Genomic DNA, 115343 nt, shown 5'->3' with positions numbered 1-115343 from the left:
AAGCGTTCTGGGTTGCCCCAGATGTTGCGGATCATCGAGGGCCAGGGCTTTTTCACGACCAGCAGGCCGCCGCCTGTGCCTTCGATATGCGTGCCGTCTTCTTCGACGATATCCACGATGATGCCGGGCAGGGGGCGGGTGCAGGAGCCGGGCTTGAGATCAACGGCGCCGGGCAGCGGGGCGATCATGTGCGAGCCGGTCTCGGTCTGCCACCAGGTATCGGCGATCGGGCAGCGCTCCTTGCCGACCACCTTGTGGTACCACATCCAGGCCTCGGGGTTGATCGGCTCGCCCACTGTGCCAAGCAGGCGCAGGCTCGAGAGGTCGTACTTGTTCGGCAGGTCGCCGCCCAGCTTGATCAGCGAGCGGATGGCGGTGGGGGCGGTGTAGAAAATGCTGACCTTGTGGCGCTCTATCATCTGCCAGAAACGGCCCGCATCAGGATAGGTGGGCACCCCCTCGAACACCACCTGGGTGCTGCCGAGCGCCAAGGGGCCGTAGGCGACGTAGCTGTGGCCGGTGATCCAGCCCACGTCGGCCGTGCACCAGAAGATATCCGTGGCTTTGTGGTCGAACACCCATTTCATGCTCATGATGGCGCCGAGCAGGTAGCCCCCGGTGGAGTGCTGGACGCCCTTGGGCGTGCCAGTGGAGCCGGAAGTGTAAAGGATGAACAGCGGGTGCTCGGCATCCACCCAGGTAGGTTCGCAATAGTCGCTCTCGGCTGCTTCGACTTCATGCCACCATAAGTCGCGTTGCGGGTTCCAGGCAATATCCACGCCTGTGCGCTTGTAGACGATGACTTTCTCGACGGCTTCGCAGCCGCCCAGGGCCAATGCTTCGTCAACCGCCGGCTTCAGCGCTACCGGCTTGCCGCCACGTACGCCGCCGTCGGCAGTGATGACCAGCTTGGCGCCGACATCGACGATGCGTTCATGCAGGCTCTTGGCGGAGAATCCGCCGAACACCACGGAGTGGATGGCGCCGATACGGGCGCAGGCCTGCATGGCGACGATGGCTTCTATGCTCATGGGCAGGTAGATGATGACGCGGTCGCCTTTGCCGATCCCTTGCTTTTTCAAGGCATTGGCGAAGCGGCAAACGCGCTGGTGCAGCTCCTTGTAGCTAATGTTCGCGATGTCGCCATTGTCCGCTTCGAAGATCAAGGCGATCTTGTTGGCGCGTTTTTCCAGATGGCGGTCTATACAGTTGTAGGAGGCATTGAGCTTGCCGTCGGCAAACCAGCGATAGAACGGAGCGTCTGACTCGTTCAGCGTTTCAGTGAAGGGGGTCTGCCAGGTGATTTCCTGCCGGGCAAGATTGGCCCAGAAGCCGGTGTAATCCTGCTCAGCCGCATCGCACAAGGCCTGGTAGCCTGATAAACCCGACACGGTGGCGGCTTGGCGGAATGCTTCATGCGGCGCGAAAACGCGCGTTTCCGTCAGCACGGATTCAATGGACGACATAAATGCTCCTTCAAAACTCTATAATGAGGCGATGCTATCGGTGCTAAGGCACCCGTAACGTTAGGAAACGAATTATAACATTTCATTTACAATTTCAAGATGCGCACACTATCACAGATTTTGCAGACAGATACAGACTTATCGCAGGATGAACAATATTTGCTGCATGCCGCCAAGTGCAGCCCGTTCATTGCGCGGCTGGTCAATAGCGATGCCGGGCTACTGTCTGAACTGGATGCAACTTTGCACCAGGCATGGACAGTCGCGGAAATGCAGGCATGGCTGGATAGCCAGGATGTGGCGGACGATGCCAGTCTCAAGCGCGCATTGCGTAAGCTGCGCCAGCGCGTCATGCTGCGCCTGATCGTGCGCGACCTCAACGGCCTCGGGGGGCTGGACGAAGTGATGCTAGTGGTGAGCGCATTGGCGGAGATCAGCCTGCAATTCGCCTTGCGTCACATCACTCCCTGGCTGGAAGCGCAGTATGGCGAACCTATCGGCGAGGAAAGCGGCGAGCGCCAACATTTTACAGTGGTGGGCATGGGAAAGCTGGGCGGGCACGAACTCAACGTCTCTTCGGATATCGACCTGATCTTTGCGTTTGCCGAGGATGGCGAAACCAACGGCGCCAAGTCGATCGGCAATGTCGAGTTCTTCACGCGGCTGGCCAAGCGACTGATCGCGGCGATCGACGAGATCACCGAGGATGGCTTCGTCTTCCGCGTCGACATGCGGCTGCGGCCTTACGGCTCGGAAGGGCCGCTGTCTTGCAGCTTTGAGATGCTGGAAGAGTACTACCAGAACCAGGGGCGTGAATGGGAACGTTATGCCTGGATCAAGGGCAGGGTGGTCGCGGGGCCGGACCAAGGCTTGAGCGAGTTGCTGCGGCCTTTCGTATTCCGCAAATATCTTGATTTCGGCGCGTTTTCCTCCATGCGCGATCTCAAGGTGCAGATACAGCGCGACGTCAACCGGCGCGACATGCACGACAACATTAAGCTGGGGCGCGGCGGCATCCGCGAGGTGGAGTTCATCGCCCAGGTGTTCCAGTTGATCCGCGGCGGCCGCGATGCCAGCCTGCAGATCAAGCCTACCTTGTCGGTGTTGCGCCTGCTGAAGGAAAAAGGCCTGCTGCCTGCGACTGCGGTAGAGGAGTTGAAGCAGGCCTATATTTTCCTGCGCAACCTGGAGCACAGGCTGCAATACCTCGAGGACACGCAAACCCAGGATTTGCCGGTGAACGAGGAAAGCCGACAACGCATCGCGTTGGGCATGGGATTCGGGGAATGGAGCGCTTTCCTCAAGGTGCTTGAGCAGCACCGCAGCGTGGTGCAGCGGCATTTCGAGGAAGTGTTCAGCGACCCTGCGGAAGAGCGCTCCGAGCAAGAAGCGCCGCTACAGCGCGAAGCGGCCTTGTGGCGGCGGATGGTAGAAGGCGAGGAGGCGGTCGAGGCCATGGCGCAGCTCAATTACCAGGAACCGGCGGAAACGTTGCGCAAGCTGCTCAGCCTGCACGACAGCCCGCGCTACAAGCAATTGCCGGAACTCAGCCGGCAGCGTTTCGATACCCTGATTCCGCTGGCGATCAAGGAGGCGGCGCAGGAATCCAATCCGGACCAGGCGCTGATCCGGGTTGCCGACTTGCTGGACAGCATCTGCCGCCGGGCGAGCTACCTGGCGCTGCTGGCGGAATATCCCTCGGCGCTGACGCTGGTGACGCGCATCGTCAGCGCCAGCCCCTGGCTTGCGCAATACCTGACCCAGCACCCGATATTGCTGGACGAATTGCTCGATACGCGCAACCTCTATGCTGCACCCGATTTTGCCGCTATGCATGCGGACCTGGAGCAGCGGGTGAGGCTGCTCTCCGGCGATGTGGAGCGGCAAATGGATGAAATGCGGCATTTCAAGCATGCCGCCGTGTTCCGCTTCGCTGCCAAGGACGTGGCGGGAGAGCTTGCGCTGGAGACGCTATCGGATTACCTGAGCGCACTGGCGGACATCATATTGGACGTGGCCATCAAAGCCATCTGGCCCAGCCTGCGCCACCGTCACCGCGAAGACCCCCTGTTTGCCGTCATCGGCTACGGCAAGCTGGGCGGCAAGGAACTGGGCTACGCTTCCGACCTGGATATCATCTTCCTTTACGACGATGAAGCGCCAGAGGCCGGCGAGGTGTATGCCAAGCTCGGGCAGCGCGTCAACACCTGGCTCAGCAGCATGACCCCGGCCGGTACCCTCTATGAAACCGACATGCAGTTGCGTCCGGATGGGGCGAGCGGGCTGCTGGTGAGCTCGGTGCAAGCGTTTGAAACCTACCAGCAGGAAAAGGCCTGGGTCTGGGAGCACCAGGCGCTGACGCGGGCCAGGTTTTGCGCAGGCAGCCAGGAGATCGGCGCCATCTTCGAGCGCATCCGCGAAACCGTGTTGCGCCAGCCGCGCGACAAGCAGGTACTCGCGGCCGAAGTCGTGGCGATGCGGCATAAGATGCACCAGGCCCATCCCAACCATGGCGAATTGTTCGACCTGAAGCATGACCGCGGCGGGATTGTGGATGTCGAGTTCATCGTGCAATACCTAGTGTTGGCGCATGCGCCGCAATATCCCGAGCTGACGCGCAACCTCGGCAATATCGCATTGCTCGACATCCTGGGCGGTCTGGGCCTGGTGGATGCGGCGTTGGCGCACGAAGTGGCGCAGGCATATCGCGATTACCGGCGCCGCCAGCATGCCATCCGGCTGCAGGGAGACCAGAAGGCGCGCGTGCCGCTGGCAAAGGTGGAGCAGGAAGTATCAGCCGTACGGCGCTTGTGGCAACAGGTGTTTGGCGAGGAGGGCGGCTAGTGGGCTAGGTGCCTAGTTGTTTAGAGCGACTGACAAAACTCGGCTAGGCGCTCTGTCGCAGACAGTACAAGCGATACGGCAACGACGGCAGGAGAGTGTTGTTAACTGCTCTTAGTCCACGCGCGCCTGGCTATACGCGATTACCCGCATGAATCGGGAGAGTACGTCGGGGTCGGTCTTGATGCCCTCCTCCGAAGCCAGGATACCTATGATCTCGCGATGCGAGCGCGCCCGGTGGTAGGGCCGCGTCGTCGCCATCGCGTCATAGGCGTCGGCGATCAGCATGATGCGGGAAGCCAGCGGAATTTCGTCGCCGGATAAGCCGTCCGGGTAGCCGCTGCCGTCGAAGCATTCGTGGTGATGGCGGATGATGTTGGCGACTTGATGCGCCTGGGGGTGCAGGGTATTGCGGAACAGGCGCTCGCCCTTCACGGGGTGCATCTTCATGATGCGCCATTCCTCGGCATCCAATGGCCCGGGCTTGAGCAGGACGCTGTCCGGGATGCCGATCTTGCCGATGTCGTGAAACCGCGCGCCCACGGCAATCAGGTCAAGCTCCTTCTGGCTCAATCTGCATGCCACGCCAATCTCGTGGGCGAGCAGCGAGACCCGGTCGCAATGCTGGTGGGTATAAGCATCCCGCTCATCCAGGGCGATGAACAGCGCCTGTGTGGATTCGGCAAGATAAGACTCGAAAGAGGAGGGAGCGACTGCGGTCGATGCACTATATACCAAAACCGATCCCCTGAAAGCGCGTTGCAGGTAGTGTTACTATCAATCTAAATCCGTTTGAAGCTAAATATTACGTAACCTAAACACTAGGTGCGTACATTAACATAGGCATCTATTGATTGAAATAGCTGAATTCAGCAGGCGGGATTCTTGTCGATGATGGATTGCAGGCTCTTGCCGGCTTTCTGCGCGGCAAACGGGGCGTGGTATTCGATATCGTAAATCATCCACTGGCCATTTTCCTTGCGTAGGATGACCTCGTCATCCCAGCGCTGCACCTTGCCGTCTTTTTCCAGGCTGAAATGGACGGTCGACTGGCGCCCGAACTGATTCGGGATGCTCGGCTCGATAGTAAAGCTGGTAAAGCCGGCATCGTTGGAAGTGAACAAGTCGCCGTTGGACCATGGCGTGACCTTGTCCCTGGTCCGGCAGCGGTGCTGCTCGCGCAGCGAGATATAGAAAATGCGGTGCAATTTCGGGATGAAATGCTGCGAAATCGCATCGAGCTGCTGCATATTCGGCAAGCCCACTACCTTGTCATTTTTCTGCAAGGCGGCATAGTCGTCGAAAAAACGTATTGCCGCTTCCCGTGCCTCGTCCTTTTCCGGTTTTGCCGCATTGACCGGCAAGGTACCCAGCAAGCTGAGGCCGAGTGCAATGGAGAGAAATTGCCTGATCATGTTATGCGGCTCCGGTTAATGCAGCGACGAGTCAAGATGGCGCATTAGAGCATGTCGGGAAAAGTGCAGGCAAGCCCTGATTAGGGCTTGCCGCTAGATCAGGAAAAAATCCGTACCGCGCCTCATTAATTTGCTGACGACGATGACGTCACGCGCCAGACGGTATTGCCCACGTCGTCAGCTACCAGCAATGCGCCTTTCTGGTCCACCAGCACCCCTACCGGGCGGCCTTGCGCCTCGCCTTTCTCGTTCAGGAAGCCGGTGAGCACGTCGACAGGATAGTCGGAGGGTTTGCCGTCGGCAAAGGGCACGAACAACACCTTGTAGCCGCTGCTCGGCTTGCGGTTCCACGAACCGTGCTGTCCGACGAACATGCCGTTGGCAAACTGTTCAGGCAGCTTGTTGCCTTTGGCCGAGGCCAAGCCCAGTGAGGCCGTATGCGGGCCTAGCGCATAGTCGGGGGCAATGGCCTGGGCGACCAGTTCCGGCTTTTGCGGCTGTACGCGCACGTCGACATGGTCGCCATAATAGCTGTATGGCCAGCCATAGAAGCCCCCCTCCTGCACCGAGGTGATGTAGTCCGGCACCAGGTCGCTGCCGATTTCGTCCCGCTCGTTGACAGCAGTCCACAGCGCGCCGCTATCCGGCTCCCAGGCCAGGCCGTTGGGGTTGCGCAGGCCCGAGGCGAAAATACGGTGCTCGCCCGTCTTGGCATCCACTTCCCAGATGGCGGCGCGGCCTTGTTCAATGTCCATGCCGTTTTCCCCGACATTGCTATTGGAGCCGACAGTGACGTACAGCTTGCTGCCATCCTGGCTGGCGATCAGGTTCTTGGTCCAGTGGTGGTTGCGCGGCAGGCCTGGCAGGGCGACCAGCTTGGTGGGCGGTGCGCTGATTTCGGTAGCGCCTTCCTGGTACGGGAAGGTCACCACGGCATCTGCATTGGCAACATAAAAGGTATTGTCGATCAGCGCCATGCCGAAGGGCGAGTGCAGGCCCTTGAGGAAGACCGAGCGTTGGTCGGCCACCCCGTCGCCGTCCGTATCACGCAGCAATGTGATGCGGTTGGCGCTCGGGGCGCCGGCGCCAGCGCGCGCCATGAACTTCCCGGCAAACCAGCCGCGCAGGCTGAAGCTGCCTTCTTCCTTGGGAGGACTGTTGGTTTCCGCGACCAGAATATCGCCGTTGGGCAATTGGTAGAGCCAGCGGGGGTGGTCGAGGTCCTTGGCAAATGCATTGACCGCGGTGCCCTCCGCCGGCGTGGGTAAGGCCCCTTCGGCCCAGCCCACTGCAGTGGCGACATGCACCGTGGGAATCAGGCTGCTGCGTGGCTCCGGCAGCTCGGGCTTGGTGCCGGTGCCGGCGGAGACAGGCAGCTTGGCAACGTCGCCGCAGGCAGCGAGGGATAGTGTAAGCAAGGCAGGAAGCAATAGTCGATGCATGGTAATTGTCCTTTATGGCATCCGAGTCGGGGGCGGTCATGCTCTATAATGAGCGCTAGATTTATTTTGATTCTGCAGTTTAATGACGCATCTCGCATCAAGAAAGTTCTGATTTGAGCACATCCTCCCTCGCTGATACGCTTGTCCTCTGGCAGGAGGGCGAGCAATCCCGCCAGGCGCTGTGGCGATCTGAAAACCATAGCAAGTCGCCGGCGCGGGTGCAAGTGGCGGATGACAGCATCAAGGCGGACCATGCCTACCGCTTGGCTTGCGAGGGTACGGCACTGCTGTGGCGAGGGGATTTCCAGAATGCCCGCCAACTGCTGCAGGCAATGGCGAGGCGGGTGGACCGCAAGCCTGCCAAGACTTCAGTCCAGCCCGTGGAAGCATTCAATCTGCACCGGCAAGCGCAGGCGCAGCGGGCGCGCGTGCTGGGCATGCTGCTGGTGGAGCTGGGCCAGGATTACACTATCGCCTTGCGCCGCGCGCCTGATGTGAGGGAAGCCTGCCTGCAGGCTTATGGCGCTGCGGATCAGCCATCCCTGATATCGTTGCGCGAATTGCAGGGGGTGGTCGGCGCATACGAATGGCGTAAGAAAGGAGTGGAGGTGGCAGCGCTGGGCGCCCGGATTCACCCGCATTACGGCGTGTTTTCGCCAGTGCGCGGCGAATATGTCGACCTGGTGGCCCAGGCGCCGTTGCCGGACAAAACACTGGCGTTCGACATCGGCACCGGCAGCGGCGTGCTGGCCGCGCTGCTGGCAAAGCGGGGCGTGCAGAAAGTCATTGCGACCGACCAGGATGCCCGCGCCCTGACCTGCGCGCGGGAAAATATGCAAAGGCTGGGTCTGGAGCCGCAGGTGGACGTGCTGGAATGCGACCTGTTCCCGCAGGGCCAGGCGCCGTTGATCGTCTGCAACCCGCCCTGGATACCGGCAAAAGCCAATGCCGCCATCGAGTATGCGATTTATGATCCCGCCAGTGCGATGCTCAAGGGGTTCCTCAATGGCGCCCCGGCCCATCTGACGCCTGGCGGGGAGGCCTGGCTGATCCTGTCCGATATTGCCGAGCACCTGGGGTTGCGCACCCGGGCGCAGCTGTTGGCAATGTTTGAAGAGGCCGGGCTCAAGGTGATCGAGAGGCTGGATATACGGCCGCGGCATGGCCGTGCCAGCGACCAGGCCGATCCGCTGCACCGGGCAAGGTCGGCCGAGGTCACGTCATTGTGGCGGCTCGCTGCCGTTTAGGCGGCGGCTTGCGGCTGGTCCGCATTTTCCATCGGTTCATCAACTGCCGGGGCTTGCTCGTCGAAACTGGCCTGTAGTTTATCGAACGCGAGCAGGGCCTTGGTCAATTGCTGGTTGAAGCGCCGCGTTTCCGCCAGCTTGAGCAGGTCGTCGCCCCCCGATTCCTGGCCTCGGCGTTCGTGCAGCACATCCTGGAAAATGAGCTGCTTTTTTTGCTGGCGCTCGCGTACGAATTGCCGGTAGGCACGGCGCAACGCTGCCTGGTCAGGCGGCAACGGACTGCTGCTCAATGCCTGCCAGTAAGGGATTTCCAGTTCGAAAGCAGTCCGGTCTTGATCCAGGTGTCGCGCCAGGCTGGGCAGCAATTGCAGCGCCATGGAAAGGCGCAGCTGGTTCTGTACGAGCTGGTTGAGCAATTCGGCCTCTTCTGCCGACATGCTTTGCTGGGCAAGCTGCGCAATGTAGTGATGCAGGTTTTGCAGGATCTGCTTGTTATCTTCCAGCAGCTGGCTGTCCAGTTCGTGCCGTTGCCCCATCATCAGCGCCAGGCGCGCGATCAATTGTCCGGCGCGCATGCCTTCCAGGCTCACGGCTTTGATCGCAAGGCTGGGGATTGCCAAACTGGATTGATCCAGGCTGAACGATCCCAGGTGGGTAGGCGTCTTGAACTTGGTTTCCAGCCAGCGTAGCAGCGGGGGTGTCAGCGGGTACATGAGCACCACGCCCAAGGCATTGAACATGGTATGGAACAAGGCGAGGATGAATTGCGGCTGGGTGTCGTTGAATATCAGCTGGGCAATTTCCTGGATGCCCCAGAGCAGCGGTTTGAGCAGCAGCAGGGCCACGGTCGCGGTTAGCACGTTGAACAGCACGTGCAGGCTAGCAACGCGCTTGGCGGTCGCGGTGGCCGCGAGGGTTGCCAGCAGTGCCGTCGATGTCGTACCGACATTGGAGCCGATGACCACGGCGGCCCCGATCTCCAGCGGGACGGCGCCGGTCGATACCGCGGTGACGACGAGGGCGATGACCGCCAATGACGCCTGCATGACCACCGTGAGCAAAATGCCCGCCAGTATGGAAAGCAGGATGCCCCAGACGCCCAGGCTGGTGAGATAGGCGAAGTCGATATTGACAAAGGCAGAGTCGAAGCTGGCCTTGAGGTAGCCCAGCCCGAGAAACAACAGCGCGAAGCCGGTAAACGCCTCTCCGATGCCTTGCCGGCGGGTTTGCTTGCTGAACAGCTTGAGCATGACGGCAATGCCGAGGATGGGCAGCGCCAAGTCGTCCAGCTTGATGCTGCCGCCGACGACTGCCACCAGCCATGCGCTCAGCGAACTGCCCAGGTTGCTGCCGTAAATGACAAAGGCCGCTGCGGACAGCGAGAGGATGTTGGCATTGGCGAAGCCGATGGTCGCCACCGTAATCGCGGTGGAGGACTGTACCGCGAGCGTACTCACGCCGCCGATGAAAATGCCTTGTAGCGGCGTGCCGGTCCAGCGTTGCAATAGTTGCATGAAGCTGGGGCCTGCCGCAGTTTTCAGGCCGCGCGTCATCCAGTCTATGCCCAGCAGCATGAGGCCGATCGCCCCCAGGCCCATGAAGAGATCAGACCACATTAAATTGTTGATGCCTCTGTATGCAGGGAAAGCATTAGTTTAACTCGAAGTGATGCTGTGCCATCTCTTGGCTGGGGTTGCTAGGGACGCAGTCTGCAAAATGGGAGATGGAAATGAAAAGGGAGAATGCCGATCGGCATTCTCCCTGGGTGTGATTAGCAAATGGCTTACTTGCCGACCTTCAATTTGCCGCCTGTGCCCAGGCCGCCTTCAACTTCCTGTGCCTTGTAGTGGCGCAGTGAAACTACCATTTTGTTGTAGGCATCCACGAATGCGGCGACAGTCGCCTTGCCTTCGGGCGTGCGGGAGAAGCCGCCGAGGCTGCCTGCTGCGCCGCCGCCAAAGGCGCCGAGTGCGGCACCATAATTAGTGGCGGTGGCATTGCCTTCCGCAATGCCGATTTGCACGGAAGAACGGATATCGTATAAAGACAATGTCACGACAGATACCTTGGATTCCAGGGAGCCAGCCAATGTGCCTATGCCGTTGCCAATCAGACTGCCCAAGGCGCCTGCGATTTTACCGGTGGAGTCGTTGTCGATGATGATCGCTGGTTCAAGGAAGTAGTCGGCAGCTACGCGCTGGCCTTTTTGCTGGTTGGATCCAACGCGGAATTCGCCGGAGTTGCGTTGCTTGTCGGTGATGGCGGAGATGCGGCCGTCAGTGCGGCTGTTGCCGATAGCGGTGATCACGAAGCAGTTCGACTGCTGCACCGCCAAGCGCAACAAGGGCTCGATGCTGGTGACTTTGGTAGCGGAACCGAAAGTGGTAAACCATTCCTTGTCGCGGCCGTCATCCATGGCAATCGTGCCAAGGGGAGCCTTGCAGCGCTCCAGGTTGGAGTTTGCATCCGCGCTGGTGCTGCCAGCCGCTGCGCCGGAAGCTGCAGTCGGCGATGAACCAGTGGACAGCATACCGCCCAGGCCGGGGCCATCGGTGCTGACGCAGCCAGCCAGTGTCAATGGCAGCAACACCATTGCCAGGTTAAGTTTTTTCTTGAACATGCTTATTCTCGCTAAGGTTGGGGTTGAGGTAATCGTAAACGTATCAATAAAAATACCAGGAAGATCCGCGCCAATAGCTGCGGTAGGTATAGCCGCTATGCCAATATCCGTACCAGTAAGGCCGGTAAAGATTCAGCCACCTGCGGTATTCCACTTCATTTTTCTTGGCTTCCTGTGCCTGTTTCAGCAGCGTTTGCGCTTCTTGGTTGCCCTTGCCTGCGGCCATACTCAGCCAGGATTCAGCCTCGGCAGGGTCTGAGCCCATCTCTTCCAGGCCCATCAGGTAGAAACGGCCGACTGCCAGCTGGGCGTCGCCGTCGCCGCGCTCTGCGGCATGGCGCATCCAGGTCAGTGCTTGATATGAATTGCGGGTGATACCGTCGCCACGGAAATACCTTAGGCCAAGGTCAAAAGCTGCACGCGGGTCCTTCTCCGCCAGTGCGGTGAGTTGCTCGATCTTCTGCTTTTCTTCTGGCGAGATGGAGGATTCAGGGACGAAGGTGGATCCGCTGCGCGGACGGTCTGAACAACCTTGCTCATCGCAGATACGGACAGTTTGCTTGTTCGGGTTGGACGCGTAAGCGGACAGGTTGACTAATATAGTCAGAAATATAAGAAAATTTTTCATTGGTGTTTGAGTTATTCTTTTTTAAATCAACGCACTCATGACATGCTTATTTCCCAATAATAAGCATGAACTTATATTGATTCTATAGCGATAGATCGAATGGGGGCAAGTCTAGATTTTCACCTCACTGTCGAGGTGGTTGTCCCAAGATTTTTAGGATATGAGGGAAAAGCGCTACTGCATATGCTGCAGTAGCGCTTGAGTAGCCTATTAGGCTTGCTTGCGGCGGCGTGCTGCGAAACCTACAGCACCCAGACCCAGCATGAGCATCGCGTAGCTGGATGGTTCAGGCACGGCGGCAACTTGGTCAACCTGGAAAGCCAGGAGTTGGGAGTAGCCGATGCCGAAATTGATGGTGTAGGAAGTCACGGTTTCGCCCAGGTTGGAGAAATCCCAGCTGTATTGGTAGTAGTCGGCAGCCCATTCTGTGTCGACAAAGCTTACCAAGCTGCCAGCAATGTTCTGATCACCACCATTGTAGCTTAGTGTGATACTGATATCACCGCCGCCCATGACGGAGCTGAAGTCGTTAAGGATGCCTTGGAACACCAAGGAGGAAGCGCTGCTATCCACGGTTGTATCGGTGAACGTAAAGGTGGAAGGACCGCCATAAAGGCCTGCGCCAGCAGGGTAGTGGCTGCCGGAAGTGCGGGTGAGCACGGCGTCCCCGGAACCAGCAACATTGCCTAGAGTGCCGGCAACCAAGTGATCTGCGGTCAATGGGTCGGCATTGCCGTCGGCATCCAGGCGGCCGCGGTTGAGCTGGTTCCAACCGTCGAAGGATACGGAGCCGTCCACATCTACAAAGCTATCGAAGGTTGCATTCGCTTGAGCCAGGGTTGCCGCTGCGAGCAGGCTTGCACCGACGACGGTGCGAACAGATGTCATGTTCATTTTGTTAGTTTCCTTAGTGTTGAGAATGATCAACCGGATTTTCCCAATGAAAATCCGGACATCTTCGCTAGCCGTCTTGCAATGAGCACAAGCTGGGCTGGCGAGTTCCTATCTGTCATACAAATAAGAATGATTTGTATTATGTTTATTTTTCGTTATGTGTCAACACAATTTACCTTTGCTTGAACGAAACAGGTGTTTTTGCTTTTCCCTGTCATCCACAAGCCCTATAGAACGTTGGTTCGGGATGCGGATATTCTCTTCTCTCGTTAGTCTTTCCCTCTGCCTTGTTCCCACTGCTTCGGCATTTGCGGCAGATACGCTGCAAACGCTCATGGATGACGACCGCCAATGGGCAAGCCCGCGCAAGGATTACTACAACCAGGGCTATAGCCGCCTCGGCCAGATCAATCCCCACAATGTTTCGCGCCTGAAGCTGGCATGGAGCTTTTCCACCGGTGTGCAACGCGGGCACGAAGGGGCGCCGTTGGTGGTGGGGAACGTGATGTATGTGCATACGGCGTTTCCCAATAATGTCTATGCGCTGGATCTGGACCATGACCGGAAGATTCTCTGGGCCTATTTCCCCAAGCAATCCAGCGATATCGAGGCCATCCTCTGCTGCGACAATGTGAGTCGCGGCTTGGCGTATGGCGACGGCAAGATATTACTGCAGCAGAACGACGGGCTATTGCTGGCACTGGACAGCCGTGATGGGCACAAGGTATGGGAAGTCCAGGTGAACGACCCCAAAATCGGCGCCACCAATACCAATGCGCCTTATGTCTTCAGGGACAAGGTGCTGACGGGTTGCAGCGGCGGCGAGTTCGGCGTGCGTTGCTTTCTTGCGGCCTACGCGTTGCAGGACGGCCAATTGCAATGGAAAGCCTACAGCACCGGGCCGGATAGCGACGTGTTGATCGGGCCGGACTTCAATGCCGAGAACCCGCATTACAATGCGCTCTCAGCCTACGAGGACATAGCCGGCGGCAACAGGGAGGGCGGCTCGTTCCGCGCTTTGCCAAGGGAAAAACTGAAGTTTCCCGAGACTGATCTGGGGGTCAAAACCTGGCTCAAGCCGCAGGCGGCCGCCAATGGCTGGCAACATGGCGGGGGGCCGGTCTGGGGATGGTTTTCCTATGATCCCAAGCTCAACCTGGTCTACTACGGCACGGGCAATCCCTCGGTATGGAACCCGGATATCCGGCCCGGGGACAATAAATGGGCCATGACGCTCTTTGCACGCGACCTGGATACTGGCATGGCGAGGTGGGGCTACCAACTGACGCCCCATGACGAATGGGATTACGACAGCGTCAACGAACTGATCCTCTGGGATCGCGGCGGGCAAAAACTGGCGACGCATTTCGACCGCAACGGCTTTGCCTATACCCTGGACCGCCGGAGCGGAAAATTGCTGTCGGCGGAGAAAATGCATCCCTTCGTCAACTGGGCGGCCGGCATCGACTTGCAGACCGGGATACCGCTCAAGGATGGCCGTTACTCCACGCATGAGGACCAGGAAACCGCGGCAATCTGTCCGTCCGCGATCGGGGTCAAGAATATTCAGCCTGCGGCATATTCCCCGAAAAACGGCTGGTTTTATGTGCCGATGAATCACCTGTGCATGACTTACGAGGCCGTGGAGGCCAAGTATGTCGCCGGCCAGCCGTGGGCCGGCGCGAGCCTGACCATGCAGCCGGGGCCGGACGGCGACATGGGCGCCTTCATGGCCTGGGATGCGCTCAAGGCTAAGCCGGCCTGGTACAACCGCGAAAAATTCGCGGTGTGGAGCGGGGCGTTGGCAACCGCCGGGCAACTGGTGTTCTACGGCACCTTGGATCGATGGTTCAAGGCCCTGGATGCGCGTAATGGCAAGGAGTTATGGCGCTTCCAGGTCGGCTCGGGCATCGTGGGCAACCCCATGACCTATCAGCATCGCGGCAGGCAATACGTCGCGGTTTTCTCAGGCATCGGCGGCTGGGCCGGGGTTGCGCTCAATCAGGGCTTGAGTGGCGATAGCGATGGGGCGGGCACTGCGGGTGTGTTTCGGGAGCTCGGCCGCTACAATGCCGCGCCAGGGAGCGGTGCGCTGAACGTATTTGCGCTATAGGTATACCGAAAGCGGTGCTGATGCGCTATTGCCATGTGAGCTTGAGTTCGCGCTGGTTACCGGAAAAGTCCAGGCCACCGACAGTGATGGCGAGAGTGGCGGCACGAATATCGCCATCGATGACGAACTCGATCAGCGCATCCTTGGTTTCATCCCGCGCCACCAGTTCATTGAGCATGTTGCTGGGCTTGATGCGCATGTCGCCGATGATCAGCCGAAACGAATCGCTCCAGAAATTCAGTCCGCCGGACGCGCTGGTCCAGGCGCGGATATTGAGCCGAAGGCGCTGCTGATTGGACGGTTCAGGCATGGTCGTGGCGGAAAGAATGGTATAGCGAAACTGGTAGCCGGTGCCGCTATCCATCTGCACGCTGTTGCCATCGGGAAGCTGGATATTCGCAGCATCTGCTGTTACCGGCGCCGGGCGGGAAGACGCAGGTTGCGCCCTTTCCGCCTGCTGGCTCGCAGTGGGTGAGGGCGGGACTTGTAATGTCGCTGCCGGCTCCGGCTTGCCAAACCATCCAGTTTGCTGCAATGCCACTACCAGGCCTGTCAATGCCGTGACGATGCCGGCAATCGTCGTCAATATCCCGGGGATGGTTTGCCACCAGCTGCCTGTCTTGTTTTCATTCATCGCTAAGCTCCTAGGCGAAGACTGCAGTGCCGACAGATAAGCGCTGCCTGCATTCAGCCAGCATCTGGCGTTCGGGAATATTCAATGCCCATGCAGGCCTGAGCTGGAAATGCGGCTGGTCGACGATGGTTTTCCAGTTACCGCCCCATTCCAACCCCAGTTCCTCGCCGAGTACGCCTGCGGCCTTGTATTTTGGGGAGTCTCCCAAGTAGCGGTTGCCTTCGAACACGCCGATGTCGAATGCGATACCGAAATTGTGATTGGAGTAGCCGCCGCGCGCATTGGTGACGATATTGCCGGCCGAAGTCCGGCCCTGGGCATAAAGCGCATCCTGTTCCGCATAGGTGCGCAGCCCGCTGATGATACGAATGCGGATACCTGCATTGGCGGCCTTTTCAACCAAGGCGCGGGCCAGCGGTTTGACTTCGGGTAGTAAGGTGGCGATGTGCTTTTCGCTTTGCGGGTCGGCGATATCGGGGACCGGAGGCGCAGTGAGGGGTTCTCGTGTCACCAATTGACGATAAATCGCTCCCCAGGTTTCCGGGCCTGCTTTGCCATCCACCTGCACGCCAAGCGCCTTCTGCACTGACTTGATCATCTCGTCCATCGTCATGATGCGCTCCCTGATGTCTTTGCTTCACATCATAGGGCAGAAATGACGATATGGGTATATCTTTAAATGGTGCTGGCAATGCAGGTCGATGGGGTGCAATCTGCCATGTTCAGGAGGACGTGCTCAGCAGCGCTTTGACGAATCCGCCAATGCCGCTGAGCTTGCTGCCGTATTCCAATATGGCAGGCAACCGTGATTTCTTATGGGACTTCAGTTCTTCCAGGTGGTTTTCTGCAATATGGCGGCCGATGTTGCCGATAATCGCGCGGATTTTTTCGCGCGCTTGCTCCAGCGGTTGTCCCTGCCATTCCGGGCCAAAAGCCTGTTCTTCCCAGCAATGGTCCAGGATGCGGTAGAGCGTGGCGAGGTTGCCAATCACATATTCCGATGCCGCGTTGAAGCTCAGGCTGTCATCCGCCAGCCGCGCCTGGTTTTGCAGATGGCGGAACAGCAATGGCGTTTTCAGGTGAAAGCGCATCTGGCCTTTTTCCACGCTTTCCACATGGTAGTCCACGCTTGCCAGCGCATCGAGCAATTGCGACCAGGCCTCGGCCTCCGTCAACTGGCCGAACTTGATCGCGGCGCTTTCCAGCAGGCTCTTGGCGCGGGATTCGCGGATGCGGAACACGGAGCTGAGGCGGAATGTGTCGGCGGTCTGCACTGCCTGGGCATATTCCCATAGCAGCAAGGCGTCAAAGTCGTTTTTTGCCATGCCGCCCAGGCCGTGGGTCGTGACGTATTCCTGCCAAATGCGGTCGAAGAGGTCGATTTTCTGCTGGTCGGTGAGGGGCATGCCGGTTGGGTTTCCTTCTATGATCTAGCATGCATCATCGCCCGATTGCCTGGCTATTTCAACTCCCTCAGCCGGCCGTTTTCCAGCAGCAGGCGGATGCTGGCTTTCTTGCTGGGGAAGTTGACCGCATCATCGGAGAGGTTTTCCATAATCGGCATGGTGAACAGCACGCCGCCTTGCTTGGCCCGGCCTGTCACCTTTGCCTGCAGGCCGACAATGCTGCGCCAGCCGCCGGCGCCAATCGGAATGACGTCGAGCAGGCTGTAATAGGACTTGTCTGCCGCCTCGTCGCTGCTGAAAGCCGCGAGATACTGGCGGAAATTATTGCCGCCGCCGAACCCCTCCACAGTGAACACCGCCAATGTCGTGGTTTCCTGGCCATGCCTGGACAATACCTGCGTTTGCGTGGCCCCCGGGTAGCCGACGGCAAACCCGTCGCTGAGCAAGGCCGCCAGGCGCTCAACCTGTGCCGTAAGCGCTTTAGGCGTAGCTGCCAAGGCCTGGCTGGCAACGAGGCAGCATATGACGACCATCCACCTTAGTCTTTGCATCATGAGGCCAGCCTACTTTCCCAGCCGCGCCAGGGCGCGGTCATGCAACCGGGACAGCAGCAACAGGGCAAAAGCTCCGCCCAATAGCGCAAACGCCATATCGGATTGCGTATCCCATTCATCGCCTTGCGTGCCGAGGAACTCGTCCGCACCTTGTCCCATGATCAACGCCGCGGCCCACTCGATCAACTCATAGGCGGCGCTGATCGCAAGCACGACGCTTAACACCAGGAATATCAGCATCTTTTTTCCGCGCACATAAGCGCCGCGCAGCAGGATTTCCCGCACGGCAATCGCAGGCACGAAGCCCTGCATGAAATGCCCGATCTTGTCATAAGGGTTGCGTTCCAGGCCCAGCCATTGCGCCATCTCGAAACCCAGCGGAACGCGCGCATAGCTATAGGCACCGCCCATCATCAGCACCAATGCATGCAGGAAGATCAAGCCGTAGAGCAGCGTAGTCAAAGGGTAGTTGCGGTAGCTTGCCCACAAGATAGGCAGCACGATCAGTACCGGGAGCACTTCCATCAGCCAAGTGATTCGGTCGTAGGGACGAATGCCGGAGGCTGCCAAGGCTGCAAGCAGGAGCAGGCTGCCAAGCTGCAGCCACCGAAGTCGCATATGGCTCAATCTTGGTCAGGCTTGTTGAATAAGGAAAATACAATCCCGAGGGCAATGCCCACCACGGCGCCCATCAGCAGGTTGTCGAGCGTCAGGCCGGTAATGGTGCCCAGGATGGTTGCGACGCTGAGGTTGAAAATGTCTTTGTATTTGTTCGGCATGGCGGGATTATAGGCCTTAAGCACATACAGCAAAACCCGATCATGTCAGTTGTGCTTGTGAAGGTGGTCGGGGACACAACGAGCAGCAGGGCTATGCAACAGAGTTATTGCATAGTCTCTCAATGCCTAACGTTGGCGGTAAGGGGACGTCTGTAGGCGGTATGCCGGAAGACGGTCCCGCTTGACCGAGGGGGTAGGCGTAAGTGTGTTCATGGAGGACTCGATTCTCACTTAGGCTGGCTCTGTAATGGACATCGGTATCGGAACCAACTTTCTATGCATCGGCTGGACGTGAACTAGCGGCTCGGTATGGTTAAAAATGACCTGTGCTAGTTCGACATCTGGGTAGAGTTGGTGCAACAGCATTTGAACTGGCCCCCATTCCGGGAAGTCGGTTCGCGTGAAGTAGACTCGCTTCAGAATCTGCTTGAGAACCGGTAACGGCCCAGCTATGGGGCTTAACATTCGTAACTCTTCCTCATGGGTCCAATCGGCATGCTTGTTCGACACGGCCCGGCCCATTGACCGGGCCAGCCATCTGGCGAAGAAATTTTTAGAGCAAAAATGCTCGTAAATCTGTTCCACGCTCCAATTAGGATTCTGCTGTCCGACCTCGATGAGTGCGGCATGCATGTCCTCGAAGCGGTCATGAATACGCGGTTCGGTGGTGTAGTGCACGAATGTCGGACGAAGACTGAATTCTTGTATTACGTCTTCGGGCCATTCAAATTCAAAGCAAAAACCACGCGAGTCGTTGCAGTAATATGCCCACAAAGGCTGGTTAGTAGGACGTTTTGTACCGGAAAAAATACCGACTTTCTGGCAATGGGTAGCAAATGCCGTGTCTTCTTCCTGAATCATTTTGGCGTAGTGCTCAGCCACCTCCTCTTCCGGTTCATATTTAACCAGCTCATTCCTTTCGGCTGCTAGCTCCGTCAGCGTCTGCGCAAGTCTTCGTTGGTAAGACATGGGGTCAGCCGGGGCGAACTTAGCCTCAAGAGAATCGTTCAATTCATCCGGTCGAGCGAAATAAATGGTGCCTTCCGATAAGCTACGTAAGGCCGCAGAGCCAGACCGGTATTTGAAGTTAGTGAGCCTGCGTTCGCTCATATGCGATGGTCTCCCATAAATAAGCCTAACGTTTGACATGAGAGGCTCGACCCGGCTTGCCGGGGCGAGTCCTCTCGATGGAAGGGTTAGGCGCCTCCGCGAGTGCGGGGTATTGCGCCAAGTCAATGCGGCAGCGAACTTGTTCTCAGAGGTATTCCGAAATGTCAAGCTTTCCGGCCAATATTGCCTGCCCAGCGTGCGCAATCGACGTCGATGAAGACAGTGCCGCCAACTTCGAGTTGCAGTGTCAGGTTGTCATTGTTTGTTAGGAGGCCATATATCTCATGGCCGACTGGCGGGCATCCATTCGACGCGGCGCGGAATCGTCCCTCGGGCGACCGTTGCTGCATGTCTTGAAATGTTCGGTCACTGACCGCTAACCGAACTTCAACAATGTTGATCTTGTCCGAGAACGGGTTGTCTGATCGAGTCCGCACGTTTATGACTTTCCACGAACCGAACGTGCCAGCCTTAATCTCGCCTTGACCGTAGTAGGTCTTGACCAGCGCGGCAATCTTCGCAAGCTGCACCTGCTGTGCTTCCTTTTCGACTTGCTCCTTTTTGCGGTTGTCAAGAACGCCTATGGCTATGGTGACCGCCACGCCAAAGGCAAACAACAAGCCAATGATGTGGATGATGCTCAGTTGTCCAGTCTGGCGACTTGGCGTGATGTCTTTCATGAGTCCCTCGGAGTTTCGTAACTGAAGTGTGCTTCGCATTTCGGTATCACGAGCTTCGTGATTACGAGCAATGTGCCCGTGATGCGCCTAACGTTTGACATAAGGGGCGCGCTTTAGCGCGCCCCGCTTGATGGATTGGTTAGGAGTTTTTCAGAAAGCGCGTAAACCATATTTTTATATTCATGAATGGCTTCGTTGTTCGCATTAGATTCAATTAACATAAGACACTTTTGTATGGTGCTCCATACATATTGCAAGTCATCAGGTTGCGTTATTTTTTCGGCGATTTCCGGAGCAATCTTGTAGTACTCTTGGACGAGCGCATTACCTTCTGGGGTTTTTAATAGGTAGTTATCTCTAAACTCACGCAAAGTTTCGAGCTCTTTGCAATCATCTTCAAGGCCACGGTGGTTACATACTGCAGTAGTTATAAAACAGAGGCCTCCTTTTTTACTGCGGCTTGAGCCAGAGTCACTACGCTTTTTACGCCACTGCCCATTATCATTTTTAGACCTATTTTGTCCTTTTGTTGGCCCAGTTTTAACAATTGGACCGCGAGTATCTTTTGGTGATGGCATATTTCTATCTCCTAACGCTTGAATGAACTGTTAGGCGCTATCTGGTTCATAGCACTCTTCTCAGGACCGGTCTCCGGCCAGCGAAGCCCAAGCGAATGTAAATACTCCGCCCGTTCAAGGTGTTGGCACTAGTAAAAAAGTAATTGGCCTCAGAGAAGCTAAGTTCCATGCTTGTGCGTGCTTCTATTCTGCGATCAGAAATTTCCTCAGGAGAGGAAAGCGGAGAGAGCTTGAGGAAAGGCCTGCGCCCAGAAGCATAAAATAGCTCCCAATAGCAAAGAATGACAGCATGCCCTGTCAAATTGCGGATACGAATGACGTTTGTTCCGGGGAAGTCCGGAAAATTACCACCGACATCAACCTGAAAGCGGTCACGCCAAGCTTCCCATAATCTCACCAACGCTAGAAGCGTAGAAAGACCCGCGCCCCACCATGCTATATAAACTGCACTCATAACTTCATGGCCTCACTCTGACGCCTAACGTAAAGTAGCCATCCTATTTGACGCTTTATTTTCCGTCAAATGGGTTTTTGGGTTGATGATATTTAATTTAATGTATAGTTTAATCATTAAGTTAGTATTTTTTAGTGCGGCCTAAATTTTAAAAATGCATCCGCCAAATAATGCATCGCCAAAATTGCTCGATCAGGTGCGGGGTAAAATCCGCTTCAAGCATTACAGCATCCGTACTGAGCAGGCTTATGTTGACTGGATTAAACGGTACATTTTGCATTTTGACAAGCGGCACCCGAGGGAACTGGGTGCTGCCGAGGTTGAGCAGTTTTTAACTTATCATGCAGTTGAGGGCAAGGTATCTGCTTCAACGCAGAATCAGGCGAAAAGCGCATTGTTGTTTTTGTATAAAGAAGTACTGGATATCAAGTTGCCATGGCTAGATAAGGTGGAACGTTCAAAAGCGCCCAGGCGATTGCCGGTTGTACTGGCGGTTGAAGAGGTTCAGCAGATATTGGCGCGCTTGAGCGGGACCCATCATCTGGGTTGTCAGTTTGTTGTATGGCACGGGGATGCGGATTTTGGAGGTGTTGCGCTTGCGGGTGAAGGATGTGGATTTTGCCCGTGGCGAGATTCTGGTTCGGGACGGCAAGGGATTTAAAGACCGGGTGACGATGTTGCCACAGGTATTGGTGAAACCTTTGCGGGAGCATTTGAAGCAGGTGAAGGTATTGCACGAGCAGGATTTGTCGGCGGGGCATGGTGCGGTATATCTGCCCCATGCGTTGCAGCGCAAGTATCCGAATGCAAACCGGGAATGGGGGTGGCAATATGTGTTTCCTTCTGCGCGGTTGTCGACTGATCCGTGTGAAGGTGAGGCAGGGCAGGCAAGGCGCCACCATGTGCAGGACCAGGCAATTCAGCGTGCGGTGAGGCAGGCTGTGGTGGATGCCGGCATTGCCAAGCATGCAACGCCTCATACGTTTCGCCATAGTTTCGCCACTCATTTGCTTGAGAGCGGTTACGATATCCGTACTGTGCAGGAGCTGTTGGGTCACAGCGATGTTTCGACAACGATGATTTATACCCATGTATTGAACAAGGGCGCGCGCGGTGTGAGCAGTCCATTGGATAATTTACTATGAGCTTACGTGTCAGATTCAATCTCCTGATTACCACTCTGTTGCTGCTGTTGATGGTGGCGGTGGGCTATGTGGTGATCAAGGGCATGCGCATCTCCACGGAGGAGAGCGTGGAGGCGGCGACGCGGGTGACCGTGCAGTTGCTTGACACGGTCATTATCAATTCGCGGCAGAACCCGGAATGGGGCTATACGCATGACGTGATGCATACCTTTCTGCAATCGCTGGGGCACGTGCGCAGCAGCGAGATTTTCCTCTACAACGCGCAGGGCGAGCTGATGTACCAGTCGCCGCCATCCACGTATCGCGCCAATGAAACCCCGCCGCGCTGGTTTGCCCGCATGGTGGAACCCGAGCCGGAGGTGGTGTCGAGGCGCATCCGCTTCGGTATGCTGGTGGTGGCGTCCGATGCGGCCGGGGCGATCCGCGAATCCTGGGCTTCGTTCCAGAACCTGCTCTGGATCGAGACCGGGTTCTTCTTCGTGCTCAACGCCTTGATTTACTGGATGCTGGGGCGCTGGCTCAGGCCCGCGAACGATATCCTCAAAGCGATTTCCGCTGTGGAGCAGGGCAACCTGGATATTAGGTTGCCCAGGTTCAAGGTGCCCGAGTTCTCGCGCATTGCGCAGAATTTCAACCTGATGGGCGAATCGTTGCGCGAGCGCACCGAGGAAAACCGCCGTCTTGCGCTGATCGTGCAGCAGAGTGCGGATGCGATCATGATTCACGACCTCAACGGCAATATTTCCTTCTGGAACCCCGCAGCGCAACGCATGTTCGGCTATGCGTCGGCCGACATCATCGGCAGGTCTGCCGAGCTGCTGATGCCGCCTAACCATGAGAGTGAGCTGGAACGCAACATGGCAAATATGCTGTCGAATGGCCTGGTGGAGCATTACGATACGCAGCGGGTGGCGCGCGACGGCAAGCTGCTCGATGTGTCGCTTTCCGCCGCGCCGCTGATGGACCCGAAAACCGGCGAGCTGATCGGCGAGATTTGCAGCATGCGCGACATCACCGAGCGCAAGCTGGCGGAGGAAACTGCCCGCAAGCTGGAGGAAAACCGCCAATTGACGCACCTGATCCAGCGCCATATCGAGGACGAGCGCCGCAGCTTGGCGCGCGAGCTGCATGACGAGCTCGGGCAGTACGTCACCGCGATCAAGACCTTTGCTGTAGCGATCGCGAACAAGACCAGGCAGGATATGCCGAGCATAGAAAGCAGCGCGCAAACCATCGTCTCGGCAGCCAACCATATTTACGACGGCATGCATAACATCATCCGCCACTTGCGCCCCGGGTCGCTGGACAACCTCGGTTTGTCTGAAGCCTTGCGCGATGCCGTCGCCGATTGGCAGGCGCAGAACCCGAACGTGAAGTTCAACCTGGAATTGCAGGGCAAGTTGGATTTGCTGGGGGAAAGCCTGAACATCAACCTCTATCGCATCGTGCAGGAATCCGTCACCAATGCCTTGCGTCATGCGCAGGCCGACCGTATCGATATCAGCCTTTCACGCCATGAAAATGGTACCCTCACACTTTTGATCAAGGACAATGGCATCGGCATGAATATGTGCAATGTGGACCAAAGCCGCCATTTCGGACTGCTGGGGATGCGGGAGCGCACTCAGGCCCTGTATGGCAGTTTCAGCATTGATTCCCTGCCGGGCCAGGGTTCCGCCATATTGGTGACGATTCCGGAGAGAGTGTCATGAGTGCAGCAATCAAGGTGATGCTGGTGGATGACCATGCCGTGGTGCGCATGGGGTTCAAGCTGCTGCTTGAGTCGGACCAGGCGATCCAGGTGATTGCCGAGGCGGAGAGCGGCGAACAGGCCATCAAACTGTACCAGGAGCATCAGCCGGATGTGGTGGTGATGGATATCACCATGCCGGGCATAGGCGGGTTGGAGGCGATAGACCGCATCCGGGCCAAGGATGAGCATGCGCGCGTCCTGGTATTGTCCGCGCATGAGGATTCCGTGCATCCCAAGCGCGTGCTGAATGCGGGCGCGATGGGCTATTTGACCAAGCGCAGCGCGGCCGAGGAGCTGATCAAGGCGATCCATACGGTGGCGGGCGGCAAGATGTATCTTGAGGCCAATGTGGCCCAGCAGATGGCGATCCAGCAGATTTCAGGGCAGCAGAATCCCGTGGATATCCTCTCCGACCGCGAGTTCGAGGTGTTCATGGCCTTGGCCAAGGGCAAGACCACCAACGAAATCGCCGACACCTTGTCCCTGTCGCCGCGTACTGTCGGCACGCATCTCTACAATATCAAGCAGAAGCTCAATGCCAATAATTCGGCCGAGATCGCCCTGATCGCGATGCGGTCCGGCTTGATCGACCCTTGAGGATTCAGCGCTGGTTGACAGCAGGGTGGCCCGAGGCCTGCTGGAAGGCGTGTTGCGGCTGCATGAGGTAGCGTGCAATGTTCAGGTCGTTTTGCCCGGATATTTCCACCAGCAATTCCTGGCCGCTGCTGATGCGGCCAAGCTCGGGAGGCACCAGGAAGGTGATTGGCGATTGCGGCGAGGCGATGGACGCGCCCACTGCCATTTGCCATTGCGCTAGTTCCTGGATCTGAGGCAGATCGTTGCCGAGCAGCCTGGCCCGCTCCAGGACGGCGGTTTTTTCTTCTCCCACCAGCGTGCTCCAGACCTCGATGGCGACCAGCTCGCTCGCCGTCATGGCGTGGCTTTCGTCTTTTGATGCGCTGGCCGCGTGTTCAGGCAAAGGCTCTGCAGAAGGCTTGATCTCGGTAAAGCCCGCGTTGAGGAAGGCACTCCAATACTCATCAATTTGCGGCTGCGACGATGGGGCGGCGTGAATGGCGCCGCCATGGCCGGGAATGGCGGCCGTCGCGCTGGATTCATGGCCGGGAGAGGACGTGGACGGGTCTTTCAGCAAATATGCGTCGTAGGCATTGGACGTCGCCTGGTCCGCAGCGCGCATCAGCAGGGATGAGGCCACTTGCTGCGCGATGGGCCCGCCCATGCAGCCTGCCAGCGTGAAGCTTAGCAGCGCTGTGCATGCAATGCTGGCAATGTGGCGGGAAGGCAAGAGGGTCATTCCATATTCTACGGACGCATCTGGCTGAAGTTTAACCTTTTATCCGGCCTAGGTGTCTTTCTTGGGTTTAGGCGTCGCGCATACGCTGATGATGCCGCTGAGGATGATCAGGCCGACAGCGAGCCAGCGGTCCGAGGATAGTGTCTCGTTCCAGATCAGGATGCCGAACAGGCTGGCCAGTACCACTGTGGTATAGGCCAGGCTGCCGACCACGAGCGGGCTGCCGGTACGGTAGGCACGTGTCAGGGCAAGCTGGGCGATGGTGGCCGATACGCCCAGCCCCAGCAGCAGCGGCAGGTCCGGCCAGTCCAGCGGCGTGAAGCGATAGAACAGCATCCATAGGCCGCCGCCTATGGTGCAGACCAGCGTGAAGTAAAACACCGTGCGCCAGTCCGGCTCGCCTGCACGGCCAAGCTGAGTAACATGAACGTATACGATGCCCGCCATTGCCCCCGAGAGCAGGCCGATGGCGCCCGCGATCAGCTCATCCATGTGCAGGCTGGGCTTGAGTAACAAGGCGACGCCGACGAAGCCAAGCACTACGGCAAGCAGCAGGATCTTGCGGGGCTTTTCGTGCAGCATGAACGGCAGGGCCATCGCCAGGAACAAGGGCGAGGTGTAGTTGAGCGTGATGGCGGTGGCGAGCGGCAATTCGCTGATGGCGAAGAAAAAGCAGATCAGCGACGCGAAGCCGAGAATCGCCCGCTTCATGTGCGTGTTGACGAGCCGGGTCTTGAGCGAAACGCGACGGTAGCGCGCGACGAAGATGATGAACAGCAGGCCGAAGAGCGAGCGGTAGAACACCAGTTCCGCGCTGCTGAATTTTGCCGCCCCCAGCTTGACCAGAACGCCCATGATGGCAAAAAAGAAGGCGGCAACCAGCATCCACAGGCTGCCGAGTCTGGGCAGGTTCAAGGTTCGTCTTTCCGGCCTGGCGTGCAGGCCCAAATATTGAGCAGGCAATATGCTTGCCTGGAGAGGGTTATTTCAGGTGCGGGTCCAATTGCTTGTGCAGCCAGGCATGGAAGTGCTGCATGCCGGTTTCCATCGGGTGCTGGTAGGGGCCGCGCTCATCGATGCCTTGGGCGGCCAGCGCATGGCGGCCGTCATGCATGCGCTGGCAGATTTCCATGTCTTCCACGGCGGTCTCGGTATACGCCGCCTGTTGCGCTGCGATGAATTCTTCCTCGAACAGGGCGATATCCTCGGGGTAATAGAACTCGACTACATTGGTGCAGGCGTCCGGTCCGCGCGGAATGATGTTGGAGACCACCAGCGTGTTCGGGTACCACTCGATCATGAGGAATGGGTAGTACACCATCCAGATCGCGCCATACTTGGGCGGCTGCTGCTTGTTGTAGCGCAGCACTTCATTGTGCCAGTTGTCGTATATCAAGGAGCCGGATTTTTGTAGGGCCTTGTGCACGCCCACTGTCTGCACGCTGTACCAGTCGCCGAACTCCCAGTTGAGGTCCTCGCAATCGACGAAGTGGCCGAGGCCGGGATGGAAGGGGCCGACATGGTAGTCTTCCAGGTAGACCTCGATGAAGGTTTTCCAGTTGAATTTGTATTCATCCACCATCACGCGGTTGAGCATATAGCCGGTGAAGTCGAAGTCCTGTTTGCAACCTAATTTTTGCAAATCCTGCGCAATATCGCGCTTGCTGTCGAAAAGCAGGCCTTGCCAGTTCTTCAGCGAGGATTTATTGAGGTTGAGGCAGGGGTTTTCCTTGAAGTGAGGCGCGCCCAGCAGCTGGCCGCGGGTATCGTAGGTCCAGCGGTGCAAGGGGCAGATGATGTTCTTGGTCTTGCCGCTGCCCTTGAGCATGAGCGCCTGCCGGTGGCGGCAGACGTTGCTGATCAGCTCGATGCCGTTTTCGTTGCGGACCAGCGCCTTGGCATTGTTCATCCATGATAAGGCGTGGTAGCTGCCGACTTCGGGAACCATGAGCTCGTGCCCGATGTAATGGGGCGAGTGGGCGAACAGATGCTGCTGTTCAAGGACGTAAACGGCAGGGTCCGTGTACCAGGAAACCGGCAACTGGGTGCCGGATTGCGCATCATGGCCCTGATCGGGCATCTTGGTAACTGTGGCTAGCGACACCATATAATGCAGGGTTGTGAGTAAATATCTTGAATTCGAGCGAACATTAGATTCTGCCTTAAACCCAAGGATTTTGAAACCCGGTTTGCATCACTGCCTGTGGTTTAATGCATAAATCCTCTTGCCTAATTCTTGCCTAAATCCGGGATTTGCGCTACTCTCGAGCCCTTGAAGAAAAATGTTTAAATAGCTTGAAAGCTTGGCAAAGTCCGGCGTAGTGGCAGGTTTTGGCCGGGTTTCCATTTGTAGAATTTCGACGGTGACCTCATGAAGACTGTAGTGCGCAAGGTAGCAACTGGTATTGCTCTGCTGGCAGCCATCCGACTGCTGAAAAAGCGCGCGCTCGACCGCTGAGGGTGCCGCATGATGCTGTAAACGGCGGCTGGTGCCGCCGTTTTTGTTTTTGAGCTTAAGCTTGTATCCAAACGTAGAGGCTAGATACTGCAATGTCCGAACATTTGATGAATACCTACGCCCGTCAGCCTGTCACCTTCACCAAGGGGGAGGGCGCATGGCTCTGGGATACCGAGGGCAAGCGTTACCTGGACGCATTGGCCGGGATCGCGGTCAATGGCCTGGGCCATGCGCATCCTCGCCTGGTGGCCGCCATTAGCGAGCAGGCCGGCCGCTTGATCCATGTCTCGAATGTCTACGGCATTGCCGAGCAGTCCAGGCTTGCGGACAAGTTGTGCGAGGTTTCCGGCATGGACAAGGTGTTTGTCTGTAATTCCGGTTGCGAGGCCAATGAGGCCGCCATCAAGCTTGCACGACTCTATGGGCACAACAAGGGCATAGAAAATCCTGAAATCATCGTCATGGAACGCGCATTCCATGGCCGCACCCTGGCAACGCTTTCCGCCACGGGCAACCGCAAGACCCAGGCCGGTTTCGAGCCGTTGGTGAGCGGCTTCATCCGCGTGCCGTTCGATGACCTCGATGCCGTGCGCCAGGTGGCGCGGCACAACAAGAACGTTGTCGCCATCCTGCTCGAGCCTATCCAGGGCGAGGGCGGCATCAATGTGCCGCGTGACTCGGCGGCGTATTTCAAGGGCTTGCGCGAGATTTGCGATACCCATGGCTGGCTGCTGATGCTGGACGAAGTGCAAAGCGGCGTGGCGCGTACCGGTACCTGGTTTGCATTCCAGCACACCGATGTAGTGCCCGACGTCATGACCCTGGCGAAGGGGCTGGGCTCGGGCGTACCCATCGGCGCCTGTCTGGCACATGGCCCGGCGGCGGAAGTATTTACCTATGGCAAACACGGCTCTACTTTCGGCGGCAACCCGCTGGCCTGCAGCGCTGCGTTGGCGACGCTGGACATCATCGAGTCCGACGGACTGCTCGCGCATGCCGAGCAATTGGGCAATTACATACGCGAGGCTTTTGCTGCCAGCCTGCAAAACGTGGCCGGCGTGAGCGTGATCCGCAATGCGGGCCTGATGATAGGCATAGAGCTGGACCGCCCGTGTGTGGAACTGGTCAAGCAGGCGCTGGAAGCAGGCTTGCTGATCAATGTGACGGCAGAAAAAGTGATCCGCCTGTTGCCGCCGCTCGTCATGAACGAGCAGGAAGCGCAGCAAGTGGTGGATATCCTGGCACCTTTAATCAAGAAGTTTTTGGCTTGATCGCGGGAATATAAACGTTATGGCAATCAAACATTTCTTGCAGTTCAACGACCTGAATGCAGACGAGCTGGCGCATATTTTCGACCGTACGCGCTGGATCAAGGAGCAGTTCAAGGCCTACCAGCAATACTGGCCGCTGACCGACCGCACCCTGGTGATGATTTTCGAGAAGGCCAGCACCCGCACGCGCCTGTCGTTCGAGGCAGGCATGCAGCAGTTGGGCGGCTCCGCCATCTATCTCAACACGCGCGATTCCCAATTGGGGCGCGGCGAGCCGGTGGAGGATGCGGCGCAAGTCATCTCGCGCATGAGCGACATCGTCATGATCCGTACCTTCGAGCAGGAGATCATCGAGCGCTTTGCCGCCAATTCGCGCGTGCCGGTCATCAACGGCCTGACCAATGAATACCATCCCTGCCAGATCCTGGCCGATATCTTCACCTATATCGAGCATCGCGGTTCGATCAAGGGCAAGACCGTGGCCTGGATCGGCGATTCGAACAACGTCTGCAATACCTGGCTGCAGGCGGCCGAAGTGCTGGATTTCAACGTGCATGTATCGACGCCGCCCGGGTATGAGGTCGAACCCGAGCGCGCCAACCTCTATGGCACCGACCATTACGAAGAATTCACCGACCCGATGGAGGCCGCACGCGGCGCCGACCTCGTCACTACCGATGTCTGGACTTCGATGGGCTTCGAGGCCGAGAACGAAGAGCGCCGCCGCGACTTCCACGACTGGCAGGTGGATGCCGACATGATGCGCGTCGCAGGCAAGGATGCCTTGTTCATGCACTGCCTGCCCGCGCACCGCGGCGAAGAGGTCGAGGCTGCCGTGATCGACGGCCCGCAGTCCGTGGTGTGGGAAGAGGCCGAGAACCGGCTGCACGTGCAGAAGGCATTGATGGAGTATTTGCTGCTGGGCAGGGTGCAGGCATAAACCTGGGTTGAACTGGATTTAATCGAGAAAGAAATAGCGAAATGAGTGATGTGAAGAAAGTCGTGCTGGCCTATTCCGGCGGCCTGGATACCTCCGTGATCCTGAAATGGCTGCAGGATACCTACCAGTGCGAGGTAGTGACCTTTACTGCGGATATTGGCCAGGGCGAAGAACTGGAGCCGGCGCGGGAAAAGGCCAAGAAATTCGGCGTCAAGGAAATCTATATCGACGACCTGCGCGAAGAGTTCGTGCGCGACTTCGTGTTTCCGATGTTCCGCGCCAATACCGTATATGAAGGCGAATACCTGCTCGGCACCTCGATTGCACGTCCCTTGATCGCCAAGCGCCTGATCGAGATCGCCCAGGAAACCAATGCCGATGCGGTCTCGCATGGCGCCACCGGCAAGGGCAACGACCAGGTGCGTTTCGAGCTGGGCGCGTACGCGCTCAACTCCAACATCAAGATCATCGCGCCATGGCGCGAATGGGATTTGCTCAGCCGCGAGAAGCTGCTGGCTTATGCCGAGCAACATGGCATTCCTGTCGAGATGAAGCACCGCCAGGGCGGCAGTCCGTACAGCATGGACGCCAACCTGCTGCATATTTCCTACGAAGGCCGCCACCTGGAAAACCCGGCTGCGGAAGCCGAGGAAGATATGTGGCGTTGGACAGTATCGCCCGAGCGCGCGCCGGACGAAGCCGAATACCTGGAGATTGAATATCGCAATGGCGACCCCATCTCATTGAATGGCAAGGCATTGAAGCCGCACGAACTGCTCGCGGAGCTGAACCGCCTGGGCGGCAAGCACGGCATCGGCCGCCTCGACCTGGTGGAAAACCGCTACGTCGGCATGAAGTCGCGCGGCTGTTACGAAACCCCGGGCGGCACCATCCTGCTCAAGGCGCACCGCGCGATCGAGTCCATTACCCTCGACCGCGAAGTGGCGCACCTGAAGGACGACTTGATGCCGCGCTATGCGAGCATGATCTACAACGGCTACTGGTGGAGTCCTGAGCGCGTTGCTCTGCAGACGTTAATCGACCATACCCAGCAGACCGTCAATGGCTGGGTCAAGCTCAAGCTGTACAAGGGCAACGTGATCGTGACCGGCCGCGACTCCAAGACAGATTCGCTGTTCGACCCGAATATCGCGACCTTCGAGGACGATGCAGGCGCCTACGACCACCGTGATGCGGGCGGCTTCATCAAGCTGAATGCCTTGCGCATGCGCATTGCAGCCAACCTGCGCAACAACAAGCAGTAACCAACTAATTTTAGGAGAAGCGTCGTGGCCCAGTTCGACAATGTGAGCGTCAAGAAAAAAGCCAATGTGTATTTCGATGGCAAGTGCGTCAGCCATACCGTGCTGTTCCCGAACGGCACCCGTGCGACTGTGGGCGTGATTTTTCCCGGCACGCTGACCTTCAATACCGGTTCTCCCGAGCTGATGGAAATCAACAGCGGCGCCTGCAAGGTGCGCCTCAATGGCGAAAGCGAGTGGAAGACTTACGGCGCGGGCGAGAAATTCACCGTGCCGGGCAATTCCAGCTTCGACATTGAAGTGACGGAAACGCTGGATTACGTCTGTCATTTCGAATAAGCCTTGCAACACTTGTATTTGTTGAGTATTTAAATCGCTGCCTCACGCCGGGCTTACCGGCATGCAGCGTTGAATTTGGATGAGGATGGATAACGATGCCTTCATTTGATATTTCTTCTGAAGTCGATATGGTCGCATTGAAGAATGCGGTGGATGTCGCTGGCCGCCAGATCACCAACCGCTACGACTTCAAGGGCACCAGCGCGAGTGTCGAGCTGAACGAAAAGGATAACCTGATCACCTTGCATGGCGATTCGGATTTCCAGCTCGACCAGATCAAGGCCATCCTCCTGCCCGCGATGGAAAAGAAGGAAGCCGACAGCGCCAAGCGCCTGGATCACCAGGACGTGCAGAAGATTTCCGGCAACAAGGTCAAGCAGGTGCTCAAGATCAAGGATGGCATCGATGCCGAACTGGCGAAGAAAATCGTCAAGCTGCTCAAGGATAGCGGCCTCAAGGTGCAGGCCAGCATCCAGGGCGACGAGGTGCGCGTGACCGGCGCCAAGCGCGATGTGTTGCAGGAGGCGATCGCCTTCGTCAGGAAGTCCATCACGGATTTCCCGTTGCAGTTCGGCAACTTCCGCGATTGAGCGGCCGGATTCAACCATAAACCGTCTCGTGACGTTAAACGGACTGTATCAGCAGGATTAGAAGGATCGTATGTCAGCCAAAACGCTTTACGACAAATTGTTTGATTCCCACGTGGTGCGTGAGGAAAACGGTGCCGCGTTGATCTATATCGACCGCCACCTGGTGCATGAGGTGACCAGCCCCCAGGCGTTCGAAGGCCTGAAGATGGCCGGCCGCAAGCTATGGCGCATCAGTTCCGTGCTGGCGGTGCCTGACCACAACGTGCCGACCACCGACCGCAGCCAGGGCATTGCTGACCCGATCTCGCGCCTGCAGGTGGAAACGCTGGACCAGAACTGTAGAGATTTCGGCGTGACCGAATTCAGGATGGGCGATGCGCGCCAAGGCATCGTGCATGTCATGGGGCCTGAGCAGGGCGCGACTTTGCCTGGCATGACCGTGGTCTGCGGCGACTCCCATACTAGCACCCACGGCGCGTTTGGCGCATTGGCGCACGGCATCGGCACTTCAGAAGTCGAACACGTAATGGCGACTCAATGCTTGGTGCAGAAGAAATCCAAGGCCATGCAGGTGCGTGTGGAGGGCCAGCTTGGCCCTGGCGTCACTGCCAAAGACATTGCGTTGGCGATCATCGGCAAGATCGGCACCGCGGGCGGCACCGGCTATGCGATCGAGTTCGCGGGATCGGCGATTCGCGGCTTGAGTATGGAAGGGCGCATGACATTGTGCAACATGGCGATCGAGGCGGGCGCGCGCGCCGGCATGGTGGCCGTGGACGACATCACCATCGATTACGTCAAGGGCCGTCCCTATGCGCCCAAGCCGGAGCAATGGGATGCGGCAGTGGCCTACTGGCGCACCTTGCATAGCGACGAGGGCGCCAAGTTCGATGCCCTGGTAGAACTCAAGGCTGAAGAAATTGAGCCGCAGGTTACCTGGGGCACTTCTCCCGAAATGGTGACGGCGGTCAACGGCATCGTGCCAGACCCCACCAAGGAAAACGACCCGACCAAGCGCAGCGGCATGGAGCGCGCCTTGCAGTACATGGGCTTGCAGGCCAATACCCCGATCTCGGAAATCCCCATCGACAAGGTGTTCATCGGCTCCTGCACCAATTCCCGCATCGAGGACTTGCGCGCCGCCGCGGCTGTGGCCAAGGGCAAGCACGTCGCACCCAACGTCAAGCTGGCGATGGTAGTGCCGGGTTCTGGTCTGGTCAAGGCGCAGGCGGAGCAGGAAGGCCTGGACAGGATTTTCAAGGAAGCCGGTTTCGAATGGCGTGAGCCCGGCTGCTCCATGTGTTTGGCGATGAATGCCGATCGTCTGGAGCCGGGCGAGCGTTGCGCCTCCACCTCGAACCGCAATTTCGAGGGACGTCAGGGCGCAGGCGGCCGTACCCACCTCGTCAGTCCTGAAATGGCGGCTGCCGCGGCGGTGACCGGGCATTTCGTCGACGTGCGCCAATTGCTGAATTGAGCCCAGCCATGCGACAAGTGTTCATGATGGCGGTCATGGCATTGCTGGCGATGGCCCTGGCCGCATGCAATACCATCAACGGCATGGGCAAGGACATCGAAAAGGCCGGCGAAGCCATACAGAAATCAACCAAGTAACGAATCGTTTATTGGATCAATATGCAAGCATTTACCCAGTTGAATGGATTGGTGGCCCCCTTGGATCGCGCCAATGTCGATACCGACGCCATCATCCCCAAGCAGTTCCTGAAGTCGATCAAGCGCGCGGGCTTCGGCCCCAACGCCTTCGATGAGTGGCGCTATCTGGACCAGGGCGAGCCGGGCAAGGACAACAGCAAGCGGCCGTTGAATCCTGACTTCCCGCTCAACTTCCCGCGCTACCAGGGCGCCAGCGTCCTGCTGACGCGCGAGAATTTCGGCTGCGGCTCCAGCCGCGAGCATGCGCCGTGGGCGCTGCTCGATTACGGTTTCCGCGCCATCATCGCCCCGAGCTTCGCCGACATCTTCTTCAACAACTGCTTCAAGAACGGCATCCTGCCGATTGTCCTCGATGCGGAAATCGTCGATAGCCTGTTCAAGGAAGTCGAGCCCAACGAGGGTTATCACTTGCTGGTCGACCTGCAGACGCAAACCGTGCAGACGCCCGGCGGCAAAAGCTATGCTTTCGAGATAGACCCGTTCCGCAAGCATTGCCTATTGAACGGTCTCGACGATATCGGCCTGACCTTGCAGCACGTGTCCGACATCAAGGCGTTTGAAGCCAAGCATAAGGCCGCGCAGCCCTGGCTGTTCAATTAACCATGATCCATGCTGCCCGCCATAGGGCGCGGCATGGATTGCTCCTGTTCAAATCAATTCAATATCTGGGAACACGTTTATGAAGATTGCGGTATTGCCGGGCGACGGCATCGGTCCTGAAATCGTGGCGCAAGCCGTCAAGGTGCTGAAAGCGCTTGATCTCGACCTGGAGTTGCAGGAAGCGCCGATCGGCGGCGCAGGTTACGAAGCGGCCGGCGACCCATTGCCCGAGGCGACGCTCAAACTCGCCAAGGAGGCCGATGCCGTGCTGCTTGGCGCGGTGGGCGACTGGAAGTACGATACCCTACCGCGCGACAAGCGTCCCGAGCGCGGCCTGCTGCGCATCCGCAAGGAGCTGAACCTGTTCGCCAACCTGCGTCCCGCCTTGCTGTATCCCGAGTTGGCTTCGGCATCCACCCTGAAGCCGGAAGTGGTCTCCGGCCTGGACATCATGATCGTGCGCGAACTGACCGGCGACATCTATTTCGGCCAGCCGCGCGGCATTTCCACGCTGGCCAACGGCGAGCGCGAAGGCATCAACACCATGCGCTACAACGAATCCGAAATCCGCCGCATCGCCCATGTGGCGTTCAGCATCGCGCAGAAGCGCAACAAGAAGGTCTGTTCCGTGGACAAGGCCAACGTGCTGGAAACCACCGAACTCTGGCGCCAGGTGATGACCGAGGTGGCGAAGGAGTATCCGGATGTCGAGCTCAGCCATATGTATGTCGACAATGCCGCAATGCAATTGATCCGCGCGCCCAAGCAGTTCGACGTGATGGTCACCGGCAACATCTTCGGCGACATCCTCTCGGACGAGGCCTCCATGTTGACCGGCTCCATCGGCATGCTGCCTTCCGCATCGCTGGACCAGGACAACAAGGGCATGTACGAGCCTAGCCACGGTTCCGCTCCCGACATTGCCGGCAAGGATATCGCCAACCCGTTGGCGACCATCCTTTCCGCAGCCATGATGCTGCGTTATACCTTCAACGACGAGGCCAATGCCAGCCGTGTGGAAAATGCGGTGAAGAAGGCTCTGGAGCAGGGATACCGCACAGCGGATATCTGGACCGAGGGCACCAGCAAGGTCAAGTGCAGCGAAATGGGCGATGCGGTTGTAGCAGCGCTATAATCGTAAGCTAGATACAACGATAGGCCTGTGCAAGGCCATTTAACCAGGAAGAGATGATGTTCAAAGTAGGGTTTGTCGGCTGGCGGGGCATGGTGGGTTCCGTGCTCATGCAGCGCATGATGGCGGAAGGCGACTTCAAGGATATCGAGCCCATATTCTTCACCACTTCGCAGACTGGCGGCGCAGGTCCTGCGATCGGCCGCGATACGCCTCCGCTCAAGGATGCGAAGTCGCTTGCCGAACTCAAGGCCATGGACATCATCGTTTCCTGCCAGGGCGGCGACTATACCAGCGATATCTTCCCCAAGCTGCGCGCCGAAGGCTGGCAAGGCCACTGGATCGATGCCGCCTCCACGCTGCGCATGGAAAAGGATGCGGTGGTCATCCTGGACCCCGTCAACCTGGACGTAATCAAGCAGGCATTGTCGGCAGGCGGGCGCAATTGGATTGGCGGCAACTGTACCGTCTCCCTGATGTTGATGGCATTGAACGGGCTGTTCAAGGCCGACCTGGTCGAGTGGGCGACTGCCATGACCTACCAGGCTGCTTCCGGCGCTGGCGCGCAGAACATGCGCGAACTCATCAAGCAGATGGGTGTGGTGCATGCCGGTGTCGCATCCGAGTTGCAAGATCCATCCTCGGCCATTCTGGATATAGACCGCAAGGTGGCGGATACCCTGCGCAGCGCTGAATTGCCGGTCGACAATTTCGGCGTTCCGCTTGCCGGCAGCCTGATCCCATGGATAGACAAGGACTTGGGCAACGGCCAGAGCAAGGAAGAATGGAAGGGCATGGCGGAAACCAACAAGATCCTGGGACGCGAGGCTAACCCCATCGTGATCGATGGATTATGCGTGCGGATTGGCGCTATGCGTTGCCACTCCCAGGCCTTGACTATCAAGTTGAAGCAAGATGTGCCGTTGGATGAGATAGCCGATATGTTGGCAGCAGCCAATTCATGGGCGGAAGTCGTGCCCAACGAGCGCGATGCGACCATGAAGCGCTTGAGCCCCGCAGCGGTGACCGGCACCTTGCAGACCCCGGTTGGGCGCCTGCGCAAGATGGGCATGGGCGGCGACTATCTCTCCGCCTTCACCGTGGGCGACCAGTTGTTATGGGGCGCCGCAGAGCCGTTGCGCCGCATGCTGCGCATCCTGGTGGAAGCCTGATTGCGTTAGTCTGCGCCCTTGCGACCTTGGTCCCAGAGGATACATGCTGCCTGGGCTGGCATTGAGAATGTAAAGTTATGTATTAGCTTGAAACGGTAACTGATTGATGTTAGCTTAATAATGCTATTTAAAAGTTGATAAGGGTGGAATAGTGCATAAGTCCAAACTAAAGGGGGTCGCACTTGCCATGTTGTTGGCGTTTGCGCCAATGGTGGGCGAGGCTGCAGGCCTGGGCCGCTTGACCGTGACATCCGGACTTGGTGAGCCGCTTTCTGCTGAAATTGAACTTCTCTCCACTACGCCGGATGAACTGGCGACGTTGACGGCGGGCATCGCACCACAGGAGGCCTACAATGTCCAAGGCGTGGAGCGCACGGCAATCCACAATGCCATCAAGGTCGATGTGAGCAAGCGCGCCGATGGCGCCCCCGTACTCAAGCTCACGTCGTCGCAAGCCATCAGCGACCCTTTCCTGGATATGCTGATCCAGGTCGACTGGGCAACCGGCCGCTTGCTGCGAGAATACACCGTATTGCTCGACCCGCCCGGCTACAACAACCAGGCGCAGGTCTACAATGGCGTGCAACTGCCGCCGAGCGCGGCGCCTGCCATTCCTGCACCTGCCGCTACACCGTCAAAAACTCCTCCGTCTGCCAATACCGCTGCCCAACGCCCACCGGCACCAACTCAAACCCCAGCAAGAGCCGCTCCCGAACCAGTTGCCCCAGCACAAAGCTCCGCATCGCAAAGCTATACCACCGCTAGCGGAGATACCTTGAGCGCGATTGCGCGAGAGCACCAGCTGCAGGGCGTCAGCCTTGACCAGATGCTGGTCGGCCTGTACCGCGCCAACGAGGATGCCTTTGCCGGCAAGAACATGAACCGCCTGAAGGTGGGGCAGATATTGCGCGTGCCGAGCGCAAGCGAGCTGCAACAACTCACACCTGCCGAGGCAACGCGGGAGGTCAGGGTACAGACCGCTGATTGGAACGCCTATCGCAACCGCCTGGCTGACCTGGCTGCCGAGTCGGTGCCTTCAACAGATGGCGGAGCGCAGCAGTCTGCATCCGGACGCATTTCCTCGCCAGCGACTGACCGCGCCGCGCCGCCTGCCGACGCTTCCCGTGATGTGGTCAGGCTTTCCAGCAACAATGCCAGCCAGGCGCAATTGAATGCCATGCAGGAAGAGCTCACTGCCAAGGACAAGAGCTTGAAGGAGGCGGCCGAGCGTGCTGCGATGCTCGAGAAGCAAATCGCCGACATGCAGAAGCTGCTGGCAATCAAGAACCAGGCGTTGGCTACCCTGCAGAACGGCGACGCGCCTCCCGCCAAGCCTGAGGAGGCTCCTGCACCTCCTCCTGCAGAAACGCCAGAGCCCCAGCCGGAACCTGAAGCCGCTGCACCCGCGGCAGAGCCTTCCGCACAGGAGCCAGCCACTGATGCAGCACCGGCAGGCGACGAAGCGGAACCTGTGAAGCCGGAACCTCAACCGGCGCCTGCACCGGTCGCTCCGGCAGTGGAAGACCCCAGCTTGTTTGACGAACTGGTCGGCGATGATCCATTGCCGCTTGCGCTGGCTGCTGGCGGCATCGTCTTGTTGCTTGGCGGCTGGCTCTATATGCGCAACAAACGCAAGCGCGAGCTGGACAGTTTCGAGAGGGGAATCCAGACGGCCGGCGGGCTCAAGCCCAATACCGTGTTCGGCAACACTGCCGGCGCCACCGTCAATACAGGGGATACCTCCTTCCTCAACGATTTCTCCCAGAATACCGGCGGCATGATCGATACGCACGACGTCGACCCCATTGCCGAGGCTGAAGTCTATATGGCATACGGGCGCGATGCGCAGGCTGAGGAAATCCTCAAGGATGCGATCGTCAAGGAGCCCCAGCGTCATGAGTTGCATCTCAAATTGCTGGAAATTTATGCAGCGCGTAACGATACCTCGGCATTCGAAACTGTCGCGGGCGAAATCTATACCACGCTGGGCGCAGCCGATCCCATCTGGAGCAAGGTTGCCGCGATGGGACGCAAGCTGGAGCCGGACAATCCCTTGTATTCGGAAGACAACATAGCTGAGCGGCCTGCATCATTGCCCGCTCAGAACACGCCTCAAGCCGGCAAGCCCGAACAGCAAGCCGCACAGGATCATCAGGCGGCATTCACCAGTGCTGCGCTTGCAGGTGCTGCCGTCGCAACTGGCGCCAGTCTGCTGGGTGAAAAAGACGCACAAGACTCTGTCGTTGACGATGCGCCTTTTGCCGGGGCGGACGATAGTCAGGCGGAAGAGCGTGATTTGCCGGCGCTTGACTTCGATCTGGATGCCGCGTCGCTGGAAAGCGCCAAGGACGCGGATGCAGATGCCGCCGAACAGCATGCGGGCAACAGCATGGACTTCACCTTGGACCTGCCGGAGCCGCCAGCCAAGAACAGCTTGCAACTGGATATCGCAGAACTTGATGCCGCAATCCCGGACTTTGACTTGCCGGAGTTGCCTGGCAATGAAACGGATGAGGATGCGGTAACCGAACCGGATGCCGATGCCGTGCCTGAGTTCTTCATTCCCGAGCTGGATGATGCGGATAGCCAGCAACAGCCGGTAGATTCGCCGTTGCAAACTCCTGATGTCGACCTTGGCTTGCCTGAGATTGCATTGCCGGAAATCGAACTTCCCAATCCTGCAGCCGAAAGCACTGCAGAGGGCGAAGATTTTCAGGACGATGGTCTGCCAGATATCGATTTTGATCTGCCGGAAATCAGTTTCGCTGAAGAGCCGGCCTCAAAAGAGGCCGAAACAGAAGCGGGCGGCGACTTGTCTGAGTTGCTGGGCAATGGTCCGGATGTTCCTGAGTCGACTCTTGAAGCTGATGGGCCGCAGGATGATGCGGCTCCCAGCTTCAATTTTGCCGAGATAGACCTGGATAGTGACGAGCTGAATAGCGGTGTTAGCGCAACAGCGGCGCCGAGCCAGGAGGAAGAGATCGTATTGCCTGATTTCGATCTGGATATCGAGGAGGACGAACCTTCCCAGGCTACCACAGCGGATATCGATCTTTCCGGCATCAGCCTGGATGTCGCAGGTGATTCGACAGAGGCAGAAAGTCTTGCTCCAGACGGAGAGGTTGAAGAGTCAGCCGATGTGGACACCAAGCTGGATCTGGTGACTGCCTACATGGATATGGGCGACAACGAAGGCGCGCGCGAATTGCTCGAGGAAATCCTGAAAGAGGGAGGTCCGCGGCAAAAGCAAAAAGCCCAGGCTATCCTGGATAGCCTTGCCTGATTAATGCGCCAGCCTTCCATGCAAAGCCGGGCATTGCCCGGCTTTTTTTAATGGCATGCCGCTCAAACACGATGGCAGGCAAGGGTAAAATAGCGCCATGAACAAGTATCTGGAGCAGGGTGGCAGCGTATGAGGCTGGCATTGGGTATCGAGTATGACGGCGCCGGCTTTTGTGGCTGGCAGAGCCAGCCCAACGGGCTTGCCGTGCAGGATGCCGTGGAGTCTGCATTGTCGCAGCTGGCCGGCCACGAGGTGCGGGTCTCCGCTGCCGGGCGTACTGATACCGGGGTCCACGCCCTGTCCCAGGTCGTGCACTTCGATACGGCGGCTGTACGGCCGCAAAATGCCTGGGTGCGCGGCGTGAACACCAGGCTGCCAAGGGGCGTGCGCGTTTTATGGGCAAGCGAGGTGGATGCGCGTTTTCATGCGCGGTTCGATGCCTATCAGCGCAGTTATCAATACTGGCTCATCAACCAGCCGGTAGCCCCCGCGGTGATGGCGGGAAAGGCAGGGTGGTTTCATCAGCCGCTTGATCTGCGGGCTATGCAGGAGGCCATGGCCTATTTGCAGGGACAGCATGACTTCAGCGCGTTCCGCGCGGCGGAATGCCAGGCGAAGTCGCCGGTCAAGACCATGCACCGTGCCTCGGTCAACGCCTTTGGCAGCAGCCTGTTATTCGATTTTTGCGCCAATGCCTTCCTGCACCACCAGGTGCGCAACATGGTGGGGGCGCTGGTGTATATCGGCAAAGGAAAATATCCTCCAGCGTTCATGGCGGAGTTGCTCGCAGCACAGGACCGTACGCTTTCCCCTCCCACTTTTTCGCCCGACGGGCTGTACCTGACCGGAGTGGGCTATGATGCCCGCTGGGGATTGCCTGGCACTGAGCGCAAATTGCAGCTCGGCATTGCCTGAGATGAATCAGGATTTTTGTGACAGGGGGCCGGCTTTAAGGTACCCTAGCGCCTTTCAATGACAGGTGCTTTTTTGAGTTTGAGAACCCGTGTCAAAATTTGCGGGATCACCCGCGTCGAGGATGCGCTAGCTGCCGTGGAGCATGGCTGTGATGCCATCGGGCTGGTGTTTTACCGGCCTAGCCCCAGGAGTATCGATCTGCAGCAGGCTGAGGAAATCGCGGCTGCGCTGCCGCCTTTCGTCAGTATCGTCGGATTGTTCGTTGATGCTGAGCCAAGAGAAATAGAAGCGGTGCTCGCCAAAGTCAGGCTTGATCTATTGCAGTTTCACGGCGATGAGACTCCCGATGCTTGCCGGGTTTACAGCGTGCCTTATATGAAGGCTGTTCGCGTCCGGAACGATACAAATTTGCTACAATACGCCACTCAATACCACGATGCCCACGCGCTGTTGCTGGATGCTTATTTGCCAGGCGTGGCAGGCGGCACGGGGCAGGTGTTTGACTGGAGCCTGGTCCCGCGCCAAATGCCAGTTCCCATCGTGCTTGCGGGCGGACTGAGCCCCGATAACGTGACAGCGGCCATCCGCCAGGTGCGGCCTTATGCGGTGGATGTCAGCGGCGGTGTCGAACAAACCAAAGGAATCAAGGATGCGGGCAAGATTGCCGCGTTCATGCAAGGAGTACAGAATGCAGCTTTATGACATGCCGGATCAGCGTGGCCATTTTGGCCCTTATGGCGGTATTTTTGTGGCCGAGACCTTGGTCGAGGCGCTGGAAGAGTTGCGCGTCATGTATGAGCGCTATCGGCATGATCCTGAGTTCCTTGCCGAGTTCGCCTATGACCTCAAGCATTTTGTCGGGCGTCCCAGCCCGGTTTACTATGCCGAACGCCTGACGCAGAAGGCCGGTGGCGCGAGGATTTACCTCAAGCGCGAAGACTTGAACCACACCGGCGCCCACAAGGTGAACAACACGATCGGCCAGGCGTTGCTCGCCAAGCGCATGGGCAAGCCGCGCGTAATCGCCGAGACCGGCGCGGGACAGCATGGCGTGGCCACAGCCACGATTGCAGCCCGCCTGGGCCTCGAGTGTGTCGTGTATATGGGGTCGGAAGACGTCAAACGCCAGGCGCCCAATGTCTATCGAATGAAGCTGCTGGGCGCAACCGTCGTGCCGGTGGAAAGCGGCTCCAAGACCCTCAAGGATGCGCTCAATGAAGCCATGCGCGACTGGGTGACCAACATCTCGAACACTTTCTATATCATCGGCACCGTTGCAGGCCCTCATCCTTATCCCATGATGGTGCGCGACTTCCAGGCGGTGATCGGCATCGAAGCCAAGCAGCAGATGCAGGAAATGATCGGCCGCCAGCCCGATGCGGTGATTGCCTGTGTCGGCGGCGGCTCCAACGCCATGGGCATTTTCTATCCCTACATCGACGTGGAAGGCGTGCGCCTGATCGGCGTCGAAGCCGCCGGGCACGGCATCGACACCGGCAAGCATGCCGCGCCTTTGACCGCCAACAGTCCTGCCGGCGTGCTGCACGGCAACCGTACCTACCTGATGCAGGATGAGAACGGCCAGATCATCGAGACGCATTCTGTTTCGGCCGGGCTGGATTATCCTGGCGTCGGCCCTGAACATGCATGGCTCAAGGACATCAAGCGTGCCGAATACGTCGCTATTACGGACGACGAGGCCATGGAGGCGTTCCATACCTTGTGCCGTACCGAAGGCATCATTCCTGCGCTGGAATCCAGCCATGCCCTGGCCTATGCGATGAAGCTCGCAGCGACCATGTCGCCTGACCAGGCATTGCTGGTCAACCTATCCGGACGCGGCGACAAGGATATCAACACCGTAGCCAGCCTGGCTGGCATCACCCTGTAAGCTGGTTTTTCACATGTCTCGTATTCAAGCAACTTTTGCGGCGCTCAAGTCGCAAGGCAAGAAAGCCCTGATTCCCTACATCACTGCGGGCGATCCTCATCCCAAGCATACCGTGGCGTTGATGCATGCCCTGGTGCAGTCGGGTTCCGACATCATCGAGCTGGGCGTGCCATTTTCCGATCCCATGGCGGATGGCCCGGTCATCCAGCGTGCAACCGAGCGCGCCTTGGCGCACAAGGTCGGCCTCGGGGATGTGCTGGAGATGGTGCGTGAATTCCGCCAGACCGATGACAAGACACCGATCGTTTTGATGGGGTATGCCAACCCCATAGAGGCCATGGGGCAGGCCAAGTTTGCCGAGCGTGCTCATGCGGCGGGTGTGGATGGCGTGCTGACGGTGGATTATCCGCCAGAGGAGTGCCAGGATTTCGTCGAGCTGCTCAAAACACAGCAGCTCGACCCGATATTCCTGTTGTCGCCCACCTCCGAAAGCAGCCGCGTCGACATGATCGTGCGCCAGGCTGCAGGCTTTGTTTATTATGTCTCGCTCAAGGGCGTCACCGGCTCCAAGAATCTGGATATTGTCGAAGTCGGGGGGAAGGTGAAGGCGATCCGCGGACAGACGGACCTGCCCATCGGCGTTGGCTTTGGCGTGCGCGATGCCGCCACGGCAAAGGCGGTGGCCGAAGTGGCCGATGCCGTGGTGATCGGCAGCCGCATGATTCAGGAAATTGAAAATTCCAGTGAAGATGATTTGTTGAGCAATGTGGTGAAGTTGACGCAGAGCATGCGCGCTGCCATTGACGATACCAAGCGTTAATCAATGAGGGCGAGCAGGCCCGCCTGCTTGACCGAATGAAAGCAATTGAAAGTAGAGGGCTGGCGATCATGGCTGGCCGCTTCATTTCTGAATAAAGGATAAACCATGAGCTGGTTGCAAAAACTTCTGCCTCCAAAGATCAACCGCCCGGCGGGCAATAGCCGCAAGACCGTGCCGGAGGGGTTGTGGAGCAAATGCCCTTCATGCGAATCAGTGCTGTATCGCACTGATCTGGAAAGCAATGCCGAGGTTTGCCCCAAGTGTTCCTACCATAACCGCATCTCTGCGCGTACGCGGTTGAATTTCCTGCTCGATGAAGAGGGGCGCTCGGAAATCGGCGTGGAAGTGCAGCCGGTCGATCCGCTCAAGTTCAAGGACAGCAAGCGTTATGTCGACCGCTTGAAGGCCACCCAGGCAGAGATAGATGAAACCGATTCTCTGATCGTGATGCAAGGCAGCATCAAGACGGTAGGGGTGGTGGCTGCCGCATTCGAGTTCAAGTTCATGGGCGGCTCCATGGGCTCGGTGGTGGGCGAGCGGTTCGCGCGCGGCGTGCAGGCAGCGATTGACAACAATATCCCGTTCATTTGCGTATCGGCCAGCGGCGGCGCGCGTATGCAGGAGGGCTTGTTCTCCCTGATGCAAATGGCCAAGACCAGCGCCGCGCTCACCAAGCTGAGCAAGGCCGGCCTGCCCTATATCTCGGTATTGACCGATCCTACCATGGGCGGGGTGTCGGCAAGTTTTGCCATGCTGGGCGACGTGATCATTGCCGAGCCGCAAGCGTTGATCGGCTTTGCCGGTCCGCGTGTGATTGAGCAGACCGTGCGCGAAACGCTGCCGGAAGGGTTCCAGCGCTCCGAATTCTTATTGGAGCATGGCGCAATCGACATGATTGTCGACAGGCGTGAAATGCGCGACAAATTGGCGACCCTGATGACCAGCTTTATGCGTATTCCTGCAAGCGCGGCGTAACCTATTCAATCTCCTGTGACATCCTTTTTTCCTGCCACTCGTGACTTAGCGGGCTGGCTTGCTTATATTGAGGCATTGCATCCGGCCTCCATCGAGATGGGGCTGGAGCGCGTCGAGCTGGTCCGCCAGCGCCTGGGGCTGCATCCGCAATTCCCAATCGTGATCGTGGCGGGCACCAACGGCAAAGGCTCGACCTGCGCCATGCTGGAAAGCATTTACCAGGCAGCCGGCTACAAGGTCGGCTGCTACACGTCCCCGCATTTCGTGCGCTATAACGAGCGCGTGCGCATCGGCGGGATCGAGGCTGAAGATGCCGTGCTAGTCGAGGCTTTTGAGGCGATAGAGCAGGCGCGCCATGAAACCGCATTGACCTATTTCGAATTCGGCACCTTGGCTGCCGTCTGGAGCATGGTGAAAGCGAATGTCGATGTGGCGATACTGGAGGTCGGCCTGGGCGGCCGCCTGGATGCCGTCAATGTGTTTTCGCCGGTATGCAGTATCGTCACCAGCGTGGACCTAGACCATATGGATTTCCTCGGCAATGACCGCGAGTGCATAGGGCGGGAGAAGGCGGGGGTGTTCCGCAGCGGCATCCCGGCAATATGCGGCGACGACCGTCCGCCGTCGTCGCTCCAGGCCCATGCGACCGAGATAGGGGCCGATCTGCGCCTGATCGGCAGGAAGTTCAGCTTCCAACCGCAAGGGGCTGGCTGGCTTTACCGTTCGGCAACCCATGAGTACCTGTTGCCCTTGCCAGCCTTGGCGGGCGAGTTCCAGCTCAATAACGCGGCTTGCGTCGTCAATGCCGTCGATGCTTTGCGGGAAATATTGCCCGCGACGCCGGAGCACATGCGGCAAGGATTGCAGAGCGTTGTCCTCAACGGCCGCTTCCAACTGTGCCGCCAGCAGCCGCAAGTGATCCTGGATGTGGCCCATAATCCGCATGCCGCCTGGGCGCTGGCTTCCAATCTCGCACAGCATCCAGTTGCCGGACGCACCTTGGCGGTGTTTTCCATGCTGGCTGATAAGGATATTCCGGGAGTGGTGCAGGCAGTCGCGCCCCATATCGATGCCTGGCATATCGCCAAGGTGGCGCATGGTCGGGGGGCCGGCGCAGCGCAACTGCGCGAATGCGTGCTGGCCCAGGCGGCATCCAGCCCGGTATCCATCCATGCCGATGTGAGCACTGCTTACCGGCAAGCCTGTAACGATGCAGGCGAAAATGATAGAATTATCGTCTTTGGTTCGTTCTTCACTGTGGCCGATATCATGCGCGAGCTTGCCATGGCCGGTTCTTCAGAGATAGCGGCGCACTGATTCAACAAGGATAGTAGGATTTTTGATGGCATCTGACCAGTCGAGTGATCAGGAACTTCAGTTCAAGAAACGTGCGCGCAGGCGCCTGGTAGGAGCCATCGCACTGGTGCTGCTGATGGTCACCATCCTGCCGATGGTGCTGGATGACCGCAGTAGCAAGACCCCGCCGCAGGAAATCGCGATCAACATTCCCAGCCAGGACGGTCCTGAGTTCACCTCCAAGGTGGCTCCCCAAGGAGAGCCTGTAGAGGAGGTCGTCTCCGAACCTGTATTGTCCATGCCGGAATCGCCGGATACCGAACCCGACTTTGAAGCAGCCCCCGTTCAGCCTGCGCCCAAGCAAGAGCCCGTAAAGAAGGATGCTGCCAAGCCTGAAGCGAAGCCCGTTGCTCCAAAAGTCGAGACTCCCAAGGCGGAAGCTCCAAAAGCTGAACCAGCAAAGCAAAAGCCCGCCGATGCCAAGTCCGCCGCTACAGGCAGCTTCCTGGTTCAGATCGGCGTATTTTCCGACCCGATCAACGTCAAGAATTTGCAGGATAAGCTATCAGGCCAGGGCCTGAAGTCGCATACCGAAGTCATCGCCACTGCCAGCGGCGACAAAACCCGTCTGCGCGTCGGGCCGTTCGCCAGCCGTGAAGCTGCCGAGCAGGCGTTGGGCAAGGTCAAGGCGGCCGGTTTGTCCGGAATGGTCATCAGCAATAAATAGCAATGACCGGCTTTGACTATGCAGTGCTGGTGATCATGGGCGTTTCCGTCCTGCTCAGCATGATGCGCGGGTTTGTGCGCGAGGTGCTGGCGCTGGCGGCATGGGCAATTGCATTCGTGGTAGCCAAGCTTTATACCGTGGAAGTGTCGACGATGCTGCCCGATTCCATCCCGGCGGAGGAATTGAAATTCCTTGCGGCCTTTTTAATTTTGTTTTTGTCCACATTATTGGTGTGTAGCCTGCTGGCGATCGCGATTGCGCAAATATTCAAGACCATAGGCCTGAGCGCCCTTGATCGGGGGCTGGGCGGCCTTTTCGGGTTCGCCCGCGGGCTGCTGATTATACTGACGCTGGTGCTGTTGGCCGGTCTGACTTCGCTGCCGCAAGATCCGCGTTGGCGTAACGCGATGTTCAGCGCGCCGCTGGAGGCAATGGTCGTCGGCATCCTGCCCTGGTTTCCGCAGGATATTGCAAAACATATTAAATACGACTAGATTGAGGCCAATGGCTTGTCTAGTTATTCCAGATTTTCGTTTCTAAGGCATATAGCTCATGTGTGGAATTATCGGTGTAGTCGGTAAAAACCCAGTCAACCAGCTGCTGTACGATGGGCTGCTGGTCTTGCAGCATCGGGGTCAGGATGCTGCGGGGATTGTTACCTGCGATGGCAATACCTTCTTCATGCATAAAAACAATGGCCTGGTTCAGGACGTGTTCCGGACCCGGCATATGCGCAGCCTGATCGGCAACGCGGGCATTGCCCACGTGCGCTATCCCACCGCCGGCTCCTCGTCCGCGGCGGAAGCCCAGCCTTTCTACGTGAACTCCCCGTTCGGCATCGTGCTGGGGCATAACGGCAACCTGACCAATTCCGCGCAGCTCAAGCAAGAGATGTTCAGGCAGGACTTGCGCCACATCAATACCAGTTCCGACTCCGAAGTGCTGCTGAATGTGCTTGCGCACGAGATCGAGACCTCCTCGCACAACGCGGTCCTCAATACCGACATGATTTTCGAGGCCGTGGCCGGCGTGCACAAGCGCTGCCGCGGCGCTTATGCCGTAGTGGCCATGATCGCGAATTTCGGCTTGCTGGCATTCCGCGATCCGCATGGCATCCGCCCCTTGGTCATCGGCAAGAACGAATCCGAGCAGGGCACCGAGTATATTGTCGCTTCCGAAAGCGTGGCGCTGGACGTGCTGGGCTTCACCCTGGTGCGCGATGTCGAGCCGGGAGAAGCCATCTTCATCGACCTGGACGGCAATTTCTTCTCGCGCCAATGTGCTGAGGCGCCGCAGCTATCTCCTTGCATTTTCGAATATGTCTATCTGGCCCGCCCCGACTCCGTCATCGACAACGTTTCCGTCTACCAGACCCGTTTGCATATGGGCGAAAGCCTGGCAGACAAGATCGCACGCGAGTGGAAGCACTTGAAGATCGACGTGGTGATCCCGATTCCGGATACTAGCCGCCCGAGCGCGCTGGAGCTGGCGAACAAGCTCAACCTGACCTATCGCGAAGGCTTCATCAAGAACCGCTACATCGGCCGTACCTTCATCATGCCCGGGCAGGCCTTGCGCAAGAAATCGGTACGCCAGAAACTCAACCCCATCGGCATGGAGTTCCAGGGCAAGAACGTGCTGTTGGTGGACGACTCCATCGTGCGGGGCACCACTTCCCAGCAGATTGTGCAGATGGCGCGTGATGCCGGGGCGAGCAAAGTGTTCTTCGCCTCTGCCGCGCCTCCGGTGCGTTATCCCAACGTCTATGGCATCGATATGCCTTCGCGCAGCGAGCTGTTGGCTACCGGGCGCACGGATGAGGAAATCTGCGCGGAAATCGGCGCAGACGCCTTGATCTACCAGGACCTGGATGCCTTGATCAGCGCCGTGCAGAAGAGCAACCCCGACATTGAGGTATTCGATTGTTCCTGTTTTGACGGCAAGTACATCACCGGCGATATCGACGAAGCCTACCTGGCGCGTGCAGAGACGGTGCGGGGCGACGGCGCCGCGCAGAAGCGCCCGGCCAACTCGATCACCCAGCTTGACCTCAACCTGGTCGGGGCCGAAGAGGAGGAGCTGGTATAGTTGACGACGGGCCCTGGCGGGACTAATATCAACCCATGCGCCGATTTGAGGAGAAGTAGCACTCAGCTTGCGGGCGCAATATAAATACTGCTAAAGCGAGTTGATATTGAAAAACCCGTTTTAGCCCAGGCGCTACAGCGGGTTTTTTTATGCCCGTCCTTTTTGTCATTGAGCCCGGTAGCGGGCGGGAAGGTAAGATGTATGAGTCAGCATGAATGGCATGCAGAAACATTGAGCGTGCGTGCAGGTAGCGAGCACACGCCATTCGGGGAAAACTCCGAGGCCATGTTCCTGACATCCAGTTTCGTATTCGAAAATGCCGCACAGGCCGCCGCGCGCTTTGGCGGCCAGGAGCCGGGCAATATCTATTCGCGCTTTACCAATCCTACCGTCAGCATGTTCCAGAACAAGCTGGCGGCGCTGGAAGGGGCAGAATTTTGCGTGGCGACTTCCTCTGGCATGTCTGCCATTCTTGCATGCGTCATGGGCGTTTGTTCCGCCGGCGACCATGTGGTCGCCTCTCGCAGCATCTTCGGCACATCGGTGCAATTGTTCAGCAACATCCTTAAACGCTGGGGGCTGGAAACCACCTTCGTCCAGCTTTCCGACCCGGAGGCATGGAGAGCGGCGGTCAAGCCTAATACCAAGCTGTTCTTCCTGGAGACGCCCTCCAACCCGCTGACCGAAATCTGCGATATCGCGGCGGTAGCCGAGATTGCGCACCAGGCAGGAGCGCTGCTTGCCGTGGATAACTGCTTTTGCACGCCTGCATTGCAGAAGCCCCTGGAGCTCGGCGCGGATATCGTGGTGCATTCCGCCACCAAGTACATCGACGGGCAGGGTCGCTGCCTGGGCGGCGCGGTATTGGGCCGCAAGGACGTGCTGGAACCGGTCTACGGCTTCTTGCGCACGGCTGGTCCCACCATGAGCGCGTTCAATGCCTGGGTGTTCCTCAAGGGGCTGGAGACCTTGCATGTGCGCATGGAGGCCCATGCGCGCAATGCTTTGGCATTGGCACAATGGCTGGAGCAGCAGCCGCGCGTCGAACGCGTGTACTATCCTGGATTGCCGTCTCATCCGCAATACGAGCTGGCACAGAAGCAACAGAAGAGCGGCGGCGCCATCGTGTCGTTCGACGTCAAGGGCGGCCAGCCTGCGGCCTGGCACTTGATCGACGCTACCAGGATGATCTCGATCACGGCGAACCTCGGGGACGCGAAAAGCACGATTACGCATCCGGCCACGACCACCCACAGCCGCGTCAGCCCCGAAGCCAGGGCGGCGGCGGGTGTCGGCGACGGCCTGGTGCGCATTGCCGTCGGCCTGGAACATATCGACGACCTTAAGGCCGACCTCGCCTGGCTCAGCAGCCAGGGTTGAAACCGGGCACTATTGCAGCGTAAGCCTGTCATAATGACGGTGTACGAATCGTTTGGTCAGATCAGATAAGGAGAACAATATGAGCTTGAAAGATGAATACGTAGAAAAACTGAAAGCACAGCTCGACGAGTGGAGTGCGGATATCGACGTGCTGGAAGCCAAGGTGCGCAAGGCCGATGCTGAGCTGCGCGTCAAATACGATGAGCAGATTGCCAGCTTGAAGGAAAAGCGCGAAGAGGCCAAGGTGAAGCTGGGCGAAATCCAGGCCTCGGCAGGAGAAGCCTGGAAGGAGCTTAAGAAGGGCAGCGACGAGGCATGGGAAGCCATCAAGCATGCCATTGCCGAGGCACGCAAGAAATTCAACGAATAAACCATAATCCAGATGCTTGACCACAGGCGAGGAGGCCGCGATGAAAACATCGATAATTGTTGGCGTGTTGCTGATCGTATTGGGCGCTGCAGCGTTGGTTTACAAGGGTTTCAGCTTTACCACGGAGGAAACGGTGGCGCAGATCGGGCCGTTGAAGGCAACCGCCGAGGTTGAGAACGATGTGGCGATTCCCGAAGTGCTGGGCATCGTCGCGATTGTGGCAGGGATTGCAGTCGTAGCCCTGGGTGCGCGCAAAAAATAGCCGCAGGCAAAAAGTAGTTTGCTTCATGCTGTAGGCAATAAAAAACGGGACATCGAGTCCCGTTTTTTATTACGCCGTCCTGCTGAATTTACAGTGCGGAGGCGTTTTCTGCCAGGTACTTGGCAACGCCTTCAGGAGAAGCGTTCATGCCGGCCTTGCCTTTCTTCCAGCCTGCAGGGCAGACTTCGCCGTGTTCCTCGACGAACTGCAATGCGTCGACCACGCGCAGCATCTCGTCGATATCGCGGCCCAACGGCAGGTCGTTCACCACTTGGTGCACGACAATGCCGTCCTTGTTTATGAGGAAGGAGCCGCGGTAGGCGACGCCGCCGTCAGATTCGACGTCGTAAGCCTTGGCGATCTCGTGACGGATGTCCGCTACCAATGGATAACCGACCTTGCCGATGCCGCCCTTGTCCACTGGCGTGTTCTTCCAGGCCAGGTGAGTGAAGTGGGAGTCGATGGAGACGCCAATGACTTCGACGCCGCGCGACTTGAAATCTTCCAGGCGGTGATCGAAGGCGATCAGCTCGGAAGGGCAGACGAAAGTGAAGTCCAGCGGGTAAAAGAAGATAACGGCAGGCTTGCCCTTGATGTGTTGGGAAAGGTTGAAGTCTTCCTTGATGGAATTGTCACCCAGTACTGCGGCTGCAGTGAAATCGGGAGCTGGTTTGCCAACTAAAACGGCCATATGCTTTCTCCTTTTATCGTTAAGTTGTTCGAAACGCGTTAGCCTAAAGCAACTCCGGGTAAATTTCTAATTAATTTTTGCAATCGCCGGGATGGATGCCAAGGTCGCGATTGAGCCTGCTGGCGGCGCCAGGCCTGAAATCCTCTGCAGGATCAAGGACTAAATCCCGGCATGCTTTGCCGGGCGTATCGTGCTAGAATCCATGGCTTTAAGCCATTTTAAAGCCGATAGCCAATAATGGATCAGTTCGCCAAAGAAACCCTTCCTATCAGCCTCGAAGACGAAATGCGTCGCTCCTATCTCGATTACGCGATGAGCGTGATCGTGGGGCGCGCCTTGCCGGATGTGCGTGACGGCCTGAAGCCCGTGCATCGCCGTGTCCTTTTTGCGATGCATGAGCTCAGCAACGACTGGAACAGACCTTACAAGAAATCTGCCCGTATTGTCGGCGACGTCATCGGTAAATACCACCCGCACGGCGATACCGCGGTATACGACACCATTGTCCGCATGGCGCAGGATTTCTCGTTGCGCTACATGCTGGTGGACGGCCAGGGCAACTTCGGTTCGGTGGACGGCGACAATGCCGCTGCGATGCGGTATACCGAAATCCGCATGGCGCGCATCGCGCACGAACTGCTGGCCGACATCGACAAGGAAACGGTTGATTTCGGGCCGAACTACGACGGTTCCGAGCACGAACCGCTCATCATGCCGGCGCGTATCCCGAACCTGCTCATCAACGGCAGTTCCGGCATTGCGGTCGGCATGGCGACCAATATCCCGCCGCACAACCTCAACGAGGTGATTGCAGGCTGTCTGGCGCTGCTCAAGAACCCGGAAACCACGGTGGATGAACTGATCGAGATCATCCCGGCGCCTGACTTCCCGACCGCCGGCATCATTTACGGCACGGTAGGCGTGAGGGAAGGCTACCGCACTGGCCGTGGACGCGTCGTCATGCGCGGCCGCACCCACGTCGAAGACCTGGAAAAGGGCAACCGCCAGGCCTTGATCGTGGATGAGCTGCCGTACCAGGTCAACAAGAAGACCTTTGTCGAGAAGATCGCCGAGCTGGTCAACGAGAAGAAGATCGAGGGTATTTCCGACCTGCGCGACGAGTCCGACAAGTCGGGCATGCGCGTCGTGATCGAGCTCAAGCGCGGCGAAGTCCCCGAGGTGGTGCTCAACAATCTCTACAAGCAGACCCAGCTGCAGGACACTTTCGGCATGAACATGGTGGCGCTGCTGGACGGCCAGCCGCGCCTGCTCAACCTCAAGCAGATGCTGGAAGCCTTCCTGCGCCACCGCCGCGAAGTGGTGACGCGCCGTACCGTCTACGAATTGCGCAAGGCGCGCGAGCGCGGCCACGTGCTCGAAGGCCTGGCAGTTGCATTGGCCAACGTGGACGAGATGATCGCGCTGATCAAGGCCGCACCGACGCCGCCTGAAGCCAAGCGCGAACTGATGGCGCGCACCTGGAAGTCGCCCGTGGTCGAGGAAATGCTCAAGCGCGCGGCCATGGAGGCTTCGCGTCCTGAAGGCTTGTCCGTCGATTTCGGCCTGACTCCGAACGGCTACAGATTGTCCGACGTGCAGGCGCAGGAAATCCTGCAGATGCGCCTGCAACGCTTGACCGGCCTTGAACAGGACAAGATCGTCAACGAGTACAAGGAGGTCATGGATATCATTGCCGACTTGCTTGATATCCTCGCCAAATCGGAGCGCGTGACGCAAATCATTGTGGAGGAGCTGGCAGCCATCCTCAACCAGTTCGGCGACAAGCGCCGCAGCGAGATCGTGCACAACGCGCAGGACCTTTCGCTGGAAGACCTGATTACGCCGCAGGACGTGGTGGTGACGCTCTCGCATACCGGGTATGTTAAGTCGCAGCCGCTGGAAGAATATCGCGCGCAACGCCGCGGCGGCCGCGGCAAGCAGGCTGCTGCTACCAAGGAAGACGATTTCATCGACAAGATGTTCGTGGCGAATACGCACGACTACATCCTGTGCTTCTCCAGCCGCGGCCGCGTCTACTGGCTCAAGGTCTACGAAGTGCCGCAAGGCAGCCGCGTCAGCCGCGGCAAGCCGATCGTCAACCTGTTCCCGCTGGAAGAGGGAGAGAAGATCAATGCCATCCTGCCGGTCAAGGAGTTCGACGAGAACCACTTCGTCTTCATGGCGACCGCCAAGGGTACTGTCAAGAAGACTGCGCTCACCGAGTTCTCCAATCCGCGCCGCTCGGGCATCATTGCGTTGAACCTGGACGACGGCGATTACCTGATCGGGGCTGAAGTCACCAACGGCGTGAACGACATCGTCCTCGTTTCCAACGGCGGCAAGGCGGTCTGGTTCGATGAAGAGGACGTGCGCGCGATGGGCCGTGCCGCGCGCGGCGTGCGCGGCATGAAGCTGCAAGCCAAGCAGCAGGTGATTTCGCTATTGATTGCGGATGACGACAAGCAAACGGTATTGGTAGCCACTGAAAATGGCTATGGCAAGCGCACCGTCTTGGCTGATTTCCGTCATTCCGGCCGCGGCACGCAAGGCGTGAAGGCGATTGCCACCAGCGAACGTAACGGCGTAGTGGTAGGCGCGCGCCTGGTGAACGACGATGACGAGATCATGCTGATCACCACAGGCGGCGTGCTGATCCGCACCCGCGTCAAAGAAATCCGCGAGCTGGGCCGTGCCACCCAGGGCGTGACCTTGATCAACCTGGGCGAAGGCGAGAAGCTTTCCGGCCTGGAAAAGGTCGTGGAAACGGATGACGACACCGAAACTGCCGATGAATAGAGCCAAGTAGGGTATTGATGACGCAAATCTATAATTTTTCTGCAGGTCCCGCAGTGCTTCCCAAGGAGGTATTGCAACAAGCCAGCGAGGAAATGCTGGACTGGCATGGCTCTGGCATGTCCGTGATGGAAATGAGCCATCGCGGCAAGGAGTTCATCAGCATTGCGCAAGAGGCGGAGGCCGACTTGCGAGAACTAATGGGGATTCCAGCCAACTACAAGGTGTTGTTCCTGCAGGGTGGGGCGCATGCGCAGTTTTCCATGATTCCCATGAACCTGCTGCGCGGCAAGAAGACAGCGGATTATCTGGATACCGGCATCTGGGCGCAGAAGGCGATAGAGGAGGCATCCAGGTATTGCGAGGTCAATATCGTGGCTTCCGCTGCCGGGCAGCAATACCGGCAGGTGCCGCAACAGTCGCAATGGAAACTGAACCCTGACGCTGCGTTCCTGCATTACACATCCAACGAAACGATAGGCGGCCTTGAAATGTTCTGGACGCCGCGAGTGGACGATGTGCCCCTGGTGGTGGATATGTCCTCGCATATTCTTTCCCGTCCCGTGGACGTGAGCCAATACGGCCTGATCTACGCGGGCGCCCAGAAGAACATCGGCCCGGCCGGGTTGACCATCGTGATCGTTCGCGAAGACCTCATCGGCGAGACCCTCCCCGGAACGCCGACCATGTTCGATTACAAGGTGCATGCGGATAACGAGTCGATGTACAACACGCCGCCTACCTACGGCATCTATATCGCAGGCCTGGTGTTCAAATGGCTGAAAGCCAAGGGCGGCCTTGCGGCCATCGAGAAGCTCAATATCGAGAAATCGGCCCTGCTGTACGATTATCTCGACAGCACGGATTTCTACAATTCGCCGATCGCATTGGAAAACCGCTCGCGCATGAACATTCCGTTCACGCTCAAGGATAGCGCCCTGGATGAGGAATTCCTCAAGCAGGCGCAAGCCCGCGGCTTGTTGCAGCTCAAGGGCCACCGCTTGCTTGGCGGCATGCGCGCTTCCATCTACAACGCCATGCCGTTGGCCGGTGTGCAGGCATTGGTCGGCTTCATGCAGGATTTCGAGCGCGCTCACGGTTAAGAGAGGTCTGCATGAGTGATATCCTAAAAGGTTGCCGCGACCAGATCGATGCGATTGACGAGCAACTGCTGAAACTGATCAACGCGCGGGCCGCCCTGGCGCGCGAAATCGGCGCGCTCAAGGGCGAGGGGCCGGTCTACCGCCCCGAACGCGAGGCCCAGGTGTTGCGTCGCCTGCTCGAGAAGAATACCGGACCGCTGTCTGCAGAAGCGGTGACCGGGATTTTCCGCAGCGTCATGTCCAATTGCCGCGCATTGGAGCGCGAGCTCTCCGTGGCCTTCCTTGGTCCGCAAGGCACCTTCAGCGAGGAGGCGGCCAACAAGCAGTTTGGCGGATTGAGTTCTCCCAAACCGTGTATTTCCATCGATGAAGTATTTCGCATGGTGGAGTCCGGCGGCGCGGATTATGCCGTCGTGCCAGTGGAAAATTCCACCGAAGGCGCGGTGGGACGCACCCTGGACCTGTTGACCACCACCAGTCTACACATCTGCGGCGAAATCACCTTGCCGATCCATCATTGCCTATTGCGCAGTAAGCAGGCCGACGGGGAAATCAAGCGGGTCTATTCCCATGCCCAGTCCCTTGGGCAATGCCATGAATGGCTCAATCTCAACCTGGGCGGAGTCGAGCGTGTCAGCACCGGCAGCAATGCCCAGGCTGCGGAGCTGGCAAAGCAGGATCCATTTGCGGTGGCGATCGCCAGCCAACGCGCAGCCGAGATTTTTGACTTGGCCGTCCTGGCTGAGAATATTGAAGACGATCCCAAGAACGTGACGCGTTTCCTTATCCTCTCCACGCACGAGGTCGACCCCTCGGGCAAGGACAAGACTTCCTTGTTGCTGGCAGCCAAGAACGTGCCCGGTGCCGTGGTCGGCTTGCTTGCGCCGCTGGCCCAGCATGGCGTGGACATGAGCAAGTTCGAGTCGCGTCCTTCCAAGCTGGGGATATGGGAATATGTGTTCTTTGTGGATATCGAGGGGCATTATCAGGACCCCAAGGTGGCCAAGGCATTGCATGAGCTTGAACAGCGTGCTTCCTTGCTCAAGGTGCTTGGTTCTTACCCTGTTGCCGTAATATGATGCGGGTGTGCCAGATGCAACGTCTGGCGCGGAATTAGCGCAAGCTGCATGATAGTATTTCGTTGCCTCGTTCGGGAAGTTTGAGGCGGGTAGTGCGTGCTTGCGAATTATCGGGGAAATGATCTGTTGTTGAAGGGGGAGTATGCCGATTAGCCAGAACTTGTTATGGTCTGCTTCGCTACGCAAATGGACGCTGAGTTTCGAGAATGAGCGCCTGGAAGCGCTTTATCAATTGCACGCCATTTCCAGTTTGCGCAGGCATTCACGCTTGGCCCTGGTGATCGGGGCCGTCATGACCATGCTCTACGGCTTGCTGGACCCATTATTCGTCAAGCCGGATGCCTTTGTCCATGTCTGGTATATCCGTACCATGGCGGTAATGCTGTTTTTCGCGGTGTTCTGGCTTTCATTCTATCGACATTTCCTGAAATACAACCAGTTGTTCCTCGCCATCGTCGCCTTGTTCAGCGGCCTGGGACTATTAGCCCAGGTGAGCTACATGCCCGTGGCCGCCATCAATTTCTACTATACCGGCTTGGTGGTCATGGTGTTCTGGACCTATACCTTCTCGGGGCTGCGATTTTTCAACTCGACCCTGGTCGGCATTGTGTTGTTCTTGGTGTTCAACATCATGTTCCTGTTTTTGAGATCGCTGCCGCCATTGCAGGTACTGATTTATGACGTATTCATCCTCTCCGCGAATATTGTCGGCGGCTTCGCCAGCTATGTGTCTGAAAAGCAGAGCCGGGAATTGTTCTTGCGCGAGAAGGACCTGGACAACGAGCGCCAGCGCCAGCAGGAGCGTGCGTTGCATGACCGCCTGACCGGTCTGCCCAACCGTGAATTGCTGCTTGACCGCATCGAGCAGGCGATCAATTTTTCGGTGCGTAACAACCAGGTATGCGCCGGCTTGTTCATCGACCTGGACAAGTTCAAGCCGATCAACGATACCTACGGCCACCTCATCGGCGATATCGTGTTGAAGGAGGTGGCGACACGCCTCAAATACACTATGCGCGAGGCCGATACCCTGGCGCGGCTGGGCGGCGATGAATTCTTCGTGCTTGCACGCGATATCGGGAGTGCGGAAGCCGCCGAGGTCATGGCCGAGAAGTTGAAGCGGCAGTTCCTGGCCCCCATCATCCTGGATGGACTGCCGCCGATCCGTGACCTGTCCGCCAGCATCGGTATCTGCGTCTTCCCATACCGGGACGTGTCGGCGGTAGACGTCATCCGGCGTGCGGATCATGCCATGTATGACGCCAAGCGCGAGGGCAGGCGCGAATCAAACTACGCTTGATCGCCTGTGTTCAAATTCAATACCATGTTCAAAGGAAACCTATCGTGACCAGGCTGTGCGACCTCGCGCCGTCCAACATTCGCGCGATTGCGCCCTACCAGCCGGGCAAGCCGATTACCGAGCTTGCACGGGAAATGGGGCTCAAGCCGGAGGCCATCATCAAGCTGGCTTCCAATGAAAATCCATTGGGCGTCAGCCCCAAGGCTTATGAAGCCATGCAGGAGGCGCTGGAGGATATCGCGCGCTATCCTGACGGCAATAGCTTCGCCCTGCGCGACTGCGTGTGCCGTAAATTCAAGCTGCAGCCGGATCAACTGGTATTCGGCAACGGTTCCAACGACATCCTTGAGCTTGCCGCCCGCGCGTTCCTTACGCCTGGGACAGAGGCTGTATACGCCCAGCATGCGTTCGCAGTCTATGCCTTGGTGACGCAGGCCACGGGGGCGGTCGGCATCAGCGTGCCTGCCAGGGATTTCGGCCACGACCTGGATGCCATGCTGGCGGCGATCACGGGCAAGACCCGTATCGTCTTCATTGCCAATCCCAACAATCCGACCGGCACCTTGCTTGGCAAGCAAGCCTTGCGCGATTTTCTCGCCAAGGTGCCCAAACAGGTATTGGTTGTGTTGGATGAGGCTTATGACGAATATCTTGCCGCCGATCTCAAGTCCGAGGCATTTTCCTGGTTGGCTGAGTTCGATAACCTGCTGATTTCCAGGACCTTGTCCAAGGCATATGGCTTGGCAGGCCTGCGCATCGGCTTTGGCGTTACCTCGCCCGCGGTTGCGGATTTGATGAACAGGGTGCGCCAGCCCTTCAACGTCAATAGCGTAGCCCAGGCGGCGGCGGTGGCCGCATTGGAGGACGATGAATTTGTCGAGCGCAGTTATGCGCTTAACCAGGCCGGCATGGTGCAGGTCACGCAAGGCTTGGTCCGGCTCGGCTTGAGTTACATTCCTTCCTATGGCAATTTCGTCAGCTTCCGCGTGGCGCAGGCCGGGGAGGTGTATCAGCAACTGCTCAAGCACGGCGTGATCGTTCGGCCGGTTGCGGCGTATGAAATGCCGGACTACCTGCGGGTAAGCATCGGATTGCACGCGGAAAATGCGCGCTTCCTCGAAGTGCTTGAACACATATTGAAAACACGCGCTTAATTCCCCATCGTCAGGCCTCGCAAGAGGCCTGATTGCTTTCCGGCTCTTAGGCTTGGTTCTCCCTGTGACTCATGATAATCATGAGATGACTTTCGGTGTTTTCGCACTGTTTCCTGAGGCGTCCTCATTGCACAATGCACTCACGTTGTTGCTAGGTGTTTTTGCCCGGCGGCAGCGATATAAATCAATTCAATTTAAAGGAGAGTATTATGTGGACCAAGCCAGAAGTTACTGAAATGCGTTTCGGTTTTGAAGTCACTATGTACGTTTGCAATCGCTAAGCGAGTCGATTGTAAGTGACGCTATCGCCGGGAACCGAGGTTCCCGGCAATTCATCAGCAAAAATCGAATTCTATAAAAAGGCTGATATGCATATTCATGTTTTAGGATCGGCAGCAGGCGGTGGTTTCCCGCAGTGGAACTGCAATTGCCCGAATTGCGACGGCCTGCGCAAAGGCACGATCAAGGCAAAAAAACGCACGCAGTCTTCCATCTGCGTCAGCGCCGACGGCATTAACTGGGTGCTGTTCAACACTTCTCCAGATATTCTGCAGCAAATCCAGGAATTTGCTCCATTGCAGCCTGGCCGTGCGATCCGCGATAGCGGGATCGTGGGCATCGTGCTGATAGACGCGCAGATCGACCATACGACGGGCCTGCTGATGTTGCGCGAGGGTCAGGTCAAGCGCGAGATTTACTGTACCGACATGGTGTACCAGGACCTGACCACCGGTAACCCCTTGCTCAACATTCTCGGCCATTATTGCGGCGTGAACCGCCACGACATCCCGATCGACGGCAAAAACAGCTTCAGCGTGGAAAATGCGCCTGGCTTGCGTTTTACCGCTGTCGCCCTGAAAAGTGCTGCGCCGCCGTATTCGCCGCATCGTAACGATCCGCATCCAGGCGACACCATTGGCGTGCTGATCGAAGACCTCAACAACGGCAAGAAAGCTTTCTATGCGCCAGGCCTGGGCGAGATCGAGCCTCACCTGCCAGCCCTGATGGAGCAGGCGGACTGCATCATGGTGGACGGCACGTTCTGGACCAATACCGAAATGATCGATATGGGCCTGATGACCAAGAAGGCACGCGACATCGGCCATAACCCGCAGTCGGGCCCAGGCGGCATGATCGAGGTGCTGGATGCTTACCCCAATGCGCGCCGTGTGTTGATCCATATCAACAACACCAACCCGATTCTGCGCGAGGATTCCGCAGAGCGTGCAGAATTGACAAAACATGGTATCGAGGTCGCCTATGACGGCCTGGACATTATTCTCTAGGAGAAGGACATGAACGCACCTGTGATAGGCAACACTCCCTGGACACGCGAAGAGTTCGAGCAGCAATTGCGCGACAAGGGCAGGGGATACCATATCTACCATCCGTTCCACGTGATGATGTACGAAGGCAAGCTCACGCGCGAGCAATTGCAATGCTGGGTCGCCAACCGCTTCTATTACCAGATCAGCATTCCGCAGAAAGACGCGGCCATCATGTCCAACTGCCCGGACAAGGAAATCCGCAAGGGCTGGATCCAGCGCATTATCGACCATGACGGAGATGCAAATAACGTCGGCGGCATCGAGGCATGGATACAGCTCGGCCAGGCAGTCGGCCTGAGCCGCGAAGACGTGACTTCCCTCAAGTTCGTCGCGCCCGGCGTAAGGTTTGCCGTGGATGCCTATGTTAATTTTGCCAAGCAACGGCCATGGCAGGAGTCGGTATGTTCCTCCCTGACCGAACTGTTTGCGCCACATATCCATCAACAGCGCATCAGCTCCTGGCCCAGCATGTATCCCTGGGTCAAGGAAGAGGGCCTGATCTATTTCAAGAAGCGCCTGACCGAAGCCAGGCGCGATGTCGAGCAAGGGCTCGCCGTGACCCTGGATTACTTCAGCCAGAGCCGTGAGTTACAGGAAAAGGCGCTGGATATCCTGCAATTCAAGCTGGATGTGCTGTGGGTCATCGCCGATGCCATCATGCTCGCCTCAACCAACATCAAGGTAGAACAGAATGTCGACTATCTCAGACAACCACGATAAGGCGGATAACGCCAGCGTCGTCTCCGCAGGCGACGTCTATGCCATTGCGCGCCATTACCGTTTCCAATGGGAAGAAGCGCAGCAATGCTACGTGCTGCTGTTTCCCGAGGGCATGATCAAGCTCAACGGCGGGGCGGGCGAAGTTATCAAGCGCGTGGACGGCCAACGCAGCGTCGCTGACATCGTGGCCGATGTTCAGGCCGCCTTTCCCGACGTGGCGGACATCGAGGCTGACGTGATCGCCATGCTTGACCTTGCGCTGGAAAAGGCCTGGCTGGAGAAACGTAATTAGCGGCCTGTGGCAGGCGCATTGCGGAAGGAGCAGAAAACATGAGTACACCGGTTCAACAAAACAACGGCGTTGCCGCCTCCAAGACCAACACCCAACCCTTGTGGCTGCTGGCCGAGGTGACATATCGCTGCCCCTTGCATTGCGCCTTCTGCTATAACCCTACCGATTACGACAAGCACACAAAGAACGAGCTGAGCACCGAGCAATGGATACAAGCCCTGCGCGATGCGCGCAAGCTTGGCGCATTGCAATTAGGTATCTCCGGCGGTGAGCCGCTCTTGCGAGACGATATTGAGGAGATTATTGCCGAGGCCAGCAGCCTTGGGTATTACACCAACCTCATCACCTCCGGCGTCGGCCTCACGGAAAAGCGCATCAGCGCCTTCAAGGAAGGCGGGCTGGACCATATCCAGCTTTCCATGCACGACATTACCGAGGAAATCAACAACTTCATCACCGGCACCCGCACCTTCGAGCTCAAAAAGAAAGTCGCCGCCATGATTAAGGCCCATGGCTATCCCATGGTGCTCAACGTCGTGATCCACCGCTTCAATATCAAGCACGTCAAGGAAATCCTCGAGATGGCGGAAGCGCTGGGGGCGGACTTCGTCGAACTGGCGAATACCCAGTATTACGGCTGGTCCCTGGTCAACCGCAGCCAGCTTATGCCGACCAAGGAGCAGATCGACGAGGCCGAGGCCATCACCAATGCCTTCCGTGAAAAAGTCGGCAACAAAATGAAGATATTCTTCGTGGTGCCGGACTACTTCTCCAACCGTCCAAAGAAATGCATGAACGGCTGGGGCGAAGTGTTCATGATCGTCACTGCCAACGGCGACGTGCTGCCATGCCATTCGGCGCGCGTATTGCCCAACATGAGCTTTCCCAACGTCAAGGCCAATGGCCTGAAATGGGTTTGGGAAGAGTCGCCCGCATTCAATAAATACCGCGGCGACGATTGGATGAAAGAACCCTGCCGCAGCTGCCCGGAAAAAGAGAAAGACCTCGGAGGCTGCCGCTGCCAGGCCTTCCTGCTCTCAGGCGACGCCGAGGCGGCTGACCCCGTTTGCACCAAGTCGCCGCACCGGCACTTGATCGACGAAGCCATCGCCAATGCGCAAAAGCCTTACCTGCAGGCGCAGCCCATCCTCTTCCGCAACGACAAGAACTCGCGCAAGCTGATCGAAGGTGAGAATAGGGAGTTGGTGGAAGAATTCCACGCATTGCCTTAATTAATGAAAAAGGGGAGCGACGGCTCCCCTTTCTATTTCAGCCTTAGAGGCTTAGTGCGAAAGATGCAAACCGCACTCGCGATTTTCTTCGCCCTTGGTCGGGTCGAAGTAGTCGAAGTTGTTCGGCAAGTTGTGTGCAGTCAGGTATTGATACAGGTCTTTTGAGGTCCAGTGCAATAAAGGCGCGACCTTGATCAAGCCGTCCGGGTTGATGCTGACCGGGTCCATTTGGGCGCGTACTGCGGTATCGGTGGCGCGGAGGGCGGTGAACCAGACTTCAGGTGCGGTTTCACGCAGGGCGCGTGCGAAGGGTTCCAGTTTGACTTCTTCCGTAAACGCGGCGTGGCGCGGGTCATCAAGTGCCGGAACGGGGCCGTCAACGGCCTCCTGGTGGGCGCGGGAGCGCCTGGGCAGGTAGATGCTCAGGTTGAGTTTGAGCTGGTTCGTGACTTCATCGGCAAAGCGGTAGGTGGCCTCGGTGTTGTAGCCGCTGTCCATCCAGATCACGGGAGTGTCAGGCCGGATTTTGGCGACCATGTGCAGGATGACGGCCTCGAAAGGGCGGAAGTTGGTCGTGACGATGGCTTTCTTGTTCAGGCCTAGCGCCCATTCCACCAGTTTTTCCGCGTCGCGTCCCAATTCTGCGTTGATTTTTGCCAAGTCCAGTTGCATGCTTTACTCCGTATTGATGGATCGACTAAAGTCGACATAAGGTAAGTGACTTATTGTAACAAAGCGCCGCTCCGATTACATTGGCACTAGCCTGGTTGCAGGCTATCCATTATTGGCCGTATGGGGAATGTTGGAGCGGCTTATAAAAAAATCAAACGCTTAGTCTATGGAGGTAAGGGATGTTCAGTGCGCTGCTGCAAAACCAGATCCAGAAGAGTTTGACCGGCTTGCCCGTATCCGTGAGCTGGAACGGCGAATTACTCGCAGGCGATGCGGATGCCAAGGTATCGATCCTGGTGAACGATGCCAAAGTCCTGGCCGTGCTGGCCAAGCCGACCTTGGGCGGGCTTGCGCGGGCTTATGTCGAAGGCTGGATGGATTTGCTGGGCAGCGCGAAGGATATCTTGTCGCTGGGCCAGGCCTATTGCGGGGTAGATGCGAGCAACGATGCCGAGACGCGCAAGGATTGGCGGTGGTGGCGCCACACCCGCAGCCGCGACCGCCGCAATATCACTTACCACTATGATGTTTCCAATGATTTCTACGGGTTGTGGCTGGATCGGCGGCGGGTCTATTCCTGCGCTTATTTCGCCGATGGCGACGAAAGCCTGGACCTGGCCCAGGAAAAAAAGCTCGACCATATCTGCCGCAAGCTGATGCTGAAGCCGGGGGAGCGCTTCCTCGATATCGGTTGCGGCTGGGGCGGCCTGGTGATGCATGCCGTCGAGCATTACGGCGTGAAGGCGGTAGGCATTACCTTGTCCGACAACCAGCATGCCCACGTGCAGCGCCTGATAGAGGAGCGCGGCTGGCAGGATAGGCTGGAGGTCAGGCTCATGGACTACCGCGACCTGCCTGCGCACGAGACGTTCGACAAGATTGCCAGCGTCGGCATGTTCGAGCATGTCGGCCGCAAGAACCTCCGGCTGTATTTCGACAAGATCTACAGCCTGCTGAATACCGGCGGGCTGGTCATGAACCACGGCATCACCTCGGTGGCGGTGAAGAGCAGCGGGCTGGGCAACGGCATTGCCGAGTTCATCGATGAGTATGTCTTTCCCGGCGGCGAGCTGACGCATGTGTCCAACGTGCTGGCGGAGCTGTCCCTTTCCGGCCTCGAGCCGCTGGATGCGGAAAACCTGCGTCCGCATTACGGCAAGACGCTGTGGGAATGGGTGGAGCGCCTGGAGCAGCATCGCGAGCAGGCATTGTCCATGATCGGCGAGAGCAAATACCGCATCTGGCGCATCTATATGGCCGGGTCGGCGTTCGCGTTCGATCACAATTGGCTGGCCTTGTTCCAGGTCGTCGCCGGCAAGCCCGATGCGCAAGGCATGCTGGATTATCCATACAACCGTAGCCATATTTACCGTTAGGCGATATTCTTGAGGCTTTTGCCGGGCTGGCCCTGGCAGGGCTTACCGGAACATGCGTCATTCCATTTTGCTGGTGTACGTGCTTGCAGGCCTGACGGCGCTGGCACCGTTCGCGATCGATACCTACCTGCCTGCCTTTCCCCTGCTGGAGCGCGATCTTGGCGCTTCCACGGTGGAAATCCAGCATAGCCTTACCCTGTACCTGCTGCCTTATGCGCTGATGACGCTGTTCCACGGCGCCATCAGCGATGCAGTAGGCCGCATCACGACCATACGCTGGGGGCTGGGCATCTTCATCCTCGCCTCGATAGGCTGCATGCTGGCGCCCAATGTGGAGACGCTGTGGGCCATGCGGATTCTGCAGGGGCTCTCGGCCGGGGCAGGCAATGTGGTGGCGCGCGCCATGGTGCGCGATCTTTTCCAGGGAGTGGAGGCGCAGCGCGTCATGGCGACGGTGCAGATGCTGTTCGGCATTGCCCCGGCGGTGGCGCCCATCATCGGCGGTTGGCTGCTCGGCATCCATTGGCAGGCAATCTTCGGCTTCCTCGCGCTGTATGCGGTACTGATCGCATTTGCGGCATCGAGATATCTGCCCGAGACCATGACTAAGGAAAAGCGTACGCCGTTATCGGTGGCGAACGTATGTCGCAATTACCAGGCGATTTTCAGCCATCGTGAATTCAGCTTGCTGGTGTTGGCAATCGGGGCGAATTTCTCGGCATTCTTCCTCTATGTGCTGGCGAGCCCGGTATTCCTGATCCAGCACCTTGGCCTGAGTTCGCAACAGTTCGCCTGGATGTTCATTCCCACGGTTTGCGGCACGGTGCTGGGGTCATGGCTTGCCAAGCGCGCGGCGGGCAAGTATGGCGCCCGGCAGATATTGCGCTTTGCCTATGGATGGATGGCCGCGATGGCGGTGCTGAACCTTGCAGCCAGCCTGTTGCCTTTTACCCACGCCGCATTGAATATCCTGCCGATCGCCTTGTTCAATATCGGCCTGGCGCTCGGCATGCCATTGCTTTCGATCAGCGCGCTGGATTGCCATCCCCGAATCCGCGGCACGGCAGCCTCCGGGCAGGCGTTCATGCAAATGCTGCTGTCGACGGTTTCCGCCGGAGTGGTGGCCCCCTTGGTCTGGTATCATCCGGCAGGACTGGCCTTGGCGATGCTTGGCTATTTGCTGCTAGGCTGGCTCGCCGTCAGGCGCACCGGGCTGTTCAGACATGCGCATGCCGGGCAAGGATTGCCCGAGCAATAAAGGCGCCAGCCCTTTATAATAGCGAACTTGACTGGCCGTACTGTGGTAGGTACTGGCTTCAACCGCATTCAACCAGGCAGCCTTGCTGCCAAGAACTCGAGAGGTTTTCATGGTAATCAAACCCCGCGTGCGCGGCTTTATTTGTGTCACGGCACACCCCACCGGCTGCGAAGCCAACGTCAAGCAGCAGATCGACTACGTCAAGGCGCAAGGCGCCTTCAATGGCCCCAAGCGCGTGTTGGTGATCGGCGCATCCACCGGCTATGGCCTGGCAGCGCGCATCAGTGCCGCATTCGCAAGCGGCGCCGCGACAGTAGGCGTGTTCCTGGAGCGGGCAGGCGAGGGCAGTAAGCCGGGGTCGGCGGGCTGGTACAACTCCGCTGCATTCCACAAGTTTGCGGAAGCGGAAGGGCTGTATGCCAGCAGCGTGAATGGGGATGCGTTCTCCGATGCCGTGAAGCAGCAGACCATAGACATCATCAAGCGCGATCTCGGACAGGTCGATCTCGTGGTCTACAGCCTCGCCGCGCCGCGCCGCACCCATCCCAAGACCGGCCATGTCTACAACTCCACCCTCAAGCCCATAGGCAAGACCCTGCATCAGCGCGGCCTGGATACCGACAAGGAAGTGGTGAAGGAAAACGTGATCGAGCCTGCCAGCGACGAGGAAATTGCCAACACCGTCGCCGTGATGGGCGGCGAGGACTGGCAGATGTGGATAGAGGCGCTGGACCAGGCGGGCGTGCTGGCCGATGGCGCCAAGACCACGGCCTTTACTTACCTGGGCGAGAAGATCACGCACGATATTTACTGGAACGGCACCATAGGCGCGGCCAAGAAAGACCTGGACCAGCGTGTTCTGAAGATTCGCGAGCAATTGGCCGCCAAGGGCGGCGATGCGCGCGTGGCGGTGCTCAAGGCATTGGTGACCCAGGCCAGCTCTGCGATCCCGATGATGCCGCTCTATCTTTCCCTGTTGTTCAAGGCGATGAAGAAGGCAGGCACGCACGAAGGCTGTATCGAGCAGGTTGACGGCCTGTACCGCGATAGCCTATACAACGGCACACCGATTGTGGACGAAGAAGGCCGCTTGCGTGCCGACTACAAGGAGCTTGCGCCCGAAATCCAGGAAGAAGTGGCTACCTTGTGGGATAAAGTCACTGATGAAAACCTGTATGAGCTGACTGATTTCTCAGGCTATAAATCAGACTTCCTGCGCCTGTTCGGTTTTGGCGTGGAAGGCGTGGATTATGAGGCCGACGTGAATCCTGAAGTCCCGATTCGGAACCTGGCCCAGGTTTAAAGATCCAGGTGTAAAAACTATGCCCAATAAAAAAGCCCACACATGTGGGCTTTTTTATTGGGCTGATAAAGTGCGAATTGACTATTCAACCAACAGGTCGCGCTTGCCAGGCGTGCCGTTGTTGGCATCGGCATCGGGCAGCGGGGCCTTGCGTGCGGTAATAGCCGGCCAGATTTGTGACAGGCGGGCATTCAGTTCGATGAATTCCTGCTGGTCTTCGGGCACATCATCCTCGGAGAAGATGGCTTCAGCAGGGCATTCCGCTACGCACAGGGTGCAGTCTATGCATTCATCCGGATTGATTGCCAGGAAGTTGGGGCCTTCAACAAAGCAATCCACCGGGCAAACATCGACACAGTCGGTATATTTGCACTGGATGCAGTTCTCGGTTACTACGTATGCCATTTATATTCCTCTATGGGTCTTAGCACTACTTAATATAATGCTGGGATTATAAGCGATATTAAATACGGTATTTATTGATTTTAGCAATAAGACTGTTTGGTTTTGCCGATATAAATCAAGCCTGTACCATCCCTGCGCCAACGGTGTTGTTGGTCGCTTCATCGATAATAATGAACGAGCCGGTGGCGCGGTTGACATCATAGGGATCGACCATCAACGGTTGCGCGAGCTTGAAGCTGATGCTGGCGATATCGTTCATGTGCAGGCTGCCCTCGGCTGCCAGCTGCTCGGTAGTGTTGACATCGATCTTGTACTCGATGCTGCCCACCTTGGCCTTGGATTCACGCGTGGTATGGCGGATGATGTAGGTGCGGGCGGGCGAAAGCGGGGTTTCTGAAAGCCAGCACACCATGGCATTCAACTGCTTCACTGGGGCAGGTGCTTCAGCCTTTTTCACGATCATGTCGCCGCGGGAAATATCAATCTCGTCCTCGAGCAGGATAGTGATGGATTGCTCGGTGATGGCATGTCGCAACGTCACGTCGCCAAGCTGGATCGCCTTGACGCGGGAATTCAAGCCGGACGGCAGCACGGTGATTTCGTCGCCTACGGCGATCTCGCCAGACTCGACGCGGCCCATGAAACCGCGGAAATCATGCAGCTCGGGATTGTCGGAGGCATGCGGACGGCAGACGAACTGTACTGGGAAACGGAAGGGTTCGGTGCGCTCGGAGTGGGCCGGCGGCGCCGATTCCAGCAGTTCCAGCACCGTAGGGCCCTGGTACCAGGGCATGGCATCGCCGCGATCCACGAGCATATCACCGTTGAGCGCGGACATAGGCACGAAGTGGATATCGCGTCCGTTGCGCTGCAGGCCGATCTGCTCGGCGAATTCCAGGTAGGTGGCACGGATGCGCTCGAATTCGGATTGCGAATAATCCACCAGGTCCATCTTGTTGATCGCGACCACGATATGCGGGATGCCTACCAGTTGCGCCAGGTAGGAATGGCGGCGGGTCTGGGTCAATACGCCCTTGCGTGCGTCGATGAGGATGATGGCAAGGTTGGCGGTGGAAGCCGCCGTGACCATGTTGCGCGTGTATTGCTCGTGGCCGGGGGCGTCGGCAATGATGTACTTGCGGGTGCCGGTGCTGAAGTAGCGGTAGGCGACATCGATGGTGATGCCTTGCTCGCGTTCCGCCTGCAGGCCGTCGGTCAGCAGTGAGAGGTCGACGGATTCCATGCCGCGCTTCTGCGAGGTGCGCTCGATCTGGGTCAGGGTGTCCGCCAGGATGGTCTTGGTGTCGTACAGCAGGCGGCCGATCAATGTGCTCTTGCCGTCGTCCACGCTACCGCAGGTCATGAAGCGCAACAGGCTGTCGTTGTGCGCAGGTAGATTTTCTAGTTTGGACATCTTCAGTACTCTTTAAACTTGTCGCTATTCAGCTGGTTGGTTGGTCGGCTGATGAATCTGGCCGTCATCTGCAGTGCGTAGTGGCCTAGAAATAGCCTTCCTTCTTGCGTTGCTCCATGGAGGCGTCCGAGGTCTGGTCGTCCAGGCGCGTGGCGCCGCGTTCGGTGATGGTGGTGGTCGCGGTTTCCAGCACGATCTTGCCCAGGGAGTCGGCATCGCTAGGCACCGGCGCCGTACACGTGATGTCGCCGACGGTGCGGAAGCGCACCTGCATGCTGATGACTTCTTCGCCTGCCTTGGGATGGTTGATGACCTCGCCGCTGGTAAGCGGCACATTGACAGGGAAAATCGCGCCATTGCGCATCACGACATCGCGGTTGTGCGCGAAGTAGATGCTGGGCAGGGCGAGTTGCTCGCGTTCGATGTATTGCCAGACGTCCATTTCCGTCCAGTTGGAAATCGGGAAGGCGCGGATGTTTTCGCCCTTGTGGGTACGGGCATTGTAGAGGTTCCACAATTCCGGGCGCTGGTTCTTCGGGTCCCATTGGCCGAACTCGTCGCGGAAGCTCATGATGCGTTCCTTGGCGCGGGCCTTTTCCTCGTCACGGCGTGCGCCGCCGATGCAGCAATCGAAGCCGAACTCTTCAATCGCCTCGAGCAAGGTTACTGACTGGTGCTTATTGCGGGATTCGTCCGGCGATTTCAGCACCACGCTGCCGCGCTTGATGGAGTCCTCCACCGAGCGCACGATCAGGCGCTCGCCGAGCTCGGCGGCACGCTGGTCGCGGAAGTTGATCACTTCCTGGTAGTTGTGGCCGGTGTCGATATGCATGAGCGGGAACGGAAAACGGCCCGGGCGGAATGCCTTTTCTGCCAGGCGCAGTATGCATAGCGAATCCTTGCCGCCGGAAAACAGCAGCACGGGGTTGGAGCATTGGCCTGCCACTTCGCGCAGGATATGGATCGCTTCCGCTTCAAGCCAGTCGAGGTGGGAGAGGGTGGATTGGGTCAAGGTCGTCATATCGATTTTGTGCTGAAATTGTTGCTGTCTGTCAGCTCACATCTCCAGTTAGGATTCCTAAAACAAAACTACAACTTGCAAAGCCAGGCTGGCGTAGTCGTGGTTGCCAGCCGGCATACGGATTTACTGCGCAGTGGGCTGCCGGTTCACGCGGCGCCAGACGGGCAATTGCTCGTCAACGGCGCCTTGATAGGGCTGGCTGAAGTCCTGCAGGCTCGCCAAGGCGTCTTCCGCGGAGCGGTCGGCGCGGATCAGGTAGCTGTTGAAGCCGCAGCGCTTGAGGAAGAACAACTGGTCGCGTAATACATCGCCGAAAGCGCGCAGGATGTTCTTGTAATGGTAGCGCGTGCGCAGCAGGTTGCCGATCGAGAAGATGCGGCCGTCGGCGAAGCGCTCCACATGCACGGCGATCAAGGGCAGGCTGTTGATGTCCTCGACCGAGCCGACCAGGTCTTCCAGCAGCTCATGGGTGTCGAGCCAGACGCCCAGCTCGCCGGCGGCATGGCGTGCCGCGAGTTCGGCCTTGCGTTCGCGCCATACGGCCAAGGGCACCAGTATCTTGCCAGCGGCAGGGATTTCGGTATTGGCGATCTGCTCGGCGGTGTGGCTGGCTTCGCCCGTGAGCTTGAACAGCACCACCTTGCCGGCCTGTTTCTTCACGACTTCTTCGCCGGCGGGCATGGTGACCAATGCCCATTCGTCCTCGACGATGGCGTTGTTCAGGATCAGGTTGGACTGATGATCAGGCATGTGCTACTTCCTTTTTCTTCTCGCCATAAACATGCGTCTTGAACGGGGCAACGCCAATGCGCCGCACCGTATCGATAAAGCGTTCCTCCGGGGTGCGCTCGCGCACATAGACATCGATCAGCTTCTGGATTACGCTAGGCATCTCCTCAGCCGCGAACGACGGGCCGAGAACGGTGCCCAGGCTGGCATCGTTGCCTTGCTTGCCGCCCAGCGTGACCTGGTACCACTCGGAACCGTCCTTGTCCACGCCCAGAATGCCGATATGGCCCACATGGTGGTGGCCGCAGGCATTCATGCAACCCGAGATGTTCAGCTCGAGTTCGCCGATGTCGTATACGTAGTCCAGATCGTCGAATTGCATCTGGATGGCCTCGGCAATCGGGATGCTCTTGGCATTGGCCAATGCGCAGAAGTCGCCGCCGGGGCAGCAAATGATGTCGGTCAGCAGGCCGATATTCGCGGTAGCGAGGCCAGCCGCGCGCGCCTTCTCCCACAGCGGGAAAAGGTCGGACAGCTTGACGTCGGCCAGGATCAGGTTCTGCTCGTGAGAGGGCCGCACCTCGCCGAAACTGTATTCGTCGGCGAAGTCCGCAACGATATGCATTTGCTCGGAGGTAATGTCGCCGGGCGGATTGCCATGCGTCTTGAGCGACAAGGTCACGGCACGATAGCCAGGCTGTTTGTGCGCATGGGTGTTGCGTTTGACCCAGGCAGCGAATGCGGGGTTGCTCGCGACTGCGCTATCAAAGCCGGCATCGTGCTCAGGCAGCGTTTCGTACGGCATTTGGGTGAAATACTTGCTCACGCGGGCCAGTTCGGACTCGGTGATGGTGTTCGGGCTGTCCTTGAGGTACTGCCATTCCTCTTCCACCTGGCGGCGGAACTCCTCGATGCCCAGCGCCTTGACCAGGATCTTGATACGCGCCTTGTAGGCATTGTCGCGGCGGCCGTGCAGGTTGTAGACGCGGATAATGGCTTCGCAATAGGTCAATACATGCTGCCATTCCAGATGTTCGCGCACGACGGAGCCCAGGATGGGGGTACGGCCCAGGCCGCCGCCTACCCAGACGCGGACTGCCATCTTGTCTTCCTGGTCGCGATAGAACTCCAGGCCGATATCGTGGGCCTGGATCAAGGCGCGATCCTGTTTGGTGCCCGAAACCGCAATCTTGAACTTGCGCGGCAGCAGGGCGAATTCAGGGTGGAACGTGCTCCATTGGCGGGCGATTTCGGCGATGGCGCGCGGGTCGACCACTTCATCAGGCGCAACGCCGGCGAACTGGTCGGTGGTGATGTTGCGGATGCAATTGCCGGAAGTCTGGATGGCGTGCATTTGCACAGTGGCGAGCTCTGCCAGGATATCGGGCACGTCTTCCAACTGGGGCCAGTTCAATTGCAGGTTTTGACGGGTGCTGAAGTGGCCATAACCGCGGTCATAGCGCTTGGCAATGTCGCCAAGCTTGCGCAGTTGCCTGGAGGAGAGCATTCCGTAAGGGACTGCGATACGCAGCATGGGGGCATGACGCTGGATGTACAAGCCGTTTTGCAGGCGCAGCGGACGGAACTCCTCGTCGGTCAACTCGCCCGCGAGAAAGCGGCGAGTCTGGTCACGGTACTGTTTGACGCGCTCGTCTACGATGGCCTGGTCAATTTCGTCGTATTTATACATGAGCTCACTTTATGCTAGAACAAATTTCAAACCGATCAGCAAGAGGATCAATGCCAGGATCGGGCGTAATACTTTTTCCGGAATTTTGGCACTCAAATGGCTGCCAATCCAGATGCCTGGCAGCGAGCCGATCAGCAGGCTGCCGAGCAATACAAAATCCACGTGACCCAGCGTCCAATGCCCGATGCCTGCGAGCGCAGTCAGCGGAATGGCGTGGGCGAGGTCGGTGCCCACGACTTTCAAGGTGCTCATCTTCGGGTAGAGCAGGAGGATGGCAATCGTGCCCAGCGCCCCCGCGCCTACTGAGGATAATGTCACCAGCGCTCCTAGTACGGCGCCAGTCAAGATAGTGGCAGCGACTTGTGTCGTGCCCGTGAAGCGACCGGTGCTGATGGCACTTTGCTCGACTTCACGCTGCTTGTTGCGCATGATGACGCTGCGGACCAGCAGAGCACATGCGGTTAAAATCAATGCAATACCCAGGGCATAGGTAATCAACCCGCCGATTTCCTTGCCCACGGCCATCAAGTGCTTGATGACGTAAATCGTGATGACCGATACTGGCAAGCTGCCAGCCGACAGCAACCCGACGACCTTCCAGTCCACAGACTTGTGAGTGCCATGATGCACCCAAACGCCGCCTGTCTTGGTTAGTGCCGCAAACAGCAAGTCGGTTCCAACTGCCACTACTGGCTTGAAGCCAAACAGGAATACCAGCAGAGGGGTCATCAATGAGCCGCCTCCCACTCCGGTAATGCCAACAAGAAAACCTACGGCAAAGCCGGAGAGAATGTATCCTATGTCCATGAGTTGATTGTTGTTTTTATCTGGGACGTCTGGTTGTCCAGTTAAAAAACCATGCCAGAAAAAGCCTTACATTATAACAGGTTAATTAAAATTTTTCATAGTATGTTATTCTATGCATATGTGATTTTGTTATAAAACCAAGGCTGAATAAACACATGAAAATACATCAATTGCGGTACATTCGCGAAGTCGCCCGCCAGGGCTTGAGTGTATCCCTTGCGGCTGATGCCTTGCATACTTCCCAGCCGGGGGTAAGCAAGCAGATCCAACTGCTTGAGGACGAGTTGAGCCTGCAGATATTCAAGCGCAATGGCAAGAGGCTGATCGGGGTTACGGAACCGGGCCAAATTATACTGCAGTTGGCTGAACGCGTCATGATGGAGATAGACAACATCAAGCGCGTCGGCGATGAGTTTTCACATGAGGATTCCGGCACGCTGACCATCGCCACCACCCATACCCAGGCGCGCTATCGCCTGCCTGCGGCGGTGAAGGAGTTCATGCAGCGCTATCCCAAGGTCAAGCTGACCATCCACCAGGGCAACCCTACGCAAGTGGCTGAGCAGGTGCAGAAGGGGGAGGCCGACATCGGCATCGCAACCGAGTCCATCAGCAGCTTCACCGACCTGCTTTGCCTGCCTTGCTACCAATGGAACCGTTGCCTCGTGATGCCGCAGGCCCACCCCTTGCTGGCGGAACAGCCCATCACGCTCGAGAAAATCACGCGCTACCCCTTGATCACCTACGATTTCGCTTTCACCGGCGGTTCCTTGGTGAGCAAGGTATTCGAGAAGGCAGGCCTGAACCCGAACGTGGTATTGACCGCGATTGATGCCGATGTGATCAAGACCTATGTCAACCTCGGGCTGGGCATTGGCTTGCTTGCCAACATGGCGTACGACCCGCAGCGCGACAGCCACTTGGCGATGCTGGACGTGAGCGATTTGTTCCCGCCCAGCACGACTTATATCGGCTTGCGCCGCGATGCCTACCTGCGCGGGTATTCTTATGCGTTCATCGAATTACTGGCGCCGCATTATCCCCGCAAGGCGGTGGAGGCCGAATTGAAGACCGGCTACAACGCGGCGGCGGAACAATAAACGTTCATGCGGTGATTGCCGAGGTTGCCGCCGTGCATTTCTGGTATTGTTGAGCATCTGTTCAATTGATAGTTCTTTGAGGTTGTATGACACCGACTCCTTTAGCTAAAAGCGCGGATTTCCTCTACCTGCTGCCTAAAATGGCCAACCGCCACGGCTTGGTGGCAGGCGCGACGGGGACCGGCAAGACGGTAACGCTGCAGAGCATCGCTGAAAGCTTTTCGCGCATGGGCGTGCCGGTGTTCATGGCCGACGTCAAAGGCGACTTGGCCGGCATCAGCCAGGTCGGCGGCGGCAACGCCAAGATCGATGCGCGCGTCGCCCAGCTCGGCCTGAACGATTTCAGCTTGGCCGCCTGCCCGGTGACCTTGTGGGATGTCTTCGGCAAGCAAGGCCACCCGATCAGGACCACCATCGCCGAGATGGGGCCGTTGCTGCTGGGGCGCATGCTCAACCTCAATGACGTGCAGTCCGGCGTGCTGACCGCCGTATTCAAGATTGCCGACGACCAGGGCTGGCTGCTGCTTGACCTCAAGGATTTGCGCGCCATGATCCAGCACGCATCCGAAAATGCTACCCAATACAGCGCGCAATACGGCAATATCTCCAGCGCCAGCGTGGGGGCGATCCAACGCGCATTGCTGCAGCTCGAGCACGAGGGGGCGGACCAGCTTTTCGGCGAGCCGGCCTTGAACCTCGACGACATGATCCAGACCGACCAGAAAGGCTGGGGCATCGTGAACGTGCTGGCAGCCGATACCCTGTATAACTCGCCCAGGGTGTATGCGACCTTGTTGCTGTGGCTGTTGTCCGAGCTGTTCGAGAAACTGCCGGAAGTAGGGGACCTGGAAAAACCCAAGCTGGCATTCTTCTTCGACGAGGCGCACCTGTTGTTCAACGATGCGCCCAAGTCCCTGCTCGACAAGATCGAGCAAGTCGTGCGCCTGATCCGCTCCAAAGGCGTGGGCGTGTATTTCGTCAGTCAAAACCCGCTCGATATTCCCGATGTCGTGCTCGGCCAATTGGGCAACCGCGTGCAGCACGCATTGCGCGCATTCACGCCGCGCGACCAGAAGGCGGTCAAGGCCGCGGCCGAAACCTTCCGCGCCAACCCGGCGGTGAAGGTCAGCGAGGTCATCACCGAGCTTGCCGTGGGCGAGGCATTGGTGTCATTCCTCGACGAGCACGGCCGCCCGACCCCGGTGGAGCGTGCGTTCATCTGCCCCCCGGGCAGCCGTATCGGTGCCGTGACGCCGGTCGAGCGCGAGCAGCTCATCAAGAGCTCCATCGTATACGGCCATTATGAGAACAGCATAGACCGCGAGTCCGCCTATGAAATCCTCAAGGGCCGGGCGACGGAAACGCCTACTGAGCCACAGGAGGCCGACAAGGGCTTCGATTGGGGCGACTTGTTCGGCGGCAATGCAGAAAAATCCGGCAAACCGTCCAGCCGCCAGGGCGTGCTGGAAACCGCCGCCAAGAGCGCAGCGCGTGCAATCGGCTCCGAATTGGGGCGGCAGATATTGCGCGGGGTGCTGGGTTCCATTCTCGGGGGCAAGCGCCGCAAGTAGCCGGCGGTATTCAGTATTCAGTGGTAAAGGTCGGGTAGTTTGCAGATCATCGTACAGCCAGGTCAGGCAGAGCAGACCATCAATAAATCCCGTTTTGTCGCGATCGCGGAATATTGCGCGGATGAGCGTGCCGTCGGCATGTCGCTGCGCCGCCTGGCGGCAGCGCACCAGAGCGCACATCATCTCGCCTATGCGTTCCGCCTCAAGACGCCCCAAGGCATCGTGCAGCGCTTCAGCGACGCAGGCGAGCCGTCCGGCACTGCGGGCAAGCCTGTGCTGCAATTCCTAGAAGGCCGCGACCTCATCAACGTCTGCGTCGGCGTGATTCGCTATTACGGCGGCATCAACCTCGGCACCGGCGGCCTCGTCCGCGCCTATGGCGGCACGGCAAAAATGGCGCTGGACGCCGCGCAGACCGGCCCTTTCGTCGAGATGCAGAAAATCCGCCTCGATCTCGACTACAAACAGCTGGACAACTTCACGCGAGAAATCGCCAGGATGAACGGTGAAATCCTAGACAAGGCGTTTGGGGAATTTGTCACCGTCATTGCCGTGATACCTGCGAGCGAACTTCCAAACTTGCAGCAGAGGTATGGTTAAACCTATATCGCTTTTTTGAGGGGTTTTTCCTTAATTGATGTTCGGAGATATTAAACCACTACAGCCTATTAAAGCTTATATAATAATTTCACAAGGGGGGAGCATGAAATTAAATAGTCTAAGTGATATATTTGAACGCCGTTTGTTGCGTATACCTGATTACCAACGGGGCTATGCTTGGAAGGAGCATCAAGTCGAAGACTTTTGGGAGGATATTCTGCAACTTGAGAGTAATCGTATTCATTACACTGGAGTTATTACGCTTGAGCCTGTGAAATCCAACTTTTATCAGAAGTGGGAAAAAGATCTTTGGCTAATCGAAGGTGTAGGTTTTAGGCCATTTTATGTGGTCGATGGACAACAGCGGCTTACTACATCAATGATTCTTCTCCAGGCTATATTGGAATCTGTTCCAAAAGATGCCAGACTAAACTATCTATCGGTCGCCGACATTCGTAAGCAGTTTATATTTTTTGAGGCGGACAATAAGCTGCAGCAAAGTTTTATCTTCGGCTACGAAAAAGACAACCCTAGTGACGAGTACATGAAAACCAACATATTTGGTGAGTTCTCTAGTGCTAATCAGTTTGTGGAAACGCTCTACACCAGAAATCTTAGCTTTGCTAAACAATATTTCAAAGATCGCTTACAAAAGCTTTCTGTGGATGAGGTTGCTTTGATATACAAAAAGTTAACTCAGAAGCTAAAATTTAATTTATATGAAATTGACGAAGAAATTGATGTTTTTGTTACTTTTGAAACGATGAATAATCGTGGAAAGCCATTAACCAGTTTGGAGCTTCTAAAAAATAGACTTATTTACCTATCGACTTTGTACAGAGATAATGATGGTCGAGCGCAGCTTAGAATAAATATTAATGATGCATGGAAAACCATGTATGAATATTTAGGCAAGAACCCAAGCACCCCATTAAATGATGATCTTTTCCTTCGTAATCATTGGACAATGTATTTTAAATACACTCGTGAAAAAGGTGATGATTACATTAAATTTTTACTTGATGAGAAGTTCAATGCAAGAAATGTAACCCATCCAAAATCACCTAATGATGAGCTAAAAATTGAAGAAATATCTGACTATGTAAGAAGTTTACAGCAATCAATTGTTTACTGGTTTTATATTCATAATCCTTATTATGCTCAGTCCAACGAATTAACTGATTCTCAGAGGGTTTGGCTTGATAGGCTAGACCGCCTCAGTTTTAGGTCATTTAAACCATTAATCCTCTCGGCTTTTGTTTCTAAGCAAGATTCAACTCGAATTACAGAGTTATTAAAAGCTGCTGAACGGTATAACTTTACTTTATTTAATCTAAGCCAGAGAAGGGCCAATACTGGTGACACTGAATTTTTCAGCATGTCACGGGATCTATTAACAGGCGATAAAACTATTGTAGAGGTTTTGGATTCCATTAATCGCTGGATTGCAAAGTATTATGATCCTGAAAAGTTTTTGGCACATATTAAAGAGAAGTACGATATTGATAGAGATGGTTTCTATCATTGGGATGGGATTCGATACTTTTTGTTTGAACACGAACAATGGCTTAAAGAGAAGGGCCATCATGCTACCAATAAGCTCTCATGGGAGGTTTTGAAGTCGAATAAAAAAGATCATGTAACACTCGAGCACATATTTCCCCAAACGGCCGACAATGCCTATTGGCGTGAGCACTTTGACCATCTGGATGAATTGGAAAAGCGCTACTTAACGCATTCACTAGGAAACTTGCTTCCGCTATCACGCTCAAAGAACTCTACTCTACAAAATGATGGCTTTCCCCAAAAGGTTAATAACGGTAATGGCGTTGGTTATTACAATGGGTCGGTATCAGAAAACGAAGTGGCTCAGCATTCCGAATGGACGCCAACTCAAATTCTCAAGCGAGGATTAGATTTACTAAGCTTTATGGAGCAGCGCTGGAATATTGTGCTAGGCGACTCTGAGTTTAAAGTGCAATTACTTCAGCTTGCTAGTATTAACTTTTCGGATTCGGAACACCTGTCATAAATATCAACAAGTGTAGGCTGTCATAATCAACGGGTATTGCGTCGAATGACCAATAAATCTTCCTCGCTTTAGCCCCAGAAAAGTAAGAAGCTGACTCAAAAGCAACCCCACATATTAATTGAATATGTGGGGTTGTTATCTGCAATTAGAGTTAGGAGTCGTTAATTTACTTACTGGGCTGGCGCAGGCTCTGCAACAAAAATTTCTACACGGCGATTCTTAGCGCGGTTGGCTGGGGTGTCGTTGGCAACCAATGGTTCGTGAGAGCCGCGGCCGTCAATGGTGAAGCGGCTGGCGGCGATGCCGCGCGCGGTGAGGTAGTCGCGAGTGTTGGCAGCGCGGTTCACGGACAATGGGTTGTTGATGGAATCGGAACCGGTGTTGTCGGTGTGGCCGATGATGGTGACCAGGGTGCTGGGGTTGTTTTTCAGGGTGGTGGCGAAGTTGTCCAGCACAGCACGGAAATTAGGCTGGATATCGGCCTTGCCGGAGGCGAAGGAGATGTCGCTGGGGATGTTCAGCTTGAGCTGGTTGTCTTCGGTCTGGGAGACTTGCACGCCAGTGCCTTGCGTGGCTTCCTCCATCTGGCGTTTCTGCTCTTCCATGCGTTTGGACCAGACGTTGCCGGCGATGGCGCCCGCGCCTGCGCCGACGGCGGCGCCAATGGCAGCGCCCTTGCCCTTGCCCGCAATCGCGCCTATCACTGCGCCGGTGCCGGCGCCGATAGCGGCGCCCTTGGCGGTGCCTTTCTGCGTTTCAGACATATTGGCGCAGCCGCCCAGCGCGAGAGCGGCCATCATGGCGCCGACAGTGAGTTTTGTTTTCATGATTTTCCTTTATTGTTAGGTGACGCAACGGGTTTTTTGAGTAGCTTAAACGACCATAAGTTCGTTGCAAACATTGTTTACAATTGTTAATGATCGGCCATGCATGAAAAAGCCCTGCCAATGGCGCGGGCTTTGTTTGATGCCGCAGTCGTGCGGAAAAATTTATTGCTTGAATACGAGGATTTCACCCTTACCGTCGTTGGCGATGTCGCCGGCATAGCGCTGCACGCGGTTCTGGCTGATCGCGGCGAACTTGCTCGGCAGGTTGCGGAACGACTTGAACATCAGGCTGAGGAAGGGCAGGGTATGGGTGCCGCAGTCCTGCAGGGTGGCATGCAGCTTGGGTTCCTGGTTCAGCAGCAAGGTGCCGCGGCGCATGCCGTAGCCCACATATTCGCCGACGCTGCCAAGCACGCCGATGGTGCCTGCCAGCATGCGCGAGGCGAGGTATGATCCGGCGTTGCCCTCGATGAGGATGATGCCGCGGCGCATCTGGTCGCCTGCGCGCTCGCCGACGTTGCCGCTGATGAGCACGATACCGCCTTTCATGCCCTTGCGGTCGCCAGGCAGCGCTGCGGCGAGGAAATCGCCGACATTGCCCTTGACCTCGATCAGGCCGCCCGCCAATCTGCTAGCAAGGAAGGCGTCGGCATCGCCGTTGAGCACGATGTGGCCGCTGCGCATCTGCAGGCCGAGATAGGAGCCTGCTCCGCCGTTGACGGTGATGCGGCCCGACTTCATCTGGCTGCCGATGAAGTCCAGCTTGCCGTTGGCGTTGTTGAAGACGATGTCTGCGGCATCGTCGCCTGAAATGTCGAACAGGCTGTCCGCGCGCAGTTTCTCGCGGCCGCTATCAAGCAGGATGGCGCCGATGTCCGCCAGGCTCTTGCCTGCCAGGTTGTCGGGGGTTAGCGGGGACAGGTCGACCCGTTGCTGCAATGTTGTCTTGAGAGTGAAGGTCAAAGCGCTCATGCCATGATCTCCCTTAGTTTGAAGTGGTAGGGTCCGAGTTTGCCGCCGTAGTTGCCGGCGGAGATGCGCTTGATGCCGTTCTTGGCGCCGAGTGCGCATGCGGCGGCGATGCCCGCGCGCATGGCGACGCGAATGTCGGGGTCGGTGAGGCCGTCGATCACGATTTCCATCACTGATTCGATCTCGGGCGAAAGCTCGGTCTTGGTGATGCCCTTGAGCGTGGGGCAGAACGCATCGTTGGTCGATGCGATCAATGCCTTGTACTTGGAGCCGACCTTGGAGCCGGAGCGCACCACGCCGCCGGGGAACGGCATGATGACGTTGGGCACTTTGCTCATGGCGTCGATCGCGGCTTCGCATGCGGCGAGCGCCTGCGGTTGGGATTCCGCCAGGATCAGGAAGTTGCCGCCGCCCACGGAGCGGATCATGCCGGTGCTTTCCTCGGTGAGGAATTCGCCGTCCATCACCGGTACGCGCCAGTAGCGCTTGCCGTTGAACACCTTGGAAATCTGGAAGCCGTCGCCGAAGAAGCGCAGGTTCTTGCCGAGATTGATCTTGGTAATTTCAGGATAGCCGTCGTCTATGCCCGAGAATGCCGCCGCGGTAGGGCAGGTCAGCACGCACTGGCCCATGCGGGTTTCGAGCTGCTTGATCAATACCGCGCTGCTCATCGCAAACATGAGGATGGAGACGCCGGGGCGGCCGTCCGGTGTTTCTTCCGGGGCCAGCTCGCGCTCGATGCCTGCTTCCACGCCGCAGGCGATCACCGAGGTGGCGAAGCCGGTCATGGCGCGCGCTGCGTTGTAGGCCCAGCGCAGGTTCTGCGCGGTGATGATGACACGGGTGCCGCGCATGCCGAAGGCTTCGGCAAAGGTGTCGTCTATGGTTACGCCGTTGATAATCATTATGCTGTCTTCTCCCTGCGACCCTTGGCTTCCTGAACAATCACCTTGCCGCGGCCGCCGTCTTCAAGCTCGGCGGCGTTGACCTTGTAGTTTTCCATGTTCATGGTGTGATAGCGGTCGAAATATTGCTTGAGATCCTTTTCAATGCTGCGGTCGAAATCCGGCTTGACCGTATGCGTGCTACCCCAGGTGACCTTGACCACTTGGCCGTCCCTGACTACCAGTTCGCCGTCCTTGAACACATAGTCGGGCTTGGAGAACATGGCTTCGCGGTCCGGGTTGTCGGTGTAGACCGTGATGTCAGCAGCCCCTCCGACGCCGAGATGGCCGCGGTCGTGCAGGCCGACCAGCTTGGCGGCCCCGGCGCGCGTCATGATGGCGATTTCGTAGAGGCTGTATTCGCGGTCGATCGAGGTCAGCGTGCTCATGGCTTGGGCATCCAGGTTGAGCTTGGTGAACATATCGTTGCGGAAGCTCTTGTCCATCAGCAGGCGGATCAGGTGCGGGTAGCTGGTGAAAGGCGCGCCGTTCGGGTGGTCGGTGGTGAGGAAGATGCGCCACGGGTCTTCCGTCAGCAGGAAGATTTCCAGGCCGATCGCCCATTGCAATGCGTTGACGAAGTTTTGGTCCTTGTACTTGAACGGCACTACGCCGCAGCCGGAATCGCACTCGATATCCATGAGCACGGCTTTGTTCGGGTGCGCATGGCCGGAGTTGGCATATTGGCGCATGGTGTCGCCGGAGGCGGTGACGGTCTGGCCGAACAGGATCTGGCCGACGTCTGCGGAGACGTTCTTATGCTTGTTCAACGCCTCGGCTACGGCGGCAGCGCCGGAGGAGAACTTGCGGTCGCCCTCGGTGCCGTAGCTGTGGAACTGGATATGCGTGAGGTGGACCGGGTAGCCTTCTACCGCGCCCATGGTCTTGAGCGTGGTTTCGACGTTGCCGGGCACGCCCAGGTTGTTGCCGTGCACGTGCAGCGGGTGGGCGATGCCCAGTTCGTAGACGGCGCGCGTCAGCGCTTGCAGCACTTCGCGCGGCGTCACCTGGTAATGCACGTTCTCTTCGTCCAGGTTCAGTGCGCGCTGGTTGAACTTGAAGGCGTTGATGCCGCCCGGGTTCACCACCTTGATGCCGATGGCCTGCGTCGCATGCAGTATCCAGGCAACGTAGTCGTTGATTGCGTTCTGATCTTTCTTCGCGGCGAGCATGCGCAGGAAGTAGTCGTCGCTGCCGAGCATGGCGTAGCCGCCCTTGTCCAGGATGGGGATATCGCACATTTCCAGGTGCGACTGGCGCGCATTGACCGGGGAGAGCGCCGGCTCGAAGCCTGCGGTGTAGCCCATTTCCGCGTAGCGGTAGCCGGTGTTCAATGTCGAGGGAGCCGCATGGCCGCAACCGGCGCGGCAGGCGGCCGTATGCGTGGTGGCGGAGCCGCGGTGGTCCTCGGGCAGCATCAGGCGGGCGATATTCACCTTGCCGCCGCCGATGTGGGTATGCATGTCGATCGCGCCCGCCATGACCACCTTGCCGCGCAGGTCGTATTCCTGGTCTATGGTGTCGTTGTCGCCGGGACGGTCGATGATGCGGCCGTCGCGGACATAGATGTCCATGACCTTGCCGTCGATCTGGTGTGCCGGGTCGTAGACCCGGCCACCTGTCAGTTTAATCAGCATGTTTCTGGTTCCTTGACTTGCTTAAGCGGCCTTGAGTGCGGACTCTATGGCAGAGAGCACGTCGGCGAGTGTGGGCAGGCTGGTGTCGCGCAGTTTGCGCAATGGCAACGTTACCGAGCTGTCGCTGCGGAATTGCGCGCCGTTTGCTTCCAGGCCGGGAATCGCGATCGGGATGAACACCTCAGGCGCTTGCTCGAACTGCATGGCCGGATGGCCGATGACGATGGAGGGCGCCTTGCTCTTGGGCGGCACGCGCTCCGGCTTGAAGCTGTTGATCCAGACCAGCACGTCGGTTTCGCCCTCGGCAAGCAGGCGCGAGGTGTCGTAGTGATAGGGGTCGTAGTCGGGATAGCCGCGGCGGTAGGAGTTGCGGAACGGGTAGCCGCTGATCCAGGTGCTGACGTTGTAGGCCGTCACGTCGCCGTCGTTGCCGCTCAAGGGCAGGCCAGCGCTGCGCGTGGTCCTGTTCAGTTCCTGCACGACGCCGACGATGTTCTGGATGGAAAGCTCGGCATGCGGGAAATCCAGCGCGCTGCCGGTCCAGGCGAGCACGCTGTACTTGGCTGCCTTGAGGCGTTCGGCGAGTTTCTCCAGCGACTCGCGGGCGATGCCCGCGACATTGTCCGCCTTGAGCGGCTTGCCGGCGACGATCGCGCGCAGCGCGGCCAGCACCTCTGGAACGCGGTCAAGGTCGCAAGGCAGCACGTCGGGTTGCTTGCCGTTCGGCGAAACGCCAGGCGCAGTATTCAGGTCGCGGCCGCCCAGATAGACGATTTCGCGGTCGGCGGTGTTCTCGGTGAACATCGCCTCCTTGTTCCAGATCACGCGCTCGAAAAAGCGCGGGAAGTAGCTGACGATATCGGTGCCGATCACCACCAGCAGGTCCACGCGGTTCTTCACTTCGCTCAGCGTGGTGACGAACCAGCCGGAATTCTGCATGACAAGGATGTTCTTCATCGAGCTCTTGGAATTCATGTGGTCGATGGTGGCGCCCGAGGTTTCGGCGAGGTTCATGACCGCGCGCATGCCGTAGACGTCTGTCGCCAGGCCGGACAGCAATGGGTGCTTCGCGCCGCGTAAGAGGCCGCTTGCCTTCTCGATGGCGGCTTCCAGCGTGGCTGCCTGGCCGTTGATGGCGGGAACGGCGCTGCTGGAAGGTTGTTCAAAGAAGGCCTTGCTTTGGGGACAGTGCGGAGATTGCAGTGATAAGTTGCCGTTGGCATCCCGCGCGAGCGTGAGATCGTCGCTCAGTAGCCCGTCGGCAGGATAGGGCACAGCCTCCAGCGATGCCGCCGGAAATTGGGTTGATTGCGTCATGTTCTCCATCCGAAAACTGGTTAGTTTTTCAAGGTTCATGCCTCGGTCAGGCACGATGCAAACCGGTGACACCGGTTGCCGAGTTGCCAGCCGGTTAGGCTGCTGCAAGATTATACTCCGTGATACTGCCTGAAAACAGCTTCAAGCGCGACCATGCCGTTTTGTGCCAACAAACTTCCTCGTGAGGAGGAGAGTAAAAAATCTTGTTCGAACTTTTTAAACTGTATAAGGCTGGGCTACAATAACGGATTATTGGCATCACAAGTGCCGGTTTCTCGCAAGCTGAAGGAATTCATCATCAATAAGCAGGGCGTCAGTGTTGTTACCACGGCACGATTGCACATGGGGTTTTTTGATCTCAACGGTAATTTGGGTCGCAAGTTCGGAAGTATCGGCGTATCGTTGGATCAACCGGTGACCTCCCTGCGCGCTTTTCCCGCACATGATATTCAGGTGGAAGGCCCCGGCGCCAAGCGCGGGCTGAAAATTGCCACTTCCATTGCCGACGCGCTGCAATTATCCCAGGGCGTGCGTATCCAGATTGAAAGCGCAATTCCGCAACATGCCGGGCTGGGTTCCGGCACCCAGATGTCGCTCGCCATCGGCAGCGCAATCAACCAATTATTCAATCTTGGTCTGAACCTGCGTGATATTGCAGTGCTCACCTCGCGCGGCGCGCGCTCAGGTATCGGGCTGGGCACGTTTGCCCAAGGCGGGGTGATCGTCGACGGCGGCCGCGGCGAGGGCACGGATGTGCCACCCATCATCGCCCGCGCCGAATTTCCTGAGCACTGGCGCATCATCCTCATGTTCGACCGCAGCCATACCGGCGTGCATGGCGCGGAGGAGCGTGAAGCGTTCCGCCGTTTGCCGGAGTTTCCCGCCGATAGCGCGGCGGTGCTGTGCCGCCATTTGCTGATGCAGGCCTTGCCTGCCTTGGCCGAGCATGATCTGCCGGCTTTTGGGCAGGCGATACGCGAGCTGCAATGGCGCACCGGCGACCATTTTGCCCCGGCCCAGGGCGGACGTTATGCCAGCCCTGTGATTTCAAGGATACTGGCGCAATTGGAAACCGACGGCATCGATTGCGTCGGCCAAAGCTCATGGGGGCCTACAGGTTTCGCCGTCTGTGCCGATGAAACAGATGCACGAGTGCTGCTGGAAGCGCTAGAATCTCGATATTCCCATATTTCTGAAGTGGAATTTTTGTTGTGCAGAGGGATCAATTCTGGCGCGCAGATCAGTTCATGCTCGATAGAATAGTGTCTTGAAGATTTTTGGAACCATCAGGTTTTTGAAACAATGGCAACAGCCATTATTTACTTAACGTAAAGTACCGCATTAATGAGGGCAAGCGAAATGGAAGGGATCAAATTGGAAAAGCCTTATGTACTACACTTTATTACGCCATCGAAGAATGCCAGTCCGTTCGACGTGAACATGGCGTACGATGCGGGCTACGATGCAATTGCGCAATACACCAACGTGCAGCTGAATGAAGTGACCGGCCTTGTGCAGGATGCCATTTTCTCGCGCGGTCCTCGCGGCGTATGGCGTACCGGCATGCTCATCGGCGGCCGCGATGTGGATCTGGCAATGGATATGCTGGAAACCGCCAAGAAATCCATGGTGCCGCCTTTTGAAATCTCCGTGTTTGCCGACCCGTCCGGCGCATTCACTACGTCTGCCGCAATGATGGCGCGTGTAGAGCAGTTGCTGATCAAGAATTTCGGCGGCACTCTCGAAGGCCGCAAGGTGAGCGTATTTGGCGCGACCGGCCCGGTGGGCGGCTGCACTGCCGTGATCGCCTCCAAGTATGGCGCAACCGTGCAGATGGTGGCACACAAGACCATGGCGGATGTCGAAGAGAAGGCTGCCGCCTACAACAAGCGTTACGGCACCAGCATTGTCTGTGTCGATGGCAGCAATGACGAATTGAAGACGCAGATTCTGGCGAGTACCGACATTGCGCTTTGCTGCGCGGCGGCAGGCGTGCGCGTGCTGACCATCGAGCAGATGAAGAAGTCCAAGACCCTGAAGGTGGTGGCCGATGTGAATGCCGTGCCGCCGACCGGTGCGGAAGGCGTAGGCGTGATGGCAGACGGCGTGCTGATCGAGGGCACGGAAATCTACGGCGTGGGCGCCTTGGCGATCGGCAATATCAAGTACCAGACGCAGCAGCGCCTGTTCAAGCGCATGCTGGAAGGTCAAAGCCACGTCTACATCGACTTCATGACGGCCTTTGAACTTGCACGCAAAGACCTCGTGTAATCACGCTGAATAACAAGATCGCGATCGTGGCGGCGAATGTCCGCCCTTATGTCGTTGCAGCCTCGGCAGCAGGATTCCAAGTCCTGGCTGCCGATGTTTTTGGTGACGAGGATACCTTGCATGCCTGCGACCGGCATTTGCTGCTGGACTATGACAGCCGAGGATTCTCTGCCGATGCCGTGAGAGATTGTCTCCTGCCCGCGATTGAGGAGTTCGGCGCCAGCCGCTTGCTGTACGGCAGCGGTTTCGAAGCCCAGCCAGCCTTGATTGCCGAGCTTGCTTCGCAGGTAGACTTGGTTGGCAACTCTGCGGAGACCGTGGCCGCCTGCAAGGATGCACGCCGTTTTTTCCAGGCATGCGTCCAGCACCGCATCCCGGTGCCGGAAACTTGCTTTGATCAGCCGCCGGCTCAATCCTTGTCAGGTGCGGAGGTGGCGCAATGGCTGAGCAAGAGGCAGGGCGGTTGCGGCGGCATGCATATTGCCCCGGCTGGATTGTCGACGGCGGGAGAGGAAAACTATTTCCAGCGCAAGGTCGATGGACAGCCGTTTTCCTTGCTGTTTCTTGCGTATGAGGGCGGTATTCAATCGCTGGGTTTCCAGCGGCAGTTATTGTCTCCTCTGGATTCCCTGCCATACCGTTATGGCGGCCTCGCCGGTCCGGTAGTACTGGCTGAGGCTGTTGCAAAGGAACTGATACGCGCTGCCGGGCACCTTGCCGAAGCATTCGGTTTGCGCGGCTTGAACAGCCTAGATGTGGTCGTGGACGGCGAGCAGTTCTGGGTGCTGGAAGTCAACCCGAGGTTGAGTTCCAGCCTGGGGCTGTACCCAATCGAAATGCAGGCCGAGTGGCTGGTTTGCCATATATCGGGACAGCCTGCCAGTTTCACGTCATCCGGGCGAATCCAAGCAACGGCGAATCTGGTATTCTACGCCCCTTTCGATATCCGCATTCCGGGCGGCTTCTCATGGCCGGAATGGACGATGGACAAGCCTTTGGCCGGCAGCACCATTGCGCGGAACATGCCTTTGTGCAGCATTGAAGCCGAGGCTGAAAATGCGCAGGATGCCGAAGCGCTGGCAAGAACACGAATGACATTATTGAGCGCTATGCTCCAACCATATTTCAACCCTTGATAGATAAATTAGGAGAACTCCATGTCCGAGGCTGTGATCGATACCAGTTATTGGCCAAGCGTTAATCAACTCACCAATCCGTTGGTCAAGCACTTGGTGGATAATGCCAAGACCTTGCGCCTGCTGGTGGAAAAGCTGCCCAGCGGAGCGACCGTCATCGATGCGGGCATCAAGGCCGAGGGCGGCCTGGAAGCCGGGCGCCTGATTGCTGAAATCTGCATGGGCGGCCTCGGGCATGTCAACCTGCATTCTTCCAGCACTTTCCCGCACTGGCCCTGGACGCTGTCCGTGCATTCCAACAATCCCGTGCTTTCCTGCCTGGGCAGCCAGTATGCCGGCTGGAGCCTTTCCCATGAAAAGTTCTTCTCTCTCGGTTCCGGCCCGGGCCGTGCGCTGGCTGGCCGTGAAGAGCTTTATAAGGAGCTGGGCTACAAGGACAGCGCCGATGCCGCAGTGCTGGTGCTCGAAAGCGACAAGGTGCCGCCGCAGGAGGTGGTCGAGAAGGTTGCGCGCGATACCGGCGTCAAGGCGGAAAACCTGACCTTCATCCTGACCCCGACCCGCAGCCTGGCCGGCACCGTGCAGATCGTGGCGCGCGTGCTGGAAGTGGCATTGCACAAGATCCATACCTTGCACTTCCCGCTGGAGCACGTGGTCGATGGCGCTGCGAGCGCGCCGTTGCCGCCGCCGGCACCTGATTTCCTCATCGGCATGGGCCGTACCAACGATGCCATCCTGTTCGGCGGACATGCGCATATCTTCGTCAAGGGCAGCGACGAAGCGGCAGCGAAGCTGGCGAAGGAGTTGCCAAGCAGCGCCTCCCGCGACTACGGCCGTCCGTTCGCCGAGGTGTTCAAGGCGGTCAATATGGATTTCTACAAGATCGACCCCTTGTTGTTCAGTCCGGCCGCAGTGACGGTGACAGCCATCGAATCGGGCAAGAGCTTCACCGGCGGCAAGCTGGATGCTGCCCTGTTGGACCAGTCGTTCGGCTATAGCGCATAGTGGATCATCGCATTCCGGTTTTTACCGATGATCCCGGCTGGCATGGCAAGCGCCTCAAGGAGGCGTTTGCCGTGCGTGGATACGAGGCGGTATTCGTCTCCCTCAAGGACTGTGCGCTCAATCTCGGCCTCGGTGCCAACCAGCCGGCAGTCCTGATTCCGGGGTTTGAGGACGCTTTGCCAAAGGGGGTGTTCGTGCGCGGCGTGCCGGGCGGGACATTGCAGCGCGTGGTTGCACGGCTAGATATCCTGCATGCGCTCAAGCTGCTGGGCGTGGTGGTCTACAACGACGGCCATGCAGTCGAGCGCACTGTAGACAAGGCCATGACCAGCTTCCTGCTGCACCTCAACCAGGTGCCGACGCCGCAAACCTGGGTTTGCGAGTCGCGCTACCAGGCGCAGGAAATCTACCTCAGGGAAACCATGGCAGGTCGGCAATTGGTGCTCAAGCCTTTGTTCGGCTCGCAAGGGCAGGGCATACGCAAACTCACGCACGAAACCGCCTTCCCCATTCCCATGGAGCAATATGTGGATGGTCTGTATTACCTGCAGGCCTATGTGGATAGCGGCGAGGGCGCCTGGCATGACCATCGGGTGTTCGTCATTAGGGGCAGGGCGGTTGCCGCGATGATCCGCCATGGCAGCCATTGGGTGAATAACGTGGCCCAGGGCGGCCGTTGCGAGGCGGTTGCGGCCGAGGGCGAGCTGGCCCAGTTGGCGGAGGCCGCTGCCAGGGCGGTCGGTGTGGACTATTGCGGCGTGGATATCATCCGGGACGGCGACGGCAAGCTTTATGTGCTGGAAGTCAACAGCATCCCTGCATGGAAAGGCCTGCAAGGGGCGACCGGCCTGAATATCGGGCAGCTCCTGGTCGACGATTTCCTCTCCCGCATCCATACGCAACCTGCCTTGACGGCCGTCTCATGAACGGTTCTCAGCTTGCCGAAGCGTTCCGTGCGGCCTGCATGGCGGAGCTGACCAGCCTCAAGCCGGGCAATGTGCATATCTTTGCCGACGGGCACGGCATGGTAGTGCAGGAGTTCATTCGCAGCGCCGATGCCGTAGCCGGCGTGATTGCACAGCCAGGGCTTTCGGTGGGGCAGCGCATCCTGGCTTCGGTGGAAGCAACCTGGAGCGTCGTGGATTGCAATACCAACCTCGGCATCGTGTTGTTGTCCGCACCCTTGATCCATGCTGCTTTGTCTGATGTGAAGGGTTCGCTGCGTCAACAATTGCAGCAGGTATTGGCACAACTGAATGTCCGTGATGCCGAACTTGCATTCAAGGCCATCGTCCGCGCTTCCCCTGGAGGCCTGGGCGAGGCTGGCGAGCATGACGTGCGCGAAGCGCCGAGCATTACCTTGCTCGAGGCAATGCAGGCTTCTGCCGGGCGGGATCGTATCGCCTGGCAGTATGCGCACGGATTCGAAGATGTGTTTGGCGTTGGCCTTGATGCGTATACGCAGGCGATGGGGGTATGGCAGAACGCTGCCTGGGCGACAACGGCGCTTTATTTGACGCTGTTAAGCCGCTTTCCCGATAGCCACATCCAGCGCAAGTACGGCCAGTTGCAGGCGGAAGACGTCAGTCGCCAGGCAGGCGTGCACCTGAATGCATTGCTGTCGCACGAAAATCCCAAGCTTTACCAGCGGGCATTGCTCCGGTTCGATATCGAACTGAAGGAGCGGGAGCTGAATCCAGGAACGAGCGCAGACCTGACTGTCGCCACCTTGCTGGCGTATGCGCTGTCGAGACGCGACGCTCTATAGTTATGAATAAAATTCAGTTATACTAGCCCGATTCCTTTGGCGGGGTCTGGGCCTATTCCTGGCTGAACAGCCTCCCAGTCGGGCAAGCAAGTTTTCAAGCGTAATATTTCTGTATTTTCTCAAGGAGGAGCAATATGGCTAATTTATTCGATCAACTTAAGGAATTCACGACGATTGTAGCGGATACCGGCGATGTGGAAGCGATCAAGAGCGTTAAGCCTTACGATGCAACCACCAACCCATCCCTGCTGCTGAAGGCAAGTACCATTCCTCAATATGCTCCACTGATCGATGAAGCAATCGCCTACGCCAAGTCCCAGAGCAGCGACAAGGCACAACAAATCGAAGACGCTGCCGACAAGCTGGCCGTATTGATCGGTCAAGAAATCCTCAAGCATATCCCTGGCAAGATCTCCACCGAAGTGGACGCACGCCTGTCCTTCGACACCGATGCGATGGTGCAAAAGGGCCGCAAGCTGATCAAGCTGTACGCTGATGCCGGCATTTCCAAGGATCGCGTACTGATCAAGCTGGCTTCCACCTGGGAAGGCATCAAGGCTGGTGAGATCCTCGAGAAGGAAGGCATCAACTGCAACCTGACACTGTTGTTCAGCTTTGCCCAGGCGCGTGCCTGTGCTGAAGCTGGCGTGTTCCTGATTTCCCCGTTCGTTGGCCGTATCCTCGACTGGTACAAGGCCAAGACCGGTGAGACCTACACTGCTGAAACCGATCCGGGCGTTTTGTCCGTACGCCGCATTTATGCTTATTACAAGGAGCATGGCTACAAGACCGTGGTGATGGGCGCTTCCTTCCGCAACACCGGTGAAATCATTGCGCTGGCTGGTTGCGACCGCCTGACTGTTTCTCCCAACCTGTTGGAAGAGCTGAAGGCGACAGAAGGCAACCTGCCACGCGTGCTGGTGGATAACGGCGCTACCAAGCAACGTCCTGCCTTGTTGACAGAGAAAGAGTTCCGCTTCGAGCAGAACGAAGATGCCATGGCGACAGAAAAGCTGGCTGAAGGCATCCGCGGTTTCGTGGTTGACCAAAACAAGCTGGAAAAGGCATTGGCCGAAAAGCTGTAATGACTTCAATCGCCTGCGTGTCAATGCCTCATTAACGTTGACACGCGGCGCTCTTGGCGATTACCATTGCCGTTCCGCTTTTGTATAAAAAGTAGTTTTTATTTTCAGTAGTACTCAATTTGTAACCCTTTTGGAGGAAGTATCGTGGCATTGACACAAATGGCATTAGATTCACTGGATTTCGACGCAACCGTTGCGCTGGCTGAAAAGGTAGCTCCACACGTTGACATTCTCGAAATCGGTACACCATGTATCAAGCACAACGGTATCAAGTTGCTGGAAACTCTGCGCGCAAAGTTCCCTAACAACAAGATCCTGGTTGACCTGAAGACCATGGATGCTGGTTTCTACGAAGCTGAGCCTTTCTACAAGGCTGGTGCTGACATCGCTACTGTTCTGGGTGTAGCTGATCTGGGTACTATCAAGGGTGTGATTGACGCTGCTAACAAGTACGGCAAAAAGGCTCAAGTCGACCTGATCAACGTAGCTGACAAGGCTGCTCGTACCAAGGAAGTTGCTAAGCTGGGCGCGCACATCATCGGCGTTCACACTGGCTTGGACCAACAAGCTGCCGGTCAAACTCCATTCGCTGACCTGTCGACTGTTACCGGTCTGAACCTAGGTCTGGAAGTTTCCGTTGCTGGTGGTGTTAAGCCAGCTACCGTTAAGCAAGTTAAGGACGCTGGTGCTACCATCATCGTTGCTGGCGCTGCTATCTACGGTGCTGCTGATCCAGCTGCTGCTGCTGCTGAAATCACTGGTCTGGCTAAGTAATCTTTCGCTTAAGCCAAGCTAAAAAAATCCACCATACATAGCTCTTCCGAGCTAAGTTGGTGGATTTTTTATTATGGCCTTTTAGAGTTTCATCATCGTTTAATTAAGGTGAATGCTATGAATAAATATCAAGAGCTCGTGGTCAGCAAACTGACCAATGTAATCAACAATACAGCAGAAGGCTATGATGACAAGATTCTGAGCCTGGTTGATGCTGCCGGCCGTACTTTTATCGGCGGCGCTGGTCGTTCCCTGCTGGTTTCCCGTTTCTTCGCCATGCGCCTGGTGCATGCCGGCTATCAAGTGAGCATGGTGGGCGAGGTTGTCACGCCAAGCATCCAGGCTGGCGATCTCTTCATCGTGATCTCTGGTTCCGGCAGCACGGAAACCTTGATGCCTCTGGTCAAGAAGGCCAAGAGCCAAGGCGCCAAGATCATCGTGATCTCCATGAAGGCCCAGTCTCCGATGGCGGAGCTGGCTGACCTGGTGGTGCCGGTCGGCGGCAACGATGCACATGCATTCGACAAGACTCATGGCCTGCCTATGGGCACCATTTTCGAGTTGTCTACGCTTTGGTTCCTGGAAGCCACAATTGCCAAGCTGGTAGACCAGAAAGGCCTGACAGAAGAGGGCATGCGCGCGATCCACGCCAACCTCGAATAAGCCCTCGGTTTTAATACCAAGGCGAGACCCGGATGCCCCACAAGGCCTCCGGGTTTTTTATTGCTTAATTTTTAATCTTGTGTGAACTTCTATTTAAAGTATCACACTAACTCGCCGTTACCATGCATATGCTCATGCTCATCATGGTGAGTAGACCGGGGACAAGCCCGATGTTAATTTTGTATGGAAGCAAATTATTTATGTGGCAATTCACATAGTTTTCATAAACTATGTATAATATTTGCAAATTTTCAAGCTTGACGTTAAACAGACGTAAGGCAGTTAGATGGCATAGCTAACCCGGCAATGTCGACGTGTTTCTACGGAAACTTTATATTGGAGAATGAAATGGCAGTTATTGATCGCGTTTTAGTAGGTGAAGCTCTTGTTATTGACAATCGTCCTGACGGCAGCGGCCTGGACCTGCTGAACGTAGCTCACATCGATCTGATTATTGGGCCTCGCGGTAGCGCTGCAGAAGACGCTTTCTGCCGCACTTTGACCGACCAGAAGGAAGGCGTAAACGGCCTGTTGGCTATCGTGGCTCCTAACCTGATGGTGAAGCCTGCTACCGTGATGTTCAACAAGGTCACCATCAAGAACGGCAAGCAAGCTGTTCAGATGTTCGGCCCTGCACAACGCGGTATCGCGATGGCTGTGATGGATTGTGTTGCCGACGGCACCATTCCACAAGAAGAAGCTGATGACGTATTCATCTCCGTAGGCGTATTCATCGACAGCCGTGCTGATATCGATGAGCGTATCCAAGAGTGGAACTACCAAGCTACCAAGCAAGCGATCAAGAACGCTGTTGCGCGTGAGCCTAAGGTAGCTGACGTACTGAAGAGCTACAAGGAATCTGCTCACCCATTCCAAGCTAAGTAATCCTCTAGCGTGGAAGATCCGATATCGCCATCATGATATCGGAACACAGAACGAACGCCCTGATATTCCGGTATCAGGGCGTTTTGCTTTATGAAGCGAGCAAGGTGCGCAATGCGCTTTTATCCAGGCTACCGTTGTGCAACGCGCTGGCGATCAGTGCGCCCTTGATGCCTTTTCCACCCAGTAATTGCAAATCGCCCAAGTGGCGAATGCCGCCGGCAGCATAGATGCAGTGCCCGGGATACCGGGAGTGGAAGCGAGTCAGTTTGTCCATGTCAGGGCCATTGTGGCTGCCGACGTGCGGCAGGCTCATGACGATCACGTCCTGGGGCCATGACGTACTGTTGTGCAATAGCTCGGGAGGCCCTTGATACCCGGCCGCGGTGAAGTCCAGCGACAGGATATGCCGGCTCGCACATGCCTGGGCAAGCTGGTGCCAAGTGGCTAGGTCAGGAATGCTTTCAGTGCCAAGCACCGGACGCAGGCGGGCATGCTTCCAATGCTGGATATCCGCGACGGAGCTGATGCCTGCATCAATCCAGATTTCTAGGTCGGGATGTTGGGAAAGCAATGTGTCGATTAGGTTGCGATGGTGGCCGCGGCCTTGTATCGCGTCCAAATCGGCAATGTAGAGGATAGGGAATGGGTATAATCCCAGCAATGCTTGAACAATCTCCGAAGCTTCGCTGCCGTGGCAAAGATTGGAAACAATCGGCTGGTAATGCGCGCGGTCGCCCTTGCGTGCATGGACCACGGCGCCATTCATCAGATCAATCACGGGTATGACTTGCACAAGCGCTCCTTTTTCTTTGTCCCAATCACCGGCTGCAAGGCGTATCCTGGTGTGTGAATATCTCACAGCGGGAGGATTATACCGCGAGCCCATTCCAGCATCGCTGGCGCAGGAGGCTCTCCTGATGCGGGATGCCATGCTGGGTGCCATGAGTGGCGTTCCTGGTGTGGAAATCCTTTCGGCGCACGATGCGCGCTTGCCGTTGCCGGAGCATGTATCACGGTGTCATGTGTTGAATGAGGATGATGTGCCCTGGCAAGTGTGGACGTCACTGATTGCCGAGGCAGACCTGGTATGGCTGGTAGCACCGGAAAGTGCCGGCGCTTTATTGCAATTGACGGAATTGGCCGAGGCCTCCGGCAAGGCGTTGCTTTCAAGCGCGGGCGAGTCGGTCAGGGTGGCCGGCAGCAAGTGGCTGACCTACCAACAATTGCATTCTGCTGGTGTGCCTGTCGTGGAAACCATGCGGGTTCCGCATCGTCCTGGTTCAGGAAGTGCCTGGGTGACCAAACCGGATGATGGCGTGAGCTGCGAGGGCGCCAGATATTTCCGGGATGTACATGCGTTGGAACATTGGCTGCGGCATGCGCCGGCGGATCATATCGTGCAGCCTTATGTGCAAGGGCAGCCGGCCAGCCTGACCATGCTCTGCCGTGACGGGGAGGCCTGGTTATTGACATGCAATCAGCAATTGATTGAGTTTGAGCAGGACAGAATATGTTATCGCGGCGGCATCGTGAACGGCGCTGCCGGGCATTGGGCAAGTTTTGACCGGCTTGCCCGCCAGGTTGCCGCGGCCATGCCGGGTTTGTTCGGTTATGTGGGCGTGGACTTGATCATCGGCAACGATCGCCGGTTGCATGTCCTGGAGGTGAATCCGCGCCTGACCACTTCTTTTGCCGGGCTTCACGCTGCGATCCACTATAACCCGGCGCGGTTGCTGTTGGACTTGTTTTATAATGAGGCCTTCAAGCTGCCGGCTGGATTGCAGCGCAACCGAATTGAAATCAATCTGAATGACTGAAACAACCCCTTCTGCCCAATATTATCTCGGTTGGGACATTGGTGGTGCCAATCTGAAAGCGGCCCTGGTGCGCGCGGATGGCGTTGCCGTCAAGGTAGTGCAGGTTCCATGTCCTTTATGGCAAGGCCTCGATCAGTTGGATGCCGCGTTGGCGCTGGCATTTGCCCAATTGAGCGTGCCTCCTGGCACCAATCATAGCGTGACGATGACCGGGGAGCTGGCCGATATTTTTCCAGACCGGCCCAGCGGCGTATGGGAAATTGCGTCACGGATACGTGCCAGGCTGGACGAGGATGTGTTGTTTTTTGCCGGCGCCAACGGCTTTGTGCCGTTTGAGCAGGTACAGGCCAACGCCAATGCCATTGCATCGGCCAATTGGCTGGCAAGCGCAGCTTTTGTAGCGCGCAAGCTGAAGCAGGGCTTGTTCATCGATATCGGCAGCACCACGGCGGATTTTGTCTTGCTTCAGGATGGCTGTCCCGCCAACCTCGGGCGGACCGATGCAGAACGCATGCAGTATGAGGAACTGGTCTACACTGGCGTGGCGCGTACCTCCCTCATGGCATTGGCTTCCCGCATTCCTTTTGCCGGGCAATGGCACAATGTGGCGGCCGAGCATTTTGCGACAACGGCCGATGTCTACCGGCTGACCGGCGAGTTGGAGGCGGCAGAGGATATGGCGGCGACGGCGGATGGCGCTGGCAAGAGCATCGAGGAAACCAGCAGGCGTCTCGCAAGAATGGTGGGGCGGGATGCCGGCGATGCCGACAAGGCGGCCTGGGTGCATTTGGCGCAGGCGTTCAAGCAGCAGCAACTGACTTTATTGCGTCACGCGACCTTGCGCAATCTTTCCCGTAATTTGATTCGGCCAGGAACACCGTTCATCGGCGCAGGGGCCGGGACATTCCTTGTGCGCGAGCTGGCGCAGCAGCTAGGCCATGAGTTCATCGCGGTCAGTTCCTTGTTGAAGGCTGAGTCGGATCCAGTCAGGAATTGGGCAGGCATTTGCCTGCCTGCTTATGCCGTCGCCAATTTGGGCATTCCTGCAACGGGAGCGGAGTCGTTATGCTGAGGCGAGAGCTTCCCTACCTGGCTGACAGTTCCTCCTTGTTCGCGAGAATAGCGCAACGGCCTTGGGCCATTTACCTGGATAGCGGGCGTCCCGGCAACGAGTACGGGCGCTATGACATCATGGTGGCCGATCCTGTCATGACGTTCATCACGCGTGGCGGTACGACCGAGGTACATGACCGGGAGGGCGCACACGAATCCCATGAAGACCCATTTCTATTGCTGAAGCAGGCGTTGCGGCAATATCCGCGCTTGCAGTCGGACTTGCCGTTTACCGGCGGTGCAGTCGGCTATTTCGGCTATGACCTGGCGCGCAGTATTGAATCCTTGCCCAGCCGGGCCCACGATGGCGAAAATATTCCTGAACTGATGGTGGGCATTTACGATTGGGCCGTCATCGTTGATCACCGCAAGCAGCAAACCTGGCTGGTGTGTTGCGCGATAGCCGAAGAGCGCAAAGCCGGCTGGGAATCGTTATGTGCATCGTTTGAAGAGGATGCCAGGCGGCAGAATGCTGGGTTCGCCGTCAATACGCCAGTACGTTCCAATTTTGATGCTGCCGGTTATCAGCATGCGTTTGAGCGCATCCAGCGCTATATCCACGAGGGCGATTGCTACCAGGTGAACCTGGCGCAGCGCTTCAGTGCTGATGCCAGCGGCGACGCGTGGCACGCTTATCAATATTTGCGCGGCATAGGCCCGGCGCCTTTCATGGCCTTCATGAACCTGCCCGGGGTGCAGGTGTTGTCTGATTCACCTGAGCGTTTCCTCCAGGTAAGTGGACGCCATGTCGAAACCCGTCCGATCAAGGGCACCCGTCCACGGTCAGCCGATGCCGGCGAAGACGCACGCCAGGCGGATGACCTGAAAAGCAGCCTCAAGGACAGGGCTGAGAATCTCATGATCGTCGATTTGTTGCGCAACGATATCGGCAAGAGCTGCGCCACCGGTTCCGTCAGGGCCGACCGCCTGTTTGTGCTCGAAAGCTATGCCAACGTGCACCATCTGGTCAGCACCGTGACGGGAAAGCTGGCTGACCAATATGAGGCGGTCGACCTGCTGCGCGGCGCATTCCCAGGAGGCTCCATTACCGGCGCGCCCAAGCTCAGGGCCATGGAAATCATCGAGGAGCTGGAGCCGCATCGGCGTGGTGTCTATTGTGGCGCCATCGGTTACATCGGGTTTGACGGCAATATGGATACCAATATTGCGATCCGCACGGCGGTTTATTCGCACGGGGAAATCCGCTTCTGGGCTGGAGGTGGTATCGTAGCGGATTCGGAAGCGGATAAAGAATATCGCGAAACCTGGGACAAGGCATCAACCATGCTAAAACTCGTTGAACATTTTCGGGGTGACCAAGATGTGGGTAATTAAACTGGGAGGCAGTCTTCTAGGCTCGTCCGAGCTCAATCTCTGGCTGGATGTCGTGGCGCGCCATGGGGACGGCAAGGTGCTGATCGTGCCCGGAGGAGGTATTTTTGCCGATGCTGTGCGCGATGCCCAGATCAGCAGCGGCATCGATGACGCGACCGCGCACCGCATGGCGGTCATGGCGATGGACCAATATGGGGTCCTGATGACCGGCTTGAGCCCGCGTTTGGTCACCGCCAAGAGCGAGCTGGAAATCGCCGAACGCGGCTGGCAGCACCGCGGTATCGTCTGGCTGCCCAGCGACATGATCTGTGCCGATGAGACCATTCCCATGAATTGGGGAATTACTTCCGACAGCTTGGCTGCCTATCTTGCTGCCAAGCTCAATGCCGAACACCTGATTCTCGTAAAATCCTCGCGTCCTGACGCGGACCAGCAGGTTTCGCTGGAAAAGCTGACCAAGGAAGGGTTCGTCGACGACGCCTTCGGCGACCACATTGCCGGGCGGGCGTTCAACACCTGGGTGGTCGGGCGCCAGGATTGCGTGGCATTCAACGACGGCTTTAGCGAAGAGGAACTGACGCGGGTAGGCTTGCCGGTGCGTTGTTCCTGGAATTGAAGGAGGCAATATGAGCGAAACGGAACGTACTTACAGCGAAGCGGAAATCCAGGCCAGGATTGCGGCGGAGTTGCCGCACTGGTATTACGAGGATGGCTGGATACGCCGCAAATACAAGACCAGCGGCTGGAAGGCGACCCTGATGGTGGTCAATACCGTCGGGCATCTTGCCGAAGCGGCCTGGCATCATCCCGACCTGACGGTGTCTTATGCGTTCGTCATCGTCAAGCTATGCACCCATAGCGCCAAGGGCATTACCGACAAGGACTGGGAACTGGCGCATAAGATAGAATCCGTGATCCAGTGGCAGCCGGCCAAGGAACAAGGCGCGCTGGAAGGCACTCCTAATGACGATGCCCGCTTCAAATACATCAAGTACGACGACTGATACTTAGTTTCCAGTCTCCACGCATATATAAGACGGCCAGGATGTTTATCCTGGCCGTTTTTTTTGCCCAGCCCTTAAAGAAACCAGGAGTGTTGCCGATAGATAAATTGTAATTATCATATTTTTCATATTTACTGTATTTATCAAAATGTGTATGCTGTGCTTCAGATGCGATTGAAAATCGCCCGGCATAACTTGAACGAGTAGTCGAGAAGGAGACAAACATGTTTGCAACGATGAAACAGTGGCTGGTGAATCTTTACCTGGATGAAGAGGGTGCAAGCGCGATTGAGTATGCGCTGATTGTAGCAATGGTTGCGTTAGTGATTGCAACAATGACGACAGGTATTGGGGACAAAATAAAAGGAATTTTTACTGCTATTGATAATGCATTGACTACTACAGGTGGTGGTACTTGAGTAACTTCAATGGATGCTCTCATATTTATTGCATGGGCTTTATTCATTGCTTTTTTTGATTTGGCTCATCGGAGAATCCCGAATTTTCTAAGTTTGGGGGCATTCGTTATTGGCTGTATCTATATGGTAGTAACAGGAGAGGTTTTCTACTACGGCCAGCCCATATCCTCTGCCTTTTGGGGCTTGGTCGTTTCTTTTCTTCTGACGATTCCCGGATATGCCACCAAAACATTGGGCGGCGGGGACGTGAAGCTGCTGGCGGCGATTGCCGTGCTGTGCGGCGTGAAGGTGGTGGTGGCGAGTTTCGTGCTGGCATCGCTGGGCGTGCTGGCGGCATTGGTGATCTGGTGGCAGTTGAGCCCGCAATTGAGTACTTCAGGCTGGGTGTCGGTGAGCAGGGAAAGCAACAAGCGGCGTTATATCCCGTTCGGTGCTGCGCTGGCATTGGCGATGGGCGTTGTCATCCTGTTTCCGGAAGTATGGGGGATGGAATCATGGCATCTATGAAGCACATATCAAGTAGGCGTATATCCAGGCATCGGCAATCCGGCGCTGCGGCGATCGAGTTCGCCCTGTTGTTCATGCTGTTCTTCACCTTGTTCTATGCATTGGTGACGTACGCCATCCTGTTCCTGCTGCAGTCGTCTTTCGTCTTTGCCGCATCGGAAGGCGCGCGGGCGGCCATCGCCGTGGATCCGATGGCTTATAGCAGCAGTGCCCAGTATGCCAATGAAGGTATTGCCTCGCGCGTCAGGCATACGGTAGGCAATGCGTTGACCTGGCTGCCGGAGAGCGTGCGGGAGCACGTTCTGGGCCCCGGCAACAGCAAGGTGGTGGTGGATGTGGCCGGCGGCAGCTTGACCGTGCGGGTGGTGTATTCCAATTACAACGACAACCCGGTCATCCCCATCCTGACCATTCCCGGCTATGGGCCCATGCTGCCCATGCCACTGGATTTACAAGGTAATGCCAGGATAAATCTCGTCTGACCTGGCATTACCGCTGATTACAACAGCGGAACATCATAATAATGAGCGGAAATGCATTAAGGATTACAGCAATCCTTCTATTCATCGGGGCGGTATTGATAGGCTGGTATGGCATCAGGGCGGGTCGTCAGCCCGAGGTGCATGCGCCGGCTCCAGCGCCAGCGGTGCGCTACTCCCAAGTGGTTGCACGCCAGGATATCCCGGCCGGGCATGTATTGCTGTCGGAGGATCTGGCGCTGGAAGAGAGTGAAAGCCAGAACCCATTGGCTTTCACCGCTACTGCAGACTTGGTCGGGCGCATGGTGGAAAGCAGCGTGGAGAAAGATGCGCCTGTGCTGTCCACCCACTTCGCGCAGCGAGGCCCGGCCGCGCAATTGCTCAAGCATGGCGAGCGCGGCGTTGCCATCAAGGTCGACGAAGTCGTCGGCGTAGGCGGGTTTATCCAGCCTGGCGACCATGTCGACGTACTGGTGTATGTCAATAGCAGCAACGGCATGACCACGGATAGCTTCGCGCAGTCCATCCTCAAGGATGTGCGCGTGATCAGTTACGGCGAAGCTCTGCAGCAGAATGTCTCCTCCTCAAGTGTCTCCCCCGGGCCTGCTTCGCTACTTGCCGACAATAGTGGTACCGGTAAGCAGCAAGCGTTGAGCGGACATTCTGCTGTCATCGCCGTCAAGGAAGAGGATGTCTCCCGCCTGATGCTGGCGGCCAGCGGCGGCACTTTGCGCCTGTCCCTGCGTGGCGCCAGCCCTGATTCACCAAGCAAATCCAGCGATTTGGTACGGTTGTCGGAGATTACCGGGTTGCAGCAACAAACCAGGGTTCCTGCCGTGCCCAGGCCTGTAAAAGCATTGCCAGCAAAGAAACAAGCCGGGGTAGTCAACGTCATTGTCCACTCCGGCGACAAGACGGAAACGATCAGTTTCAAAGGACAATAAATGGCTGCATTCAATTCACGGGGAAAATTGGCCTGCATGATAGGGGCGGGCTTGTTCTCGCTCGGGCAAGGGGCCTGGGCCGAGGAAATTCTGGTCGGCATGGGGCAGCAAAAGTTGTACGAGCACACGGTTGCGTTGCAGCGCGTCGCCGTGGCCAACCCGGCAGTGCTGGCGGTCACGCTGACCAGCCCGAAGACCATGATGATCGTGCCCAAGGCAGTCGGCGCCACTGAAATCAGCCTGTGGGACAGCCAGGCGGCCCAGCCCAGCCGGGTGTTGCAAGTCAGCGTGTCGCCTTCGCTGGCGCTTGAGAACCAGGGCTTGAAGGCGGCTGATGTGGAGGATTTGCATATCGAGGCTGCGGGAAACGGCGTCGCCCTCACCGGAGAGGCGCGGTCGCTCGAAGAGCATGCCAGGGCACTGGAATCCTTGCAGAAAGACCGCAAGGGGGCGCTGGATGTAGCAAGCAGCGAGTTCGAAAGCCATGTGCAGATCGACATCAAGGTGGTGGAGGTCAGCAGGCAGAATGCGATGCGCTTTGGCTTCCTTCTCGGGCGGAACAACAGCCGCAGTCATGAAGACTTTGGTGTTGTGGCGCCTCCCAGCAGCTTTTCCGGGGTAGAGAATGGCGGAGACGGTTTCAACTTTACCAGCGGTTCTGGGTTCTTGCCCATCCTGAATGCATTCAATGTGGTATTCGGCAATCATGGTTCTGGTTTGCTAGGTAGCTTGAGCATACTCGAAACCAACGGTTTTGCTTACACCCTTGCCGAACCGTCGTTGTCCGCCATCTCGGGCCAGACCGCCACCTTTCTCGCCGGGGGCGAGTTCCCGGTGCCGATCCGTACCGGCGGCGGGTCTGATAGCGCCATCACGATCCGTTACAAGGAATACGGCGTCAGGCTGATGCTGACGCCCACCATCCTCAGCAGCGAGCGGATTTTCCTCAAGGTAGCGCCGGAAGTCAGCGAGCTGGATTTCGCCAATGCGGTCCAGACCGGCGGCGTGGCGGTGCCCGGCCTCAAGGTCAGGCGCACGGAGACCAGCGTATCGCTGGGCAACGGCGAGAGCTTCGTGATCAGCGGCATGGTGAGCCGCAATACCGTCAACAACATAGACAAGATGCCCTGGCTGGGCAATATCCCGATTATCGGGGCTTTTTTCAGCTCCAAGCGTTTCGACCGCGAGGACAAGGAGTTGCTGATGGTCGTGACGCCCCGCCTGGTGCGCCCGATTGCGCGCAACGCCGCACTGCCGGCGTTACCGGGGGACGAACTCAGGCACTACAAACCGTCATTCAGCGAGTTTTTCCTCTCGCGTGACGCCTATCCGAAACCAAGCTCAACAGGGATGTCACGCTAATGCACGATAGCCGGAACTACATTGTGGTCAGCAATGGTGACGAATGCATACGCTGGCTCAGGAATATCTCCGACCATTCCAGCAAGTTCATCTTCGTGGAAGAACAGGATACCCGCAAGGTGATGCAATTGGTCGATGCCGTCGATATCAATGCCGTGCTGCTGCATATGCGCTCGCAGGATTTCCGGCAGGAAGTGGCGTTGTCGCCGGCATTCCTGCAAGAGGTCGCCTTCATCGAGGAGATCAGTTCCACCCGGCCCGATCTGCCGGTGCTTGCCCTGGCGGATACGACGGATGAGCAATTGCTGTTGACGATCATGCGCGCCGGGGCCAGGGATTTCATTCGCATCGGCAGCAAGGAAAACGAGCTCCTTGCTATCCTGGGGCGGTATAGCTTGCGCAATGCCATCCGGCGCGAGCAATCGGCCCCGCAACAGGCATCGGGCCGGATTACGGCCATCATCAATGCGCGGCCCAGCCCTGATTCGGCCATGCTGGCGATCCATTTGGCCCAGGCGATGCAGGAAACGGAATCGACGCTGCTGGTCGACTTGGGCATCCCGCATGCGGACAGCCTGTTGTTCATGGGCGTGCAGGGGAAATATAGTTTTGTGGATGTGATGCGCAACCTGGCAAGAGTGGATGCAACCCTGATCGACACCGGGTTTGCCCGGCACGGGTCCGGGTTGACCGTGCTCTCCATGCCGGACGATCCGGAAGATGATTTCGAGATTTCCCCTGCGGATATCTATACGGTATTGCGCACATTGAGGAAGCACTTCTCGCAGGTGGTGATCAACCTCGGCGGTGTGACGCGCGTGGATTTCCTGCAATTGCTGCTATCCGCGGTGGACCGCACCATCCTCGTGGCTGAGCAGAGCGTGCCGAGTTGCAAGCGCAATTATGAGTTATTGCGCGCCTTGCGCGCGCAGAACCTGGAACTGCAGAACACCGGCCTGGTGCTGGATCATTACCTTCCACGCCTGCTGCCGGATGCCGACAACATTGCCAGTTCATTCGATTTGCCGCTGTTGGGCATGCTGCCTCCTGCAGGCATGATCCGCCTTTCTTCGGTCAATACCGGCGACAGCATATTGGAGTTGAGCCCCAAGAGCCTGTATGCCGTCAAGATACGCGAGATTGCGCAAATCCTGCAGGACAGCAGGGAAAAGTTACCCCGCAAGCCGGGTTTGGCTGCTAGTTTGCAGCGCTTGTTCAGCCATTGGCATCTCTCGAGATCCAAGTTGCTATCATGAGGCTCTCTGAATATCGGTTCGACCTCAAGGCGGCGGAGCAGTCGCAAGATACCAAGCTCCTGCTGCACAGCTATCTGATCGCGGAGATCGAGCAGGACCGGGCCGACTTGACCAACATGTCGCGCCAGCAGATGTTCACTTACGTCAATAGCAAGGTCTACCGCTATGTGGCCGAGAAACAGCTGGTGGTGAGCGCCTACGACCTGGAAAAGCTCACTGAGGAAATGGTCGATGAGCTGGCGGGATTCGGCCCGCTGGAAACGCTGATCAAGGACGACAGCATCAACGACATCCTCGTCAACGGCGCCCGGGATATTTTCGTCGAGCGCAAGGGCAAGCTCGAAAAGAGCCAGTTGCGCTTCATCGACGACGAGCATGTGCTGCGCGTGATACGCCGCATCCTTTCCCCGTTGGGCCGCCGGGTGGACGAGGCCAGCCCAACCGTGGACGCGCGCCTGCCGGACGGCAGCCGTTTGAATGTGATTATCCCGCCGTTGGCCTTGAACGGGCCTTGCATGTCCATCCGCAAGTTCCGCAAGACGCCCATCCTCGGCAACGACCTTCTGGCCTACGGCACCTTGAACTCGCAAATGCTGAGTTTCCTGACCAATGCCGCCCAGCGCCGCGTCAATACCATCATCAGCGGCGGCACGGGCGCCGGTAAGACCACCATGCTTAATTTCATGAGCCGTTCCATTCCCTCCGGCGAGCGCATCGTCACCATCGAGGACGCGGCCGAGCTGAGGCTGGAGCATGACCATGTGGTGCGCCTGGAAACCCGCCCGCACAATCTCGACGGGGTGGGGGAGGTGTCCGCGCACGACCTGGTGCGCAACGCCCTGCGCATGCGGCCGGACCGCATCATCCTGGGCGAGGTGCGCAGCAGGGAGGTGATGGATATGCTGCAGGCCATGAACACCGGCCACGAGGGCTGCATGAGCACCGTGCATGCCAATAACCCGACCGATGCCTTGCTGCGCCTGGAGACCCTGGCGGGGCTGGCCGGATTCCAGGGGGCCGAGGCCACCTTGCGCAAGATGATTGCAGCAGCGATCGAGCTGATCGTGCAGGTCACCCGCATGCCGGACGGCAGACGTCGCATCACTTCGATTGTCGAAGTGGTGGGACTCCGCGACGAGCGTTTCGTCACCAACGAATTGTTCAGCTACAACCTGGAGCTGGAGCAGTTTGCCAGCCTGCCGGTCACTCCCAGCAACCCCAAGCTCCGCGGCGCGCTTGCCTTCAGTTAGGAGGAGTCATGAATAGATGGATATTGCTGTCGTTTTGCATCATGTTGCTGGTGCTGGGCCTGTTGTTATGGTCCGCAAGCAAGCAGCAGCAGGTCCAGGCGAAGGCGCGGGTCAATTTCGAGCAGGCCTTGCCGTATTTCGGCAAGATAGAAAGCCTGCTGCCCGGGCGCGATGAAAGCTGGATATCGCGCGCCAAGCTGCGCTTCTCCGTCGTGTACGGCTTTGAGCTGGCTTCCTGGCATATCGCGGCATTCGCGGCCGCGTTATTGATCCTGTTTGCGTTCGGCAATACCTATATGCAGGTGTGGCAAGCCATGCTGTGCGTCTTGATGCTGACCATCCTCTTGCTGGTGGTGATTCCCTATATCCGGTTGCGGCGGCGCCAGCGTGCGGTCGTGGCGCAAATCCCGCTGTTCGTCGATCAGGTTTCACGGGCGCTCTCCATAGGCAAGAGCGTGGAGGGGGCCGTACGCGGCGTGACCGAGGATATGCAGATGCCACTGCGCGCGGTGCTGGAGCGGGTGGTGCGCGCGACCGACCTCGGCGCCAGTTTCGCCGACGCCATGCAAAAGGCTGCGGAACTCCATCATATCAAGGAGCTCGGGCTGATTGCCTTGGCCATCCGCATCAGCAGCAATTACGGGAGCTCGCCACAGGAACTGCTCAAGAGCATTGTGCAGATGATACGCCAGCAAGAACAGGCGCAGCGCGAGTTGGCGGCCATGACGGGGGAAACCAAGATTACCGCCTGGGTGCTGTCGCTGACGCCTTTGTTGATCGTCGCCTATATGTTTGCAGCCAATCCCGGCTATATCGACATGATGCTGAACGACCCGTCCGGCGCAATGATCTTCAAGGCGGCGCTGATCATGCAGGCTGTGGGCATCCTGATTTTCTGGCGCATGATGAAAAGTATCTAGAGGCTATCGTGAACGCCTGGGTGATGATCAGTGTGTTGGGTTTGTTCGCGGGCAGTGTGCTGCTGCTGATCGCGGAATTCTCGAAGCGGGCCCGCCATGACGCCCATGCCCGTTTCGACGAGGTGTTTGGCCGCAAGCGCGGAATCTACCTGCCGTCGCCCAAGCGCGGTATCGAGCGTTTTATCGAGCGGCTTTCCATCCTGCCTTCAAGCAAGGACCGGGAAATTCTCAAGCTCCTGGTGCAGGCCGGTTACAAGGGCAAGGCGCGTATCGTGTTCAACGCCGTCATCCGCCTCGGGCCGATCCTGACTGCGGCCCTCGTGCTGTTGATCAACCTGGTGCAAGGACAGGACCTGCTTCGCTGCCTGGCATTCGCCCTGTTCGGGTTTGCCTTTTTCTTTGTCGGCATCCGATATCTGTTGCGTTGGCTTGCCGTACGCCGGCGCAAGCTGATCAGCAAGGAAATCACCACTTTCCTGCATATGCTGGTCATGCTGTTCGACTCTGGCCTTTCCCTGGAGCATTCGTTGCGCATCATGGTGGAGCAGGCGGGCGACATCATGCCTCACCTGGCCCAGGAGCTCGAGCGTGTGCTGGCCAGGATCAGGGCGGGGCAGGACCAGGGCGAGGCATTGATGAGTATGAGCCAGATGCTGGATATCCCGGAACTGAGCGAAACGGTGGCGATACTGAAGCAAGTAGCCCAGCAGGGAGGAAACGTGCGCGACTCCATTATGCGTTATGCCGCGCTGATTGAGGAGCGACAGTTTTCGCGGTTGCGTGAGCGTGTCAGCAAGTTGTCGGCCAAGATGACGATCGTGATGATGCTCTTCATGTTTCCGGCGTTGATGATCTTCATTGCCGGTCCTGGTTTCATTGGTTTGGGCAAGGCATTGAGCGGACAGGGGTAGGAAATGAAAAAATCTCGATGGATCGGTGTATTGTGCGCGATCGGCTTTTCCTTGGCGGCACTGCCTGGATTGGCCGACGGCAAGGAGCAGAAAAACGGCAAGCAGGGCTGCGCGGAAACCACCCAGGAGGACAGGACGCAACTGGAAATGATCGCCAAGGTGCTTGCCGAAGGCAAGGCATATGCCGCGCTGGCGTTCCTGGATGCGGCCAAGCTCGACTCGCCTGCGGCCCGCTTGTACCGCGCCAATGCCTTGCGCCAGACGGCGCAGTTCGACCAGGCTGGCGAGCTGTATCAGCAACTGCTTGGCAGTTGCGTCGGCGGCTTGGCATACCAAGGGCTGGGCCTGCTGGCGGAAATGCAGGAGCAGCATGAAACGGCAATCGGTTTTCTTAAGTCCGCTAGCAGGATGCTGCCGGTGGACAGCAAGGTCAGGGGGGATTACGGCTATGCGTTGATGATGTATGGCGACCATCAGTCGGCCCTGAGCGAGCTCCTCACTGCGATCGAGCTGGACGGCAATAACCGGCTGGCCATCCATAACCTCGTCATGCTGATGTACAAGACAGGCCAGGATGAACGCGCCGCCCAGCTTGCACGCGACTTCGACATTACGGAACAACACCTGCAGGGGATACGCCAGGCCAGCGGCTTGCCTGCATTCAAGGTCAATCAGCGCCAGCAATTCTCATCGGGTAGCTGCTACGGCAACACCCAGCTTTGCACTGGCATCCTGAGTCCGCAACTGGAGGTAGTGCAATGATGAAACGGCAAATGATAGCCCTGTTGTCCATAAGCCTGTTCTCTGCGGGCGCTTTTGCAGAAGCCGGCAGCAATCAGGCGCAAGAACAGCAATCCTCCCAGGCCGAAAGGTGGTTGGAGTTGCAGCGGGAAGGCAGCCAGGCATCGTTGAACAAGCAATACCTGTCGGGGCCTGCCATGGAGAATATCCACAAGCGCTATCTCGAAAGCTTCACGCGCCCTATTCCCGAACGGTTTGATCCGGGCCAGTTCAACCGCCAATGATGCAGTCCATGCATAAAACAAGTAAAAAAAACCAGCAAGGCGCCATCGGCCTGTTCGGCGTGTTGACGCTCATGATGGCGGTGCTGTTCGTGGCAGTGGCCGTGGATAGCGGCCGCATGTGGATGGAAAAGCGTAAACTCCAGAACATTGCGGACATGGCCGCCATCGCTGCCGGGGGGCAGGTGGGCGGGTGCGTGCAAAATAATAGCGATGTCTACAGAATGGCGGCGCAGGGCGCGGCGATGGCAAACGGCTACCAAGGGAGCCTGCTTGCTCCGCCAAACGTAGTGGAGCTGGGCGGTTACAGCACCGATGAAGGAGGGGTTCGTACCTTCGTCGCTAATGGGGAGCGGCGTGCCGTGCATGTCCTGGCGACGCAGGAAGTGCCTTCCAGCTTGATTGCCGGAGGGATTTTCAACCAGCGGGTTGTGTTACAGGCGGAGGCGGTTGCCGCGGTGCGTGCTCCGGTTGCGGCATTTCGAGCAGGGTCTATGGTTGCCGATGCTGACTTATTGAATAATTTGTTGAGTGGGATTTTAGGCTCCAACATCCGATTGGTTTCATACGATGGATTATTAAATACCAATATCAAGCTACTGGATTTGGTGAAGGTAAACTCAAATGTAGGTTCAGTTTCTGAATTGTTGAATATGAATCTCTCATTAGGCCAGTTCTTCACGCTTTTGCAAACCGCAGTAGATCAAAATGGAAATCCCTCCGAGCCAGGTTTGGGCGCTGTTGTTGAAAATTTAGGCTATTTGGCTACCGGTACAGTCAAGTCACTGCATTTACGTTTGGCTGATGTGTTAAAAATATCGAATCCAGATGCCAATGCGATAGCAAGCACTCAGGTCAATCTTCTGAACCTCATTACCACCGCTGCTTTTGTTGCGAATGGTAGCAATGCCATTCATGTGCCATTAGGAATTAGTTTGCTTGGACTGGCTAATATTGAGACGAGCATCCGTGTGATTGAGCCGCCTCAGTTAGCTATTGGTCCGCCGGCAGTAAACGGGGTGGCTTGTACGGTGGCGAGAACTGCACAGGTACGAGTTGAAACTAATATATTTCCTTCTGATGTGCTGAGTGTTCTGGCATCTGTAGATCTCAAACTTTCGCTTGAAGTGGCTCAGGGCCGGGCTGAATTAATGGAGGTTCGTACACAAGGAAATAGAACAAATGTGGTGATTAATCCATATTCTGGATTAATCAATTTAAGATTGACCAGCACAAGTGACTCATCTAAACCAGCGGAAATTAGAGCATTAGCCGGGATTATTAGTACCAATGTTGGCCTTCGGGATAATCCAGCTCAATCTTCGCCTTCGAATAATGCGATCATCTTTGATGTAAATCATCCTGTTGCTGATCATTTATCGCAATCAGCGAATAGCTCTGCAGGCACAAAGAGTCTTGCAGAGTATACAAAATCGAGTCAGCTTGTTATTGAGGATGTATGTCTTATTGGATTGTGCCTTGATTTTGTTATCAAGCCAATTATCAACACAGTTATCACACCCGTAATAAATCAGTTGGTTGTGCCTTTGTTGACGACTGTGACAGCCAATGTATTGGATCCCTTGCTTAGAATGCTGGGGATTGACGTCGCTGGCGTTACTGTAATACTAGACGATGTTGGTTTGGGTAACGCTCAAGTGCTTTTGCGATGACTAAATAAGTCAAGGAGTAGCCAGCTTGAGCCCAATAATGCCAATAATGATGAGCGTGACGCTGGCCAGGCGAGTGGCGCTGGTCGGTTCGTCAAACAGGAAAATCCCCATGATCACAGTACCCACGGCCCCAATTCCCACCCAGACGGCGTAGGCGGTTCCCATGGGCAGCGAGCGCATCGCCAGGCTCAACAGCACTACGCTGAGCACCATGGCGATGACGGTGCCGACGCTGGGCCAGAAGCGCGTGAAGCCGTGACTGTATTTGAGGCCCACTGCCCAGACGACTTCGAGCAGGCCTGCGATGAAGAGGGTAAGCCAATCCATGGAAAATCCTAAATATGTGATGCGCTGCCTCAATGGCGGCAGTTGTTGTCCTTGAATGGGCCCTTGACCTGCGTCCAGCCCTGGCCGGGCGAGGATTGCAGGCAAACCAGCTTGCCGTCCAGCTTGCTTTGCCAGAGGTACCAGGGAGCAGGGGCCGCAGCCAGCGGGGCTGACCACAGCAAAGCCAGCAACATCCATTGTTTCGCCGATTTCATGCGGCTATTCTACAGAGAATCCTGGCAGTTAGGCCATAGGCTCTTGCATTCGGGATGGCTGTTTTTCGAAGCGTCCCAGGTGCAGCATGATGGCCGGCATGATGAGCAGGTTGAGCACGGTGGAGGTCACCAGGCCGCCGACGATGATGGTGGCCATGGGGCCTTCGATCTCGCGGCCGGGTTCGCCGCTGCCGATGGCCAGCGGCAGCAACCCCAGGCCTGTGACGAGCGCCGTCATCAGGATGGAAGGCAGCCGCTCCGATGCGCCGCGTATGGCTGTTTCCAGGTTCCATTCGAGCCCCTCGTGGTCGATCAGGTGTTGGTAGTGCGAGATCAGCATGATGGAGTTGCGTAAGGTGATGCCAAACAGGGTCACGAACCCGACCATGGAGCCTATCGATATCCAGCCTCCCGCCATGACGGCGGCGAAGATGCCCCCGATCAATGCGAACGGCAGGTTGAAAAAGGTCAGCGTCAGGTTGCGCAGGTTGCCGAGCGCAATGTAGAGCAACAGGAATATCCCGCCAAATGCCAGCAGGGAGTGCGCGAAGAGCTCCCGGTTTGCCTGGCTGCCGGCCTGGGCTTCGCCGCTGAATGCGAGATAGTTGCCGGGCGAAAGGGCCACCTCGGCATTGATCTTGTGCCGTGCTCGCTCGTAAAAGGCATGGATGTCGCCTTCCTTGACGTTGGCCGTGACGGTCTGGATGCGTTTTGCTCCCTGGTGCAATATCTTGGACTGGCCGTTTTCCTGGCGGATATCCGCCACATCCTTGAGTTGGAGCATGCGGCCTTCGATGTTGCGCAATGGCAGCTTGCCCACTTGCTGGATATTCTGCCGCGCCTCGGGCGCAAGCACCACGGCCACGTTGATGACGCGGTTGCCATGGTAGACCTGGTTCACCGGCATGCTTTCGTAGGCGATGCGGATGGTATCCAGCACATCGCTGGGATGCAGTCCGAATTGCAGCAATTTCTCCGGCAGCAGCCTGATCACCAACTGGGGCGTCCCGGGAGGAGACTGGATCATCACGTCGGTTGCCCCCGGGGTGTCGGCCAATGCTGTCGCCACCGCCGTCGCATCGCGGTTGAGGCCGTCGAGGTCGCGTCCGTAAATATTGACCACCAAGGCGGCGGCATAGCCGGAAATGGTTTCTTCTATGCGCTCGGTGAGGAAGGTGTTGATGGCGAAATTGACGCCGACGAACCCTGGATAGCCCGGCCCGTCGTCGTCCATGCCGGACAGTTTTTCACGGATGTCTTCGAGGATGCGGCTTTGCTCTGCGCCGGATAGCGCGCCTATCTCGATCTCGAACTCGCTGTAATGGGTGCCGAAGGTGTCCGCGGCGTTCGGCGCGCGGCCCACCCATTGGGCTACCGAACGCACTCCCTCGATGCTCTGCAGCACTTCTGTCACCTTCTTGCCGATGCGCAGGGATTCTTGCTCAGAAGTGCCGGGCACGGCTGTCATGTGCATGATGTAGTGGCCTTCATGCAGGCTGGGGATGAATTGGGTCTTGAACAGCGGCAACGTGGTGAGGCCCAGGGCGATCAGCATCAGGGTGACCCCGATCAGGATTTTGTAATGCTGCTCGATGTCGCGCAGGCAGCGTACATAATGGCGCTTGATGAAGCGGATGATGGGGGAGTCTTCCGTTTTCAGGTTGGCGGAGTTGCCGAGCAGCAGGTAGCACAACGCGGGCGTTACGGTCAGCGCGATGACCAGCGACGCCATGATCGCCACGATGTAGGCCATCCCCAGGGGTGCAAACAGCTTACCGGCCACGCCGCCGATGGTGAGCAAGGGCAGGAATACCAGGGCCACGATGAACGTGGCATAGACCACCGAGCTGCGTACTTCCATGGAAGCCTGGAAAACGACTAGGTGCAACGGCGCAGGGACTGGCCGCAAACGGTTTTCACGGATGCGGCGAAAAATGTTTTCCGAATCGATGATGGCGTCGTCCACCACCTCGCCGAGCGCAATCGCCAAGCCGCCCAGCACCATGATGTTGAGGCCTGTGCCGAATTGCTGCAAGACCAGGATGGCGGCAAGGAGAGACAGCGGGATGGCGGTGGCGGAAATAAACGCGGCCCGCACATTGAAGAGAAACAGGAACAGGATGCCGATGACGAGGGCGGAGCCGATCAGGATATCGGTCTGCACGCTGTCGATAGCGGTTTCGATGAAGTTGGCCGGGCGGAACAATTCAGGATGAAGCGTGACTTCGCGGGCATCCAGCACGGGGGCGAGTTCGGCAAGGGCCGCTTCGACCGCCTGGGTGACGCCTTTGGTATTGGCGCCCAACTGGGATTGGATCGACAGGTATATCCCGGCCTTGCCGTTGATGGCGGCCGCGCTGATAGACGGCACGGCTCCCTCGACGACCTGGCCGATATCGCTGATGCGCAGCGTCTGCCCGGCCACATGCAGCAGGGCCGTGCGCGCCAGTTGCTGCGGGTTCAAGGCCTGGCCTTCGGTATTGATGATGATGCGCTGGTTATTGTTCTCGATGAAGCCGGCGCCGCGAATGGCCGTGCTGCGGCTGACCGCATCCACGACTTGCTGCAGCGACACGTTGTAGCGCACCAGCTTGGCAGGATCGACCTGAACCTGGAACTGGCGGACTTCTCCTCCGAACACATTGACATCCGCGACGCCCTGCACGGCCATCAAGTGCGGTTTGACCGTCCAATCCACCAATGTGCGCAACTCGCTGAGCGTCCTGATATCCGAAGTCAGGCCAATGCCCAACACCGTGCTGGCAGAGGAGGTCAATGGCGTGATGTTGGGGACAATCCCCGCGGGTAAAGTGCTGTTGAGCGTGGAAAGCCGTTCGGCCACCACCTGGCGGTTGCGGTAAATGTCTGTGGATTCGTCAAAGATCACCGTAATGACCGACAGCCCGGGAATGGATTGCGAGCGTATGCTAGCGATGCCGACGGTGCCGGCAATGCCATTTTCCAGTGGCTGAGTGACCAGAGACTCGACGAGCTCGGCCGAGAGGCCGGGGGCCTCGGTCTGGATGATCAGCTGGGTGGGGGCGAACTCGGGGAAGACATCGAGATGGCTATGCACTGTCTTGTATATGCCATAAATCACCAGCATGAGCGCCAGTGCCATCATCACGCCGCTATGGCGGATGGAAAAACGGATCAGGGCCGACATCATGGTGGCATCAGCTCCTAATCGTCATTCTCGTTGGTGATCTGGTACTTGAGCTCTTCCGAGAGCAGAAGCTGGGCGCCGTTGGTGACGATGGTATCGCCGGGCTTGAACTTGTCGCGGTTGAACCAGCCGTTATCGCTTTCAATATCCGTGTTGATGGGTTCGCGGACGAATTTGTCGGCATCGTGCTTGCGGTATACCCACGCCTTGCCGCCATACCAGACGACCGCCTGTTGCGGTATCACCACGCCGGTCATCATATTGGCGGTATCAAGCTCACGCGTGCTAAGGCGCATGCCTGCCCGCAGGCTGGTGGCGGGCGCGGTGTAGAAATAGGTTTTGCCTTGCAACACCGGGTCGGCTTGCGGGGATAGGGCAAGCAAATGCGCCGTGACCGGAGGGATGCCGCTGCCGACCGGGGTCACGCGCAGGGTCTGGGTGGCCTCGGCCTGCTGCGGTGGCAGGACAATGCGCAGCAACACCTGTCTGTATTCGAGCAGGGCGTTGATTTCTGCGCTGGGCTTGGGCTCCAGCATGCCCAGCCCCAAGCGTTCGCCCCATTGTTGGCGCGCGGTGTAACGCAGGTTTTCCAGCGCCGCTTCATGCGCCTGCAGCTTGGCAAGGTCGCTTTTGTACAGGGCTTCCGCTGCTACCAGCATACGGTCGGAGATATTGCGGTCATGCTGGTTGAGCAGCGACAGGCGCTCATAGTCGTTCTTGCTGTTGCTCAAGGATGCCTGGGCAACCGCCAGGTCGCCCAAGGCATTCATGTATTGGGTGCGCAAGCTCAATAGCCCATCGAGGCTGAGCACGTTGCCCAGGCCTTCCAGCATGGGCTGATACTTGGTCATGTTGAGGGGTGCGGTGCGGATATCGCTTTGCTGCTGGGTTTCCGCGCTCAATACGATAGTGCTGATGCCTGCCTCGGTCTGGACGCGTTGCGGGCTTTCGATTTCTTCCTCTTCATTGAACGCCTCGAACTCGTCCTTGCTGAACAGCACCAGCAACCAGAGCAGCACTACGATCATGCAAGCCTGGACGATGATGACGGCGACAGCTTTTTTATTCATGACTTGGCTTTCTGAAACGATTGGCGCTGGATAGTGGAATGGCGGGAAGGCGCTGTAACCTGGTCAAGGTTTTCCAGCGGCAGTTGCATACTGTCCTCAAGCGCTGCCGCGGCACGTTGCACCTGATATTCGGCAGCAAGGAGCCGCTGCTTGGCCAACACATTCTCCAGCCGGTAAGTGAACAGCTCGAGGCGGTCGGCAAAGCCGTGCTCGAATCGCAGGCTGGCTTGTTGGGCCTGGGTTTGCTGGGCTTCGTACAAGCCGCGGGCTTGCTCAAGCGCCAGCAGCGCGGAGCGGTACCGGCTTCTGGCGCTGTCCATGGAGGCGATGACGCGTGCTTGCAACGCCTCGAACTGTGCTGCTTCCGTTTCGCGCAGCGCCTTGGCTTCGGCGATCTGCCCCTGGTTGCGGTGCAGCACGTTCAGAAGGCTGCTGATGCCCAGCGACCAGATGTGGAATCCCTCTTCATAGTTGTAAGCGGGCGCCAGGCTGATATCAGGATATTGCCGGGCGATTTCCAGGCGCAGGCGCGCCTCGCTTGCCGCGTAGTTTGCAAGGCCTGCCCGGATATCCACGCGATTGAGCAGGGCGGCGTCTTGCGCGGCGGGGTTAAGGGCATTGGTGATGTCGATATCGCGCCGCATCCCGAGCAATTGCTCGGTGGCATGCAGCCTCAACTGCAATTGATCGAACTTATCCAGCGGAAGGCCGGCATTGCTGGCAAGCTGGGTCTTGAGCTCATCGATGCGTCCCTGCTCTTCGACCAAGGTTTGTTGCGCCTTCTGCCATTGCAGTCTGGCATTGCTCAGTTCGACGCTTGAAATCATGCCGGCCTGCAAGCGCAGCGTGAGCATGGAAACGATCTCGTCGCGCAGCTGCGCCTCTTGCTTGAGCATGGACAGGTTCTGGTGCGCGGCATTGAACTCTATCCAGCTTGAAAGCAGGCGGTAGCGCAGGTTCCAGGTGGTCTGGGCGATATTGAGGCGCGCGCTTTCGGAAAGGTTGGACGCCATGTCGATCCTGGCCTGGCGCTTGCCGGCCGTTTCCACCGGGATGCTGAAACTTAGGCTGTAGACCTCG

112 protein-coding genes and 1 pseudogene (2 of these 113 only partly in view) are annotated in these 115343 nt (G+C 57.6%); 73 read left to right on the top strand and 40 right to left on the bottom strand.

Going from position 1 to position 115343, the window contains the following annotated elements:
• A protein-coding gene (gene acs / locus ACWXTG_RS05510; RefSeq protein ID WP_480220991.1) for an acetate--CoA ligase crosses the window boundary here: on the bottom strand, positions 1-1466 show its 5' portion. The gene continues 499 nt to the left of window position 1, outside the view; the window shows 1466 of its 1965 coding nt (coding positions 1-1466); the start codon lies at positions 1464-1466; the stop codon falls past the left edge of the window.
• A 99-nt stretch (positions 1467-1565) separates the two neighbouring features.
• Here acs and glnE point away from each other — a divergent pair, with 99 nt between their 5' ends.
• Entirely contained in the window at positions 1566-4310 is a 2745-nt protein-coding gene (gene glnE, locus ACWXTG_RS05505; RefSeq protein ID WP_480220990.1) for a bifunctional [glutamate--ammonia ligase]-adenylyl-L-tyrosine phosphorylase/[glutamate--ammonia-ligase] adenylyltransferase, read from the top strand.
• Positions 4311-4421: 111 nt separating this feature from the next.
• On the opposite strand, the gene ACWXTG_RS05500 is transcribed toward glnE, so the two are convergent.
• The 3 genes from ACWXTG_RS05500 to ACWXTG_RS05490 form a co-directional block, all read right to left on the bottom strand.
• Positions 4422-5045 (bottom strand): HD-GYP domain-containing protein, encoded by a 624-nt coding sequence (locus ACWXTG_RS05500; protein ID WP_480220989.1) that lies wholly within the window; start codon positions 5043-5045, stop codon positions 4422-4424.
• A 131-nt stretch (positions 5046-5176) separates the two neighbouring features.
• On the bottom strand, positions 5177-5722 hold the full coding sequence (locus tag ACWXTG_RS05495; RefSeq protein ID WP_480220988.1) for a DUF3828 domain-containing protein: 546 nt from the start codon (positions 5720-5722) through the stop codon (positions 5177-5179).
• Positions 5723-5847: 125 nt separating this feature from the next.
• Positions 5848-7164, bottom strand: a complete 1317-nt coding sequence (locus tag ACWXTG_RS05490) for a PQQ-dependent sugar dehydrogenase (protein WP_480220987.1) — start codon at positions 7162-7164, stop codon at positions 5848-5850.
• A gap of 113 nt (positions 7165-7277) precedes the next feature.
• Between ACWXTG_RS05490 and ACWXTG_RS05485 the strand changes: the two genes are divergently transcribed.
• Positions 7278-8411 carry a methyltransferase gene (locus ACWXTG_RS05485; protein WP_480220986.1) on the top strand — a complete coding sequence of 378 codons (1134 nt, stop codon included), beginning with the start codon at positions 7278-7280 and terminating at the stop codon, positions 8409-8411.
• Here ACWXTG_RS05485 and ACWXTG_RS05480 read toward each other — a convergent pair.
• The 4 genes from ACWXTG_RS05480 to ACWXTG_RS05465 all read right to left on the bottom strand — a co-directional run bounded on the left by ACWXTG_RS05480 (position 8408) and on the right by ACWXTG_RS05465 (position 12553).
• Complete coding sequence (locus ACWXTG_RS05480; protein ID WP_480220985.1) at positions 8408-10027, bottom strand: Na/Pi cotransporter family protein; 1620 nt, start codon at positions 10025-10027, stop codon at positions 8408-8410. The two genes, ACWXTG_RS05485 and ACWXTG_RS05480, sit on opposite strands and share 4 nt — an antisense overlap.
• 167 nt (positions 10028-10194) lie before the next feature.
• Positions 10195-11031, bottom strand: coding sequence for a hypothetical protein (locus ACWXTG_RS05475; RefSeq protein WP_480220984.1), 837 nt, complete (start codon positions 11029-11031; stop codon positions 10195-10197).
• Between the two features lie 43 nt (positions 11032-11074).
• A complete protein-coding gene (locus ACWXTG_RS05470; RefSeq protein ID WP_480220983.1) occupies positions 11075-11659 on the bottom strand; it encodes a tetratricopeptide repeat protein in 585 nt (194 codons plus the stop codon).
• A gap of 210 nt (positions 11660-11869) precedes the next feature.
• On the bottom strand, positions 11870-12553 hold the full coding sequence (locus tag ACWXTG_RS05465; protein WP_480220982.1) for a PEP-CTERM sorting domain-containing protein: 684 nt from the start codon (positions 12551-12553) through the stop codon (positions 11870-11872).
• Positions 12554-12800: 247 nt separating this feature from the next.
• On the opposite strand from ACWXTG_RS05465, the gene ACWXTG_RS05460 reads away from it, so the two are divergent.
• Positions 12801-14666, top strand: a complete 1866-nt coding sequence (locus ACWXTG_RS05460; RefSeq protein ID WP_480220981.1) for a PQQ-dependent dehydrogenase, methanol/ethanol family — start codon at positions 12801-12803, stop codon at positions 14664-14666.
• A 25-nt stretch (positions 14667-14691) separates the two neighbouring features.
• Here ACWXTG_RS05460 and ACWXTG_RS05455 read toward each other — a convergent pair whose 3' ends face one another.
• From ACWXTG_RS05455 to ACWXTG_RS05415, 9 genes are all read right to left on the bottom strand, one after another.
• The gene (locus tag ACWXTG_RS05455) at positions 14692-15300 is read right to left on the bottom strand and encodes a hypothetical protein (RefSeq protein ID WP_480220980.1); all 609 of its coding nucleotides are present in this window, start codon (positions 15298-15300) and stop codon (positions 14692-14694) included.
• A gap of 10 nt (positions 15301-15310) precedes the next feature.
• A complete protein-coding gene (locus ACWXTG_RS05450; RefSeq protein WP_480220979.1) occupies positions 15311-15913 on the bottom strand; it encodes a M15 family metallopeptidase in 603 nt (200 codons plus the stop codon).
• Positions 15914-16022: 109 nt separating this feature from the next.
• Positions 16023-16706, bottom strand: a complete 684-nt coding sequence (locus ACWXTG_RS05445; RefSeq protein WP_480220978.1) for a hypothetical protein — start codon at positions 16704-16706, stop codon at positions 16023-16025.
• A 53-nt stretch (positions 16707-16759) separates the two neighbouring features.
• Positions 16760-17260 carry a hypothetical protein gene (locus tag ACWXTG_RS05440; protein WP_480220977.1) on the bottom strand — a complete coding sequence of 167 codons (501 nt, stop codon included), beginning with the start codon at positions 17258-17260 and terminating at the stop codon, positions 16760-16762.
• A gap of 9 nt (positions 17261-17269) precedes the next feature.
• Positions 17270-17878 (bottom strand): DUF2238 domain-containing protein, encoded by a 609-nt coding sequence (locus tag ACWXTG_RS05435; RefSeq protein WP_480220976.1) that lies wholly within the window; start codon positions 17876-17878, stop codon positions 17270-17272.
• Between the two features lie 5 nt (positions 17879-17883).
• Complete coding sequence (locus ACWXTG_RS05430; RefSeq protein WP_480220975.1) at positions 17884-18072, bottom strand: hypothetical protein; 189 nt, start codon at positions 18070-18072, stop codon at positions 17884-17886.
• Between the two features lie 198 nt (positions 18073-18270).
• A complete protein-coding gene (locus ACWXTG_RS05425) occupies positions 18271-19149 on the bottom strand; it encodes a DUF2971 domain-containing protein (RefSeq protein ID WP_480220974.1) in 879 nt (292 codons plus the stop codon).
• A gap of 164 nt (positions 19150-19313) precedes the next feature.
• Positions 19314-19829, bottom strand: a complete 516-nt coding sequence (locus tag ACWXTG_RS05420) for a hypothetical protein (RefSeq protein WP_480220973.1) — start codon at positions 19827-19829, stop codon at positions 19314-19316.
• A 113-nt stretch (positions 19830-19942) separates the two neighbouring features.
• Positions 19943-20407 (bottom strand): CFI-box-CTERM domain-containing protein, encoded by a 465-nt coding sequence (locus ACWXTG_RS05415; RefSeq protein WP_480220972.1) that lies wholly within the window; start codon positions 20405-20407, stop codon positions 19943-19945.
• Positions 20408-21015: 608 nt separating this feature from the next.
• On the opposite strand from ACWXTG_RS05415, the pseudogene ACWXTG_RS05410 reads away from it, so the two are divergent.
• The 3 genes and pseudogenes from ACWXTG_RS05410 to ACWXTG_RS05400 all read left to right on the top strand — a co-directional run bounded on the left by ACWXTG_RS05410 (position 21016) and on the right by ACWXTG_RS05400 (position 24356).
• A pseudogene (locus ACWXTG_RS05410) lies at positions 21016-22006 on the top strand (integron integrase).
• Positions 22003-23718, top strand: a complete 1716-nt coding sequence (locus ACWXTG_RS05405) for a PAS domain S-box protein (RefSeq protein ID WP_480220971.1) — start codon at positions 22003-22005, stop codon at positions 23716-23718. Before ACWXTG_RS05410 ends, ACWXTG_RS05405 begins: the two are co-directional and overlap by 4 nt.
• Complete coding sequence (locus ACWXTG_RS05400) at positions 23715-24356, top strand: response regulator (protein WP_407993642.1); 642 nt, start codon at positions 23715-23717, stop codon at positions 24354-24356. Before ACWXTG_RS05405 ends, ACWXTG_RS05400 begins: the two co-directional genes overlap by 4 nt.
• A 4-nt stretch (positions 24357-24360) precedes the next feature.
• Here the strand turns inward: ACWXTG_RS05400 and ACWXTG_RS05395 are convergent, their stop codons facing one another.
• The 4 genes from ACWXTG_RS05395 to ACWXTG_RS05380 form a co-directional block, all read right to left on the bottom strand.
• Complete coding sequence (locus tag ACWXTG_RS05395) at positions 24361-25074, bottom strand: hypothetical protein (RefSeq protein WP_480220970.1); 714 nt, start codon at positions 25072-25074, stop codon at positions 24361-24363.
• A 48-nt stretch (positions 25075-25122) separates the two neighbouring features.
• Positions 25123-25989: a DMT family transporter gene (locus ACWXTG_RS05390; protein ID WP_480220969.1), complete on the bottom strand. Its 867-nt coding sequence runs from the start codon at positions 25987-25989 to the stop codon at positions 25123-25125.
• 67 nt (positions 25990-26056) lie between these two features.
• Positions 26057-27181 carry an aromatic ring-hydroxylating oxygenase subunit alpha gene (locus ACWXTG_RS05385; RefSeq protein ID WP_480220968.1) on the bottom strand — a complete coding sequence of 375 codons (1125 nt, stop codon included), beginning with the start codon at positions 27179-27181 and terminating at the stop codon, positions 26057-26059.
• Between the two features lie 87 nt (positions 27182-27268).
• Positions 27269-27625, bottom strand: coding sequence for a hypothetical protein (locus ACWXTG_RS05380; RefSeq protein WP_480220967.1), 357 nt, complete (start codon positions 27623-27625; stop codon positions 27269-27271).
• Here ACWXTG_RS05380 and ACWXTG_RS05375 point away from each other — a divergent pair.
• The 23 genes from ACWXTG_RS05375 (at position 27625) to ACWXTG_RS05265 (ending at position 50519) form a co-directional block, all read left to right on the top strand.
• Complete coding sequence (locus ACWXTG_RS05375; RefSeq protein WP_480220966.1) at positions 27625-28803, top strand: acetylornithine transaminase; 1179 nt, start codon at positions 27625-27627, stop codon at positions 28801-28803. The two genes, ACWXTG_RS05380 and ACWXTG_RS05375, sit on opposite strands and share 1 nt — an antisense overlap.
• 19 nt (positions 28804-28822) lie before the next feature.
• Positions 28823-29743, top strand: coding sequence for an ornithine carbamoyltransferase (argF, locus tag ACWXTG_RS05370; RefSeq protein WP_480220965.1), 921 nt, complete (start codon positions 28823-28825; stop codon positions 29741-29743).
• Positions 29744-29784: 41 nt separating this feature from the next.
• Entirely contained in the window at positions 29785-31008 is a 1224-nt protein-coding gene (locus ACWXTG_RS05365; protein WP_480220964.1) for an argininosuccinate synthase, read from the top strand.
• Between the two features lie 24 nt (positions 31009-31032).
• A complete protein-coding gene (gene ppnP / locus ACWXTG_RS05360; RefSeq protein ID WP_309565527.1) occupies positions 31033-31344 on the top strand; it encodes a pyrimidine/purine nucleoside phosphorylase in 312 nt (103 codons plus the stop codon).
• A gap of 95 nt (positions 31345-31439) precedes the next feature.
• Positions 31440-31934 carry a YajQ family cyclic di-GMP-binding protein gene (locus tag ACWXTG_RS05355; protein WP_480220963.1) on the top strand — a complete coding sequence of 165 codons (495 nt, stop codon included), beginning with the start codon at positions 31440-31442 and terminating at the stop codon, positions 31932-31934.
• 70 nt (positions 31935-32004) lie between these two features.
• The gene (leuC, locus tag ACWXTG_RS05350; RefSeq protein ID WP_480220962.1) at positions 32005-33411 is read left to right on the top strand and encodes a 3-isopropylmalate dehydratase large subunit; all 1407 of its coding nucleotides are present in this window, start codon (positions 32005-32007) and stop codon (positions 33409-33411) included.
• Positions 33412-33419: 8 nt separating this feature from the next.
• Entirely contained in the window at positions 33420-33548 is a 129-nt protein-coding gene (locus ACWXTG_RS05345; protein WP_480220961.1) for an entericidin A/B family lipoprotein, read from the top strand.
• A gap of 21 nt (positions 33549-33569) precedes the next feature.
• A complete protein-coding gene (gene leuD / locus ACWXTG_RS05340; RefSeq protein WP_309565523.1) occupies positions 33570-34208 on the top strand; it encodes a 3-isopropylmalate dehydratase small subunit in 639 nt (212 codons plus the stop codon).
• 79 nt (positions 34209-34287) lie between these two features.
• Positions 34288-35343, top strand: coding sequence for a 3-isopropylmalate dehydrogenase (gene leuB, locus ACWXTG_RS05335; protein WP_480220960.1), 1056 nt, complete (start codon positions 34288-34290; stop codon positions 35341-35343).
• 56 nt (positions 35344-35399) lie between these two features.
• Positions 35400-36512, top strand: a complete 1113-nt coding sequence (gene asd, locus ACWXTG_RS05330) for an aspartate-semialdehyde dehydrogenase (RefSeq protein ID WP_480221213.1) — start codon at positions 35400-35402, stop codon at positions 36510-36512.
• A 151-nt stretch (positions 36513-36663) separates the two neighbouring features.
• Positions 36664-39795 (top strand): motility hub landmark protein FimV, encoded by a 3132-nt coding sequence (locus tag ACWXTG_RS05325; protein WP_480220959.1) that lies wholly within the window; start codon positions 36664-36666, stop codon positions 39793-39795.
• Between the two features lie 129 nt (positions 39796-39924).
• Entirely contained in the window at positions 39925-40710 is a 786-nt protein-coding gene (gene truA, locus ACWXTG_RS05320; RefSeq protein WP_480220958.1) for a tRNA pseudouridine(38-40) synthase TruA, read from the top strand.
• Positions 40711-40788: 78 nt separating this feature from the next.
• A complete protein-coding gene (locus tag ACWXTG_RS05315; RefSeq protein ID WP_309565636.1) occupies positions 40789-41412 on the top strand; it encodes a phosphoribosylanthranilate isomerase in 624 nt (207 codons plus the stop codon).
• On the top strand, positions 41399-42601 hold the full coding sequence (gene trpB, locus ACWXTG_RS05310) for a tryptophan synthase subunit beta (RefSeq protein WP_407997115.1): 1203 nt from the start codon (positions 41399-41401) through the stop codon (positions 42599-42601). Before ACWXTG_RS05315 ends, trpB begins: the two co-directional genes overlap by 14 nt.
• A gap of 13 nt (positions 42602-42614) precedes the next feature.
• Entirely contained in the window at positions 42615-43421 is an 807-nt protein-coding gene (gene trpA, locus ACWXTG_RS05305) for a tryptophan synthase subunit alpha (RefSeq protein WP_309565518.1), read from the top strand.
• Between the two features lie 105 nt (positions 43422-43526).
• Positions 43527-44396: an acetyl-CoA carboxylase, carboxyltransferase subunit beta gene (gene accD / locus ACWXTG_RS05300; RefSeq protein WP_309565517.1), complete on the top strand. Its 870-nt coding sequence runs from the start codon at positions 43527-43529 to the stop codon at positions 44394-44396.
• A 15-nt stretch (positions 44397-44411) separates the two neighbouring features.
• A complete protein-coding gene (gene folC / locus ACWXTG_RS05295; RefSeq protein WP_309565516.1) occupies positions 44412-45713 on the top strand; it encodes a bifunctional tetrahydrofolate synthase/dihydrofolate synthase in 1302 nt (433 codons plus the stop codon).
• Between the two features lie 25 nt (positions 45714-45738).
• Complete coding sequence (locus ACWXTG_RS05290) at positions 45739-46419, top strand: SPOR domain-containing protein (protein ID WP_480220957.1); 681 nt, start codon at positions 45739-45741, stop codon at positions 46417-46419.
• 2 nt (positions 46420-46421) lie between these two features.
• Positions 46422-46913 carry a CvpA family protein gene (locus ACWXTG_RS05285; protein WP_309565514.1) on the top strand — a complete coding sequence of 164 codons (492 nt, stop codon included), beginning with the start codon at positions 46422-46424 and terminating at the stop codon, positions 46911-46913.
• Positions 46914-46971: 58 nt separating this feature from the next.
• Positions 46972-48507, top strand: coding sequence for an amidophosphoribosyltransferase (purF, locus tag ACWXTG_RS05280; RefSeq protein WP_309565513.1), 1536 nt, complete (start codon positions 46972-46974; stop codon positions 48505-48507).
• Positions 48508-48708: 201 nt separating this feature from the next.
• The gene (locus ACWXTG_RS05275; RefSeq protein ID WP_309565512.1) at positions 48709-49887 is read left to right on the top strand and encodes an O-succinylhomoserine sulfhydrylase; all 1179 of its coding nucleotides are present in this window, start codon (positions 48709-48711) and stop codon (positions 49885-49887) included.
• A 79-nt stretch (positions 49888-49966) separates the two neighbouring features.
• A complete protein-coding gene (locus tag ACWXTG_RS05270) occupies positions 49967-50257 on the top strand; it encodes a sll1863 family stress response protein (protein WP_309565511.1) in 291 nt (96 codons plus the stop codon).
• 40 nt (positions 50258-50297) lie between these two features.
• A complete protein-coding gene (locus ACWXTG_RS05265) occupies positions 50298-50519 on the top strand; it encodes a hypothetical protein (protein WP_309565510.1) in 222 nt (73 codons plus the stop codon).
• An 88-nt stretch (positions 50520-50607) separates the two neighbouring features.
• Here ACWXTG_RS05265 and ACWXTG_RS05260 read toward each other — a convergent pair whose 3' ends face one another.
• Positions 50608-51210, bottom strand: a complete 603-nt coding sequence (locus tag ACWXTG_RS05260) for a peroxiredoxin (protein ID WP_309565509.1) — start codon at positions 51208-51210, stop codon at positions 50608-50610.
• Positions 51211-51447: 237 nt separating this feature from the next.
• On the opposite strand from ACWXTG_RS05260, the gene gyrA reads away from it, so the two are divergent.
• The 10 genes from gyrA (at position 51448) to pqqE (ending at position 62211) form a co-directional block, all read left to right on the top strand.
• A complete protein-coding gene (gyrA, locus tag ACWXTG_RS05255) occupies positions 51448-54006 on the top strand; it encodes a DNA gyrase subunit A (protein WP_309565508.1) in 2559 nt (852 codons plus the stop codon).
• Between the two features lie 17 nt (positions 54007-54023).
• Complete coding sequence (serC, locus tag ACWXTG_RS05250) at positions 54024-55106, top strand: 3-phosphoserine/phosphohydroxythreonine transaminase (RefSeq protein ID WP_480220956.1); 1083 nt, start codon at positions 54024-54026, stop codon at positions 55104-55106.
• 11 nt (positions 55107-55117) lie between these two features.
• Entirely contained in the window at positions 55118-56185 is a 1068-nt protein-coding gene (gene pheA / locus ACWXTG_RS05245; RefSeq protein ID WP_480220955.1) for a prephenate dehydratase, read from the top strand.
• Between the two features lie 142 nt (positions 56186-56327).
• Positions 56328-57485 (top strand): diguanylate cyclase domain-containing protein, encoded by a 1158-nt coding sequence (locus tag ACWXTG_RS05240; RefSeq protein WP_480220954.1) that lies wholly within the window; start codon positions 56328-56330, stop codon positions 57483-57485.
• 44 nt (positions 57486-57529) lie between these two features.
• A complete protein-coding gene (gene hisC, locus ACWXTG_RS05235; protein WP_480220953.1) occupies positions 57530-58639 on the top strand; it encodes a histidinol-phosphate transaminase in 1110 nt (369 codons plus the stop codon).
• 209 nt (positions 58640-58848) lie between these two features.
• Positions 58849-58920: a pyrroloquinoline quinone precursor peptide PqqA gene (gene pqqA, locus ACWXTG_RS05230; RefSeq protein ID WP_081774944.1), complete on the top strand. Its 72-nt coding sequence runs from the start codon at positions 58849-58851 to the stop codon at positions 58918-58920.
• An 87-nt stretch (positions 58921-59007) separates the two neighbouring features.
• Positions 59008-59925, top strand: a complete 918-nt coding sequence (gene pqqB, locus ACWXTG_RS05225) for a pyrroloquinoline quinone biosynthesis protein PqqB (RefSeq protein WP_407993613.1) — start codon at positions 59008-59010, stop codon at positions 59923-59925.
• Between the two features lie 9 nt (positions 59926-59934).
• Positions 59935-60687 (top strand): pyrroloquinoline-quinone synthase PqqC, encoded by a 753-nt coding sequence (gene pqqC, locus ACWXTG_RS05220; RefSeq protein WP_480220952.1) that lies wholly within the window; start codon positions 59935-59937, stop codon positions 60685-60687.
• Positions 60659-60979: a pyrroloquinoline quinone biosynthesis peptide chaperone PqqD gene (gene pqqD, locus ACWXTG_RS05215; protein WP_309565501.1), complete on the top strand. Its 321-nt coding sequence runs from the start codon at positions 60659-60661 to the stop codon at positions 60977-60979. The genes pqqC and pqqD overlap by 29 nt, the downstream gene beginning before the upstream one ends.
• Positions 60980-61017: 38 nt before the next feature.
• Positions 61018-62211 carry a pyrroloquinoline quinone biosynthesis protein PqqE gene (pqqE, locus tag ACWXTG_RS05210; RefSeq protein ID WP_309565500.1) on the top strand — a complete coding sequence of 398 codons (1194 nt, stop codon included), beginning with the start codon at positions 61018-61020 and terminating at the stop codon, positions 62209-62211.
• A 51-nt stretch (positions 62212-62262) separates the two neighbouring features.
• Here pqqE and ACWXTG_RS05205 read toward each other — a convergent pair whose 3' ends face one another.
• The gene (locus tag ACWXTG_RS05205; RefSeq protein WP_407993610.1) at positions 62263-62883 is read right to left on the bottom strand and encodes a phosphoadenosine phosphosulfate reductase domain-containing protein; all 621 of its coding nucleotides are present in this window, start codon (positions 62881-62883) and stop codon (positions 62263-62265) included.
• A 179-nt stretch (positions 62884-63062) separates the two neighbouring features.
• Between ACWXTG_RS05205 and ACWXTG_RS05200 the strand changes: the two genes are divergently transcribed.
• The 3 genes from ACWXTG_RS05200 to fabV all read left to right on the top strand — a co-directional run bounded on the left by ACWXTG_RS05200 (position 63063) and on the right by fabV (position 66820).
• A complete protein-coding gene (locus tag ACWXTG_RS05200) occupies positions 63063-64259 on the top strand; it encodes a class I SAM-dependent methyltransferase (protein ID WP_480220951.1) in 1197 nt (398 codons plus the stop codon).
• A 52-nt stretch (positions 64260-64311) separates the two neighbouring features.
• Entirely contained in the window at positions 64312-65517 is a 1206-nt protein-coding gene (locus tag ACWXTG_RS05195) for a multidrug effflux MFS transporter (protein WP_480220950.1), read from the top strand.
• Between the two features lie 109 nt (positions 65518-65626).
• The gene (gene fabV / locus ACWXTG_RS05190) at positions 65627-66820 is read left to right on the top strand and encodes an enoyl-ACP reductase FabV (RefSeq protein WP_407997126.1); all 1194 of its coding nucleotides are present in this window, start codon (positions 65627-65629) and stop codon (positions 66818-66820) included.
• An 81-nt stretch (positions 66821-66901) separates the two neighbouring features.
• Here fabV and fdxA read toward each other — a convergent pair whose 3' ends face one another.
• The 6 genes from fdxA to ACWXTG_RS05160 form a co-directional block, all read right to left on the bottom strand.
• Positions 66902-67225 (bottom strand): ferredoxin FdxA, encoded by a 324-nt coding sequence (fdxA, locus tag ACWXTG_RS05185; RefSeq protein WP_309565495.1) that lies wholly within the window; start codon positions 67223-67225, stop codon positions 66902-66904.
• 115 nt (positions 67226-67340) lie between these two features.
• Positions 67341-68639: a sulfate adenylyltransferase subunit CysN gene (gene cysN, locus ACWXTG_RS05180; protein WP_480220949.1), complete on the bottom strand. Its 1299-nt coding sequence runs from the start codon at positions 68637-68639 to the stop codon at positions 67341-67343.
• An 85-nt stretch (positions 68640-68724) separates the two neighbouring features.
• Positions 68725-69660, bottom strand: a complete 936-nt coding sequence (gene cysD, locus ACWXTG_RS05175; RefSeq protein ID WP_480220948.1) for a sulfate adenylyltransferase subunit CysD — start codon at positions 69658-69660, stop codon at positions 68725-68727.
• A 123-nt stretch (positions 69661-69783) separates the two neighbouring features.
• Positions 69784-70410: a DUF934 domain-containing protein gene (locus ACWXTG_RS05170; RefSeq protein WP_480220947.1), complete on the bottom strand. Its 627-nt coding sequence runs from the start codon at positions 70408-70410 to the stop codon at positions 69784-69786.
• Positions 70403-72079 carry a nitrite/sulfite reductase gene (locus tag ACWXTG_RS05165; protein WP_480220946.1) on the bottom strand — a complete coding sequence of 559 codons (1677 nt, stop codon included), beginning with the start codon at positions 72077-72079 and terminating at the stop codon, positions 70403-70405. Before ACWXTG_RS05165 ends, ACWXTG_RS05170 begins: the two co-directional genes overlap by 8 nt.
• Positions 72080-72088: 9 nt before the next feature.
• Positions 72089-72886, bottom strand: coding sequence for a sulfite exporter TauE/SafE family protein (locus ACWXTG_RS05160; protein WP_407997128.1), 798 nt, complete (start codon positions 72884-72886; stop codon positions 72089-72091).
• Between the two features lie 155 nt (positions 72887-73041).
• Here ACWXTG_RS05160 and ACWXTG_RS05155 point away from each other — a divergent pair, with 155 nt between their 5' ends.
• The 4 genes from ACWXTG_RS05155 (at position 73042) to ACWXTG_RS05140 (ending at position 78189) form a co-directional block, all read left to right on the top strand.
• The gene (locus ACWXTG_RS05155; protein WP_480220945.1) at positions 73042-73986 is read left to right on the top strand and encodes a CysB family HTH-type transcriptional regulator; all 945 of its coding nucleotides are present in this window, start codon (positions 73042-73044) and stop codon (positions 73984-73986) included.
• Between the two features lie 86 nt (positions 73987-74072).
• The gene (locus tag ACWXTG_RS05150) at positions 74073-75557 is read left to right on the top strand and encodes a helicase HerA-like domain-containing protein (RefSeq protein WP_480220944.1); all 1485 of its coding nucleotides are present in this window, start codon (positions 74073-74075) and stop codon (positions 75555-75557) included.
• 39 nt (positions 75558-75596) lie between these two features.
• Positions 75597-76157 carry an IMPACT family protein gene (locus ACWXTG_RS05145; protein ID WP_480220943.1) on the top strand — a complete coding sequence of 187 codons (561 nt, stop codon included), beginning with the start codon at positions 75597-75599 and terminating at the stop codon, positions 76155-76157.
• Positions 76158-76260: 103 nt separating this feature from the next.
• The gene (locus ACWXTG_RS05140) at positions 76261-78189 is read left to right on the top strand and encodes a DUF262 domain-containing protein (protein WP_480220942.1); all 1929 of its coding nucleotides are present in this window, start codon (positions 76261-76263) and stop codon (positions 78187-78189) included.
• A 170-nt stretch (positions 78190-78359) separates the two neighbouring features.
• Here the strand turns inward: ACWXTG_RS05140 and ACWXTG_RS05135 are convergent, their stop codons facing one another.
• From ACWXTG_RS05135 to ACWXTG_RS05115, 5 genes are all read right to left on the bottom strand, one after another.
• Entirely contained in the window at positions 78360-79016 is a 657-nt protein-coding gene (locus ACWXTG_RS05135; protein WP_407993599.1) for a YiaD family glycine zipper/OmpA-like lipoprotein, read from the bottom strand.
• 162 nt (positions 79017-79178) lie between these two features.
• The gene (locus ACWXTG_RS05130) at positions 79179-79988 is read right to left on the bottom strand and encodes a formylmethanofuran dehydrogenase subunit C (protein ID WP_480220941.1); all 810 of its coding nucleotides are present in this window, start codon (positions 79986-79988) and stop codon (positions 79179-79181) included.
• Positions 79985-80893: a formylmethanofuran--tetrahydromethanopterin N-formyltransferase gene (fhcD, locus tag ACWXTG_RS05125; protein WP_480220940.1), complete on the bottom strand. Its 909-nt coding sequence runs from the start codon at positions 80891-80893 to the stop codon at positions 79985-79987. The genes ACWXTG_RS05130 and fhcD overlap by 4 nt, the downstream gene beginning before the upstream one ends.
• On the bottom strand, positions 80893-82569 hold the full coding sequence (locus ACWXTG_RS05120; protein ID WP_480220939.1) for a formylmethanofuran dehydrogenase subunit A: 1677 nt from the start codon (positions 82567-82569) through the stop codon (positions 80893-80895). The genes fhcD and ACWXTG_RS05120 overlap by 1 nt, the downstream gene beginning before the upstream one ends.
• A gap of 21 nt (positions 82570-82590) precedes the next feature.
• Positions 82591-83886, bottom strand: a complete 1296-nt coding sequence (locus ACWXTG_RS05115) for a formylmethanofuran dehydrogenase subunit B (protein WP_480220938.1) — start codon at positions 83884-83886, stop codon at positions 82591-82593.
• A 264-nt stretch (positions 83887-84150) separates the two neighbouring features.
• On the opposite strand from ACWXTG_RS05115, the gene ACWXTG_RS05110 reads away from it, so the two are divergent.
• From ACWXTG_RS05110 to fae, 10 genes are all read left to right on the top strand, one after another.
• Complete coding sequence (locus tag ACWXTG_RS05110) at positions 84151-85149, top strand: beta-ribofuranosylaminobenzene 5'-phosphate synthase family protein (RefSeq protein ID WP_480220937.1); 999 nt, start codon at positions 84151-84153, stop codon at positions 85147-85149.
• 96 nt (positions 85150-85245) lie between these two features.
• Positions 85246-86157, top strand: a complete 912-nt coding sequence (locus tag ACWXTG_RS05105) for an NAD(P)-dependent methylenetetrahydromethanopterin dehydrogenase (protein ID WP_309565480.1) — start codon at positions 85246-85248, stop codon at positions 86155-86157.
• Positions 86158-86183: 26 nt separating this feature from the next.
• The gene (locus ACWXTG_RS05100) at positions 86184-87293 is read left to right on the top strand and encodes an ATP-grasp domain-containing protein (RefSeq protein WP_480220936.1); all 1110 of its coding nucleotides are present in this window, start codon (positions 86184-86186) and stop codon (positions 87291-87293) included.
• Positions 87294-87314: 21 nt separating this feature from the next.
• Positions 87315-88298 carry a methenyltetrahydromethanopterin cyclohydrolase gene (gene mch / locus ACWXTG_RS05095; RefSeq protein ID WP_457137601.1) on the top strand — a complete coding sequence of 328 codons (984 nt, stop codon included), beginning with the start codon at positions 87315-87317 and terminating at the stop codon, positions 88296-88298.
• Positions 88298-89224, top strand: coding sequence for an ATP-grasp domain-containing protein (locus ACWXTG_RS05090; protein ID WP_480220935.1), 927 nt, complete (start codon positions 88298-88300; stop codon positions 89222-89224). Before mch ends, ACWXTG_RS05090 begins: the two co-directional genes overlap by 1 nt.
• Entirely contained in the window at positions 89221-90066 is an 846-nt protein-coding gene (locus tag ACWXTG_RS05085; RefSeq protein WP_480220934.1) for a triphosphoribosyl-dephospho-CoA synthase, read from the top strand. Before ACWXTG_RS05090 ends, ACWXTG_RS05085 begins: the two co-directional genes overlap by 4 nt.
• Before the next feature lie 134 nt (positions 90067-90200).
• On the top strand, positions 90201-91151 hold the full coding sequence (gene tal, locus ACWXTG_RS05080; RefSeq protein WP_309565475.1) for a transaldolase: 951 nt from the start codon (positions 90201-90203) through the stop codon (positions 91149-91151).
• Positions 91152-91295: 144 nt separating this feature from the next.
• Entirely contained in the window at positions 91296-91925 is a 630-nt protein-coding gene (gene hxlA, locus ACWXTG_RS05075; RefSeq protein ID WP_309565474.1) for a 3-hexulose-6-phosphate synthase, read from the top strand.
• A 117-nt stretch (positions 91926-92042) separates the two neighbouring features.
• Positions 92043-92588 carry a 6-phospho-3-hexuloisomerase gene (gene hxlB, locus ACWXTG_RS05070; RefSeq protein ID WP_309565473.1) on the top strand — a complete coding sequence of 182 codons (546 nt, stop codon included), beginning with the start codon at positions 92043-92045 and terminating at the stop codon, positions 92586-92588.
• Between the two features lie 348 nt (positions 92589-92936).
• Positions 92937-93473 (top strand): formaldehyde-activating enzyme, encoded by a 537-nt coding sequence (gene fae / locus ACWXTG_RS05065; RefSeq protein ID WP_230347420.1) that lies wholly within the window; start codon positions 92937-92939, stop codon positions 93471-93473.
• Between the two features lie 88 nt (positions 93474-93561).
• Here fae and ACWXTG_RS05060 read toward each other — a convergent pair whose 3' ends face one another.
• Entirely contained in the window at positions 93562-94266 is a 705-nt protein-coding gene (locus ACWXTG_RS05060) for a HisA/HisF-related TIM barrel protein (protein ID WP_407993588.1), read from the bottom strand.
• 49 nt (positions 94267-94315) lie between these two features.
• Between ACWXTG_RS05060 and ACWXTG_RS05055 the strand changes: the two genes are divergently transcribed.
• The 17 genes from ACWXTG_RS05055 (at position 94316) to ACWXTG_RS04975 (ending at position 109485) form a co-directional block, all read left to right on the top strand.
• Entirely contained in the window at positions 94316-95290 is a 975-nt protein-coding gene (locus tag ACWXTG_RS05055; protein WP_480220933.1) for an ATP-grasp domain-containing protein, read from the top strand.
• A complete protein-coding gene (locus tag ACWXTG_RS05050; protein WP_480220932.1) occupies positions 95283-96362 on the top strand; it encodes a hydantoinase/oxoprolinase family protein in 1080 nt (359 codons plus the stop codon). The genes ACWXTG_RS05055 and ACWXTG_RS05050 overlap by 8 nt, the downstream gene beginning before the upstream one ends.
• A complete protein-coding gene (pabB, locus tag ACWXTG_RS05045) occupies positions 96356-97738 on the top strand; it encodes an aminodeoxychorismate synthase component I (RefSeq protein WP_309565469.1) in 1383 nt (460 codons plus the stop codon). Before ACWXTG_RS05050 ends, pabB begins: the two co-directional genes overlap by 7 nt.
• The gene (locus ACWXTG_RS05040; RefSeq protein WP_309565468.1) at positions 97725-98354 is read left to right on the top strand and encodes an amino acid kinase family protein; all 630 of its coding nucleotides are present in this window, start codon (positions 97725-97727) and stop codon (positions 98352-98354) included. Before pabB ends, ACWXTG_RS05040 begins: the two co-directional genes overlap by 14 nt.
• 10 nt (positions 98355-98364) lie before the next feature.
• The gene (locus ACWXTG_RS05035) at positions 98365-98742 is read left to right on the top strand and encodes a 4a-hydroxytetrahydrobiopterin dehydratase (RefSeq protein ID WP_480220931.1); all 378 of its coding nucleotides are present in this window, start codon (positions 98365-98367) and stop codon (positions 98740-98742) included.
• A 224-nt stretch (positions 98743-98966) separates the two neighbouring features.
• Positions 98967-99161: a Flp family type IVb pilin gene (locus ACWXTG_RS05030; protein ID WP_480220930.1), complete on the top strand. Its 195-nt coding sequence runs from the start codon at positions 98967-98969 to the stop codon at positions 99159-99161.
• 9 nt (positions 99162-99170) lie between these two features.
• The gene (locus tag ACWXTG_RS05025) at positions 99171-99668 is read left to right on the top strand and encodes an A24 family peptidase (protein WP_480220929.1); all 498 of its coding nucleotides are present in this window, start codon (positions 99171-99173) and stop codon (positions 99666-99668) included.
• Positions 99665-100150, top strand: coding sequence for a TadE/TadG family type IV pilus assembly protein (locus ACWXTG_RS05020; protein ID WP_480220928.1), 486 nt, complete (start codon positions 99665-99667; stop codon positions 100148-100150). Before ACWXTG_RS05025 ends, ACWXTG_RS05020 begins: the two co-directional genes overlap by 4 nt.
• A 41-nt stretch (positions 100151-100191) precedes the next feature.
• A complete protein-coding gene (cpaB, locus tag ACWXTG_RS05015; protein ID WP_480220927.1) occupies positions 100192-101091 on the top strand; it encodes a Flp pilus assembly protein CpaB in 900 nt (299 codons plus the stop codon).
• Positions 101092-102453: a type II and III secretion system protein family protein gene (locus ACWXTG_RS05010; protein WP_480220926.1), complete on the top strand. Its 1362-nt coding sequence runs from the start codon at positions 101092-101094 to the stop codon at positions 102451-102453.
• On the top strand, positions 102453-103709 hold the full coding sequence (locus tag ACWXTG_RS05005; protein WP_480220925.1) for a CpaE/TadZ family protein: 1257 nt from the start codon (positions 102453-102455) through the stop codon (positions 103707-103709). The genes ACWXTG_RS05010 and ACWXTG_RS05005 overlap by 1 nt, the downstream gene beginning before the upstream one ends.
• Positions 103706-104959: a TadA family conjugal transfer-associated ATPase gene (locus ACWXTG_RS05000; protein WP_309565460.1), complete on the top strand. Its 1254-nt coding sequence runs from the start codon at positions 103706-103708 to the stop codon at positions 104957-104959. Before ACWXTG_RS05005 ends, ACWXTG_RS05000 begins: the two co-directional genes overlap by 4 nt.
• Positions 104960-104967: 8 nt before the next feature.
• The gene (locus ACWXTG_RS04995) at positions 104968-105879 is read left to right on the top strand and encodes a type II secretion system F family protein (RefSeq protein ID WP_480220924.1); all 912 of its coding nucleotides are present in this window, start codon (positions 104968-104970) and stop codon (positions 105877-105879) included.
• 8 nt (positions 105880-105887) lie between these two features.
• Positions 105888-106790 carry a type II secretion system F family protein gene (locus ACWXTG_RS04990; RefSeq protein ID WP_480220923.1) on the top strand — a complete coding sequence of 301 codons (903 nt, stop codon included), beginning with the start codon at positions 105888-105890 and terminating at the stop codon, positions 106788-106790.
• Positions 106791-106793: 3 nt separating this feature from the next.
• Positions 106794-107552 carry a tetratricopeptide repeat protein gene (locus ACWXTG_RS04985; RefSeq protein ID WP_480220922.1) on the top strand — a complete coding sequence of 253 codons (759 nt, stop codon included), beginning with the start codon at positions 106794-106796 and terminating at the stop codon, positions 107550-107552.
• The gene (locus ACWXTG_RS04980; protein ID WP_480220921.1) at positions 107549-107815 is read left to right on the top strand and encodes a DUF3613 domain-containing protein; all 267 of its coding nucleotides are present in this window, start codon (positions 107549-107551) and stop codon (positions 107813-107815) included. Before ACWXTG_RS04985 ends, ACWXTG_RS04980 begins: the two co-directional genes overlap by 4 nt.
• Before the next feature lie 8 nt (positions 107816-107823).
• Complete coding sequence (locus ACWXTG_RS04975; protein WP_480220920.1) at positions 107824-109485, top strand: TadG family pilus assembly protein; 1662 nt, start codon at positions 107824-107826, stop codon at positions 109483-109485.
• Between the two features lie 9 nt (positions 109486-109494).
• Here ACWXTG_RS04975 and sugE read toward each other — a convergent pair whose 3' ends face one another.
• The 5 genes in view from sugE to ACWXTG_RS04950 are tightly spaced (at most 29 nt apart) and all read right to left on the bottom strand, a layout consistent with a single transcriptional unit that may run on beyond the window.
• Entirely contained in the window at positions 109495-109812 is a 318-nt protein-coding gene (gene sugE, locus ACWXTG_RS04970) for a quaternary ammonium compound efflux SMR transporter SugE (RefSeq protein ID WP_480220919.1), read from the bottom strand.
• A 29-nt stretch (positions 109813-109841) separates the two neighbouring features.
• Positions 109842-110027 carry a hypothetical protein gene (locus ACWXTG_RS04965; protein ID WP_309565453.1) on the bottom strand — a complete coding sequence of 62 codons (186 nt, stop codon included), beginning with the start codon at positions 110025-110027 and terminating at the stop codon, positions 109842-109844.
• 28 nt (positions 110028-110055) lie between these two features.
• A complete protein-coding gene (locus ACWXTG_RS04960) occupies positions 110056-113196 on the bottom strand; it encodes an efflux RND transporter permease subunit (RefSeq protein ID WP_480220918.1) in 3141 nt (1046 codons plus the stop codon).
• Positions 113197-113210: 14 nt separating this feature from the next.
• A complete protein-coding gene (locus tag ACWXTG_RS04955; RefSeq protein WP_480220917.1) occupies positions 113211-114263 on the bottom strand; it encodes an efflux RND transporter periplasmic adaptor subunit in 1053 nt (350 codons plus the stop codon).
• A protein-coding gene (locus ACWXTG_RS04950; RefSeq protein ID WP_480220916.1) for a TolC family protein crosses the window boundary here: on the bottom strand, positions 114260-115343 show its 3' portion. The gene runs 368 nt beyond the window's last position; 1084 of the gene's 1452 nt are visible here — the last part of the coding sequence; the start codon falls outside the window, past its right edge; it ends in the stop codon at positions 114260-114262. The genes ACWXTG_RS04955 and ACWXTG_RS04950 overlap by 4 nt, the downstream gene beginning before the upstream one ends.

The organism is Methylobacillus sp. DLP286 (assembly GCF_056636515.1).
This window is presented reverse-complemented; position numbering and strand designations above follow the sequence as displayed.

Bases quoted from the DNA above. Each gene is read 5' to 3' on its own strand.
- ACWXTG_RS04975 (WP_480220920.1), top strand. From the start codon at position 107,824: ATGCATAAAACAAGTAAAAAAAACCAGCAAGGCGCCATCGGCCTGTTC.
- pqqB (WP_407993613.1), top strand. From the start codon at position 59,008: ATGCATATTCATGTTTTAGGATCGGCAGCAGGCGGTGGTTTCCCGCAG.
- ACWXTG_RS05440 (WP_480220977.1), bottom strand. From the start codon at position 17,260: ATGATGCAAAGACTAAGGTGGATGGTCGTCATATGCTGCCTCGTTGCC.
- ACWXTG_RS05205 (WP_407993610.1), bottom strand. From the start codon at position 62,883: ATGCAACTGGACTTGGCAAAAATCAACGCAGAATTGGGACGCGACGCG.
- pqqC (WP_480220952.1), top strand. From the start codon at position 59,935: ATGAACGCACCTGTGATAGGCAACACTCCCTGGACACGCGAAGAGTTC.
- ACWXTG_RS04980 (WP_480220921.1), top strand. From the start codon at position 107,549: ATGATGAAACGGCAAATGATAGCCCTGTTGTCCATAAGCCTGTTCTCT.
- ACWXTG_RS05270 (WP_309565511.1), top strand. From the start codon at position 49,967: ATGAGCTTGAAAGATGAATACGTAGAAAAACTGAAAGCACAGCTCGAC.
- leuC (WP_480220962.1), top strand. From the start codon at position 32,005: ATGTCAGCCAAAACGCTTTACGACAAATTGTTTGATTCCCACGTGGTG.
- ACWXTG_RS05480 (WP_480220985.1), bottom strand. From the start codon at position 10,027: ATGTGGTCTGATCTCTTCATGGGCCTGGGGGCGATCGGCCTCATGCTG.
- gyrA (WP_309565508.1), top strand. From the start codon at position 51,448: ATGGATCAGTTCGCCAAAGAAACCCTTCCTATCAGCCTCGAAGACGAA.
- purF (WP_309565513.1), top strand. From the start codon at position 46,972: ATGTGTGGAATTATCGGTGTAGTCGGTAAAAACCCAGTCAACCAGCTG.
- ACWXTG_RS05285 (WP_309565514.1), top strand. From the start codon at position 46,422: ATGACCGGCTTTGACTATGCAGTGCTGGTGATCATGGGCGTTTCCGTC.
- ACWXTG_RS04995 (WP_480220924.1), top strand. From the start codon at position 104,968: ATGAATAGATGGATATTGCTGTCGTTTTGCATCATGTTGCTGGTGCTG.
- ACWXTG_RS05435 (WP_480220976.1), bottom strand. From the start codon at position 17,878: ATGCGACTTCGGTGGCTGCAGCTTGGCAGCCTGCTCCTGCTTGCAGCC.
- ACWXTG_RS05155 (WP_480220945.1), top strand. From the start codon at position 73,042: ATGAAAATACATCAATTGCGGTACATTCGCGAAGTCGCCCGCCAGGGC.
- ACWXTG_RS05085 (WP_480220934.1), top strand. From the start codon at position 89,221: ATGAACGGTTCTCAGCTTGCCGAAGCGTTCCGTGCGGCCTGCATGGCG.
- ACWXTG_RS05275 (WP_309565512.1), top strand. From the start codon at position 48,709: ATGAGTCAGCATGAATGGCATGCAGAAACATTGAGCGTGCGTGCAGGT.
- pqqD (WP_309565501.1), top strand. From the start codon at position 60,659: ATGTCGACTATCTCAGACAACCACGATAAGGCGGATAACGCCAGCGTC.
- ACWXTG_RS05120 (WP_480220939.1), bottom strand. From the start codon at position 82,569: ATGCTGATTAAACTGACAGGTGGCCGGGTCTACGACCCGGCACACCAG.
- ACWXTG_RS05030 (WP_480220930.1), top strand. From the start codon at position 98,967: ATGTTTGCAACGATGAAACAGTGGCTGGTGAATCTTTACCTGGATGAA.
- ACWXTG_RS05265 (WP_309565510.1), top strand. From the start codon at position 50,298: ATGAAAACATCGATAATTGTTGGCGTGTTGCTGATCGTATTGGGCGCT.
- accD (WP_309565517.1), top strand. From the start codon at position 43,527: ATGAGCTGGTTGCAAAAACTTCTGCCTCCAAAGATCAACCGCCCGGCG.
- fae (WP_230347420.1), top strand. From the start codon at position 92,937: ATGGCAGTTATTGATCGCGTTTTAGTAGGTGAAGCTCTTGTTATTGAC.
- ACWXTG_RS05200 (WP_480220951.1), top strand. From the start codon at position 63,063: ATGTTCAGTGCGCTGCTGCAAAACCAGATCCAGAAGAGTTTGACCGGC.
- ACWXTG_RS05455 (WP_480220980.1), bottom strand. From the start codon at position 15,300: ATGAATGAAAACAAGACAGGCAGCTGGTGGCAAACCATCCCCGGGATA.
- leuD (WP_309565523.1), top strand. From the start codon at position 33,570: ATGCAAGCATTTACCCAGTTGAATGGATTGGTGGCCCCCTTGGATCGC.
- ACWXTG_RS05195 (WP_480220950.1), top strand. From the start codon at position 64,312: ATGCGTCATTCCATTTTGCTGGTGTACGTGCTTGCAGGCCTGACGGCG.
- cpaB (WP_480220927.1), top strand. From the start codon at position 100,192: ATGAGCGGAAATGCATTAAGGATTACAGCAATCCTTCTATTCATCGGG.
- ACWXTG_RS05460 (WP_480220981.1), top strand. From the start codon at position 12,801: ATGCGGATATTCTCTTCTCTCGTTAGTCTTTCCCTCTGCCTTGTTCCC.
- ACWXTG_RS05115 (WP_480220938.1), bottom strand. From the start codon at position 83,886: ATGACGCAATCAACCCAATTTCCGGCGGCATCGCTGGAGGCTGTGCCC.
- trpB (WP_407997115.1), top strand. From the start codon at position 41,399: ATGCAGCTTTATGACATGCCGGATCAGCGTGGCCATTTTGGCCCTTAT.
- ACWXTG_RS05165 (WP_480220946.1), bottom strand. From the start codon at position 72,079: ATGTATAAATACGACGAAATTGACCAGGCCATCGTAGACGAGCGCGTC.
- ACWXTG_RS05400 (WP_407993642.1), top strand. From the start codon at position 23,715: ATGAGTGCAGCAATCAAGGTGATGCTGGTGGATGACCATGCCGTGGTG.
- glnE (WP_480220990.1), top strand. From the start codon at position 1,566: ATGCGCACACTATCACAGATTTTGCAGACAGATACAGACTTATCGCAG.
- ACWXTG_RS05395 (WP_480220970.1), bottom strand. From the start codon at position 25,074: ATGACCCTCTTGCCTTCCCGCCACATTGCCAGCATTGCATGCACAGCG.
- ACWXTG_RS05050 (WP_480220932.1), top strand. From the start codon at position 95,283: ATGACTGAAACAACCCCTTCTGCCCAATATTATCTCGGTTGGGACATT.
- ACWXTG_RS05420 (WP_480220973.1), bottom strand. From the start codon at position 19,829: ATGAAAGACATCACGCCAAGTCGCCAGACTGGACAACTGAGCATCATC.
- ACWXTG_RS05290 (WP_480220957.1), top strand. From the start codon at position 45,739: ATGGCATCTGACCAGTCGAGTGATCAGGAACTTCAGTTCAAGAAACGT.
- ACWXTG_RS05425 (WP_480220974.1), bottom strand. From the start codon at position 19,149: ATGAGCGAACGCAGGCTCACTAACTTCAAATACCGGTCTGGCTCTGCG.
- ACWXTG_RS05010 (WP_480220926.1), top strand. From the start codon at position 101,092: ATGGCTGCATTCAATTCACGGGGAAAATTGGCCTGCATGATAGGGGCG.
- ACWXTG_RS05160 (WP_407997128.1), bottom strand. From the start codon at position 72,886: ATGGACATAGGATACATTCTCTCCGGCTTTGCCGTAGGTTTTCTTGTT.
- ACWXTG_RS05470 (WP_480220983.1), bottom strand. From the start codon at position 11,659: ATGAAAAATTTTCTTATATTTCTGACTATATTAGTCAACCTGTCCGCT.
- ACWXTG_RS04965 (WP_309565453.1), bottom strand. From the start codon at position 110,027: ATGAAATCGGCGAAACAATGGATGTTGCTGGCTTTGCTGTGGTCAGCC.
- trpA (WP_309565518.1), top strand. From the start codon at position 42,615: ATGTCTCGTATTCAAGCAACTTTTGCGGCGCTCAAGTCGCAAGGCAAG.
- ACWXTG_RS05450 (WP_480220979.1), bottom strand. From the start codon at position 15,913: ATGACGATGGACGAGATGATCAAGTCAGTGCAGAAGGCGCTTGGCGTG.
- argF (WP_480220965.1), top strand. From the start codon at position 28,823: ATGGCAATCAAACATTTCTTGCAGTTCAACGACCTGAATGCAGACGAG.
- ACWXTG_RS05385 (WP_480220968.1), bottom strand. From the start codon at position 27,181: ATGGTGTCGCTAGCCACAGTTACCAAGATGCCCGATCAGGGCCATGAT.
- ACWXTG_RS05365 (WP_480220964.1), top strand. From the start codon at position 29,785: ATGAGTGATGTGAAGAAAGTCGTGCTGGCCTATTCCGGCGGCCTGGAT.
- ACWXTG_RS05000 (WP_309565460.1), top strand. From the start codon at position 103,706: ATGAGGCTCTCTGAATATCGGTTCGACCTCAAGGCGGCGGAGCAGTCG.
- ACWXTG_RS05465 (WP_480220982.1), bottom strand. From the start codon at position 12,553: ATGAACATGACATCTGTTCGCACCGTCGTCGGTGCAAGCCTGCTCGCA.
- ACWXTG_RS05475 (WP_480220984.1), bottom strand. From the start codon at position 11,031: ATGTTCAAGAAAAAACTTAACCTGGCAATGGTGTTGCTGCCATTGACA.
- tal (WP_309565475.1), top strand. From the start codon at position 90,201: ATGGCTAATTTATTCGATCAACTTAAGGAATTCACGACGATTGTAGCG.
- ACWXTG_RS05355 (WP_480220963.1), top strand. From the start codon at position 31,440: ATGCCTTCATTTGATATTTCTTCTGAAGTCGATATGGTCGCATTGAAG.
- ACWXTG_RS05345 (WP_480220961.1), top strand. From the start codon at position 33,420: ATGCGACAAGTGTTCATGATGGCGGTCATGGCATTGCTGGCGATGGCC.
- mch (WP_457137601.1), top strand. From the start codon at position 87,315: ATGTCCGAGGCTGTGATCGATACCAGTTATTGGCCAAGCGTTAATCAA.
- asd (WP_480221213.1), top strand. From the start codon at position 35,400: ATGTTCAAAGTAGGGTTTGTCGGCTGGCGGGGCATGGTGGGTTCCGTG.
- cysN (WP_480220949.1), bottom strand. From the start codon at position 68,639: ATGTCCAAACTAGAAAATCTACCTGCGCACAACGACAGCCTGTTGCGC.
- ACWXTG_RS05445 (WP_480220978.1), bottom strand. From the start codon at position 16,706: ATGCCCCTCACCGACCAGCAGAAAATCGACCTCTTCGACCGCATTTGG.
- leuB (WP_480220960.1), top strand. From the start codon at position 34,288: ATGAAGATTGCGGTATTGCCGGGCGACGGCATCGGTCCTGAAATCGTG.
- ACWXTG_RS05490 (WP_480220987.1), bottom strand. From the start codon at position 7,164: ATGCATCGACTATTGCTTCCTGCCTTGCTTACACTATCCCTCGCTGCC.
- ACWXTG_RS05020 (WP_480220928.1), top strand. From the start codon at position 99,665: ATGAAGCACATATCAAGTAGGCGTATATCCAGGCATCGGCAATCCGGC.
- ACWXTG_RS05170 (WP_480220947.1), bottom strand. From the start codon at position 70,410: ATGCCTGATCATCAGTCCAACCTGATCCTGAACAACGCCATCGTCGAG.
- fhcD (WP_480220940.1), bottom strand. From the start codon at position 80,893: ATGATTATCAACGGCGTAACCATAGACGACACCTTTGCCGAAGCCTTC.
- sugE (WP_480220919.1), bottom strand. From the start codon at position 109,812: ATGGATTGGCTTACCCTCTTCATCGCAGGCCTGCTCGAAGTCGTCTGG.
- ACWXTG_RS04960 (WP_480220918.1), bottom strand. From the start codon at position 113,196: ATGATGTCGGCCCTGATCCGTTTTTCCATCCGCCATAGCGGCGTGATG.
- ACWXTG_RS05405 (WP_480220971.1), top strand. From the start codon at position 22,003: ATGAGCTTACGTGTCAGATTCAATCTCCTGATTACCACTCTGTTGCTG.
- ACWXTG_RS05105 (WP_309565480.1), top strand. From the start codon at position 85,246: ATGGAAGGGATCAAATTGGAAAAGCCTTATGTACTACACTTTATTACG.
- ACWXTG_RS05415 (WP_480220972.1), bottom strand. From the start codon at position 20,407: ATGCCATCACCAAAAGATACTCGCGGTCCAATTGTTAAAACTGGGCCA.
- fdxA (WP_309565495.1), bottom strand. From the start codon at position 67,225: ATGGCATACGTAGTAACCGAGAACTGCATCCAGTGCAAATATACCGAC.
- ACWXTG_RS05130 (WP_480220941.1), bottom strand. From the start codon at position 79,988: ATGAGCGCTTTGACCTTCACTCTCAAGACAACATTGCAGCAACGGGTC.
- fabV (WP_407997126.1), top strand. From the start codon at position 65,627: ATGGTAATCAAACCCCGCGTGCGCGGCTTTATTTGTGTCACGGCACAC.
- ACWXTG_RS05495 (WP_480220988.1), bottom strand. From the start codon at position 5,722: ATGATCAGGCAATTTCTCTCCATTGCACTCGGCCTCAGCTTGCTGGGT.
- ACWXTG_RS05240 (WP_480220954.1), top strand. From the start codon at position 56,328: ATGCCGATTAGCCAGAACTTGTTATGGTCTGCTTCGCTACGCAAATGG.
- ACWXTG_RS05035 (WP_480220931.1), top strand. From the start codon at position 98,365: ATGAGCGAAACGGAACGTACTTACAGCGAAGCGGAAATCCAGGCCAGG.
- ACWXTG_RS04985 (WP_480220922.1), top strand. From the start codon at position 106,794: ATGAAAAAATCTCGATGGATCGGTGTATTGTGCGCGATCGGCTTTTCC.
- ACWXTG_RS05135 (WP_407993599.1), bottom strand. From the start codon at position 79,016: ATGAAAACAAAACTCACTGTCGGCGCCATGATGGCCGCTCTCGCGCTG.
- serC (WP_480220956.1), top strand. From the start codon at position 54,024: ATGACGCAAATCTATAATTTTTCTGCAGGTCCCGCAGTGCTTCCCAAG.
- ACWXTG_RS05375 (WP_480220966.1), top strand. From the start codon at position 27,625: ATGTCCGAACATTTGATGAATACCTACGCCCGTCAGCCTGTCACCTTC.
- ACWXTG_RS05260 (WP_309565509.1), bottom strand. From the start codon at position 51,210: ATGGCCGTTTTAGTTGGCAAACCAGCTCCCGATTTCACTGCAGCCGCA.
- cysD (WP_480220948.1), bottom strand. From the start codon at position 69,660: ATGACGACCTTGACCCAATCCACCCTCTCCCACCTCGACTGGCTTGAA.
- pheA (WP_480220955.1), top strand. From the start codon at position 55,118: ATGAGTGATATCCTAAAAGGTTGCCGCGACCAGATCGATGCGATTGAC.
- pqqE (WP_309565500.1), top strand. From the start codon at position 61,018: ATGAGTACACCGGTTCAACAAAACAACGGCGTTGCCGCCTCCAAGACC.
- ACWXTG_RS05140 (WP_480220942.1), top strand. From the start codon at position 76,261: ATGAAATTAAATAGTCTAAGTGATATATTTGAACGCCGTTTGTTGCGT.
- truA (WP_480220958.1), top strand. From the start codon at position 39,925: ATGAGGCTGGCATTGGGTATCGAGTATGACGGCGCCGGCTTTTGTGGC.
- pabB (WP_309565469.1), top strand. From the start codon at position 96,356: ATGCTGAGGCGAGAGCTTCCCTACCTGGCTGACAGTTCCTCCTTGTTC.
- ACWXTG_RS05150 (WP_480220944.1), top strand. From the start codon at position 74,073: ATGACACCGACTCCTTTAGCTAAAAGCGCGGATTTCCTCTACCTGCTG.
- ACWXTG_RS05040 (WP_309565468.1), top strand. From the start codon at position 97,725: ATGTGGGTAATTAAACTGGGAGGCAGTCTTCTAGGCTCGTCCGAGCTC.
- ACWXTG_RS04955 (WP_480220917.1), bottom strand. From the start codon at position 114,263: ATGAATAAAAAAGCTGTCGCCGTCATCATCGTCCAGGCTTGCATGATC.
- ACWXTG_RS05025 (WP_480220929.1), top strand. From the start codon at position 99,171: ATGGATGCTCTCATATTTATTGCATGGGCTTTATTCATTGCTTTTTTT.
- hxlB (WP_309565473.1), top strand. From the start codon at position 92,043: ATGAATAAATATCAAGAGCTCGTGGTCAGCAAACTGACCAATGTAATC.
- ACWXTG_RS05005 (WP_480220925.1), top strand. From the start codon at position 102,453: ATGCACGATAGCCGGAACTACATTGTGGTCAGCAATGGTGACGAATGC.